We start from the raw sequence: 111,613 nt of genomic DNA, 5'->3' as shown, positions 1-111,613 counted from the left end.
CACCCGGCTCGCCGACCTGGGGCACCCGGTGCAGACCGTCTCCGGCTTCGACGCGGTCATGGGCCATGCCCAGGCCATCCTCATCGACCCCGACGACGGCGTCCTGATGGGCGGCGCCGACCCGCGCGGCGAAGGGATCGCGCTGGGCTGGTGACCCGCGCCGCTCCACCACCCGGTCCGCCCTCCGAAGGGACGGCCCATGGAGATCCCCCTCACTCTGCTGAACTGGAGCCTTGCCCTGCTTCCGCTGGCGCTCCTGGTGTTCATGATGGCGCTGCGCCGCTGGGGCGCCGCCGAGGCCGGGCCACTGGCCTGGATCGCCGCCGCTGCCGTGGCTGCGACGGCCTTCCGGATGTCGCCGGCCGACATCGGCCTGCAGAGCGTCAAGGGCACCTGGGACGCGCTCACGATCCTCTACGTCGTCTGGCCGGCGATCCTGATCTACGAGGTCACCCGCGAGGCCGGCGCGTTCGAGCCGTTCCGCCGGGGCATCGCCCGCCTGCTGCCCCACCCGCTGATTCAGGTGATGGCCTTCGGCTGGGTCTTCGCCTCGTTCCTGCAGGGCGTCACCGGGTTCGGAGTCCCGATTGCGGTGTGCGCACCGCTGCTGGTGGGCATCGGTGTGCGGCCGCTGTACGCCGTGGTCATCCCGCTGGTGGGCCACGCCTGGAACAACACCTTCGGCACTCTGGGCGTGGCCTGGCTGGGGCTGAAGCAGGTGACCGCGATGGAACCGGCCCAGGCGGCAGCAACGGCGCTGTACGCATCGGCCTTCATCTGGGTCCTGAACCTGCTGGGCGGACTGCTGGTGTGCTGGCTCTACGACCGCTTCCGCGGAGTCCGCACCGGCCTGCCCGCCGTTGCCGCCGTCTCCTTAGTGCACGGCGGCCTCACGCTGGGGCTGTCGCAGTGGAGCGACGTGCTCAACGGGTTCATCGCCGGGATCGCCGGCTTCGCGCTGATCTTCGCCCTGGGGCGGCTGCCGCGCTACCGGCAGGCCCCGGCCGGCGGCCGCATCTTCGAGCCGGGCGCGGCCCGGCCCGGCGCCGCGGAGACGGGCACGGAGATGTCGCTGGCCAAGGCGTTCCTGCCCTACTACGCGCTTCTCGCGGTCACCCTGGGCGTGCTCCTGGCCCCGCCGGTCGAACAGACGCTGGCGCAGTTCTCCTTCGCTCTGCCCTTCCCTGAGCTCACCACCGGGTTCGGCTTCGCCACCGAGGCGGCAGCCGAAGAGATCTCCCTGCTCACCCACAGTGGGACGTTCCTGTTCGCGGCCGCCTTCATCGGATACGGCGCCTACCGCCGGATGGGCCACATCCCTAGCGGAGGCTGGCGCCGCGTCTGGGCCAGCACCGCAGAGAAGGCGATCCCCTCCACCGTCGCCGTGGTGGCCCTGGTCGCCATGGCCGCCGTCATGCAGGGCGCGGGGCAAGCCGACGTCCTGTCCCGCGGCGCCGCCGCGGCGACCGGCGGCTTCTACGCCTTCCTCGCCCCGTTCATCGGCGTCCTCGGCGCTTTCATGACCAGCTCCAACCTGGCCTCCAACCTGCTGTTCGGCGGCTTCCAGCAGACCACCGCCGCCGCGGCCGGGCTCAGCACCTCCGCCGTGCTCGGCGCGCAGACCGCCGGGGGCGCCGTCGGCAACATCATCTCCCCCGGCAATGTGCTGCTGGGCACGACCACTGCGGGGATCCTCGGCGAGGAGGGCGACGTCCTCCGGTTCAGCCTCCCCCTGGCCCTGCTCATCACCGCCGTGATCGGCGCCGCCGTCCTCGCCGTCGCCTGATCGCCCCCGTCGCTCCGCCAAGCCGCGCACGTCCGCGCCATGGAAAGGTGCTCCGATGGACCGCACAACCCGAGCCCAGGCCGCCGCCGGCGGTACCGCCCTCGTCGCCCTGCCCGCCCTCTACCTCGGCGGCGTGTACGGGATGGCCGCCCTGAGCGCGGCCGGGATGGTGCTGTTCACCGCGGCGATGCTGGTCCCCCCGGTGCTGCGCATCCTCGCGACCCGCTCCTCAACCGAGCCCTGACGTCCGGTCTGCTGCTCACGCGTCGCGATGCGGCGCCGCGCGCCCGCGGTCCGCGGTCCGCGAGGAGGGCCGAGTCTCGTGCTCGCGGTGCGGCTCCACCGCCGCAGTAGCGAGGCCGATCCCCCGGCTCTTCAGCGGCTGCGGCACCTGCGGACAAGGATCCCCATTGCAGCCGCGAGGGGAAGCAGCGCCGCCGTGAGCGCCTGGGTTCCGCACGCCAGCCTGCGCACGGCGTTCGGGTCGAACGCGCAGCGAGGCCCCGCACGGCCCTTCAGGACGGGCGGTCCGCTCTCTCAGCACCTCGGCCGCGCCGATGCGCTGCCTCAGAGCGCACGCTCGAGAGGGCTGTGCGGGGATAGCGAGCCCTGACGCCCGGTCTGCTGCGGGTGCTGGTCGCGCGGTCCGCTCACCGTCACGCGCCCGGCTGCCGCACGAAAGCCTCGATCGCAGCGGTGACCGCCGCTGGCTGGCAGAGGTTGCTGGGGTCGAACGAGTCGGCGATGACCTCCGGTGCTTCCGCGCGGGCGGCCCGGGTGAGCCGCTGCATCAGTTCCACCAGCTGCGGGGAGCCATCCCCAACGATGCCCCGCACCGGGCAGGAGATGCCGGGCAGGCGCGCGGTGTTGTCCACCCGGTTCGCGGCCAGGCGCATCCGGATCGTCTCGGCTTTGCGCAGGGACCGGTACCCGTCGACCACCGCCTCCCGGGCGTGCGGCCAGCGCGCGTAGATCCGCCGGAGCGCTGGCAGCACGAGTCCGGGCGCCAGCAGCATCGGCGCGGCGAGGTAGGCGCCGATGCGCAGCTCTGCCTCCTTTCGGCGATCGGACAGGCGCGTGTCGGCGAAGGTGTCGCAGAGCATGATCCGGGAGACCCGCCGGGGATAGGAGAGCGCCATCTCCTGGGCCACCAGGCCCCCGTAGCTGATGCCGCACACTGCGGCCTGCTCAACTCCGAGGCGGCCGAGGAGCGCATCGAGGTCGCCCGCCTGCGTCGCCAGGACCGGCAGCCCGCGCCCCAGCCTCCCCGACTCCCCCGCGCCGCGCAGATCGACTGCGATGACCCGGTGCGCGGCTGTGAGGGCGCCGATCTGCGGCCACCACATCGACCGGTCCAGGCCGAGCCCGTGGATCAGCACCACCGGTGCGCCCTCGCCTGCGATGTCGTAGGCGATCTCGGTGCCGTTGACGGCCGCCCGCGCCATCAGCGCCCGCCCCGCTCCGGCCCGGCTCCCACGGCTCCGTCCAGGAACGGCCGGACCTCGGCGAGGAACCGGTCGTGGGCTTCCAGCTGCGCCCAGTGGCCGCAGTCCGGGACCAGGACCAGTCGGGCGTGCGGCATCTGCCGGGCCGCTCGGCGCGACCCCTCCGGGTCGACCATCGGATCCGCCGCTCCGTGGAAGAGGAGCGCCGGGACCCCGATCCGGTGCACCGCGCCGCTGAGGTCGTTGTTCATCCGGGTGCGCTCGATGGTGGCCTGGTTGTAGCGGCCGTAGCCCAGCCCAGCGCGCGGGTGGCGTGCTTCGCGGGCGAACTCAGCGACGACCTCGGGCGGGAGGGTCGAGGGGTCGGCGACGATCGCGCGCAGGGCCCAACCGACGAAGCGGTTGGCCAGCCGCGTCGCCGGGAGCAGGATCCAGTCCGGCAGGGACGCCAGTGCCCACGCGCCGAACTGGACGGCGCGGCTGCGCAGGCGCGGCACGAGTCCCCCCGGGGCGACCAGCACGAAGCCCCGGACCCGTTGCGGATGGGCAAGGGCGAGGTTGAGGGCGGCGTCCCCGCCCATGGAGACCCCGAAGACGACGGCCGGCTCCAGATCCAGGGCGGCCATGGCGCCGGCCACGCAGTCGGCGAGCTCCCGGGGGCCGCCCGCGGGGGGCACGTCGATGCTGCCGCCGAATCCGGGGAGGTCGACGGCCCACACCGGGTACTCCTCGCCCAGCGGCGCGAAGAGGCGGTACCAGGAGATGGCCGCGTTGTCGGAGCCGCCGCCGTGGATGAGGACGATCGGCGGGCGTTCCGACGAGCCGGGACCGGAGTGGAGCACGCGCAGCACGCCGTGCGGCGTGCGGACGGACCGTTCGTCCGTACCCGGTGGGCGGAGCGGAGCCGTCATCGTCTGCCCCTTGGCTGTCGGTCCCGGTGGGGTGCTGGCTGGGCGGTGCTCGGGGTGGAAGGCAGCGCGCGCCTGGTCATGTGCCCGCGTCCAACGCGGCCAACTGGTCGTCGAGCCGCCGCAGGAGCAGCAGTTGCGCTTCGCGGGCGGCGTCGGCGTCGGGGATGCGGTCCGCGGCCAGGCCGCGGCCGACGACGTCGGCGAACAGCGCGACCGAGGCCGACAGGTCCGCACCGGTGGTCGGCCCCATCAGGCCGGGGGCGCGCACCAGGCCGATGGTGAACGTGCTCAGCATCCGGACGATGTGGTCCGGCTCGATGCCCTCGCTGATCACCCCGGCGTGCTGCAGCCCGCGCGCGTACTCGTCGAGCCAGCCGACGCGTTCGCGATAGCGCTCCTCCGGCATCTGCGCCATATGTGCGCCCAGCAGGTCGGCGTCGCCGAGGTACAGGGCGCACATCAGCGGGTCGCCCAGCAGCTCCTCGACGCCGAAGCGGTAGACCTGCGCGAGGCCGACCAGCCCGTCCGCGCTCTGCACCCGCTGCCGCACCTGGTCCACCAGCTGGCGCGTGCTGTCCCGGATCAGCGCGTCGAGGACCCGCGCCTTGTCGGTGAACTCGAGATAGACGGCGCCCTTGCCGACGCCGGCGCGGGCGGCGATGTCGGCAACCGTCGTGCGGGGCCACCCCTGCTCATGGAAGAGTTCCCGCGCGGCGGCGAGGAGGCGCCCGCGCCGGTTGGGGACGAGCGGTCGCGGCATCTGCAGCCCTTCGTAGTGACCCTCGTTGAGCAAACGGTCACTACCACCGTACCACCGCCGCATCCCCGCCTGCGGACTCCAGCGCGGCCCGTCCGTGCGCTGCCGATCCCCGGGGGACGGACGCAGCCTCCGCTCCTGCCGCGCGATGGCAGCGGCGCAGCACCGGCGCGCCCCGCGCCTCCCTGTCCCGGACAGCGCCGCGGCGGACCTCCTGCCCGTCCTGCTGGAAACCCGCAGTGCCGGCCGGTCACTGCATCGCGGCTCCTGCCGGCCTGCCGCGTCCTCGCCGGGCGGCCGCGGGCAGGGCCGCTCAGCGGCCGGTGATGCGCGGCCGGGCGAGGTCGTCTGCGGTCTGCATGAGGTCCAGGACCTCGCCGTAGTCCGGGGCGCGGACGATGGCGGAGCCGAGCAGGGAGCTCAGGGCCTCCTCCGGGGGGAGGACGACGTCGGCGCCGATCTGCTTCTCCATCGTGAACTGTTCGAGACCGGGCAGGCCGAGGACGTCGTTCAGCCCGTCGAAGCCGCGGAACACCCCGGGTTCAGTGGCGAGGACGTAGCGGCCGCCCGCGTAGAGGGAGCGGGTCGGGGCCATGTGCGGCTCCTCCCCCGTCGCCACCCGCACGAGGTTGGCGTGGAAGGGAACGCCCGTACTGGCAGGGATGAGGTGCGAGGTGATGTATCCGCCGCCGGGCCGGGCGCCGATTTCGAGCATGCGGGCGGTGCCGTCGTCCAGCACGCGGCAGTCCAGGTGGAAGGCGCAGTTGTCCAGCCCGACGCGCGCCACGACCGCCTCGGTGAGCGCGCGGACCGCCTCCTGCTCGGGGCCGCCGAGGCCCGAGGGGTAGACCGACTGGTACTCGGAGAACATCTCGGGCGTCACCCACTTGTCGGCGATGCCCGCGATCAGGATCCTGCCGCGGCAGACGAACCCGTGGACCGAGTGCTCGCTGCCGCCGAGGCGCTCCTCATACACGAATTCACCGGGGTACTCGCCGAAGTAGGGGTCGCGCCGCTCCAGTGCCGTCAGCCGGCTGGCCGTGGCGAACAGCTCGGACAGGTCGCAGCCGGCATCCACTGTCAGAATGGCCTTGCTTCCGGCGGCGCCGGCCGGTTTGAGGACGGCGGGCGCACCGATTGCGGCATAGGCCGACCGCAGGTCCGCCAGACTGCGGACGATGCGGAACGCGGGGATCAGGTCGGGCCGGTCTGCGACAGCCTGGCGCATCGCATGCTTGTTCCTGGCGCGGTGCGCCGCTTCGGGGCTCGGCCCCGGCCATCCGCATTTCCGCGCAATAGCCGCGGTGAGTTCCACGTAGAGCTCCGACCAAGTGACGACGCCCTGCGCGTTCGTCCGTTCGGCCAGCCGCAGCGCGGCTTCAATTGCCCGGGCGCGATCGCTCATGTCGACGATCTCGATACCGGACAGCGCCGCCGAGGAGAACAGCGGCGGGGCCGGCGACAGGAGTGCCACCTTGTAGCCGGCTTCCAATGCTCCGTATGCAGCGGGGATAACTTCGGCAGGGAGGAAGCGCGTTCCAGCGAAGATTACCGAGCGACTGGTCATGGTCGAACAGGTACCCCCCCCCCGCCCGCCCGGCGCACACCTTGCAATTTCTCTTATGCAATCCCGCTTTCCACCCAAATGTCCAGGGAAACCCATGGTGATGGTGTTCCCCGGTGTTCACCAATGACCCCTGCTGCGCCTCGCGTTCACGCCAGGGCGCCTATTCATACCGCGCAAACTTCGCCGCGCTCCTTGAATTTCATCGACCCGGCCAATATCGTGCATGAGCGCATAGGGAAGACTTTTCCTGGATCCATTCCTCGCCCCCTCCACGCCTGACGTCCAGCTCAGACACCTCCTTTCCGGCCCCGCGCTCTGCCCGCACGCCCGTTTTCCCCGCGGGCGCGCCGACCACCGGAGAGACGGAGAGTTCATGAACGACACGGCAACTCCTGGTGGCAGCGATCCCGCCCATGATGGGCTGCCACCCGGACTCCCCGACGCTTTTCCAGCCCATCGCAGCCGGTCGGCGCAGCGGGAGGCGGACAACGGCCAGTCCGGCGAGGGCGCGCACACCGAAGGGGAGCCAATACGCACCAAGAACGCGGCCGGCGGAGCGCCCGCCCGGAGCCCTGAATTCGATCTTCTGGGAATCGGACTCGGCCCGTTCAACCTCAGCACGGCGTGCCTGGCGACCTCTGTTCCGCACCTTCGAACGCATTTTCTGGAACAGCGCCAGGACAACAGGTGGCACCCCCGCGTCCTCTTCCCGGAGTCGGATCTCCAGGTTTCTTTCCTCAAAGACCTCGTTTCCCTGGTAGAGCCCACCAACCGCTTCAGCTTCCTCAATTTCCTCGTGCACACGGGCCGCATCCACCGCTTCGCCAGCACGCCGCAGGTCCCGGTGCCGCGCTGGGAATTCGCCCAGTACTACGCGTGGGCAGCCGGGCAGCTCGCCAATGCCGAGTTCCAGCGCGGCGTGACGCACGTGGAGTTCCGTTCCGGCGCCTTTCACGTGCACACCGCGCACGGCTCCTACGCCGCACGGAACCTCTCGGTCGGAGCGGGCCTGGCCCCGTCGGTCCCGGCCTGCGCGCAGGCGCACATGGGCCCGCAGGTCCTGCATTCGTCCGACTTCCTCGCGGCGCGGGAGCGCATGGCCGGACAGCATGTCGCCGTCGTCGGCGGAGGGCAGAGCGGCGCCGAGGTCTTCTCCCACCTGCTGGACCGGCCGCCCGGGCGTCGGCCCGCCTCGATCACCTGGATCACCAGGCGGAACACCTTCGCCTGTATGGACGACTCCGCCTTCACCAACGAGTACTTCCATCCGGACTACGTCCGCTACTTCCACCGCCTCGGCCCGCAGCGCCGCCAGGCCTCCTGGGCCAGCAGCAACTGGCCAGCGACGGGATCTCGGCCGGCCTGCTGGAGCACATCTACCGCCGGCTCTACGAGAACGACTTCTCCGACCCCGATCCCGTCCGCTACCGGCTGCTGCCGGGCAACGCCCTGCGCGAACTGCGCCCCCGGGGAGCCGGCTGGCAGCTGGGGCTGCTGCATCAGGACACCCGGGCCCGGGGCGGGGCCGCAGCCGACACCGTGGTGCTCGCCACGGGCTACCAGTTCGCGCTGCCCGGCTTCCTCGATCCGCTCGCGGACCGGCTTCCCGACCCCGGTCCGCTGGGCCTCCCGCTGCGGGAGGACTACTCGGTGCCCTGGGCGGGCCCCGACCGCAACCGGATCTACTTCCTCAACGCCGGACGCCGCTCGCACGGAATCGCCGACCCCAACCTGAGCCTGGCGTCCTGGCGGGCCGCGCACATCCTGAACTCCCTGACCGGCCAGCCGCATTTCCCGACCGGGGGGCCGACGTCGGCCTCGCACTGGCCGGCCCCGCACGCCGCGGACGAGGAGGCCGCGGCGGACGGTGCCCGCCGAGGTGCGGCGGTGGCAGCGGAGAGGCGGCGGGCCTGAGGTGGGCGCCCCGCACTGCGTGCTGGTGGGCTGCGGCCCCATGGGGACCGCCGCCGCCGACAGCCTCGCCGAGGACGTGCGCGGCGGGCGCCTGCGCCTGCTGCTCGTGGACCGCGATCCGGACCGGGCCGCACACGCCCGGAACCGCTATGCCGAGCTGGCCGGCGCGGTCGGGGTAGTCCAGGGCACCGGGGAGCACGATCGGGTCCGGCAGGCGATCGAGGGCGCCGACGTCCTTGCGGCCGCACTGGCCTGGAAGGACGCCGAGCCGATCGTCTCCCATGCACTCGGCCGCGGAGTGCCGGTGACCGGCATCGGGCAGCCGCCGCGCGACCCCCGCCAGCTGATCGCGCCTCCCCCGGGCTGCCGGGCGCTGCTGCCAGTGGGCCTCGAGCCGGGACTGACCGAGATCCTGGCCACCGACCTCGCGGCCCGCCTCGGCGACCGCGCGGAACTCAGCCTCCTGTGCGGCGGCGTCCCGCAGCAGCCGCGCCCCCCGCTGGGGCACAGCAGCTGGTTCGGCCCCCGGCTGACGATCGAGCAGCGCCCGGCCTATGCCGTCCGCCGGGGCCGGATCGCCGAGGTGGGGCGGTTCACCGGCACCGAACTGGTGGAGGTGCCCGGCGTCGGCGTCCTGGAGGCCAGCCAGGATGCGCTGCAGGCGTGGCCGGCCGACGGCCCGCTGCTGTCCGGCGTGGCAGCCATGACGCAGAAGACCCTGCGCTGGCCCGGATTCGCCGAGAAGGTGCGGCTGCTCGCGGAGATCGGCCTGCTGGAGGAGGACCCGGTGCGCGCGGGCGGCGTCAGCGTGGCCCCGCGCGACGTGCTCGACGCGGTGCTCGCCCCGCGGATCGCGCCCGGCGCCCAGGACCGGGACGTGACCGTCCTGGCTGCCGAGGGGGTCGCGGCCGGCCCGCAGCCCGAGCGCAGGTCCGTACTGGTCGTGGCCCGCGGCGGCGGGCCCTCGGCTGCCTCCGGCATGGCCCTGCTCACCGGCGGCGTTCTCGCCGAGTCGGTGCGGGTGCTGCTCCGCACCGGCGCGGAGCTGCCCCGCGGCGTCCTGCGCGCGCCCGAGGTGTTCACCGGCCCCCTGCTCCAGGACCTGCTCGGCCGCCTGCGGCGGCACGGAGCCGTGATCACCGAGACCGGCGGGCCCGCAGTGCGGCGCCTCGCCCCCCAATCCGAGAAGCACCTGTATCAACGGCCGTCCGCGGACGCGGACCACGGGCCTGACCAGCCCTTGAAGGAGGAATCGTGATTACCCGACTGCGTATGGACCCTGCTTCCGCCATCCCCGAATTCGGGCTGCTCTGCCAGCGGGTGCTCCCGTGGTCGGAGTCCGCGGAGCTGCCGTTCGGCGCGATGGCGCTCTGGGTCGAACCGGGCGGCCGCTCCGGCGTGGACTACCACACCCAGGACGAGATCATCGTGGGCCTGTCCGGCTCCGGAATCGTCCACATGGACGGCCACGAGGACGAGCCCTTCACCGCCGGCGACATGCTGGTGCTGCCGCCCCGCCACGGGCACGTCGTCAGCAACCCGGGCACGGAGCGGCTCGCCTTCCTCGACCTCTACTGGCCCGTGCAGGAGGTCCCGGACGAGGAGCCGTCATGAGCCCGCGGGTATGGATCACCGTCCCCCAGCCCGCCACCAACGGCGCGATGCACGTCGGCCACCTGGCGGGCCCCTACATCGCCGCCGACGTGCTGAACCGCTCGCTGCGCGCCGAGGACGTGCCGTCGGTGCTGACCACCGGCCTGGACATCACCGAGAGCCACGTGGCCCTGCAGGCGCTCAAGGACGGGCGCAAGCCGATCGAAGCAGACGAGGAGCACTGCGACCTGATCGTGCGGGCGTGGTCTGAGGCGGCGATCGGCTTCGACGAGGTCGTCGTTCCGCACCGCGATCCCGGCTACGAGCCGTTCGTGCAGGGGTTCTTCGGCCGGCTGTACGAGCAGGGGGTGATCGTGCCCCGCACCCGGCCGCTGCCGTTCTGCACGGCGTGCGACCGGTGGCTGGACTACGCCTACGTGAGCGGGGGCTGCCCGCACTGCGGCAGCGCCTCCAGCGGCTGCATGTGCGAGATCTGCAGCAGGCCCAACGACAACGCGGACCTGGCCGACCCCCGCTGCGCCATCTGCGAGCGCCCCGCGCAGCTGCGCCCCTGCGAGCGCCTGTACCTGCCCCTCGCGCCCTCGGCGCAGCGCCTGGCCCGATTCTGGGAGCGGGCCGACCTCAGCCCGCAGGTGCTCGCGCTGTGCGAGAACCTCGCTGCCGAAGGCCTCCCCGACCTCGCCGTCAGCCATCCGGGCGACTGGGGCGTGCCGACGGCGCTGCCCGGCTTCGAGGACCAGCGGATCCTGCCATGGCTGGAGATGGCGCCCAGCTACCTGCGCCAGTACCCGGCGGAGTACGGGCCGCCGCCCGCCGAGACCGTGCAGTTCTTCGGGATCGACAACAGCTTCTTCCAAGCGGTGCTCATCCCCGTGCTGTTCGACGCCTACGCACCGGGCGGCAACCTGCCCTCCAAGCTCGTCACCAACGAGTTCTACCTGCTCGACGGCGCCAAGTTCTCCACGTCGCGGCGGCACGTGGTCTGGGCGCTGGAGGCGCTGGAGGCGTTCGGCTCCGACGCGGTCCGCTTCCACGTGCTGGCCGACCGGCCGACCGGGCGGCAGACCAGTTTCACGTCCGCCGGACTCGAGCGGACCGCCGGCCGGCTGCGGCACGGGTGGAACGGGTGGCTGCACCGGCTGCTGGCTGCGGTGGAGCAGGACTGCGGCGGCGCCGTCCCCGACCGGCCCCCGTCCGGTGCGGCCTGGACAGGGCTGTCGGGGCGGGTGCGCCGGTGCGTCGCGGAGCTGTCCGAGGCGTACTCGGTCAGCGGGTTCGATCCGCGCCGCGCGACCGCGCTGCTGGACGAAATCGTGGCCTGCGCGGAGGACCTCGGCCACGTACAGGCCCACCACCGCGACCGGCCCCGCGGCAGGGACTCCTACGAGCAGGCGCTCACCGCCCAACTGGCGATCGCGGCCGGCCTGGCTGCGTGGGCGGCCCCCGTACTCCCCGAGGGGGCGCAGCGCCTCGCCGGCCTGCTGGGTACGGCGCCGGGCGGGCCGATCCGCCCCGACGGGCTGCGTCCGCCCGCACCCGGAACCCGGCTGGCCGCCCCGGCCGGCCCCGTCTTCGGAGCACGGCGGTCCGAGTGACCGCGCCGCCCCCTCCGGCGGCCGGAGCCGAAGCGGGCCGGCCTCGCCGGTGGCGGGCCCGGGACCCGCGGACGCCGGGCGGGGCGCCCCGCTCCCCCGGTGCTCCGCGGATTCCGCCGCCGCGGCCGCACCCTCCCCGCTCCCCCTGCCACGGCTCCGGACGCAGACCACGCCGCCCCTCCCCGACCCACCCGGAAGGCAGTTCGAGATGACGCAGTCCACCTCCCGCGCCACGAGCAGCATGTTCGGCAAGGCCATCAGGACGACCGCATCGGAAAGCCTGATCACGCGGTACTACCAGGGGATCCAGCGCGCATCGGCCCAGCTGGGCAACCGGGCGGGGAACGGCTTCAGCCCGCCGTTCGCCTACCCGGACCTCACCGACACCTGGGAGGAGTTCTTCAGCCCGGCCGGCGCCTCGTGGGAGCACCTCGGCGAGTACGGCGGCACGCGCCTCGTGCTGCTGGACCTGATGAAGAACCCCGAAGTCCGCACGACGAAGAGCACCGCCTCCCTGCTGATGGTCGCGCGCGCCGTCCACCACATCCGCCGCACCGGCGAAGCGGTCCTCATCTTCTGCCCGTCCTCGGGGAACAAGGCCGTGGCCCTGCGGGACGCCGTGGCCCGCGCGATCGGGCTCGGGCTCGCTGCCCCGGACGAACTGCGGATCGCGACGCTCACGCCGGCCCGCACCGCGTACAAGTTCCGCAGGAACCTGCTGACCGAGTCGGAGGAGCTGCGCCGCCTGAACCCGGTCATGGTCCTCGACGGGCCGGAGCCGGCCGCGGTCAAGGAGCTGGGGCAGGACTTCGTCCGGGCCGCACAGCTCGAGGGGCCCCGGACCTGCCGCATCTGGTACACGCTGGACATCGCCAACTACAAGGCCGCCGACGCCTGCCGGGCGTTCTTCGACTACGAGTTCGGCGGGGCCGGCCCGGAGCACGGGCGCCGGCTGCACGCCCACGCCGTGTCCAGCGCCTACGGGCTGCTCGGCTACCAGCACGGCCTCGGTGTCCTGGCTGGGCTCGGCCTGCCGGTCGCCCAGCCCGGGTTCCTCCTCGTCCAGCACCTGGCGACCAGCGACATGGTGGCGCACTGCCTGAGCGGCGGCGCGGGCTTCGAGAGCGACGTCGCCTACCGGCCGGACCCGGAGACGGGCCTGCTGCGCCAGCAGGAAACGCCGCACTTCCCCGCCGCCACCTGGTCGCTGAAGGAGGACATCGATCCGACCTTCTACACCCGGGAGCCGGTGACCGCGCCCGAGATGACCGGCCTGATCGCCGCGCACGGCGGCACCGGAATCGCGGTGTCGCTGTACGAGTGCCTCACCCGCTACGGCCTGGCGCGCCAGCTGCTCGCCGGCAGCGGATGCGAGCTTCCGGCCGACCCCCGGGCCCTGGCCGAGTGGTCGCTCGCCATGGTCCTCACCGGCGTGGCCAACGCGGCCGACCGCGCACTGATCGACGGGTTCGGCGAGGTCGTGGTGCACGGCTCCGGGATGTACCTGCACCACCTGGAGCATGCGGTGGACCGCGCCCAGACGGTCGAGGTGGACTGCCTCGCCGACATGCTGCGCGCCGTCCCGGGCACCCCGGAGCACGGCCGCACCTGAACCCAGCCGCCAGGAATCGGACACCTACCACCGACAGGAGAGCACTGTGCAGCGTGAACTCATGAAGTCGACGATCCACCGCGCGACCGTGACGCAGGCGGACCTGAACTACGTCGGCTCCATCACCATCGACCCGGACCTGATGGAGGCGGCCGACATCCTCCAGCACGAGAAGGTCGACGTCGTCGTCCTCAACAACGGCGAGCGGTGGACGACCTATGTGATGCCGGGCCCGCGCGGCTCCGGCATCATCGGCATCAACGGCCCGACCGCCCGGCTCGCCCTGCCCAGCGACATCGTGATCATCATGGCCTATGCCGCGCTGAGCGAGGACGAGGTCAAGGCGCACGAGCCGACCATCGTCTTCGTCGACGGGGACAACCGGGTCGTGGACGCCGGGCACGACGCCGCGGCGGCGGTCCAGCCGGACACCCTGCGCGGTGACGAGGAGCACCGGTGACGCCCGCGCCCCTGAGCGGCTGCTGGACGCCGGCAATGCGCCGGAGCGGGCCCGCGCGGCGGGTTCGGAGCCGCCCGGCGCGGGCAGCGGACCGGGGGCGGAAGGGGTGACGGTGCCGGGACCCGATGTGCTCATCGTCGGCGGCGGATCGCTCACCAGGGCCGTCTGCTACGCCCTCGCCACCATCGGCACCGCTCCCTGCACGGTGACGGTGGTGTCGAGGACCGCCGCGAACGCCGCGGAAATCAGCTACGTGGCCAACGCGCGCGCGGCGCTGAGCACATCCCCCGCCCGGTTCCGGCCGGCCGCGGTCGAGCGGTACTCGGCCGGCGCCTTCGGCCCGGTCCTGCGCGAGCGCCGGCCCGCCCTCGTCCTCAACTGCGCCTCCCACCAGTCCCCGTGGGAGGGCACGCACACGCCGTCGGCCTGGACCGACCTGATCCGCCGGCGGGGCTTCGGCTTCACCCTCCCGCTGCAGTCCGCGATCGCACTGGAGCTCGCTCGCGCCCTCGCCTCCTCCGGTACTGCACCGCAGCTGGTCAACGCCTGCTTTCCGGACGCGGTCAACCCCGTCCTGAAGGCGGCGGGGCTGCCGGTGCTCTGCGGCATCGGCAACGTGGCGCTGCTCGCCGCCACCCTCCAGGCGGGGCTCGGGCTCCGGGACCAGGCGCGCCTGAGCGTCCTGGGACACCACTGGCACCTGCACGCCCCGCACAGCCCGGAGCAGGAGGCGCTGGCCTGGCTCGACGGCGCGCCCGTCGCCGGCGTCACCGGGCTCCTCGCCCCCCAGCGCGCCGCGTCGCGGGCGGAGCTGAACGCCATCCACGGCCATGTCGCCGCGCTCGTCCTCGACGCGCTGCTCGGCGGCGGGGAGTTCCGGACCAGCCTCCCGGGCGTTGCCGGGCTGCCCGGCGGCTATCCGGTGCGCGTCCGCAGCGGCGCTGTCGAACTCTGCCTGCCCGATGCGCTCACCCTCGACGGTGCCGTGGCGCTCAACCAGGAGTGGACCGCCCTCGAAGGCGTCCGGGTGTCGGCAGACGGCGCGGTCAGCCTTGCGCCCGGCGGCGCGCACCCGGCCGCGTCCGCTTCCGGGGAGGCGGAGATCCCGGCCCGGTTCGCTGCCGGCGAGCTGGCCGAGGTGTGCCGGCGGATGCTCCGGCTCCGGTCGCGGCTGCGCCGGCACTCCGCCGGCCCGCCCTGACCCGGCGGGCGGCGGGCATCGGGCCGCGCGCTGCCGGCGCAGTGGTCAGCCCGGCGGGATGTTGTGCGTGAGCCGGAACATGTTGGCGCTGTCGACCTCCGACTTCACCGACACCAGGCGCTCGTAGACCTCGGGTTCGTAGGCCCGCCGGACGTCGGACGGGTCCGCTTCGTCGCTGGACAGGAAGTTGACGTAGGCGCCGCCCGTGCTCCACGGCTCCATCGCCGCGACGAGCCTGTCGGCGTAGGCGCGGACGTCCTCGACCTGCTCGGGCGGAGCCAGGCCGATGGTGAAGAACGTGAAGGCGGCGCCGCGGTGCCCCACGGCGCTGGGCACCTCGGGCTCGCGCTCCAGGGCGCCGCCGAGCTGCCGCACCTCGACCAGGGCCATCGGCGAACCCGACTCGGCCCCGGCCAGGCCGATCATCGCCTCGATGGCCTCGTCGGGCAGCTCGCCCAGGAGACTGGTCCGCTCATAGGCCGGGATCGGCCCCTCCGGGTCGCTGTGGATCTGGTCCCAGTCGGTGAACGGCATCTCGCCGACGGTGTCCAGCAGGGCGGGGGCGGCGTCCCGGAGCGGCGCCACGAGCCGGCCGCCTTCCGCCGCGTCGCCCACGAACGACACCCGCACGCTGACCACGATCCGGCCGCGCACCTCATCGGGCAGCGGCGCGTCCGGCGGCACCTGCAGGAACGCCGCCGAGGTCGTCGCGCTCTCCGGAGCCTCCGCGGCCCAGTCGCGCCAGGCCGGCAGCACGTCGGCCGCCGCCTCGGCGGGGTACAGGATCGCGCCGGCATAGAGCGTCCGGACGCCGAAGAGCCCGAAGTCCATCGACGTGACGATCCCGAAGTTGCCCTTGCCTCCCCGGGCGGCCCAGAACAGGTCCTGCTCGCGCTCCGGAGTGGCCACCCGCAGCTCGCCGTCGGCGGTCACGATCTCCAGCCGCGAGACGTGGTCCGCGGCGTAGCCGTGCAGCCGGCCGAAGGTGGGGCTCAGCCCGCCGCCGAGCGTGTAGCCGACGGCTCCGACGCTCACCGAGGAGCCGGCGAGCCCCGCCAGGCCGTGCGGAGCGGTGGCCTCCGCGATGGGGCCCCACTGGGCTCCGGGGCCGACCCGCACCGACGAGGACCGCTCGTCCACCCGGATCCCGTCCATCGCCGCGGTCGAGACGAGGATCCCGCCCTCGAAGGAGACCGACGCCTGGTGCCCGGTCGCCATCACGCACACCGGCAGGTCGTGGCGTCCCGCATACCGCACGGCCTTCTGCACGTCCCGCACGGTGCGGGCGGGGACCACCGCCTCCGGCCCGCGCGTCACCGTGGTGTTGAAGCCGGCCACCGCCTGGTCGTAGCCCTCGTCGCCCGGGTACAGCCAGCTGTCCGGCCGTCCGGAGGCGTAGGCGGCGGTGCCGGGGGCGCCCAGCGCACCTGCGGCGCCCAGTACCCCGCCGGCCCGCAGCAGGGTCCGCCGATCGATGCCCTTGCGCCCCGGGGGCTGGTCTCCGCGCTCGACCTGCTCCGCCATGCATCACCTCTGCCCTGTCGCGGGGCGCATCTGCGGCCCCGTCCCGCCAGCTCGCCGCCACCCCCGGCCGCGGGCACCCGTCAGGTCCTGCGCGGCGTGCGTCCCGGCGCGCCACGGTGCTCAGGTCCGGTCCAGCGACCCGCGGCTCCCCGAGGCCGACCGCCGCCTCAACCTGGGGCATCGCACGAGTATCAGCGCTGGCAGGGGCGCCGTTCAAGCGACGCCCCGGTGATACTTCGCTGGACCGCTGGCCTGCTCCGGCCACGCCCGCGGAAAGCCCGGCTGCGACCGGCCGGAAGCACTCGCGGCACGGCCTCTTCGCACGCCTTCTACTCACGTAGAGCTGACTCGCCGTTCATAGATCCGCGCCCGCTACACCGCCCGACCGCGACGAGACGCACATCACTCCCCCGCGCCCGCAAAGTTGCGACACTTTGTCGTAACTTCAAGTTGCGACAGATCGTCGCAACTTTTCGAAGGGGCCGCTCATGGAAGAGCAGGGCAAGCGCGCACTCGTGGTGGGACTGGGGATCGCCGGAATCTCGGCGGCCATCGGCCTGCGCAGAGCCGGGTGGGAGCCGGTCATCGTTGAGCGTGCCGCAGAGCGCCGCACGGGCGGGTACTTCGTCGGGGTGTTTCCCGAGGGCAAGCAGGCCGCAGAGGACCTGGGCATGACCAGGCACCTGCACGTGCGCAACCCCGGCGAAGGCCAGGACTGGACCGTGCTCAGATCAGGCCGTGCCAGGCCCGGCGCGGGCTTCCTGGACCGCCCCGGCGGCCCCTACGCGGTCGTGCGCGGGGATATCGAGGAGGGCCTGTGGCGCACCCTGAAGGAGAACGGAGGCGCCGAGGTCCGGTTCGGCACGCGGCCCGCCGCCATCGCCCAGACCGCGCACGCGGCGCGGGTCACGCTCCGCAGGGACGCCACCGGGGCTGAGGCCGCGGAGGACTTCGACCTGGTCGTGGGCGCCGACGGGGTGCGCTCGAGCGTGCGCGAGCTGGCCTTCGGGCCGCACCGCGCGTTCCTGGACCAGTGGAACGCGATCATCTGCGCGTTCGAGCTCGACGAGCAGGTGCCCGGCTACGGTCCGCAGGACGGCATCATCGACGCCCGCCCCCGCCGCGCCTCCTGGGTCTTCGGGTTCGCCGACCGCACCCCCACCGCGCTGCTGACCTACCGCACCAAGGACGTGGACGCGCAGTTCGCGCGGCCGCCCCTGGAGACGCTGCGGACGGTCTACTCCGGCATGGACCACCCCGGCGCGGTGCACGCCCTCGAGCAGCTGGGCAAGGCCGAGCACTTCCTGTTCGATTCGGTCAACCAGGTCAAGATGCCCCGCTGGCACTCGGGGAGGGTGGTCCTGGTCGGGGATGCGGCCTGGTGCATGAACCTGTACTCCGGGATGGGCTCCGGCATGGCTATGCGCGGCGGCGCCGACCTGGGCAAGGCGCTTCAGGACCACCCCGGCGACGTGCAGGCCGCGCTGGCCGTGTGGGAGAAGGGCCTGCGCCCCGCGATCACCCGCCACCAGCGCCTCGCCAGGATCATGCAGCAGCTGTTCGTCCCCTCGGGCCCGGTAGCCGAGCGCATCCGGGGCGCGGTGCTGGGCGCGCTGGGGCTCCTCAGCCGGATACAGCGCCGCAAGGGCCTCGGCACGCAGTCCGGGCAGCCGGCCGCCGCTGCCGGACGTGGATAATACTGGGCGCATGGCACGCATCAAGGGCGGCACGTTCCAGGCCCACCACGAGCAGGTCTGGGCCGACCTCACCGAAGCCATGGGGGCCCTGGTCGCCGAACGCGGCTACGAGGGGTTCACCCTCGGGCATGTGGCGGCCCGCGCCGGCATCGCGCGCAACACGATCTACAACTACGCCAAGGACAAGACCGCGCTGGCCGCCAAGGTCGCCCAACGTGCCAGCCGCGGGGTCCTGGCGCAGATCGATCGGATCGCTGCGGACCCGGCCCCGGCGCCGCAGCGACTGAACGAGATCGTGGCCGCCCTGATGCGCTCGTTCACGACGCCGGCGGTGCGGTTGATGCTGCATTCGCCCTCGATCGGGGTGCCCCAGGAGGTCTTCGAACACCCGGAAGGCCCCTTCCCCCAGGTCGCGGCCTCGGTGGAGCGCGTTCTGGCCGACGGCGTGGCCGAGGGCTCCTTCCGCCCGCTGAGCGACATCGCCCTGACCACGGAGCTTCTCAGCGGCATCGTGCGCGCCGGCTCGGACCGCATGGCCCGCCGTGAGGCGGACGCTGAAGAGGTCCTCCCCGCGGTCCAGGAACTCCTGAGGGCCGCGCTCCGGCCCTGACCGCCTGCCCCCGCCAAGCGTCCGCGCTGCGTATGCGAGGGGCAGGCATACGCGCACCCGCCCGCGGTGCGCATCCGGCGCCGGGCGCCGGAAGGCCCCTCCCCCGCCGCAGCGGAAGGCTTAGCGGACCACTACACTCGGACGGGACTTAGGCAAGGCTTGGCTCACAGGGATGGATGGGGCGCATGGCGCAGATGGCGGCTCGCCGCGGAGCGGTGGTTCTGGCGGGGGCGTCTGCCCTCGCCCTCGCGGCCGGGTGCACGTCCGGCGCCGGGGCCGGCGGCGAGGACGTGGCCGAAGGCGGAGCGGGCTTCCCGGTGACGCTGGAAACGGTGCACGGCGACGTGGAGATCCCGGGCAAGCCGGAGAACGTGGTCGCGCTGGGCTGGTCCGACGCCGAGACCGCGCTCGCGCTGGGCGTGCAGCCGACCGGGGTCAGCGACTGGCAGGCGTACGGCGGCACGGGGGTCGGCCCCTGGGCCGAGGACCTGTTCGACGGGGAGCCCGAGCAGCTCGGCACGCTGGAGATCAGCCCGGAGGCGGTGGCCAGCCTCGATCCCGACGTGGTGCTCAACACCCGCTCCGACGGCGAGGAGGCCACGCTGGAGACGGTCCGCGAGTTCGCGCCCGTCGTCGACCCGCCGCCCGGTGTCGAGGTCTCCTACGGCACCACCTGGCGCCAGCAGATGACCCAGGTCTCCACCGCGCTCGGCGAGCGCGAGGAGGGGGATCGGCTCATCGCCGAACTGGAGGAGAAGTTCGTCCAGGTCGCGGAGGAGCACCCGGAGTTCAAGGGCAAGACGGTCGCCGTCGCCGGCTACTTCGACGGCCAGCTCGGCGCCTACGTGCCCGGCGACTCGCGGGTCGACCTGTTGGAGGAGCTGGGCTTCGAGAACAAGCCCGAGATCACCGCAATGGCCGGCGACGAGTTCTACGTCGACCTGGCGATGGAGGACGCCGAGATGCTCGACGCCGACCTCACCGTCGTCTTCCCCATCGGCTACGACGCCGAAGAACTGGCCGACGAGGGCGTGGTGACCTCCATCCCCTCCGCCGAGGACGGCCGCCTCGTCGTCCTCGACGACCCCGAACTGGCCAACGCCTTCTCCAGCGGCTCCACCCTGGGCATCGACCACGCCCTCGACGAGGCCCCGCAGCTGTTCGCCGAGGCGCTGGAGGAGTGACCCCCCGCGCCGCCCGCCGGGCCGGGCGGCGCGGGGCGGGTCCCCGGAGCCCGCTACGGGCCGGTCAGCGAGCCTCCTCCGCTGCCTCCTCCGCCCGGCGCTGTGACTCTTCGGCGAGGATCGGGGCCGCCTCGGTGGCCGCGTGGATCCCGATGACGCTCACGATCTCCAGCACCTCCATGATCTCCTCACGCGTCGCGCCGTGGCGCAGCGCGTTGCGCATGTGAAGCTTGAGGCCGGGGGCGTAGAGGTGGGTCGCGGAGGCGTCGAAGGCGCAGTACACCAGCTCCTTGACCTTCGGCTCCAGGGTCCCGTTGCGCCAGGGCACGGTGGAGAAGTCCAGGTAGGCCTCGAAGAGCTCCGGGGAGAGCTCCAGGACGCCGTCCCAGAAGCCGTGCCAGTAGCCCCGCTCCGCCGTGAACTCGGCTTTCATCCGGGCGCGCTCGGCGTCCAGGGGGGCGGGGCCTTCGCGCAGCCCCTCCTCCTCGAGGACCTCCAGGAGGATCGGCACGCCGATGTTGGCGGCGTGGATGCCGAGGGTGCTGGTGAGTTCGATGACCTCCATGATCTCGGCCTCGGTCGCCCCGAGCTCCAGGGCCGCGCGCACGTGCTGGCGGATCCCCGGCGTGTACAGGTGGGTGGCCGCGGCGTCCGCGGCGATGAACACGAACTCCCGCACGACGGGGTCCAGGTGGCCCTTGCGCACCGCCACGGTGGAGAAGCGCAGGTAGGACTCCAGGAAGTCCGGGTCGATGCGCAGGATGCCGTCCCAGGCGGGGCTCCAGGTGCCCCGGATGCGGATGAAGTCGTCCTTGACCTGCTGCCGCCGCTCGTCGAGCGTCACGGTGCCTCCTTCGTCGCCGCGGGGGCGGGTGCGGCGCCGGGCTGCTGCTCCAGCCAGCGCACGATCTCGGTGTGGTCGGCGTCGGCGGGCAGCGCTTCAGCGGCGCGCTCCCAGTGCCGGACCGCCTCCTCGCCCAGCGGGGCGGCGCGGCCGGCCGAGGCGGCGAGGCGGGTGGCGATCCGCATGTCCTTGAGCATCAGGCGGAGTGCGAACCCGGAGTCGAAGCTGCGGTCCAGTACGTGGTCGGGCCATTTGCGCTCGGTGGAGCCGCTGCGGCCGCTGGAGCCGTTGATGGCCTCCAGCATCACGGCGGGATCGAGTCCGAACTCGGCCCCCGCCAGCATCGCCTCCGACGTCACCAGCAGGTGTGTCCCGGAGAGCAGGTTGTTGATGGACTTGAGGGCGTGGCCGGCGCCGGGCGGGCCAACGCGGCGCACCCGGCTGCCCAGTGCCTCCAGAAGGGGCAGCACCCGGGCGTAGGGGGCGTCGTCGCCGCCGGCCATGATGGTCAGCGTGCCCTCGCGGGCGCCCCGGACCCCGCCCGAGACCGGGGCGTCGACCAGGTGGGCGCCGCGGCCGGTGACGCGCCGCGCCAGTGCGCGGGTCCGCTCGGGCTCGGAGGAGCCCATGTCGAGCACCACGGCTCCGGGGACCAGCGCGTCCAGCACTCCCCTCTCCCCCATCACCTGCTCCACCGCGTCGGAGTCGGGCAGCATGAGGACGACCACGGAGGCGTCCGCGACCGCCGCGGCCGCACTGGGCGCGGCCACGACTCCGGAGACATGCCGCGGACCGCCCGCGTCGTATCCGGTCACCCGGTAGGCGGTGGCGAGGCGCTCGGCCATGGGCGCCCCCATCCGGCCCAGGCCGATGAACGCCACCCTCTCCCCCGGCGCGCTGCCGTGCTCACCCATCGCCGCGCACCTCCCGCAGGGCCGCCTCCGCGACGCGGAAGGACTCCAGCGCCGCGGGCACGCCGACGTAGACGGCGGTCTGCAGCAGCGCTTCCTGGATCTCCTCCTCCGTGCAGCCGTTGGTGACGGCGCCGCGGACGTGCACCGCGAGCTCGTGCATCCGGTTGAGGGCGGTGAGCATCGTGAGGTTGAGCAGGCTGCGGGTCTTGCGGTCGAGCCCGGGGCGCGTCCAGATCGCGCCCCAGCAGTACTCCGTGACCAGCTCCTGGGCGGGGCGGGAGAACTCCGAGACGTCGCGCAGCGACCGCTCGACGTGCTCGGCCCCCAGGACCTCCTTGCGGGCGCGCAGCCCTTCTTCGAATCGGTCGCTCATGGTGTCCTCTCTGATGGTGGCGTTGCCGTCGCGGCCGGCGTTCATCCGCGCGCGCCGTATTCGGTGTCGGTCACTGCGCGCGACCAGTGGGTCGGGCCCAGTGAGACGGCCAAGTGCAGCAGCGCGGAGTCGGGTCCTCCGCCGTGCCAGTGGCGCTCGCCGGCGGGGATCCACACGGTGTCGCCGGCGGCGATGGAGCGCGGGGCCTCCCCGTCCGTGCAGATCAGCCCGCTACCCGCGGTGACGTGGAGGATCTGGCCGCGCTCGTGGTGGTGCCAGTGGGTGCGGGCGCCGGGAGCGAAGAAGACGTTGTTGGCCGTCACACCGTCGGTCGCGGGGAGGACCGGGTCGGCCCAGACGCTGCCGGTGAAGGTCGAGGTTCGGTTCTCGGACGGGGCTCCCGAGCGCCCTCGGACGATTTCCATCGGATGTTCTCCTCCTGCTCTGCTGCGGGGTTGCGGGGCGGGCCCGCGGCGGGGCGGGCCGGCCGGCGTCAGCGGTCGGAGCCGGTGCGGTCGTGGACCCGCACCCCTCCGGCGAGGTCGCCGAGGGCGTCCACCACGCGGTTGCTGATCAGGTCGCCATAGCCGGTGCTGAGGGCCAGCCCGAACGCGGCGAGGGGCCCTCCGGCGTTGACGCTGGCAACGCCGAGCTCACCGGCGTGCTCGACGTAGAGCGCGACGTCCTTCATCATGAGCCGGCTGGTGAGGCCGCCTTCGAGGTAGTCGCCCTCGATGATGCGGGGGAAGCGGTTGAGGCTGGCGAAGTTCACCCCGCTGCCGGAGTTGATGACCTCCAGCAGCGCCGCGGGGTCCAGGCCTGCCTTGCGGCCGGCGACCATCACCTCGGCGGTGGCGGCGAGGCTGACCGCGTTGAGGAAGTTGTTCAGCAGCTTCGCCGAATGTCCGGCACCGCTGGGGCCCATCGGGTGAACCGCGGAGGCGAAGAGCGCGAAGAGCCAGTCGAGCTCCTCCAGTGCGCGGGCGGAGCCCCCCGCCATGATCGTCAGCTCCCCCCGCTCCGCGGCGGCTGCGCCGCCCGAGACTCCGGCGTCGAGGTACTCCGCGCCCGCGGCAGCCAGCCGCCCGTGCAGCCGCCGGGTCGAGGAGGGGGCGGCGGTGCTCAGGTCCACCACGGTCAGGCCCTGCCGCGCGTGGCCCGCGATCCCGTCCGGCCCCAGGACGACCGCTTCCACCGCCGGGCTGTCCGGCAGCGACAGCAGGACAACGTCGCAGTCCTGCACCACCTCGGCGACCGACTCCGCCGGGACGGCGCCCGCCGCGGCCGCCGCGCCGGGGCGGGGGTCGTACCCGTGGACGCGGTGGCCGGCCCCGGTGATGCGGGCGGCGATGCGCCCGCCCATGTTGCCCAGCCCGATGAATCCGATGTCGTGTTCGGCCACTGCCCGCTCCTGTTCGCTCACTGTGTCCGGTCCGGGGGGGGCTGGCGCCCGGGGCGCCGTCAGCCGGGCGGCGGCGGGACCCAGGCGCCCGCGCCTCCCGAAGGGCGGACGGTGTTGACCACCGCGGCGCCGCCGTCGGCGCCCACCATCTCCCCGGTCACGTATCCCGCGTCGCCGCCCAGAAGGAAGGCGACGACGCCGGCGATCTCCTCGGCGGTTCCGGTACGCCGCATGGGGGTGGTGGCGGCGCGGCGCCGCATGTCGTCGGAGCCGCCCGCCGCGGAGCCGCCGGAGTCGAAGAGTCCGGTGGGCACCAGGCCCGGTGCCACCCCGTTCACGCGGATCCCGAGCGGGGCGCCGTAGACCGCGGCGCCGTGCACGAGGCCGGCGATGCCGTGCTTGGTGGCCTGGTAGGGCAGCAGGTCGGCGCTGCCGCGCCGGCCGGCGATGGATCCGGTGAGGACGATCGCCCCGGTGCTGTGCTGCACCGCGTAGCGGCGGAAGGCCGCCCGCAGGCCCAGGAAGGTGCCGCGCAGGTTGACGGCGGTCACCCGGTCGAAGTCCTCGGCGGTCGTCTCGGGCAGCGGAGTGAAGCTGCCGAAGACGCCCGCGTTGAGGTGGTGCAGGTCGACCCGGCCGAAGGCGGCGACAGCGGCGTCGGTGTAGCGCTCGACGCCGGCCTCCTCGGCGACGTCGGCGGCGACCGCGACGGCCGGGCCGGGCAGCGCGTCTGCCACCCGCTGCGCGGCCTCCTCGTCGATGTCGACGGCCACGACGGCGGCACCCCGCTCCGCGAGGAGGCGCGCGCTCGCGGCGCCGATTCCGGAGCCCGCGCCGGTCACCACGGCCACGCGGCCGTCCAGTGCGCCGGGATCCTGCTGCGCACGCCGCGGCGTGCTCGGTGGGTCGGTCACGGTGGTTCCTCTCTCGCCGCGGGGCGGCGGACGGCGGGTCAGGGGTGGAAGCCGAAGGCCCATCCGGCGAGGGTGTACATCGCCGCGGTCATCAGGAGCAGCCCGAGCAGGTTGAGCAGGGCGCCGCCGCGCAGGAGCTGGCCCATGGTGACGTAGCCGGTCCCGTAGGCCATCGCGTTGGGCGGGGTGGCCACCGGCAGCATGAAGGCCATCTGGGTGGTCAGCACCGCGGGCAGGATGAGCAGCAGGACCGGGAGGTCCAGTCCGACGGCGATGCCTCCGAACAGGGGGATGAAGGTGGCCGCGGCGGCGGTGTTGCTGGTGAGCTCGGTCAGAACCGAGATGGCCACGCCGATGGCGATGATGATGGCCAGGGTGGGCAGCACGGAGAGCACGGTGGCCTGGGAGCCGATCCAGTCGGCCAGCCCGCTCTCGGTGATCTGCGCGGACAGGCTCAGGCCGCCGCCGACCAGGAGCAGCATCCCCCAGGGGACGTCCTTGGCGGAGTCCCAGTCCAGGAGTTTGATCCCCTTTCCGGGGCGGACGGGGACCAGGAAGAGCAGGAGGGCGACCGCCATCGCGATGCCGGCGTCGGTCACCTGCGACAGCCAGGGCAGCAGCTCGCCCAGGGCGCTTCCGGCCAGCAGCGGCATCCCGACCCAGGAGAAGGCCGCGAAGCAGAAGACGGCGATGACCGCCCATTCGCCGGCGCTCAGCGGCCCCAGCGCGCGCAGCTCCTCGCGGATCGCCTCGCGCCCGCCGGAGGAAACGCGCTCGCGGATCGGGAAGGCCACGCGCGTCAGGATGAGCCAGGTGAGGAGGAGGAAGACCGCCGCGAGGGGGAAGCCGAAGAGGAACCAGTCGAGGAAGGTGATGTGGATGTCGTGGCTGTCGGCCAGATAGCCGACCAGCAGCGCGTTGGGCGGGGTGGAGATGATGCTGGCCATCCCGCCGATGGTCGCCGAGTAGGCGATGCCCAGCATCAGGGCGCAGGCGAAGTTGCCCTCGACCGCGCCGCCGCTGATGCGGCGCACCGTCATCAGCACGGACAGCCCGATGGGCAGCATCATCACGGTGGAGGCGGCGTTGGACACCCACAGGCTGACGAACGCGGTGACGATCATGAAGCCCGCGACCAGGGTGACCGGGTTGGTGCCCACCCCCAGGATCACCGCCAGGGCCAGGCGCCGGTGGAGCTCCCAGCGCTGCATGGCGAGCCCGAGCAGGTAGCCGCCGAGGAGGAGGAAGACCACTTCGGCGGCGTAGGGAGCGGCGGCTGCGGTGGTGTCGGTGACGCTGAGGACCGGGAACAGCACGATCGGCAGCAGCGACGTGGCGGCGATGGGGATTGCCTCGGTCATCCACCACACGGCCATGACGACGGCGACCGCGGTGGTGGCGCGGGCGGCGTCGGGCATGTCGGCGGGCAGGGTGAAGTACGCCCCGGCGGCTGCGAGCACGCCCAGGACCAGGCCGATGAACTTCCGGCGGGTGGTCGCTGGGCTGTCGCGCCGGTCCTCGGCCGCGCCGGACGGCGCGGCCGGGCGGGTGTCGTCGGGAAGTGGCATGGGATGTTCCTCCGGCACCGAGGCGGGGGCCGCCGCGGGAGGTGGTCGGTGAGGGGTCAGAGGAGGCGGTGCACGGAGCCGCGGGCGCTCGGGTCGAGCGCGGGGTGGCGGCTGCTCACGCGCGGCTCGTGGCCGGCGATGACGGGCGCGCCGAGTTCGCGCGACAGGGCGCGCAGGCGCGCGTAGGACCGGTGCATCTCCGCCAGGTCGGTGTGGACGGCGAAGGCCCGGTCGCGCTCCACCTCCTCGTCGAGGTGGACCGCGTCGGAGGCGAGGATGAGGGCGCCGCGGGCGGACTCCACCACCACGGCGAGCTGGCCGGGGGTGTGGCCGCCGAATGTGCGGGCGGTGACACCGGGCATGAGCTCGGCGCGGTCGGGCAGCAGCCGGAGCCGGCCCTCGCGGCGGACCTCTTCCAGGTGGGCGAGTTCTGCAGCCTCGACGGCCTCGCACGCCGGGGCGGACGGCCCGGTCCAGTACAGGTACTCCCGCTCGGCGGCGAGGACCGGCGAGTGCGGGAAGGCCGCGAGGTTGCCGATGTGGTCATAGTGGAAGTGGGTGAGCACGATGGTGGGCGCCGACTCCGGGGCGACTCCGGCAGCGCGGGCCGCATCGACCGGGGGGACCAGGCAGGTGCGGCCGCGGCGGCGGGCCGCCTCAGGGGTGAAGCCGGTGTCGACGAGCAGGGTGGCGCCGGCGCCCCGCACGATCCAGAAGAAGTAGTGCATGGCTGCCGCGGCGTCGGGTTCGCCGTAGGCCGCGAAGTCGTGGAAGAGAGCGCTCTTGGCGGTGGTGAGCTCGCCGTAGCGCACCGCGAGTACTTCGAGGTCGGGCTTGCTGCGGCCACCGTGGTCCCGCTCCACCGGCTCCCCCTTCGCTCTGGACTCGGCGGCGCCGTATGACCTGCGCCACGCAAGGGCTCCGACCGTAGTACGGGATTGTCATACAAATCAAGATCAGATGCGGAAATGGCACCACCAATCCGACGAACAGGCAGTTCACAGGCTCCTATCGGGCCGAATCAGCCCCCGCCAGCCGGACACGCCGGCACCCATGGATCGCGCGGGTTACTGCGCGGACACTGCGTGTGCAGCAAGAACGCTGCCGGAGGGTGCACGCCCTGCAAGACCCCGCGCTTCATCCGCCCTTTGTGGATCAATTTTTGTATGACGAAAAACCGGGCGCAGCTCCGGTACACCCGGCCCCTGCCGGACACCCCCGGAGGGGCGGGCGTTCATTTCTTGCGGCGCCCCAGGCGATTCCGGCTGCACCGCATCGGCCGGAGGGGGCCGAACACCGCCTCCCAGGGCCCTGAGGCCGCGTTGTTCGTATGACGAATCTGCACTACGGTTGGAGCGTGACCGGAGAACGGAACGCGCCCGCCGACCGGGCCGGGCGCAGCGCGGAGTCCGCACGGCCTGTGCGCGAGCAGGCGGCCGAGGCCATCCGCGACGCGGTACTCGGCGCCCGCTATGCGCCCGGACAGCGCCTCATCGAACGCCAGCTGATCGAAGATCTCGGCGTCTCCCGCACCACGGTCCGCGAAGCGCTGCGCGAGCTCACCTCGGAGGGGCTGCTCCGCAGCGTCCCCCAGCGCGGCGTGTTCGTCGTCGCACTGACCCCCCAGGACGCCCTGGAGCTGTACGAGTTGCGCGCGGCTCTGGAGAGCCTCGCCGCCCGCACCTTCGTGGAACGCGCCTCCGATGCCCAGGTGAAGCAGTTGCGCGAGGCGTTCGACCGGTTGTCCGAAGCGGTCTCCGCACAGGCCGGGACCCGGGCGGTGCTGCGCGCCAAGGACGTCTTCTACGACGTGCTCCTGGAGGGGTGCGGCAACCGCGCCCTGCGCGAGTCGTTCACCCACCTGCGCGCGCGCATCAGCCTGATGCGCGCCACGTCACTGGGACAGCCCGGGCGGTTCGACAGCGCCCTGGCGGAACTGGAGGCGGTACTGCACGCAGTGGAGGTCCGCAACGCTGACGCCGCTGCCCGCGCGTGCTCCTTCCACGTCGACCAGGCGATGCGCGCCGGCCTGGCCGGGCTGGGAACCCCCGCCCCGTCCTGAACCGGGCGCGGAGCCGGCGGACTGCCCGTGCACACCCGGGCCTGGCACCCCCTGCCCCGCCGCCGCTCTGGTGCGGCGGGGGAATTTCCGCGGGGCCCTCGCCGTCTCTCTGGGTACGGCGGCGGGGCCGCGCGGGGCGGAGCAGGGGCCCGCAGGCCAATGCGCGGCAGGGGCGGGTAAAGCCTCGGGCAGTTTTCCGCGGGGCTATATCCAGTATCCAGAATTCTGACTAGAGTCGCTGCATGTCGCGAATGCACATGCTGATGACGAAGGCCGGCGCGGTGGCGCACCGGATGGCCGCGACGCTGGCCGCATCCTCCGTCGGCGACCGCATGCCGACGACCCAGTACCTCGCCGAGCGCCACTGCGTGGGAAAGGGGACCGTCCAGGCGGCCCTCGCCCTGCTGGAGGAGACCGGCGCTGTCACCGTCCGGTCCCGCGGCAGCCGCGGCACCTTCATCGAGTCGCTGGACCACCGGCTGCTCTGGGAGCTCTCCGGCAGCAGCGCGGTGCCGATCGCGATGCCGCTGCCCTACTCGCGCCGCTACGAGGGCCTGGCCACCGGCATGCACGCGGCCTTCGACTCGGTCGGCGTCCCCTGCACCCTGATGTTCGTGCGCGGTTCCGCCAACCGGGCCAACGCGGTCCGCCAGGAGCGCGCGGACTTCGCCCTGATGTCGCGCCATGCCGCCGCCGGCGACTCCGACATGGAGATCGTCCGCGACTTCGGCCCGCACACCTACGTCGGCGCGCACGGACTCGTCCTCGCCGCCGGGCGCGACCCCGACGACCCCGGCCTCCGGCTGGCGGTCGACCCTTCCTCGGCGGACCAGCGCGCACTGACCGAACTCCGCTTCCCCGACCTGCCCGCGGAACGCCGCATCGAAGTCTCCTACACCCAGCTGGGCCGCTACTTCGCCGAAGGGCTCGTCGACGCCACGGTGTGGAACCTCGACGAGATCGAGTCGACCATCTTCGCCCCGGTCACCACCCACCCCTTGGAGGGGGTGGACACCGACGCCACGAGCTCGGCGGTCCTGGTGGCCCGCCGGGACACCGAACCCGCCGCCACCGCCGTCCAGCAGGCCCTCGCCGACGGCGTGCTCCTAGAGACCGCCGCCGAAGTCGTCGCCGGCACGCGCATCCCCACCTACTGACGGGAGCCCCATGGATCCGCCCCTCGCACAGCGCCTCGCCGTCTACCGCAGCCTGCCCGAGACACCGCCGGGCGTCGTGGACTTCGTCGAAGGCGAGCTCCACCGCCTGGCCGCGGGACACACGGTCACCGAGGAGACCGCCGGAACCCTCACCGCCCACCTGGTGACGGCACTGGGGCGCGCGGCGCGCCGGGAGCCCGACCCCGATCCGCCCGCCGCAGCGGTCTACGCCGAGGTGGCCGAGACCGTCCCGGACGCCGTCGCCGCGGCCGCCGGGCTCGCCGCCCGGGCACACGAGGCCCTGGGCACCCCTCTCTCCGCAGCAGAGCAGCAGTACCTCACCCTGCACATCGGGACACTCGCCCACACCGCAGCGAAGGAGTAGCGATGAAGCTGATCACCGGAGGAGTCGCCAAGCAGGAAGTGGCCGACGCGCTGCGTCCGCTGCTGCGGGACGGCGACAGCGTCCGTGTGGGTACCGACATGGAGGCCGCCGCCCTGCTGCGGTCCGGAGGCGCCGACTACTACCTGGGCACCTGCCACACCGGGGCCGGCGCGAGCCTGGGGGTGCTGGTGGGGCTGCTGGGCTCGGACAAGGCCCACACCTTCGGCCGCGGCCTGCCCTCCGACGCCGACCTCGACGCGGCGGTCGCCGCGGGCAACCTGGCCTTCGGCTTTGCCCTCGACCAGGTCGACGACATCGTGCCGCGGCTCTGGTCGCGGCTGGACGCCCACCGGGGGGACTGAGCCATGGGGTTCGCCGCTGCCGCCGGCGCCGCCAGCGTCTCCTTCGACCTCTGGCAGTCCGGCCTGGTCATCGTGGTGTGCGCGTTCGCCGCACTGATCGCCAACGCCGCCCTGGCGGTGTTCAACGACGGCGCCCGGCCGTTCCTGCTGGACTACATCCAGGGGCGCTCGACCCGCCTGGCGACCGCGACCATCGTCTTCGGAGTCTCGGCCGGCTTCATCTTCGGCCTGGGCGCCCCCATGGCGCTGTCCACCGGGGTGCTCAACCCGTGGCTGGTGTTCCTGCCGGTGGAGATCCTGGGGCTGCTGGCACCCTGGCGGTGGCTGGCCGCGCTGGCCGGTGCCGCATGGGGCGCGGTCTGCGCCTTCGGCCTCAACGCCGCCAACGCGATCGCGACCGGGCTGCCGGTCGACTTCATCACCGCCCTGCAGGAGATCTCGACGCCCATCCTGTGGCTGTTCGCGCTCTTCCCCGTGCTGGCCATCACCCGGCAGTTCGGCCGCGTGAAGGGCCTCATCACCCTGGTCGCCGAGATGGCGGTCACGGTGGCCTCGATGCAGCTGTGGCCGGACATGTTCCCCGGATCGCTGGCCATGGCGCTGGGCGTGATCATGCTGCTGGGCTTCGCGGTCGCCCAGGACCGCTCCGCCCGCCGGGAGGAGGAGGCGCGGCTGGCCGCGCAGAGCCACGAGGAGCGCGCGGCCCACGCCGAGCAGCAGGCCGCCACCGCCGCGGCCACCGACCAGCTGTTCGGGCCCAACGCCGACCGCCTCCGCCGCAACGCCGGCTGGCTGGCCGTGCTCGGCGGACTGGTCGCCGCGCTGGCCGCGAGCGGCATCTTCGGCGGCGGGGAGGCCACCAGCTTCCTGGTCGCCGACGGCTCCTACGCCGAGGCCGCGCAGGTGGACTTCCTGCGCGCCTTCGGCTTCATCCCGCTGATCGCCACCACCGCGCTCGCCTCGGGCGCCTACGCGATGGCGGGGTTCACCTTCGTGTACCCGATCGGGTACCTGGTGCACCTGTTCACCGACTCCTGGCCGCTCGCACTCGCGGCGGCCTTCGTGCTGGGCGCCATCGTGATGGGAGCCGAGGTCTACCTGCTCAGCGCAGTCGGCCGCTGGCTGCAGCGCTGGCCCAGCATCCGCGACGCGGCCGACCACATCCGCAACGCGATCACCGAGTCGCTGTCCCTGGCCATCCTGGTCGGCTCGCTGATGGCCGGCCTGGCCATGGGCGACGGCCTCGGCATCGCCCTGGTCGGCGGCCTGTACCTGTTCAACGAGGCCCTGGGCCGCCCGGTGGTGCGGATGGCCACCGGACCGGCGGCGGTCATCGTGTCCGGCATCATCCTCAACCTGCTCCACCTGGTGGGGCTGTTCACGCCGCTGACATGAGCATTCCCACCGCCACCGGCCGCACGGTGGCGGCGTCCGCGGTCGCGGGCGCCGTCCTGGCCCATGAACACCTGCACATCGACCTGTCGGGGCCGGGCGACCCGGAGGGCGCGCTCACCGCGTCCGACGACGTCGCCGCCGAGCTGGCGCGGGCCGCCGACGAGCACGGCCTGGCGCTCGTCGTCGACCTCACCTGCCGCGGAATGGGCCGCGACGCCGCCGCGGTGCGCGCGATCTCGGAGCGCTCCGGCGTCAACGTGGTGGTCGCCACCGGCTGGTACCACGAGCGGTTCCACCCGGCCGGGGAGCCGGGCCCCTCGGTCGCGGCCGCCGCCGACCTGCTCACCGCGGAGGCGGTCGGCGGGCTCGGCGGCACCGGGATCCGCCCCGGGGTGCTCGGCGAGATCGGCAGCAGCGGGCCGGCCGCGCGCCCGGCCGAACGGATCAGCCTGCTGGCCGCCGGGCATGCCGCCCAGGCGGCCGGGCTGCCCGTGTCCACCCACGCCCACCTGGGCCAGGGCGGGCTGGAACAGCTCGCACTGCTGACCTCGACGGGGCTGCCCGCCCACCGCGTCGCCATCGGGCACCAGGACCTGCTCGACGATCCGGCACAGCACCGGGAGCTGGCGGCGCGAGGCGCCTACGTCGCCTTCGACACCGCCGGGAAGGCCGCCTACCAGAGCGACGCGGTCCGGGCCGACCTGATCCTGGCCCTGATCGGCGCCGGGCATGCCGACCGCATCCTGCTCAGCAATGACATCTCCCGCGACGCCTACCTGGCCGCCCGGGGCGGACAGGGGTTCGGGCACGTGCTCGGCCCCTTCCGCCGCGCGCTCGCCGACCGCGGCGTTGACGGACCGACCCTCGACCTGCTCTACCGCGCCAACGCGCTGCGGTGGCTCGACGGTGAGGAGAACGCATGACACCGACCACGGGGACGCCTCCGGCGCTGCCCGCAACCGCTCCGCTCCCGGTCGCCACGGCCGCCGAGGCAGCGCAGATGCAGCAGCGCCTGGTCGCCGCCGTCGCCGACCGGTTCCCCGACGCGGCGCTGTTCCGCAGCGACGCCGGCGTCGTCCCCGGACTGGGCCGCCCGGACACCACCCGCCGGGCCGAGGAGGCCCTGGCCGCCGCGTTCGGCGCCGAGGCCGCCGCCCTGGTGCAGGGCGCCGGCACCGGGGCGATCCGCGCCGCCCTGTCCGCGGGGCCGTGGAGCGGTGGCGCACGCCGGATCGTCGCCCACGACGCGCCCGACTACGCCACCACCGGCGCCGCCTTCCGCGACGCCCGCGCCGAGGTCGTCCGCGTCGACTTCGACGATCCGGCGGCGCTCGGCGCGGTACTGGCCGCCGACCCGGCCCGGTGGGTCTACGTGCAGCACACCCGGCAGCGCCTCACCGACCGCCACCTGCCCGGCGACGTCGTCGCCGCCGCGCGGGCCGCGGGGCGCCGCACCGTGGTGGACGACAACTACGCCGTCTACCGCACCCCGCGGACCGGCGTCGAGATGGGCGCGGACCTGTCCGCGTTCTCCCTGTTCAAACTGCACGGCCCGGAGGGGGTCGGGGTGGTGCTGGGCGACGGCGCGCTGATCGAGCGGGTGCGCGCGGCCAACTACTCCGGCGGCGGACAGGTCCAGGGCCACCAGGCGCTCGCCGCGCTGCAGGCGCTGGTCATGGTGCCGCTGAACTGGGCGGCGCAGTCTGAGGCGGCGGAGGAGCTGGCCGAGCGGCTGGCCGGCGGCAGTGTGCCCGGGGTGGTGGACGCCCGCCTGGCCAACGCCCAGGACCTGTGCGTGATCGCGCTCCTGGACCGCCCCGCCGCGGCGGGGCTTCCGGAGCGGGCGGCGCGCTACGGCGCCGCCCCCTACCCGGTGGGCTCCAACTCCCGCTTCGAGATCACCCCGCTGGTCTACCGGCTCTCCTCCTCGGCGCTGGCCGACCGGCCCGACCTGCGCGACTGGGCGGTGCGCATCAACCCGATGCGCGCCGGCGCGGCCCTCACCGAGTCGATCCTGCGCGCCGCCCTCGCCCACGAGGAGGACTGATGTTCCTGCCGATCACCGAGCGGCGCAACCCTGCCCTGATCGACGCCGCCGTCGCCCTCCACCGGTCCGGGCAGATCGACCCCGATACCTACGTGATCGACCGCGACGCGGTCGGCCGCAACAGCGCTGCGCTGGCCGCCGCGGCGGACGAGCACGGAATCGGCCTGTGGTTCGTGGCCAAGCAGTACGGGCGCAACCCGCTGGTGACGGCCACGGTCGCCGCGTCGATCCCGGCGGGGGCCGCGATCGACCACCGGGAGGCGCGCATGCTGGCCGGCGGCGGAGCGCAGCTGGGCAACGTCGGCCACCTGGTGCAGATCCCGCGGCGGCGGCTGCCCGACATCCTCGGCCTCGACCCGGCCTACGTCACCGTGTTCGACACCGGAAACCTGGAGGCGGTGGCGGAGGCCGCCGCGGCGCTGGGGCGGCGCCAGCCGGTGCTGCTGCGCGTCCGCGGCGCCCCGGAGGCCACCTTCCCCGGCCAGGAGGGCGGATTCGATCCCGACGACGTCCCGGGGGCGGTGGAACTGGCCCGGAAGCTGCCCGGGGTCGAGATCGCCGGCGCCACCGGCTTCCCCTGCATCAGCTTCGACACCGCGAGCCGCCGCCCGCGGCCGACCGCCACGATGAAGCGCGTGTACGCGGCCGCCGAAGCGCTGCGCGCCGACGGGATCGACCCGCTGCTCTCGCTGCCCAGCCACACCAGCGTCAGCACCATCCCGCAGATCGCGGCGGCAGGGGGCCGTATGGGCGAGCCCGGCCACGCTCTGACCGGGACCACTCCGCAGCACGCCGAGGACCCCGGCCTGGCCGAGCAGCCCGCGATGGTCTATGTCTCCGAGATCGCCCAGCTGGGCACCGCCCCCAGCGTGGCGGGCGGCGGGTTCTACAGCCGCGGCCACGAGCGCGGCCTGCTGGTGGACACCGCTTCCGGGCCCCAGCACGCGACTCTGCACTCGGCGCCGGCGGACGCCATCGACTACTACCGGCGCTTCGACTGGCACGCCGAGGGGGTGCGCGCCCAGGTGGGCGACACGGCCGTGATGGCCTTCCGCACCCAGGTGTTCGTCACGCGGTCCCGGGTGGCCGTGGTGTCCGGAGTGGGCGGCAGCGGCCCGGTGCTCGACGGCATCTTCGATTCGAGCGGAGGGCGCGTCGCATGAGCACACCGCGGCGGTCGGCCACCCTGCTGGTCCTGGACGGCCTGGGCGCCGGCGCCCTGGCCGACGCGGGAGCGCTGCGCCCGGACGACGCGGCCGCCGACACCCTGGGGTCGGTGGCACGCTGGTCGGCGTCGGCCCGGGGGCGCCCCTTGGAGGTTCCCCACCTCGCCGGCCTGGGACTGGTCGAGGTCCGGCCCGACCTCAGCGGTGTCCTGGCGCCGCCGGCCCCGCTGCTGCGCGCCCGCGGCGCCCGTTCCGGCCTGGGCTATCCGGGGGCGGACTCCTTTGCCGGGCACCAGACCCTGATGGGCGCCGACATGTCGCACGTGGTGCTGCGCCGGCTCGCGGAGTCGCAGGGCTCCGTCACCGGTGCGCTGCGCGCGGCCGGGCACCGGGTCGCCCCGCTGGACGGCGGTCCGGTGCTGGTGGTGGACGGCGCGGCGCTCGTGCACGACAACCTCGAAGCCGACCCCGGACTCAACTGGAACGTGTCGGGGCGCCTGGAGGACCTGTCCTTCGAGCAGATCCTGTCGATCGCGCGCACGGTGCGCGCCGCGGCCCCGGTCGCCCGCGTCATCGCGGTCGGCGGGCACGCTGAGCAGCCGCTGCGCGCGTCGGTGCGTGCGGGCGACGGCGGCACGGTCGGACTGGACACCCCGGCCAGCGGCTTCTACCGCAACGGCGGACTCCGCGTGCAGCACCTGGGCGCCGCGGTCGACCACGCCCGCCAGCTGCACGAGGTGGCCGCGGCGCACGGCCATCCGGTCACCCTGGTCGGCAAGGCGGCGGACCTGCTGGTCACCGACCGCGCGGTGGACCGGCGCCCGGCGGTGGAGACCGACCGCATCCTCGACCTCACCGCCGACGCGGCCGGGCGCGGCCTGACGGTGGCCAACGTGCAGCAGACCGACCTCGCCGGCCACTCCCGCGACCATGCGGCCTTCGCCGACCAGCTGGAGGCGGCCGACCGCCGCCTGCCCGAACTCACCGCCCGCCTCGGCCCCTCCGACCTGCTGGTCATCACCGGCGACCACGGCAACGACCCGGGCATCGGGCACGCCTTCCACACCCGCGAGGCGGTTCCCGTCCTCGCCGCCGCCGGCCGCCCCGGACAGCCGGGCCGCGGCGCCGACCTCGCCTCCCTCGCCGACATCGGCGCCTCCACCGCCGCCTGGCTCGGCCTCCCCGGGGGCTCCCTCGCCTCCGGCACCGCATCCGACCTCCTCGCCAACCCGCCAGGCACGCCTGCCCGGCCCTGACCCGCCGCCTTCCCCGACCACCCGGAGTACGGAGACGCACACGTGGACCTGCCCCGCCTCGCTGAACGGCTCGACGGCGTCTCGGCGCGCTACGCGGCCGCATACGGCATCGACCGCACCGCCGACTGGCACCTCCTCAAAGTGCACGAAGAGGTCGGTGAACTCACCCAGGCCGTCCTGATGGCCGACGGGCAGGCCCGCGCCAAGGGCTTGTCCCAGGCCGAACGCGACGCCGCGGTGGGCGCGGAGATCGCCGACGTGTTCTGCCAGCTGCTCCTCCTGGCCCGGCACCGGGGCGTGGACCTCGACGCCGAGATCGACGGGAAATGGCTGGTGTGGGAGGCCGACAGCGGAAGCGACTGAGCGGAGAGGTCCGGACTCAGCGGGGGAAGAGTGCGTCGGTGAAGGCGTTGCGGAACTTGCCGTCGGGGTCCATGGTGCGGGACAGGTGGGCGAAGTCGCCGGCGCGGGGGTAGTGGGCGATCACGGCCTCGGGCTCGGACGCGGTGAGTTTGCCCCAGTGCGGGCGGGCTCCCAGAGGGGCCAGTGCCTCCTCGACTGCGGCGAGGGCGGGCAGGACCGCTGCGGCGTCGCTGGTCCAGGTGAAGTGGAAGGCGGCGGAGTCGCGGGCGTAGGCCGGGCTCAGCCACAGGTCATCGCCGCGGACCGTCCGCACCTCGGCGGTCCGCAGGGCCGGGGCGAGGGCGCCGCCGATGGAGTGCAGGGCCGCGATGGCGGCCGGGGCCGCCGCGCGCGGAAGGTAGCACTCGGACTGCAGCTCGTCGCCGCTGGCGGGTGCCGCTTCGGGGCGGAAGTGCGGCAGCCGCTCGTGCCACGGTCCGGCGCGGCCGCCCTGCTCGGTGCAGGCGCGCGCGGACCCACCGGGGACCGGGTGCACCGCAGCCGGGGCCGCGCGGCCGCCCCGCCACGGACCGGCGGGACGGTCGGTGCGGTGCTTGAGCCAGACCGCGGCGCTGCCGCTGCGCCAGTCGGTGAAGGCGCTGACGCTGTAGGCGGCCCCGAACACGTCGTCGAAGCGGTCCGCCAGCTCGTCCAGCGGCACCCGGGTCCGCACCTGCTGGCGGACCCGGAAGGACGGCTCGACGGCGAGGGTGATCCGGGTGACCACCCCGAGCGAGCCCAGGGAGACCACTGCGCCGGGAAAGACGTCCGGGTGCTCGGCGGCGGACAGTTCCACCAGACTGCCGTCGGCGGCGACGAGTTGCAGCGCGGACACGGCGGAGGACAGGCAGGGCTGGGAGTCCCCGGAGCCGTGCGTGGCGGTCGCACAGGCGCCGGCGACCGAGATCTGGGCGGTGGAGGCCAGGTTGGCCAGGGCGTATCCGCTGCGGTCGAGGGCGGCCGCCACGTCGGCGTAGCGCATCCCCGCGGCCACGGTCACCGTGGACGCGTCCGGGTCGATGGCGACCTCGGGCGGCAGGCGGTCCAGGCGGACCAGGACGCCGTCGCAGTCGGCGACCCGGTTGAACGAGTGGCCGGCGCCCAGGGCCCGCACCCTGGGACTGCGCGCAACGAGGCGGCGCAGTTCACCGAGAGTCGCGGGGCGCCGGATACCGCCGCAGCCGAAGGCGACGTTTCCGGCCCAGTTGACCGGCGGAGTCGATCTCTCACCCATGGACGCCCCAGGTGGACGGCGGCAGGGGTACGACGGTACGCCACCGCCCCGCCGGCTCAGGCGCCGAGGCCCCCGCAGTGCTCCGGCCCGGGGGCGCCGCGCCCTAACCGGGCCACCGCCGCCGACCGGCTCCTCCTGGTCTGCCGAACTGCGCTCGCCTGGGGCGTCGTTCGCCTGGGGCGTCGCCCGGGCACTGCCGCCCCGGCGCGGCCCCGCGGGCCGGCGCCGGGGCGGGTGTTCAGCGCTCGTCCCAGACGACCGCGCCCACCTTGACCACCGTCCTGGGGCGCGACTGGTCCCACAGCACGCTCGGGTCGCGCAGCGGGTCAGCCTGGAGTGCCACCAGGTCGGCCGGGGTGCCCACCGCCAGGCGGCCCCGACCCGGGTCCCTGATCAGGTCGGCGTTGACGACGGTCATGGAGCGCAGCAGCTCCAGCGGTTCGAGCACCCGGGCCTGCAGCGCGATGCCGCGCAGCTGCTCGTCCTCCAGGTCGCCCATGAGGTCCGTCCCGAAGCCCACGCGCACGCCGGCGTCCCGGGCCAGCCGGACCGCGTCCTGGCCGGCCGAGAGCACCTCGGCGTTCTTCGCACGCCCCACCGGTGTCAGGCCCGCCGCCTCGCCGCGGCGGTTCATCGCGTCGTAGGCGGCCAGCGTCGGCACGAGGTAGGCCCCGTGCTCCGCCATCACCCGTGCCGCCTCCGCGTCGATGAGGTTGCCGTGCTCGACCGAGCGCACGCCGTTGGCCACCGCGTGCACGACGGCCTCGGCGGAGTAGGCGTGCGCGGCGACGTAGCTGCCGCGCCGGCCGGCCTCCTCGCACACGGCGGCGATCTCCTCGGCCGAGTACTGCGGCACCGCCAGCGGGTCGGTCGGCGAGATCACCCCGCCCGAGGCCATGACCTTGATGACGTGCGACCCGGTGCGCAGCCGCTCGCGGACCGCCCGCCGCAGGTTGTCGACGCCATCCACCACTTCGTGGGTGTGGTCGCACCCCGCGTGCAGGTCGTGCTCAGCCGGCCGCACGTCGCCGTGCCCGCCGGTCTGGCTGAGCACCCTCCCGCTGAAGAGGTAGTGGGGGGCGCTCACCATGCCGCGGTCGATCGCCTGCTGCAGCCCGATGTCGCCGCCGGCCACGTCGCGCACCGTCGTGAAGCCGCGCCGCAGCGCGGCGGTGAGCCGGTTCACGCCGTTGATCACCACGTAGCTCATGGTGCGGGTGGCCATCATGATCCCGCCCATCCCGGCGGCGTAGGCGTGGAAGTGCGCGTCGATCAGCCCGGGGACCACGGTCGCACCGCCGAGGTCGACGGAGGGGCCGGCGCCCGCGGCGCCCACCTCGCCGATCTCGGCGATGGCGCCGCCCTCGATGCGCAGATCGCCTTCAACGGCCTCGCCGGTGCCGGGGTCCAGGAAGCGGCCGTTGCGGAGCACCAGCGCGTCCGCGCCTCCGGCTCCCTGCTGAGCCGCCCTCATGCGCCGCCCTCCTGCACGGCCCGCCCGCGCGACTGCTGCAGCCGGGCGCGGACGCGCGCCGTCTCTTCGGCGTCGACCCCGGCGGTTCCGGCAGCCGCCCCGCCGCCCGCGAGCACCACGCCGTATTCCGCTGCGGCGGCGTCTGGCGACACGTAGCCGTCGAGCACGTCGTCGAGCACGCTGCCCGGCTCGCGGGCCAGCGGGTCACCGTAGCCGCCGCCACCACCGGTGTAGTTGTTCAGGCGCGTCCCCGCCGGGCGCGGATAGGTCCCGCCGCGCGTGACGACCTGGTCTGCGGTCCCCTCGTCGAGGACGATGCGCGCCGGCCGCCCCTCCTGCCCGCCTTCGAGCGCCCAGGGCGCGGACTTGGTCTTCGATACGAGGCAGATGCCGGTGGAGTCGGCCTCGAAGCGGTAGTGGCGGTGCACCCCCACCCCGCCGCGGCGCAGGCCGGCCCCTCCCGAGTCGGGGACATACCCGTAGGACTCGATGAACAGGGGCGCCTTCGTCTCGAGGACCTCCACCGGGTTGTTGCGGCAGCCCGGCTGCGTGAGGTGCATGATGCCGTCCTCGCCGTCGCCGGCCCGGTGGCCGCCGTAGCCGATCGCCTCGTTGGTGGCCTCCAGCCACGCCTGGCCGGTCCGCGGGTCGGTACCCCAGCCCATCATGGAGGAGACGTCCCCGCCCGAGCACGCCGGGATGCGGTCCGGCATCCCCTGGGCCAGCGCCTTGAGGACCACCTCGCCGGCGAGGATCCCGGTCCACTGGGTGAAGGTCGGCATGGGGTCGAGCGCGTGCATGATCGAGCCCGGCTCCGTCACCACGCGCAGCGGCGCGAAGTTCCCCGCCGCCACCGGCGAGTCCGGAGTGGTGAGGGACTTGAAGACCAGGCCGGACAGCGCCAGCGTCTTGCCCACGGGCAGGTTGAACGGGCCCTTGACGCCCGTCTCGCTGCCGGTCCAGTCGATCACCATCTCCTCGTCGGTGACCGACACCGTCACCTTGAGCTTGAGCGGCGTGTCGAGGTCGATGCCGTCGCTGTCCACGAAGTCCTCGGCCGTCCAGCTGCCCCGGGGCAGCTCCGCCAGCGCGATCCGGGCCAGGCGCTCGCCGTGGGCCTGGATGTCGGCCATCGCCTCGCTCAGCACGGCGGCGCCGTACTTGGCCGCCAGCTCCTTCATCCGCTGCATGCCGCTCCAGCACGCCGAGACCTGGGCCTGGATGTCGCCCAGGGTGCGCTCGGGCATCCGCGAGTTGAAGCGGATGAGGTTGAGGACGTCGTCGTTAGGCGCACCCTCCCGGTAGAGCCGGCTGGCGGGGAACACGATCCCCTCCTGGTAGGCGTCGGTGGAGTCCAGGACGTAGCCGGCGTTCTTCTGCTTGAGGTCGAGCACGTGCACGCGGCAGGACGAGAACCCGATGATCTCGCCGCCGTGGTGGACGGGGGCGAAGACGAGCGGGTCGAGGGTGTGCGCCGAGGACCAGTACGGGTAGTTGAGCAGGAAGACGTCGCCCTCGCGCATCTCGTCGATGCCCAGGAACTCCAGCGACTTCTTGATCCCGTAGTCGTTCGCCCCGGTCGAGATGGCCAGCCCGGGCGAGTCGGCGACGACGTCGCCGGCGGCGTCGTGCAGGCCGATCCCGTAGTCGTGGATCTCGTAGACGACGGTGTTGTAGGCGGTCCGGCAGAGGTTGCGGGCCATCTCGTCGGCGCTCGCGATCAGCGCGTGGCGGATCACTTCGAGGGTGACGGGGTTGCTCATGTCTCAGACTCCTTGTGCGCCGATGGTGATGACGAGCTCGCCCAGGCCGCCCACGCGGAGCGTGTCCCCCTCGTGCAGGACGGTCGTCGCGGTGTGCTCGGCGATGATCGCGGGGCCGGGGATCTCGTCGCCGGCGTGCAGGGCCTCGCGGGTGTAGACCGGGTACTTCGCGGGCTCGCCGCCCGCGTGCACGGTGCGCGTGAGCGCCGGCCACGGGGCGCCGTCCCCGCGCGGCTGCGCCGCCGGCCAGGCGGGCTTGTCCACCACGCCCACCGCGTTGACCCGGAGCGTCGTCACCTCGACCGGGTCGGTCATGGTGTGGCCGTACATGCGCCGGTGCAGCACCGCGAACTCCTCGGCGACCGCCGCCGCCACGTCGGTCCGGCCCTGCGGATAGGGCACTGTCACGGAGTGCTCCTGGCCCTGGTAGCGCACGTCCACGGACCGGTGGAACGCGCGCGCCGGCGGTGCGAACCCCTCGCCGTCCAGCGCCGCACCGCCTTCGGCCTCCATCTCCTCATACGTCGACTCGAAGAAGTCCCGGTCGAGGGAGTCCAGCGCCCGCACCGCGGTCCGGGCGAAGTCGTGCTGGACGTCGGCCATGAGCATCCCCAGGGCCGAGAACGCCCCCTGGCCGGGCGGGACGACCACCCGGGGGATCCGCAGTTCGCGCGCGACGTCGGCGGCGACCAGGCCGCCCCCGCCGCCGAACGCCATCAGCGCGAAGTCCTGCGGGTCGCGCCCCAGGTCGACGGTGATCGACCGGACCGCCCCCACGATCTTCATGTTCGCGATCTGCACGGCGCCGCGGGCCAGCTCCTCCGGCTCCATCGCCAGCGCCGCCGCCACGGGAGCCAGCGCCTGCCGCGCCTTCTGCTCGTCCAGGACGAGGTCCCCGCCCAGTGCCAGGTCGGCGCCCATGTATCCCATGGCGACCGCGGCGTCGGTGAAGGTGGCCTGCTCGCCGCCGCGCCCGTAGGCGGCGGGCCCCGGGACCGCGCCCGCGCTCTGCGGCCCCACCTGCAGCGCGCCGGCCTTGTCCAGAGAGATGAGCGAGCCGCCGCCGGCGCCGATGGTGTGGATGTACAGCGACGGCGTGTTGATCGGCAGGCCCTCGAAGGAGGCGCCCTGGTACAGGACCGGTTCGTGGTCCAGGACGAGCGAGGCGTCCAGGCTCGTGCCGCCCATGTCGATGGTGATGACGTTCGGTTCGCCGAGCTCTCGGGAGAGCGCGGCGGCGCCCACCACACCGCCCGCCGGGCCGGACAGGATCAGGTTGACGGGCTGCTCGGCGGCTGCGGCCGCGGTCATCGCGCCGCCGCCGGAGCGGGACATGAGGAACCGGCCGCTGAAGTCCGCGTCCTGCAGGTCCCGGCTCAGTTCGGTGAGGTACCGGCGCATGATCGGCTTGATGTAGGCGTCCAGCACGGCGGTGCTGGTGCGCTCGTACTCCCGGTACTCGCGGGAGAGCTGGTGGGACAGCGTCACCTCGGCGTCCGGTACGGCCTCGCGCAGGATCTCCCCCATCGCGATCTCGTTCGCCGGGTTGGCGTAGGAGTGCAGGAAGCCGACGGCGACCCCCTGGTAGCCGCCCTCCGCGATCGCGCGGGCGACCTCGAGCGCGCTGTCCCGGTCCAGGGGGGTGTGCAGCGTGCCGTCGTACCGGGTCCGCTCGGCGACCTCGAAGGTGTCGCGGCGGCGGACGAGCGCCTCCGGCTTGCGGAAGGTGATGTCGTACATGACCGGGCTGCCGGCCCGGCCCAGCAGGTAGACGTCGCGGAAGCCCTGCGTGCCGATGACCGCGATCCTCGCCCCGGTCCGGGTGAGCAGGGAGTTCAGCCCCAGCGTGGAGCCGTGGTTGAACGTCTCCACCTCGCGGATCCCGGTCTCCGCCTTGCCGAAGGCGTTGAGGACGCCCTGCTTGGGCGCCTCCGGCGTGGTCGGGACCTTCTCGAACCGCAGCGCACCCGTCGCCGGGTCGAGCCGCACCACGTCGGTGAACGTTCCTCCGACGTCGACGGAGATGCGTGTTCCTGCCTTCATTCCTCTGCCACTTTCCTCGTCCGTGGTTGGTGCCGCGTGCGTGTGCTGGGGGGCGGTTCGTCGGGCGCTAGCGGAAGACCTGCCCCAGGGAGGCGAACGCGTCGCCGGTGATGATCCCCGCGCCGACCAGTTGGAGGCTCTCCTCGGCCTGCCTGCCCCGGATCCGCACCACGGCGAGCCGGAGGGCGATGGCGCCCAGGACCAGCCATCCTGCGTAGGGCGCCGCGATGAGCAGGCCGGTGGCGAGCATGACCCCCATCTGCCGCTTGGCGCCGCCCGCCGCCTGGAGCGCCGCGCCCAGCAGGCCCCACAGCGCCATCGTCTGCAGCGCCTCGGTATTGGTGAGCCCGACCTTGATGGTGCCGGCGAAGACCTCCGCGACCGGCGGGATCCGGCCCGCGTCGAAGTAGGGCTGCCAGAGCAGCGCGACCATGCCGAGGGCCACGACGAAGCCGATCATCGCCGAGTAGTACTGCTGCTTGCGGCCGGAGAGCTCGTAGCGCGCGTAGGCGGGGTGCCGCGAGTGGACCTTGCGCAGGATCCAGCCGGTCTTGAAGTCGTAGCCCATGTCGGCGAAGGCGGGGCCGGTCGCGGCGGTGTAGCCCACCAGCACGAGCAGCGCCTCGGGCGGGAAGCCGAGGAGGAGCCCCAGCATCAGGAAGATCAGCGTGATCGCGGTGGCCGGGAACCAGCCCGCGTGCATGGCCGCCAGCCCCACGATCAGCTCGCTGACGAAGGCCGCGACGGCGGCGAAGAGCACCCAGCCGATCAGCTCGGGCACCGACATCTCCGCCCACAGCCCGGAGACGATCGCGAGCAGGACGCCGATCAGGATGAACATGGTGAACCCGGAGCCCAGGCCGGTGCCCAGCTGGCGCGGGGCAACGGTGTCGCGCTGGGCGGGATCGGACTCGGCCGGCTCCTCCCGCGAGCCGCCCTTGCGCCGGCCGGCGAGGATGAAGCCCACCTGGACCAGGGCGACGACCCCGGCTCCGATCATGATCCCGTGCGGGATGTAGTTGTCGGCCAGGGAGAAGTCCGCGAGGCCGGGGATCAGGCCGTAGTACTGCACCACCAGCAGGCCGAGGCCGAACATGAGCAGCGCGACGACGTTGCCGATCAGGGCGACGCCGGCGGCCGACGCGGAGAGGCCGAACCAGGCGAGGACGAACCCGACCACGCCGCCGCCCAGCAGCACCGCTGCACGGCGCCCGCCCTGGTCGCCGGCCTTGATCGCCTCCGCGGCGGCAACCCCGGGCGGCCATGCGCCGCGCGCGGAGAGGAACTTCGAGCCGAACGCGCGGTAGAGGATCCAGGCGTCGACGAACAGCCCGCCCGCGGCGCCCATCAGCATCGGCCAGATGAGGTCCGCACGGCCGAACGCCCAAGTGATCGCCAGCGGCACGATCAGCGCGTTGGCCGCCCCGAAGGTGCCGGCGGAGATCGCGGTCTGCGCGAGGTTCTGCCGGTGAACGTCGCGGAACCTCCCCAGGCCCAGGAACCCGAGCCGCCCGATCAGCATCGCGATGAGCGCGCCGATGACGGAGGTGTGGGTGGAGATGCCGAGCTGGGTGATGAGGTGGATCCCGATGAACGCGCCCACCGCCGCGAGGGCGACCGTCAGGACGATCGTTGCGGGTTCGAACGCCCGCGGATGGTGCAGGACCTGCTCGTCCTGCTGGGACGCGGCATCAGCTGACATGGCTGGGCCTCTCGCGAAGGGGGTGGGGAGCACGGTCGTCAAATCGATTTGATTCAGCCGAGTGTGCCCCCGTGAGCGCCATCACGTCAAGACCGACCCCGCGTCCTTTACCTGCGGCGGGTCGACGCACGCAGGTTCAGCGCCGGGGCGACGCTCCCCGGGGGGCGCGGCGGCTCGGCGCCGGAGATCTGCGCGATCAGCAGCGCGACCGCCGCCGAGGCGAGCCCTTCGTGGTTGAGGTCGAGGGCGGTGATCGGGGGCTGCGCTGCGCGCGAGAAGGACGAGTCGGTGAGCGTCGCGAGCCGGATGCCGTCCGGCGTGCTGAGCCCCGCTGCGGACAGTGCCCGCAGCACCGCCGGGGTTGACTTGCTCAGCGAGTAGACGAGGGCCGCGGGGGCCCCGTGCTCCGCGATCAGGCGGGAGACGGCGCCCTCCGTCTCCTCCGGCGAGAGGCTCTCGCTGAGGACGTGCACCTCCGGCGGTGCGCCCCGTTCACGGCACCACTGCGCGTACACCCGCCGGGCTTCCCGGTTCCACGCGTTCTCCTCCGACCCGGGCAGGAGCCACACCCGCTCACCGGGGCCGGCGTCCAGAGCGTCGAAGACCTCCCGCATCCCCGCGGCGTAGTCGACCCCCACGGTCCACGGCAGGTCCGGCCGGTCCGGGTCGGGGTCGGCGCAGACGATCGGGACGCCCCGGCCCGACAGCAGGTCGATCATCGGATCGCTCGCATAGGGGTGGGCGATGATGCAGCCGTCCATCGGGACGGCGGCGTGGTTGTCGCGGGTCGGGTCGGGCACGTGGACCAGGCCGATCCCGCGGCGCAGGCACTCGGTGGCGGCGCTGCCGGCGAGCCGGTTGAAGGTCTCCGAGCTCTCCGGCGCGCCCGTCGCCGCGAACCGGGGCCGCAGGACCAGGCCGATCATCTCGGAGCGGCCGGTGCGCATGGACCGGGCGTGCGGGTCGGCGCTGTAGCCGAGCCGGCTGGCGGCGGCGAAGACCCGCTCCTTGGTCTCGCCGCTGATCGCGCGGCGCCCCGAGAACGCGTGCGACACCGTGGACGGCGACACCCCCGCCTCCCGCGCGACATCCTTGATCGTGACGCGGCCAGGACGCTGCGCGCGGTGCCCCCTCTGGTTCATGCCCCGAGTGTAGAAGCGGGCCCCGCAGCGGGGAGACGGGCCGCGGCCCGAGAGCGCACCAGGTACACGAAAGTGCAGGTTGACGCGGCGGTTCCACCGCGCGCAGTATCGGAACATGCCTTCTGAGAACACTTCTTCCGAGCCGATGCGGCTACGCGCCCTCGCCCATCCGGCCCGTCTGGACCTGCTCTACCTGCTGCGCCGGGACGGGGAGGTCACGGCCACCGCCGCTGCGGCTGAGCTGGGCCTGTCACCGAAGACCTGCTCCTACCACCTCGGCCTCCTCGGCAAGTACGGGCTCGCCGAGGAGACGGGGGGCGGCCGGGGGCGGGTGCGCCCGTGGCGGCTGGCTGCGGTGCCGATCGGCTACTCCCCCGGCGCCGGGGACGCCCCCGAGGTGTCGGACGCGCAGGACTCCTTCGCGCGCACCGTGCTGGACCGCGATGCCCGCGTCGTCCGGGCCTTCATCGACGGGCGGCACCGCCTGCCCGACGCGTGGCGCGGCCGGTCGGCCATGGCGAGCAACCCGATGCGGCTCACCGCGGGCCAGCTGGACGGCCTCCGCGAGGAGCTCACCGGCGTCCTCGACCGCTACCAGCAGCTCAGCGCCGAGCCCGCCCCCGGGGCCGTCCCCGTGCACACCGCGGTCTATGCGGTGCTGTCCGACCTCGACACCCCTGCAGGAGCACCCCGGGAGGCCGGATGAGGCCCGCCCCTGGCGCGCCGGCCCGCCCGGCGCCCGCGCCGCCGGCCCCGGTCCGCCCCGTCGCCCGGCTCACCCCGCGCGAGCGCGAGGTGCTCGGACTCATGGCCGACGGCTGCTCCAACGCCGGGATCGCCGAGGAGCTCGTGCTCAGCCCGAGCGCCGTGGCCAAGCACATCAACGCGGTCTTCACCAAGCTCGGTGTGGCCCCCGATCCGCTCTGCAACCGGCGCGTGCAGGCCGTGCGCATCTTCCTGTGCGCTGCGGCGGCGGGCGCTACTCCTCGGCGTTGATGCGGGCGAGAAGGGCCTCGGTCGCGGCGATGTCCTCCTGGCCGAAGGCGGCTAGGCGCCGGAGCGGGATGGAGGCCATCATGCGCGCCATGTCGGTTCCCATCGCCTTCTCCGCTCCCTCTTCCGGCTGGGCGGCGGCGAAGCGCTCCGCCAGCGCGGCGGCGCCCTTCGGGTCGGCCATCACCTCGCCCAGGGTGGAGTCCAGCGTCAGCGGCAGGCGCACCCGGTCGCCCTCGACCTCGATCGACGCGGTGGCCCGCAGGTCCCGGCTGGACGCGCCCGCCGACACCGCGTACCCGCCGCCCTCGACCACCCATCGGTCGGCCCGCACGTCCCAGTACGCCAGGTCTTCGCGCGAGAGCAGGACGCTGACCTGACCGCTCTGCCCGGGCTCCAGGGTGATCCCGGCGAAGCCCTTCAGCTCCCGCGGGGCCCGCGACACGGCCGAGCCGGGCTTGGCGGCGTAGAACTGCACGACCTCGCGGCCGGCCCGGTCCCCGGTGTTGGTGACGGTGAGGCGCGCCGTGATTCCGGCGCCGTCCTGCTCCAGTTCGAGGCCGGAGTAGGCGAAGCTGGTGTAGGAGAGGCCGTGCCCGAAGGGGAACGCCACCTCCATCTCCCGGGCGTCGTACCAGCGGTAGCCCACGTAGAGGCCCTCTCCGTAGAGCACCGCGGAGTTCTCTCCGGGGAAGTTCAGGTAGGCGGGGGTGTCCTGCAGCCGCACGGGCACCGTCTCGCCGAGCCGCCCGGAGGGGTTGGTGCGGCCGAAGAGCACGTCGGCGATCGCGCCGCCGCCGGCCTGGCCCAGCAGGGCTCCGTCCAGGATCGCGGGCGCGAGGTCGGCGACCGGGGCCAGCCGCAGCACGCCTCCGTGTGAAAGCACCACGACGGTGCGGGGCTGCGCGCGCACCACGGCGGCGAGGAGTTCGAGCTGCTCGGCGGGGAGTTCGATGTGGTCGCGGTCGAAGCCTTCGGACTCCTGGTGTTCGGCGAGGCCGAGGAAGACCACGGCGGCATCCGCGTCGGCCGCGGCGCGCACCGCCTCGTCCGCCAGGCCGGCGCTGTCCTCCCCGCCGTAGCCGGGTGCGAAGGCCACCCGGCCGTTCCCCGCCAGCGCGCGGATCTCCTCCAGCGGGACGTCCACGCGGGTCGGGTTGACGTGCGAGCTCCCACCGCCCTGGTAGCGCGGGTTCCGGGCGAGCCCGCCGATGACCGCGAGCGGCCGGCCCGGCTCGAGCGGCAGCAGCGCACCGCCGTTCTTGAGCAGGACCACGCACTGGGCCGCGACTTCCCTGGCCAGCGCGTGGTGCTCGTCGGCTAGGGCGCCCTCGATGCCTGCCGCCAAGGCGCCCCGGCCGCCCTCCGCACGTGCTGCCAGGGCGGACACGCGGGCGGCCGCCGTGTCCACGGCCCCGGCCAGCGCGGCGTCGTTCCGCGCCGCCTCGGCGAGCTGCGCGTCGCTCGCGCCGCCGTCGCCGGGCATCTGCAGGTCCAGGCCTGCCGCGACGGCCGCGACCCGGTCCTGCACTGCGCCCCAGTCGCTGACGACGGCGCCCTGGAAGCCCCACTCGCCGCGCAGCACCTCGGTGAGCAGCCAGTGGCTCTCAGCGGCGTAGACGCCGTTGATCCGGTTGTAGGAGCACATGACGGTCCACGGCTGCTGCGCGCGGACGATCTCCTGGAAGGCGCGCAGGTAGATCTCGCGGAGCGTGCGCGGGTCGATGTTGGAGCTGGACCGCATCCGGTCGTGCTCGGCGTTGTTGGCCGCGAAGTGCTTGAGCGAGGCGCCCACGCCGGCGCCCTGGAGCCCGGCGACCCAGGCTCCGCCCAGCGCCGCGGTGAGGAAGGGGTCCTCGGAGAAGTACTCGAAGTTGCGCCCGCCCCGGGGGTCGCGCTTGATGTTGACCCCCGGGCCCAGGAGCACGTCGACCCCGAGCGCCCCTGCCTCGGCGCCGAGCGCTGCGCCCACCCGTCCGACCAGTCCGGGGTCCCAGCTCTGCGCCAGGCCGACGGCCGGCGGGAAGCAGGTCGCGGGCAGGCTTGCGGCCAGTCCCAGGTGGTCGGTGGCCCCCGCCTGCCGGCGCACCCCGTGCGGACCGTCGGTGAGGACGATCGGCGGCACCCCGCCGACGGCCTTGGTGGTCCAGAAGTCGGCTCCGCTTCCGAGTGCGGCCTTGTCTTCCAGGGCGGGCTCCGTCGAACCGGGCTCTGTCGGCGTGGTCACGTGCGGTACTCCCTCTGCGTCGCTGCACCGGGCCGGACTGCGGGTCCATCGCAAAACCTGAGTGAGACTTGGTTTTCACGAGAGATCAGCAGACTATCCGCCGGAATCTGCACGCCACAAGACGCCGTTTCCGATGAACATTGAGTTGGCCCGGGATTTGGCGGGAGCTTAGGGTGGCCCCATGACCAGCGCGCCCACCGGCCCCCGCGGCCCCTACGCCCGTTCCGCCGAGCGCCGCAGGAGCATCGCCCAAGCGGTCCTCGACACCGTCTGGGAGGAGGGGCACGAGAAGGTGACCACCGCCGGCGTCGCCCGGCGGGCCGGGACCAGCGAGGCCACGGCGCTGTACCACTTCCCCACCAAGGAGCACCTCCTGGTCGCCGCGCTGGAGCTGTCCGACGAGCAGACCTCGCTGCGCCCGCAGGCCATCGACCCCGGGCGGGCCCTGGACTGCCTGCGCGCGTTCGTGGCCACCACGCCGGAGCGGGTGCACATCATGCGCCTCCACACCGCTCTCCTGGGCCGCGCCACCTCGCCCGGCCACCCGGCCCACGCATTCCTCATCCGGCACAACCGCGAGGCCGCCGCCCACCTCGCCGCCGTAGTGCGCGAACGCCAGCAGCAGGGAGCGGCCCACCCGGGCCTCGACCCCGGCGAGGCGGCCCGCCAGTTCGTCGCCACCTGGGACGGCCTCCAGTCCCAGTGGCTCCTCGACCCCTCCTTCGACTTCGCCGACCTGCTCGTCCGCGCCTTCCGCCGCCTCACCGGCCAGAACTGGATGGAGGCCCGGTCCGCCCTCCTCGACCCCTCGCTCGGCCTATAGCCGCGCAGCGCCGGCCGCCGGAGCCGCCCTGATCCGGGAGGCCGGAGCCCGGACCGCAGCCGTCCACCACCGGGAACCGGCCGTCATGCGCGCACGCCGGCTTCAGCGGCGCAGCCGCAGCCGCCGGCCCGCCGGCCGTCTCCCCGGCCAGAACTGGATGGAGGCCCGGGCCGCCCTCATCGACCCCTCTACCGGGCTGTAGCCCTCAGCCAGAGATCTCGGCCCGAGGCGCACGGGCCGCCCCGGCGGCCTCCTCGCTAACCCAGAGGTAAGCACCGAAGGAGAAAGTGCGTACTTCCGCGCACCGGAAGTGCTGGCCAGCAGGGGCACATGAGTTCACCGACGACGCATTCCGCTGTCACCGTGATCGGCCTCGGCCCGATGGGCCAGGCGATGGCCGCGAGCCTGCTGCAGGCGGGCACCCGGTCACCGTGTGGAACCGCACGCCCAGCCGCGCCGACGGCGTGGTCGCCGCCGGCGCCCGGTGGGCGACCACACCTGCCGACGCCGTGCAGGCTGCCGACCTGGTCATCCTGAGCCTGACCGACTACCAGGCGATGTGGGACGCACTCGGCGGCGTCGGTACCGCACTGGCCGGCCGCACGATCGTCAACCTCAGCTCGGATACGCCGGACCGGACCCGCGAGGCAGCCGACTGGGCAGCGGCCCGCGGCGCGTCGTTCGTGGCCGGCGGGATCATGGTGCCGGCGCCGATGGTCGGCACCGAAGCGTCCTACGTCTACTACAGCGGCGACCGGAGCAGCTTCGATGTCCATCGCGACGCCCTCGCCCGCATCGGGGAACCGCGGTTCCTCGGGGACGACCCGGGCCGCGCCCAGCTCATGTACCAGGCCAACCTCGACATCTTCCTGACGGCGCTGGCCGGCATCGTGCATGCCACGGCACTGGTGGAGACCGCCGGGATCACCGCCGAGGTGTTCCTGCCCGAGGCCATGGAGCACTTCGCCGCCATTCCGGAGATGATGGCGCCCGAGGACGCCGCCGGGCTCGGCGCGCTGATCGACGCGGGCAAGCACCCGGGCGAGGGCAGCACCGCTCTCATGATGGGTGCGACGGCCGACCACATTCACACCACCGCCGACTCAGTCGGCATCGACACCGCGCTTCCGCGCGCAGTGTAGGCGCTCTACCACCGCGCGATCGACGACGGTTACGGCACCGACGGCTGGACCCGCATCATCGACGGCATCCGCGCCCCCAGAGCGGGCGGGTGAGCTCCGGCCGCCGGGGTGCACCGCGCTGAGCTGCAGGCCCCGGCGCCGCGTGGAACGGCGCTGGCGGCCCGCAGCCGACACCGTCCGATCCCCCCGCAGCTGCAGCGGCGGGCACCCGCGCGCGTGTGCGCCGAGGCGGTCCGGCTGATGGCGGCATCGCGGACGCAGACCCCTAGGCGCCCCGGTCCGGGGCCATCAGGACGGAGCGGGTGGCCGCGGCGGAGGGGAAGTGGGCGGGGAGGGGGGCGACGAAGACGTTCTCGGTGCGGGTGCGGGAGATCTTCCAGCCGTCGGGGGTGGCGGCGAAGGTGTTGCTGAGGCGGCTGGAGCGGAGGACGGCGGTGCCGTCGCTGAACAGCCAGGGCTGCATGTGGATCCACTCGCCGCGGGCGGTGGCCGCGCCGGGGTCGACGCGGATCTGCTCGGAGGTGAGGTAGTGGGCGTTGAGCACGAGTTCGGGGTCGCGCTTTTCGCCCCAGAAGCGGAGGAAGTGGCGGCGGATCGCGTCCCTGCCCGCCATCCGGCCGAACTGGCCGTCGTAGTACTCCCCCACTCCCTCCCACACCGCGTCGTCGGTGTAGAGGCCGGCGATCAGGTCGACGCGCGCGCCGATGCCGTCCACGCCGGGCTCCGGCAGGGGCGTGTCGCACAGCCACAGGTAGCGGGCCTGCAGCCGGCGGATCTCCGCTTCGGCCTCCAGGACTTCGATGCGGCGCACGAGGGCGGCGACGGCGCCCCCGCTGTCCGGACCGGACATGGCAGTTCCCTTCTCGGCGGGTGCCGGCTGCACGCGCGGCCCGCGCCTCAGTACAGCTCGATCACGAGCTTCTCGGTCTTGGCGCGCGATACGCAGAGCGCCATCTCGCCGCCCGCGGCCCTGTCTGCGGCGGACAGGCAGTTGTCCCGGTGGTCGGGGACGCCCTCCAGCACGCCCGAGACGCAGGAGCCGCAGACGCCCTCCTCGCAGGACTTGAAGACGTCGACGCCGTTGTCCTCCAGCACCGAGAGGATGGACCGGTCCGCGGGGACCACATAGGACTCGCCGGTGTCCAGCTCCACGGTGAAGGCGGTGTCGCCGGAGGTGTCGGCCTCGGCGGGGGTGAAGTGCTCGACGTGCACGCACTCCTCCCCCACCGCGGCGCCGAGCACCCGGCACACCTGGTCCATGAACGGTGCCGGGCCGCAGGTGTAGGCGTGGTCGCCGGGCCCCGCGTCCGCGGCGATCGCGCCGAGCACCTCCTCCTGCTCCGCCGCCGCGAGGCCGGTGTGCAGCCGCACCCGGCCGCGGAAACCGGCGCGGTTCTCCAGCAGGTCGCGGAAGGCCGCTTCGGCGCGCGACCGGACGAAGTAGTGCAGCTCGAAATCGGCGCCCCGGCGGTCCAGCTCGTAGGCCATCGACAGCAGCGGCGTGACACCGATGCCGCCGGCCGCCAGGATGTGCCGGCCGGCGCCCTCGGCGATGGCGAGCAGGTTGCGCGGCCGGCCGATGGCGAGGCCGTCGCCCGCCGCGACCTCGTGCAGGGCCGCCGACCCGCCGCGCGAGGCGGGCTCGCGCTTGACCGCGATCAGCAGCGACGACCGGTCGTCCGGCGGCCCCGCCAGCGAGTACTGCCGCACGATGCCGGTCGGGCCGGTGACGTCGATGTGCGCGCCGGCCTCGAAGGGGGTGAAGTGCGCGCCGTCGGCCTTCTCCAGGCGCAGGGTGCGGATGGAGGGGGTCTCGGCGACGACCTCGGCCACGCGGACGGGGATGGTGTCGTTCATGGTGGTGGGCTCCCGTCGAGGGATCGTGCGCGTCAGCGCAGGTACAGGCCGCCGTTGGCGTCCCAGGTGGCGCCGGTGACGGAGGCCGCGCCGGGCGAGGCGAGCAGGGCGACGGTCTCGGCGATGAACTCCATGCTGCCGAGCCGCCCGACCGGGATGGCGCGCGCGAACTCCTCGGCGCGGTCGCCGAGCAGGGCGTGCACCGCCGGGCTGTCCTGCGGCCCCGGCGAGACCGCGTTGACCGTGACGCCGCGCGCGGCCAGTTCGCGGGCGAAGACCTTGGTGGCGGAGACGACCGCGCCCTTGGAGGCGGCGTAGTGCCCGCCGGTGGCGGTGCCGCCGTTCTGCCCGGCCAGCGAGGCCATGTTCACGATCCGGCCGTAGCCGCGCTCGGCCATGTGGGCGCCGAAGACCTGGCAGGCGTGGAAGGTCCCGTTCGCATTGACGCCCATCACCTCCGCCAGCTCATCGGGCCCGATCTCCAGCAGCGGGGTGGCCAGGGTGCGCGCGGCGTTGTTGACCAGCACCTGCACCGGGCCGAGGTCGGCGACGACTCCGGCCAGCAGCCGCTGCAGGTCCACCGGGTCGGCGACGTCGGCGGTGTAGCCGGCCGCCGCCGCGGGCCCGGCTGCGGCCAGCTCGGCCGCCACCCGGCGGGCGCCGTCGCCGTCGATGTCGGCGAGGGCGACGGCGTGGCCGCCGCGGTGCAGCCGGCGGGCGATGACCGCGCCGAGCCCGGATGCGGCGCCGGTGACAACGGCCGTACCGGCGGCGGGAGCGCTCACAGCAGGAACCCGGCTGCCGGGACGGCGTCGTCGGCGTCGGCGAGGCGGACGACCTTGCGCACCAGCCGGTCCTCGGCCGGCGCCGCACCGAGGCGCACGGTGTAGTCGACGTCGGCGGCCCACAGGTCGTGCCGCCCGCGCTTGTAGGCGACGAGGATCTGGGCCGCCCGGACCGCGATCTCACCGCCGCCGCGCTCAGCGGCCGTGAAGCGCGAGACCGTCCGCACAGTGGTGGCCGCGTCCACGGCCGCGATGGCGTACCCCTCGGTCATCCGGGCGACGCGCATCCGCCGCATCCGCGCGTCGTCGTAGACCATGTTGAGGATGTCCTCGAAGTCCTCGGCGTCCCGGTCGATCGGGATCACGTAGATGCCGTCGGCGGCGTAGAGGTCCTGCCAGGCGAGGTAGTCCTTGGCGTCGAGCAGGGCGGCTTCGCGCCAGATCAGCTCGATCGCGCGCAGCGCCCCCGCGTCGCCCAGGGGCAGCGCGGCGGCCGCGCTGCCGGTCGCGCTCTCGGTCACGGTGTCAGGCATCGCTCATCATCTGCTTCCACTGGCGGTAGGCGGCGCGCATTCCGGTCTCGTCGGTGCTGTGGCTGGTGGGCCAGCCCTCGGGCGAGGGCTTCTCCCGGCCGAGCCCGCGGTTGACCATGACGGGCATCTCGGGTGCGCCGGCGGCGCCCCGCTGGACGCGGTCCCAGCCCTCCGCGTCGTCGGGGGTGCCGAACCCGAAGGGCCCCTGGAAGTGCTCGTGGATCCGCAGGCGCTCCCGGCTGACCGGACCGGCGATCTCCGGGGGCGCATCCGGCCCCAGGGCGATGTGCTCGATGACGGTCTCGTCCACGCTCACCGGGCGCAGCACCCGCAGGAAGGCCGAGGACATCGAGACGTTGGGGAACAGGTTGAGGTTGGACCCGGTGCCGTGCATCGACCGCACGAGCCTGCGGATCCCGGCGGTGTCCAGGCCCGCCTCGCGCAGCTGCGCGACGAGACCGTCGAACCGGGGCTGCAGCGGCTCGGAGCCGTCGTCGGCGCCGAGGTCCTTGTGCTCGGGCACCATGTGCATCACCGAGTGGCCGTTGCCCAGGTCGTGGCAGATCGACTCGGGGTCGGTCATGAAGGACAGCATCTCGGCGGTCTCGGCGTCGACGGAGGACATCCAGGACCGGTGCACGATCGGGAAGTGGTAGCCGTCGGTGGTGTTCTCCAGCTGGATCTTCCAGTTGCCCTTGAACCTGAAGCGGTGGGTGCCGATGACCTTGACCGGGTAGCCGCCGCCCTGCTCGGTGAACCGCTCCGCCCACTGCGCCACGTCGCCGAGGAAGTCGGCCAGCGGATCGGCTCCGTGGTCGAAGGTCGCGAAGACCATGCCCAGGAGGGACTCGGTGCGCAGCTTCTTCAGCCCCATGCCGGACTTGTCCATGACGCCTTCGTAGCCGTCCGGGTAGGGGATGCCGCGCAGCTTCCCGTCGAGGCTGTAGGACCAGGCGTGGTAGGGGCAGGTGAAGCCGTTGGCCCGGCCGGTCTTCTGCTCGCACACCGACGCGCCGCGGTGCCGGCACCGGTTGACCATGGTGTGCAGGGCGCCCTTGCGGTCGCGGGTCACGATCACCGGCTGCCGGCCGACATGGGTGGACTTGAAGCTGCCGGGCGCGGGGAGCTCGGACTCGTGCGCGACCCAGATCCAGGTGCGTTCGAAGATCCGCACCATCTCCTGCTCGAAGATCTCGGGGTCGGTGTAGATCCGCCCGGCCACGCGGTCGGGGAGCACCAGCTCGTCCGGGTCGAGGCTGCGGACGGTGTCGGCGCGGAATCCGCCGCCGGGTGCGGTGGTCGGTTCTGCGGTCATGGCGTCGCCTCCAGGGCGGTGGGGGTCGCGGCGGTCATTCGGCGTAGGTGCGGGGGGTCAGCGCGCGCCCGATCCGGGCCTCGACCTTGGCGTACTTCCACAGCGCGAAGCCGCTGCTGCCCACGCCGACGGTGCGCAGCAGGTTGCACGCCTGTTTGACGGTGTCGGCGCTGTCGGCGTCGCAGAGCAGGTAGAAGGTCCACGGCCAGCCGTCGGAGGGGCCGACCATGTGGGAGTCGTCGTCGATGTCGCCGATGAAGTCGATGCCGGGCAGGGCTTTGACGCCGTCCATCAGGGCGACGGCGGCCTGCCACACGTCGCCGGTGGTGACGCCGTCTCTGGGCAGGTCGAAGAAGTTCTGGTTGATGCCGAAGCAGAACAGCACGCGCAGCGGGGTGGTGCCCACGGTTGTCTCCTCTGTTGAAGGGGGTGGCGCGGAAGAAGGGGGCGGGCTCAGTGGAAGCCGGGCACCGTCGGCGGCTGGCCCATGAGCACGGCGCCGCCGGCGTCGAACATGGCGGGGCCGAGGAAGGCGTGCTGCTGGGGCACGATCGCGTCGTGCAGCAGCCGCGGCAGCGGGTGGGCGTTGTAGATCGCGCCGGTCCCGGACAGGTGCAGGACGCGGTTCACCACCTCGGCGGAGACCTTGGCGAGGTTGGCCGCCGCCAGCCGGAGGTGCGCCGTCTGGGCAGGGGCCACCGGGTCGCCGGCGAGAACGGTCTGCCACGCCTCCTCGGCGGTCTCGTAGAAGTAGGCGCGCGCGGAGCGGAGCGCGACCTCGCTCTCGGCGATACCGGTGCGGTAGTAGGCGCGGTCGGCGAGCTTGGGCGCCCCGGTGACGCCGCTGCGGCCCGCCCCGGTCTCGGTCGCGGAGTCGAGCGCGGCGCGTGCCACGCCGGCGCCGACCACGGCCAGCACCTGGGCGGCGTAGGCGATGGCCGGGTAGCGGTAGAGCGGCTCGTCGACGGTGGGCGCGCCGCCGCGGACGAACGTCCACTCGCGGGGGACCTCCACCGAATCGACCTTGAGGTCGAAGGAGCCGGTGCCGCGCATCCCGACGACGTCCCAGTCCTGGATGATCTCCACCTGGTCGGGGCGGAGCAGGGCGGTGCGGGGCAGGCCGCCGGTGGTGTCGTCGCCGGGAAGGCCCACGCCGAGGATGTCGGCGCCCATGCAGCCGCTGGCGAACTTCCACCGGCCGTCGACGAGGTGTCCGGCCGGGGTGGGCTCGGCGCGCTGCACCGGGAAGAGGCCGCCGGCGAAGACCACGTCGGGGCCGCCGGAGTACAGCTCGGCCTGCGTCTCCAGCGGCAGCGCGGCGAGGTAGACCAGGGCGGAGCCGAAGCTGGCGACCCACCCGGTGGATCCGTCGACCTGCGCGATCCGCTCGACGGTGCGCAGGAACTGCGCGGGGGGCTGCGGGTCGCCGCCGAAGCGGGCCGGTGTGGCGGCCCGGTAGACGCCGGCCTGCTTGAGCCGCTGCACGAAGTCGCGGGAGACGTAGCGCTGGGCGTGGAACTCCTCGCGCCGTCCGGCCAGTTCGACGAGAACGTCGTCGAGCGGCACCTGCGCCGCGTCGGGCCGGGTGTCCTGGGTGTGCGCCATCGTGCGGCTGCTCCTCGCCTGGGTGGACGGTGGTCGGGCGGCCGCCGGCTCCGGGCCCGGTGGGCGGGGAGGCGGCCGCGGTTTCCGACCGTAGGTCCGGGGCGGCCGCGGCGACATTGGAAGTGCCCGCCCCCGCGGGAGGGGTTCCCTCCCCTCGCGCTAGGGGATTTCCTTACAGCGCCGGGCGGGGCCGGCGGGGTAAGGGAACTACCGATCCGTGCGGGGGCAAGTAGCGATGTCGCCGACCGGGGCCGGGCTCCTACGGTCGGTGGCATGTCCCAGGAGCTGTCCACCGCCCAACGCCGCTTCCGGTCCGCCATGGCCAACCTGTCGGCGGCCGTCAACGTCATCACCACCGACGGGGTCGGCGGGCGGGGAGGGATCACCGTGAGCGCCGTGTGCTCGGTGTCCGACTCCCCGCCGACGCTGCTGATGTGCATCAACCAGGCCAGCTACGCCCACGACCTGTTCCGCACCAACCGCCGGGTCGCCGTCAACGTGCTGGGAGCGCCGCACGAGCAGCTGGCGGTCGACTTCGCCGGGATGACCGACCTGTCGATGGCCGCGCGGTTCCACCGCCCCGGCTGGGAGCACGGCGAGCACGGCGTGCCGGTCCTCCTCGACGCGCCGGCCGTGCTCATCGGCAGCGTGGGCGCGGAGTACGTGCGCGGCTCGCACACGGTGATGTTCGTCGACGTCGAGCACGCAGCGGTCCGCAGCGACGTCGGGGCGCTGGTCTACTTCCAGCGCCGCTTCGCCGACGTCTCCCCCGCCCCGCCCGCGCCGGCGGCCCCGTGAGCCCGGTGCCCGGGGCGCCGGCCGCGGAGCCGGCACCGCCCTACTCTGGTGTGATGCAGGTCGACCCGCATGCGCCCGAACTGGCCGAGACCGACTTCTACACGATGCTGCGCGCAAGCCGCATGTGCATCCTGGTCCACGACGCCGCCACCAAGAACATCCTGTGGGCCAACCCGGCCGCCTGCGAGCTGCTGGAGTGGAGCGTCACCGAGCTGCGTCCGCTCAAGGCGGACCACATGAGCAGCACGGCGCAGCAGTACGACCGGGTGCTCGGCCGGGCCTGGCTGGAGCGCGCCGTGCAGCAGGGGACGAGCCGGATCCAGTGGGACTACCGCTCCAAGTCCGGCCGGGTCATCCCCACCGACGCGATCGCGACCCTGGTGGAACTCGACCACGGTCCGGCGGTGCTGGTGCAGTTCCGCGACATCGAGCGCGAGCAGCAGATCGAGCGGGAGCTGCGCCTCACCACGTCCTACGTGGAGACACTGAGCCGGCACACCGCGGCCGGCTACCTCGTGCTGTCGCCGGACGGGATCGTCCAGCACGCCACCAACCGGGCGCTCGACCAGTTCGGGACCGGGCGCAAGGAGCTGGCGGGCCGACCGCTGGAGGACTTCTGCACCATCCACACCGGGCGCGGCGACGGGCCGCGGTACCGCGGCTGGGCAGCCGCGGTGCGGGTCGCCGACCCGATCGGCGCGATCCGGCTCCGCCTTCCGGGCGGCGGCGGCCGGCCGGACTGGCTGGGCGGAACGGTGGAGCTGATGCACCAGCCGGGCGTCGACGAGCTGGTCATGACGGTGCACGACATCTCCGAGCGGGTCCGCGACGAGGAGCAGCGCGGCCGCGCCCTGGAGCAGGAAAACTACCTGGCCCGCTACAACGCGATGGGCGACATGGCGATGGCGATCGCCCACGAGCTGGGCCAGCCGCTCGCCGCCGCGCGCAACTTCCTGGCCGGGGTGCGCGCCCGCACCCGGGCACCGGGCGGCGCTGCCGCGGACCCCGGCGACCAGGTGGCCTACGGCCTGGACGCGGCCGAGCGCCAGATCGAGCGGGCCGCCGCGATCGTCGGCGCGGTCCGCGCGTTCGTCGGCCACCTGGAGCACGTGTCCGGCGCGGTGGACCTGCGCGAGGTGGTCGAGCAGTGCCTGTACTTCGTGCGGCTGCGCGCCGACGCGGCCGGCGTCGCCGTCGAGGTCGAGGAGGGCGCAGCTCCGGTCACCGTGGTCTGCGAGCGCGTCCTCACCGGCCAGGTGGTGCTCAACCTGTGCTTCAACGCCATCGAGGAGCTCGCCGGATGCCCGCCCGAGGGCCGGGTGCTGCGGATCGGGACGCGCCTGGACGAGAGCGGCGGCGGCCCGGTCGGGCTGCTCACCGTCGACGACCGCGGGCGGGGGCTGCAGCGGGACCCGTTCGCGGAGTCCTTCACCTCCAAAGAGCACGGCAGCGGTATCGGACTGGCCCTCAGCTACCGGATCATCACCCGCCAGCACGGCGCCATCTGGGCCGAGGAGCGGCCCGGGGGCGGGACCCGGTTCGCCTTCACCCTCCCGGCCGCCGGCGCAGAGCGGCCCGCGTAGGGGAAACCCTCACTCCGGCGCGGGGAACTCTCGATACCGGGCCGGGTCCCCGCCGCGTACGGTCGCGATATCCGACACGCCCGAAGGCGCCGGCGCCGTGCACCGCGGCCGCCCCGACCGCGGTCCGGCCCCGGCCCGACCGGCCGGCTCCGCTCCCGCGGACCCGGCCAGCCCTCCCGGCATCCCACCGCTCAGGAGTTCTGCAATGCCCCCACGCCCCTCCGACTGGAACGCCTCCCGGATGTCGCTCACCTGCTACAACGACAACCACGGCTACGGCTGGCGGCACGTCGACCTCTTCGTGCACGACGCCGAGGGCCGCGAACTGAACTGGGTGCACTGGCAGGTGCCCGCGGACGGCCCCGATGCCGCCGACCAGGCCACGGCGCGGGTCGAGCCGCAGCTGCGGCGCACCTCGGAGTGGCGGCACGCGGTCTCGGCCGGCGGGGTCGACTACTGGACCGCCGACGCCGCGTGGGACCAGTCGTGACGGCCGCCCACTGGTCGCCCTGGCCGCTGCGCGGGCTCGTCGGGGACCTGCAGTCGGGAGCCGCCTCCCCCGCCGGCGCCGCTGCGCGCGCCCGGTCCAGGGTCGGCGCGACAGAGCCCGACCTGCAGGCGTGGACCGTCCCACCAGGCCCGTCCGGTGCGCCGGACTCACCCGGCGGCGCACTGCACGGCGTGCCGCTGGGCGTCAAGGACATCATCGACGTTGCGGGGATGCCCACCCGCTGCGGGTCTCCACTGCGCGCCGATGCGGCGCCGGCCGGGGCAGACGCCGCCATCGTCGCCGCGTGGCGGCGCGCCGGCGCGGCGCCCGCGGGCAAGACCGCCACCACCGAGTTCGCGTTCTTCGCCCCCGCGCCCACCCGCAACCCGGTCGCCACCGCGCACACCCCGGGCGGCTCCTCCAGCGGTTCGGCCGCGGCGGTCGCCGCCGGGCAGGTGCCACTGGCGCTGGGCTCCCAGACCGCCGGCTCGGTGATCCGGCCGGCGTCGTTCTGCGGTGTCGCCGCGCTGGTGATGACGCACGGCCGCTTCCCCACCAGCGGGGTGGTCGGCCTCAGCCCGAGCCTGGACAGCCACGGCGTCTACGCCGCCGGCGTCTCCGACCTGGCCCTGGCCTGGTCGGCGCTGACCGGGGGCCGCGACGTCGGCCTCGCCGCGCAGCGCCCGCCGCGGGTGCTGCTGTGGGGGGCCGGCCCGCTCGGCGCGGTGCAGCCGGCCATGCGGCGGGCGCTGGAGACGGCGGCGGACCGGCTGGAGCAGGCCGGCGCCCGCGTGCAGCCGATGCCCGCGGAGGCGGAGCGCCTGGTGGCCGAGCTGGCCGCCGCCCACCCGGTCGTGATGGCCTATGAAGCAGCGCGGGAACGCGCCGCCGAACTCGCCCGGGCCGACCGGCTCAGCGAGCAACTGGCCGGGCTGCTGCGCACCGGCGCCGCGACGCCGGAGGCGGACTACGCCGCGGCGTCCGCCCTGGCCGACCGGGCCCGCGCCCGCATCGCAGCCCTGCTGGCCGGCCACGACGCGATCCTCGGCCCCGCCGCGCCCGGCGCGGCTCCGCTCCGATCGGAGGGCACCGGCGATCCGCTGCTGAGCCGGCCGTGGCAGCTGCTCGGGCTCCCGGCGGTCGCGGTGCCGGGCCTGCGTGCCGGAGACGGGCTTCCGCTGGGCGTGCAGCTGGTCGGGCGCGCCGGCGGGGAGGAGGAGCTCATCGCCGCGGCCCTGGCCGCAGAAGCCGCGCTGGCCGGGTGATCCGAGGGAGGCCCGAATGAACAATCGCGACACTCGTCACAATAGAACCGATAATTCTGGGAATACCGTGGCGAAACGGACGCGACACCGCCCGCGCACAGGGTCGCGCCCCACCCCGCCACCGCGCCCAGGGACTGGCCTGATGACGGCTCTCCACCTCACCCGCCCCCCGAGTTCCCCGCCCCCGCCCACCCCCGCAGACACCGCAGAGGCCGCCGGACGTACCGATACCGCGGACACCGCGGCGGTGCCCGGTGCCGCCGCCGGCGGCGGCACCGGGCCGGAGCCGGTCGTCCATATCGTCGACGACGACGAGGACCTCCGCCGCTCGCTCGTGTTCCTCTTCGAAAGCGTCGGCATCAACGCGCTGACCTATCCCGACGCGGCGAGCTTCCTGGAAGAGTTCGACGCCGACGAGCCGGCGGTACTCATCGTCGACGTGCGCATGCCCGGGCTCAGCGGCCTGCAGCTGCAGGACATGCTGACCCAGCGCGGCTACCCGGCGCCCGTGGTCTTCTGCTCGGCGCACGGCGACATCGCCCTCTCCGTGCGGGCGATGCGGTGCGGCGCGGTGGACTTCCTGGAGAAGCCCTACGACTCCCAGCGGATGCTCGACGTCGTCCAGGAGCACCTCCTCGATGCCCGCCGGCGGTTCGCCGAGCACGCGCGGCGCCGCGGGGTCCTGGAGCGGGTCGGGCAGCTGACCCCGCGCGAGCGCGAGGTCCTGCGACTGGTCATCGACGGCCTGCCGTCCCAGCACATCGCCCGCCGCCTGGGCACCAGCGTGAAGACCGTGGACGTGCACCGGGCGCGCATCAAGGCCAAGACCGGTGCGGACTCGCTGGGGATGCTGGTCCGCGACGTCCTGGTGCACCGCATCGACGTCTGACCCCGGCCCCGGAGCAGGGAGAAAGCGCCCCTCACCGTGTTCCGGTGAGGGGCGCGTCCTGATGGGCGGGGCCGCTGCCGGCGGCGCCGGGAGACCGGTGCCGGCCGGCGGCGGAACCCGCTCCGCCACCGGCCGGACCGGCGCGCGGCGGCCCGACCGCTCACGCGCGCCCGGCTGCGGGCTGCGGCTCGGGGTCGCCGCCGCCGTCCGCGTCATCATCCGGCACGCCGACCCGGACCGGCGCCGTCTCGGGCAGCGCGAGCAGGCACACCAGGGACAGCAGGCAGGCGGCCGCCAGGTAGTAGCCGATGTTGAGCGCGTCGCCGGTGCCCGCGATGATCCGGTTGGCGATCATCGGCGAGATCCCGCCGCCGAGCACGGCTCCGACGTGGTAGGCGATGCCCATGCCGGACTGGCGCTGCTCGCGGGGGAAGAGCTCGGTGAAGAAGGTGTACATCGGTCCGAACAGGAAGCCGGTGCACAGGAAGCCCAGCGCGATCGCGGCACCCACCGCGGCCACCGAGCCGGCCTGGGCGATGTGGAACATCGTCAGCGCCGAGCAGATCGAGGCGACGGCGCCGCCGATCATCACCGGGCGGCGGCCGATGCGGTCGGAGAGGACCGCGGAGCCCAGGTTGGCGGCGGCGTGCAGCGCCAGGCCGAGGATGCTGGCGGTGACGATCGCCTGGCGCGGCAGTTCGAGGCCGTTCGGCGCGTCGGCGGTGGCGTAGGACAGCATGAAGGTCGCCAGGGCGAAGGTGCTGGCGTTGAGGCCGATGTTGACGCCCGCCGCCAGCAGGATGCGCCGCCAGTTGGTGCGGAACACCCCGACGATCGGGACCTGGCGCGGTGCGCTGCCCTCGGCCGCCATCATCTCCTTGAACACCGGGCTCTCGGCGACGCCCTTGCGGATCCAGATGCCGAGCACCAGCACCAGGCCGCCGACCAGGAACGGCACGCGCCAGCCCCAGCTCTGCACCGAGTCGGCCGGCATCAGCAGCACCAGCGCGAAGGCGGCGTTGGCCAGGATCATGCCGATCGGCGAGCCGAGGGCGACGAAGGATCCGTACAGCGCCCGCCGGTGCAGCGGCGCGTGCTCGACGGCGAGGACCGCCGCTCCGCTGGTCTCGCCGCCGCGGGTGAGGCCGTGGATCAGCCGGAGCAGCACGAGCAGCACCGGCGCCATCACCCCGATCTGGGCGTAGGTCGGCAGGAGGCCCATCGCCAGCGTCGCCACGCCCATCCCCACGAAGGTGAGGAGCAGGGAGAGCTTGCGGCCGTACCGGTCGCCGACCCAGCCGAACAGCACGGCGCCCAGCGGTGCCATCAGGAAGCCGATGGCGAAGGTGGCCAGCCCCATGAAGGTGCCGAACCAGGCGTCGTCGGTGCGGAAGAAGGTCTCGGTGAACACGAGCGCGGCCGCGGTGCCGTAGATCGCGAAATCGTAGAACTCGAGCGACGTTCCGATGCCGCAGGCCACCGCGATGCGGCCCGCACCGGTGCGTTCGTAGCCGCGGCCCGCCTCGGACGTGGGGATGCTCGCCACGTGGATCCCATCTGTCGAAGGTCCCGGACCCGGGTGCGGATCGGGAGGATCCCCCAAACGCTAGAAAAAGCAGCGACCGCCCTCTATAGGGGGTGTCCTGCACTCACGTGAGGAAATCCCGTATCCGGGCCGTGCGGACCGCCGGCGGATTCGGCGCTTCCGAGCGGTGCGTTCCCGGCTCCGGAGCGCATCCGGAGCGCACCGCGGCTCCGCGGCGCGTAGGGGATTCCCTTCTGCCGCCCAGGGTTTCCCGCCTGCCGCCGGCGCGGCCGCCGCGGCTAGTGTCACCGGCCACAGCTCCTTATTTCGAGGTGAGGACGGTCTCCGTGAAGATCGCGAAGGTCGAGGCGATCCCGTTCGCCATCCCCTACGCCAAGCCGCTGCGGTTCGCCTCGGGCGAGGTCCGGGTGGCCGAGCACGTGCTGGTCCGGGTGCACACCGAGGACGGCGTGGTGGGCGCAGCCGAAGCACCGCCGCGGCCCTTCACCTACGGCGAGACCCAGGCCGGGATCGTCGCCGTCATCGGCACGATCTTCGGGCCGCAGGCGGTGGGGCTCTCCCTGCTGCAGCGGGAGGTCCTCCAGGAGCGGCTGAACCGGACTGTCGGCAACCCCGCAGCCAAGGCCGCCCTCGACATGGCCGTGTGGGACGCCCTCGGCAAGAGCCTCGGCCTGGGCGTCTCCGAGCTGCTGGGCGGCTACACCGACCGGATGCGGGTCTGCCACATGCTCGGCTTCGAAGAGCCGGCGGCGATGGTGGCCGAGGCCGAGCGGATGGCCGAGACCTACGGGATCCGCACCTTCAAGGTGAAGGTCGGCCGCTCCCCCGCCGCCCTGGACACCGCCGTCGTGCGCGCCCTGCGGGAGCGGTTCGGCGACACGGTCGACCTCTACATCGACGGCAACCGCGGCTGGACCCCCGCGGAGTCGGCGGCCGCCATGCGGGAGATGGCCGACCTCGGGCTGCTGTTCGCCGAGGAGCTCGCCCCGGCCGACGACGTCCTGGGGCGCCGCTGGCTGGTGCAGCGGCTGGACGTCCCCTTCATCGCCGACGAGTCCGCCCCGACCCCGGCCGACGCGGCCCGCGAGGTCCTGGCGGGGTCGGCCAGCGCCGTCAGCATCAAGACCGCCCGGACCGGGTTCACGCAGAGCCGGCGCGTCCACCACCTCGCCGAAGGGCTGGGCCTGGAGCTGGTGATGGGCAACCAGATCGACGGCCAGCTCGGGACCGCCTGCACGCTCGCCTTCGGCGCCGCCCACCGGCTGACCTCGCGCCGGCCCGGCGAGCTCTCCAACTTCCTCGACATGTCCGACGACCTGCTCACCGAGCCGCTGCAGATCACCGGCGGCGAGCTGGTGCTCCGTCCCGGCGCCGGGATCGGCGCCGAGGTCGACCCCGGAAAGCTCGACCACTACCGCACCGACCGCTGAGGCGCCCGCGCACCGCGGGCGCTGCACCGCACCCCCACCGAAGGAGTCCCCACCATGGCCGACACGACTGCGCCGAGCGCGGCCCAGGCCCGGGCTGCCGAGTCCGGCGCCAGCGCCTCCGCCCGGTTCCGCGAGCGCATGGCGCACGCGGGCGGCGGCGGAGCCGACACCGAGCGGGTCGACCGGCTCGCCTCGCGCGCGATCGGCGCCCTCAACGACATCGTGCTGGAGGAGGAGGTCACCTACGAGGAGTACAACGCCCTCAAGGCGTGGCTGATCCAGGTCGGCGAGGACGGCGAGTGGCCGCTGTTCCTCGACGTGTGGCTCGAGCACTCCGTGGAGGAGGTCGCCAACGCCGACCGCGAGGGCAGCAAGGGCACCATCGAAGGCCCGTACTACATCGGGAACGCGCCGGAGCTTCCGTGGGACGGCACGATTCCGATGCGCGAGGACGAGCCCGGCACCCCGCTCACGTTCACCGGCCAGGTCCGCGCGGTGGGCGGCGCCCCGCTGGCGGGTGCGGAGATCGAGCTGTGGCAGGCCGACGCCGACGGCTTCTACTCCCAGTTCGCACCGGGCCTTCCCGAATGGAACCTGCGCGGCGCGTTCACCGCCGATGGCGAGGGGCGCTTCGCCATCCGCACGATCCGGCCCGCGCCGTACCGGATCCCGACCGACGGCGCCTGCGGCGGGCTGATCGCGGCGGCCGGCTGGCACGCCTGGCGCCCCGCCCACCTCCACCTGAAGGTGTCGGCGCCCGGCCACCAGAGGCTCACCGCCCAGCTCTACTTCCCCGGCGACCCGCATAACGCCGACGACATCGCCTCGGCGGTCAAACCCGAGCTCATGCTCGACCCGAAGCCGGACCCCGGCAGCGATGGCCTGGTCACCGTGTACGACTTCGTCCTGGACCCGGAGCGCTGATGCTGTTCCACGTGCGCATGGACGTGCAGATCCCGCACAACCTCGACCCCGAGGTCCGGGCCGAGGCCGTGGCGCGGGAGAAGGCGTACTCCCAGGAGCTGCAGCGCTCCGGGAAGTGGCGGCACATCTGGCGGATCGCCGGGGAGTACTCGAACTTCTCGGTCTTCGACGCCGACTCCAACGACGAGCTCCACGACATCCTCGCCAACCTCCCGCTCTTCCCCTACATGAAGATCGCCGTCACCCCCCTCGCTGCGCACCCCTCCCGCATCTGAGGGCGATACGGGCGCCGGGCCCACCACAGCTCTCCGACAGGCCCGGCGCCGGCCTGCAGCGCATCGTCGACCGCCTGCACGGCACCCACGCTGAGATCGGCACCGAGCCGCGCCAGACCCGCTCGGCCCAGTCCTCACCGGAAATCTGAGCGTCGCGGCCCGGCGCGAAGCATCGGCTACAGGTGGTTCGCGACCGGCCGCTCTCCTGCTCTGCGCCTCCGAGGACCAGGCGTACTCTCCCGCCGATGGGCGTCAGACCTGCGCGGCCTGGCCTGCCGCGCGCCGCCTCGCCGACCCGCTGGTGAACCGCAGCGAGGAATTCCACCGTCTCTTGAGCGTCCGCGAGGTCGGCCTCTGCCCGCATGAGGTGAAGCACTTCGCCCACCCGCCCCTCGGCCCGCTCACCGTCCCCTGCCAGCCCCCGCCTCTCCCCGGCCCGGTCCCACGCCTGCACGGCGCGGACACCGACTCCGAAAAGCCAGCACAAGCTCGACGACCTCTCTGACACTCCCGCCCCAGAAGGTCGACCGTCAGCAACGTCTGAAGCGCTGCACGCGGCCGCGTCCGGCGCCATCAGGTTCACGACCGCCACCGCCCATGTCCCGTCAGGAATCGAGAAGCGCCGCGCCAGCTCCCCTCGCTAGCGTGAAGGCACTGGTCAGGACAGTGACGATGGGAGCAGCGATGGCGGAGCAGGGCAACCCGGGCGGGTTCTCCGAGGTGGAGCGGACCGCGATGAAGGAGCGGGCCGCGGAGCTGAGGGCCGAGGCCAAGCGGGAGAAGGCGGCGGACAAGGCCGCGGCCGCGGAGGCGGAGCTGCTGGCGAAGATCGCGCAGATGCCCGACGGCGACCGGGAAATGGCGGAGCGGGTGCACGCGATCGTCGCGACCGCCGCACCGGACCTGGCGCCCAAGCTCTACTACGGGCAGCCGGGGTACGCGCGCGGCGGGAAGGTCGTGGTGTTCTTCCGCAGCGGGCAGATGGACAAGGAGCGCTACTCCACGTTCGGGGTGAGTCCGCAGGCGGCGCTCGACGACGCCAGCGGCTTCTGGCCGACCTCCTACGCGCTGATCGAACCGACGGAGCAGGCGTGGGAGCAGCTCACCGAAATTGTGCGGCGCGCCGGCGCAGCGGAGCAGCAGTGACCGGGCTGCGGCCCGACGCGCTGCGCGTCCCCGTCGCCGATCCCGCGGGGGCCGCGGCGTTCTACGCACGGGTGCTCGGCGGCGCCGAGGACGGCGCGGTCGGCACGGTGGTTCTGCCGAACGGCGGAACGATCGAGTTCGTGGAGGCGGAGCCGCTCTCCCCCGGCTTCGGGGGCGCCGTCATGACCGGCGCGTTCGAGCAGCCCGCCGAGGTCCGCGCGGTGATGGATACCGCTGCCGCGCAGGGCGCGCGCATCCTCAAGCCCGCGAAGAAGGCGCTGTTCGGGTCGTTCGCCGGATCGTTCCGCGCCCCGGACGGACTGATCTGGAAGATCGCGTCGGACAAGGGCCGGGACACCGCTCCCGCAGCGGCGGAGCCGCGGCCGGCCGAGACCGCGCTCATCCTGGGCGTCCGCGATCCCAAGGCGTCGAAAGGGTTCTACACGGCGCTGGGGATGGAGCCCGATCGGGATTACGGAAGCACCTACATCGACTTCGCCCCGGCGGAAGGCAGTACGCGGCTGTGCCTGATGCAGAGCCCCGCCCTCGCCAAGGACGTCGGCGCCGCCGACCGGGAAGGAGCGCCCGGGTTCGCCCTCGTGCACCGCTCCGGATCACGTGCGGAGTGGGAGCGCCTCGCATCCGCGCCCGGCTGGTCCCGCGTGGCAGGCTCCGGGCCGGAGGACGGCGGGGCCGACCCCGACGGCTTCCGCTGGGTGATCGCCCCCGCGGAGGGGGACTCCCCTGCCTGACCCGGCCCCGGCCGCGGGCGTGTTTACCGCCGGCCGCGCCGCCGGAAGGGCCCTGGCGCCTCCGCTGCCGGCCCCGAAAGAGGGGCCGGCCGCGGAGGCGGCTCAGCCGCCGTTGGACTGGCGGATCCCCTCGGCGAGGGCGTCGAAGGTGTAGATGTGGCCTCCGCTGTCCCCGCTGACCGTCATGTAGGCGTCGGTCGTGCCGGGCTCGATGGCCACGTTGGTGGCCGAGCTCAGCCCTTCGGCGTCGTCCTCGGGCACGCGCACCGTCGCGAGGTGCTCGCCCAGGGAGCTGTACACGTACATCGCCGGCTCGCCGTGGACGGCCTGGTAGAGGTTGCCGTCGGCGTCGACCGCGATCGAGTCGATCTGGCTGGTGCCGCCGTCGAAGTGGATCGCGGTATGCGAGGTGGCCACCTCGGTCCCGTCCTCGGCCAGCCGGTAGTGGTCGACGCGGTTGGCGCCGTACAGGCCGACCCAGAGCCCGGCGTAGTCCTCGGTGAAGGAGATCCCGTTCGGAGCGGGCAGCCCGTCGGCGAGCACCGCGGCGCCGGCGGTGCCGCGGTCGAGGCGCACCACCCGCCCCTTGGACTCCCAGGCGGGCTCTTCGTAGCCGGCCATGTCGCTGATGTAGAGGTTCCCGGATTCGTCGAAGGCCAGGTCGTCGGGGAACATCCGGGCGCCCTCGACCTCGCCGTCGAAGAACACCTCGGGGTCCTCGCCGGCGGCGGTGACGGAGACGATGCGGCCGCCGCTGAAGTCGGTCAGGTAGAGCCGGCCGTCGTGCGGGCTGAACTGGGCCGAGGTGTAGGAGCCCGACCCGTCGGTGTAGACCGGGTCCACCGCGGCGGAGCCGGTGTCCAGGCTCAGCACCTTGGGTTCGCCCTCGGGCGCGGTCACGTCGACGAACCGCAGGTCCCCGTCGGGGGCGAAGACCGGGCCCTCGAGCAGGGTCATGCCGGTCTCGGCGTGGACCTCGGTGGCCCGGACCAGGTGCTCGGCGGCCAGTTCCCCGCCGGGGCCGCCATCGGCCCGGGCCGGGGAGAGGGAGCACCCGGCCGCAGCCAGCAGGAGCGCGGAGGCAGCCAGGGCGCGTCCGGTTGCGGCGCGCCGGGGCGCGCGAAGGGCATGCATACGGTTCCTCACTGCTCGTGGAGGCCGGGCCCGCCGTGCAGGACCTCGTGCAGGTGGCGGTCGCGCCACTGCTGCAGCAGCGCGTGGAAGGCGACGGGGCCGGGACTGTAGGAGCTGCCGGTCCGGCTGCCGGCTCCCTCGTTGTTGTAGTAGCCGGGGGTGCACTCCTGCTGGAAGCGGCTGTTGTCGACGGCGCACTCGCGCAGCGTCTGCAGCCAGGCCTCGGCGGCCTCCGCGGTCGGTTCGATCACCCGCGCCCCGGCCTTGCGCCCCGCGGCGACGACGGCGGCGATGTGCTCGGCCTGCTCCATGAGGATGTGGGTGAAGTTGACCGAATTGGCGTTCTGCAGCGGACCCAGGTGGAACAGGTTCGGGAACCCGGGGCTGTAGAAGCCGTGCAGGGTCCGCGGGCCCCGCGACCACGTCTCCAGCAGCTGCGCGCCGCCGCGGCCGCGCACCGGCAGCGCTCCGGTCAGCACACCGGAGACCCCCACGTCGAACCCGGTCGCGAAGATGACGCAGTCGACCGGGTACACCTGTTCGCCGACGACGACCGAGTCCTCGGTCATCCGGGTGATGCCGCCGTGGTCGGCGGTGTCGACCAGGGTGACATTGGGCCGGTTGAACGTCTGCAGGTAGTGGTCGCTGAAGGTGGGCCGCTTGCACATGTACCGGTACCACGGCTTGAGGGCCGCCGCCGTGTCCGCGTCCTCGACCACCGCGTCGACGCGGGCGCGGATCGCGTTCATCTTCCGCGCGTCCGCGTGCTCGTCGAGGCGGTCCCGCTCTTCCGGGGCCACGTCGGCAGCCCGCGCCCCGGTGATCATCTGGCGCTGCAGGCGGGCGGTGCCGGTCCATCCGTCCTGGACCAGGTCGGTTGCCGTGTCCTCGCCGGAGACGACCGCGAGGAAGTTCTCCATGCGCTCGCGCTGCCACCCGGGCTGCAGGGAGGCGGCCCACGCCGGGTCGGTGGGGCGGTTGTCGCGCACGTCGACGGTGGAGGGCGTGCGCTGGAAGACGTAGAGCCGCTCAGCGTCGCGGCCCAGGTGCGGAATGATCTGCACGCCGGTCGCGCCGGTGCCGACCACCGCAACCGACTTGCCGGCGAGGCGGTCCATGCCGCCATCCGGACCGCCGCCGGTGTAGGAGTAGTCCCAGCGGCTGGTGTGGAAGGTGTGGCCGCGGAAGTCCTCGATCCCGGGGATCCCCGGGAGCTTGGGCTGGGTCAGTGTGCCCGACGAGGCGACGACGAAGCGGGCGCGTATCCGGTCGCCGCGGTCGGTTCCCACCAGCCACTCGGCAGCCTCGTCGTCCCAGTCCAGCGAGGTGACCCGGGTGTGGAAGAGGGCGTCGCGGTAGAGCCCGAAGGTCTCGGCGATCGCCACGGCGTGCTGCCGGATCTCCTCGCCGGGGGCGTAGCGCCACCGGGGGACGCGGCCGACCTCCTCCAGCAGCGGCATGTAGGAGTAGGACTCGATGTCGCAGTGGATACCGGGGTAGCGGTTCCAGTACCAGGTGCCGCCGAAGTCACCGGCCTCGTCGGTCATGCGGATCGACTCCAGGCCCGCCTCGCGCAGCCGGGCCGCCGCCGACAGGCCGCCGAAGCCGCCTCCGATGACCAGCGCCTCCACGGAGTCGGTCAGCGGTTCCCGCTCGGACCGCTCGGTGTAGGGGTCCTTGGCGTAGTAGCCGAACGCTCCGGTGGCCGAACGGTACTGGCCCTTCCCGTCGGGCCGCAGGCGGCGGTCGCGTTCTCGAGCGTAGCGTTCCCGCAGGGCCGCGAGGTCGATGTCGTCCGTCTCGTGCCGAATCGTCGTCAAGCAGTCCTCACTCGGTCGTGACCGTTCGGGTGGCTGTTTCCGGACAGGGCCGGCCGCCTCGCGGACCCCGTCCGAGCGCGCGGAACAGCGAGGCGGCCCGCGCTCGCGAAAAACTTAGCATCACACTAAGCATTCTGCTGCGGCGGGAGCTCTAAGATGGCCGGATGCAGCACGAGGCGACTGCGCAGGGCGAACACGAGCGGGCGCGCATCCTGCGCGAGATCGAGTCCCTGAACGAGGCCCTGGACCAGGTGGTACTGCACGGCCTGCTGCAGAACCTGCTGTCACTGGACCTCACGCTCCAGCAGCTGCGGGTCCTCACCGTGCTGGTCACTTCGGACGACGGCGCGACCGGGAAGGGCCTGGCCGAGTCCTTCGGGATCTCGATGGCGACGGTGTCCGGGATTCTCGACCGGCTGGTCGCCCAGGGCGTCGCCGTCCGCACGCCGGATCCGGACGACCACCGCGTGCGGCGGGTCCGCGCCACCGCGCTGGGAACGTCGGCGGTGCAGCGGCTCATCGTGGCCCGCCCCTTCCGCGGCGACGTCCTCTCCCAGCTGCAGACCGAGGACCTGCGCGCCCTCGAACAGGGCTTCCGCGCCGTCAGTGAGCAGATCACCCGCATGGGCGGCCGCACCTGACCGGCGGCGCACCCATTAAGCCGCCGAGAAGACGGCCCCGTCGGGGACGCAGAGCGCACGGCCGCGCCCCGCACCGCACGCGGAGCCGCAGGGGGCACACCCGCCACCGGGCTTTGGCCACTACGCGCCACACGGTCCCCCCGCAGAAGCACCCCGACCAGGCGGTTCACCGCATCGGCGGGACACCGCGCAGCGGCCGGCGCACCTCCGCAGGCCCAGAATGGATTCCGGCACTGCACCGCACCGGCGGAACCGTTCCGGACTCCGCTGCTGCGCTCAGCGGTGTCCGGGCCGCCTGCAGCACGGACGCGGCGGGCCACCGAAGCGGATCTGGCTGCAGCTGAGAGGACTTGTCATGCATCGGACGCCCCGGCGCCTGTTCACGCGCATCGGTCTGACCCTCGTCCTGGTACTCGCCGCGATGCCGTTCGTCGCGTCGCCCGCCTCCGCACACACCCTCGGCCAAGCCGTCGTCTCCGACCTCGGATGCGGCTGGAAGGACGGCAGGTACACCGAGCTCACCCGCGAGGACATCTGGGACAGCGGCAACAACATGCCGCTGGGCGAGGTCTACGTGCTGTGGAGCGGCAGCTACCAGGAGAACTGCGTCGTGACGCTGCGCGTCGGCCGCGCCGACGGGGTCGCCAGCTACACCGAGGCCGTCCTGGAGCGCCGGGGTTCGAGCACCGTCACGGACGAAGGCGAGTACGCCCACTACGCCGCGGCCAGCGGCTACGCCCCCGGCACCTGCATCAGGTGGACGGGATCCATCAAGGCGATCTACGGCGGAGGGATCTACGGCACCACCACGACCGAGTGGCGATACTGCGGCTGAGCCCGCCCCCGGCCGCCTCGCCCGGCCGGATGGGCTCCGGCGCGCGGGGCGGCCGGGGGCGGGCCGCGACCGTCAGGCCTCCGTGCGGCGCGCGGCCCCGGGCCGGCGGTAGACGAAGGGGGCGCCGGTGTCGGGAGCGCCGGTCAGCTCGCGGATCAGGTGGTGGTCCGGAGACAGCGAGCAGGCGGGGTCGGTGCGGGCGGCGTCGCCGGTCAGGGCGTGGGCCTGGCAGCGGCAGCCGCCGAAGTCGGCTTCGCGGTGCACGCACGTGCGGCAGGGCTCGGCCATCCAGTCGGTACCGCGGTAGGCGTTGAAGGCCGGGGACTCCTCCCAGATCCAGGAGAGCGGCCGGTCGGCCACGTTGGGCGGGTCCAAGCCGGGGATCGCGTAGGCAGCGGGGCAGGGCAGCGCCGTACCGTCGGGGCCCACCGTGATCGAGCGGGCGCCCCAGCCGCCCATACAGGGTTTGGGGGCGCCCTCGAAGTAGTCGGGCATCACCCACACCAGTTCGGGCCGGCGGTGGCGGGCGCGCCCGGCGGCGATCACCGACTCCGCGTGCTCGAGCTGGTCGCGTCGGGGCAGCAGTGCGGCGCGGTTGCGCAGTGCCCAGCCGTGGAACTGCGTGTTGGCGAGCTCGATCCGCTCGGCGCCCCATGCGGCCCCGACCTCGATGATCTCCTGCAGGTGGTCGAGGTTGCGGCGGTGCAGGACGACGTTGAGCCCGAACGGCAGCCCGGAGTCGCGGATCACTGCGGCCGCCTGCTCCTTCTCGGTGAACGATGGGCGGCCGGCGATCAGGTCCGATCCGGGCCGGCGGGCGTCCTGCAGGGACAGTTGGACGCTGTTCAGCCCGGCCTGCGCCAGGGCGTCCAGCCGCTCGGCCGTGAGGCCGACGCCGCTGGTGACGAGCTGGGTGTAGATGCCTGCGCGGTACGCGGACGCGGTGATCTCCACCAGGTCGGGGCGGAGCAGCGGTTCACCGCCGGAGATGTGCGCCTGGACCACGCCGAGTCCGGCCGCTTCGGCGAAGACCCGCGCCCAGTCGCCGGCGGACAGCTCCGCGCTGCGGCGGACGAGTTCCAGGGGGTTGGAGCAGTAGGGGCAGTGCAGCGGGCAGGCGTGGGTGACCTCGGCCAGCAGGGCCCAGGGGGCTTCGGTCATCGCAGCCAGCCCTTCTCCCGCAGGCGTTCCAGAAACTCCGGTACTTCCTGCTCCAGCGGCGCCCCGGGGTGGTCGGCGCGCAGTGCGGCGATGATGCCGGCGACCGTGCGGTCGCCGTCGCACAGCCGGAGTATGGCGCCGCCCGTCGCGTTGAGCTGGACCGCCCGCTCGGGCATCAGCAGCAGGTCGGTACCGCGGACCCGGTCGTGGCGGAGCACGAGCGACCGGTCCAGTGCGGGGCGCCAGGCTGCGTCATCCGCCATCGCCGGCCCCCTCCCCCGCGTGCTCGACCGCGTCCAGCAGGCACCACAGCACCTCGCACTTGAATGTGAACGCGGCCAGCACCCGCTCCTGGTCGGCCCGGGTACGCGCCCACTCGTGGACGAGGCGCAGCGCCTCCTCGGAGTCGCGGCGGCCCTGGCCGACGCGCGTCTGGAAGTAGCGCAGCCCGTCCGGCTCGACCCAGGGGTAGTGGTGCTCCCAGGCCGCGATGCGGGTCACCATCAGGTCGGGGGCGAACAGCTCGGTCAGCGACGAGGCGACCGCTTCGAGCGCCGTCGACTCCCGGCAGAAGTTGACGTAGCCCTCCACCGCGAGCCGGACGCCGGGCAGGACCTCCGCGCCGGAGTGCAGCGCGGCGCGGTCCAGTCCGACGGCTTCACCCAGGCGCAGCCACCGCTCGATGCCGCCGTCGCTGCCGTCGCCGTCCGGGGCCCCGTCGTGGTCGTGGATGCGGTGGATCCAGGCGCGGCGCTGCGCACCGCTGCCGAGCTTGGCCAGGATCAGGGCGTCCTTGACCGGGATGTGGCGCTGGTAGTGGAACCGGTTGAGGACCCAGCGGCGCAGTTCGCGGGGGCTCAGCAGGCCCTCGTGCATCCGCTGGTTGAAGGGGTGGCGGTGGTGGTAGCGGGCGTCGCCCAGGGAGCGCAGCCGGGCCTCGAGTTCGGCGGCGGGCCAGGGCGGCGCCGGGCCGCCGGGCGGTGCGGACAGCGTGCTCACAGGTGGATCAGCGCTCCTTCCCGGGCGGCCTGGATGCCCGCGGCGGCGAGGCGCCGATGTCCGGCACCGTCCGGGTCGACCAGCGGATTGGTGTTGTTGAGGTGGGTGTACAGGCGCTGTCCGGCCGGCACTGCGGCCAGCCGCTCGGCGGTGCCGCCCGGGCCGGTGATGGGCAGGTGGCCCATCTGCGTCGCGGTCTTCGGGCCGACGCCGGCGCGGATCGGCTCTTCGTCGTCCCAGAACGTTCCGTCGGCGATCACGCAGTCGGCACCGTCCAGCGCAGCGTCGAACCGGTCGGGCCAGTCGGCGAGGCAGGGCGCGTAGACCGCGACCCGCCCGTCTCGGCGGTCGCGGATCCGCAGGGCGGACACCCACGCCCCCTCGGTGCCGTCTTCGGTGCCGGCGGCGTAGCGGGGCCGCTTGCCGGACACCGGGACCGCCTGGACTTCGAGCGGTCCGCCGTCGAGCAGCTGCGGTCCGCCGGCGAGCGCCGTCCAGGAGAGGTCGGTGTAGGGGGCGAGCATGCGGTCGAGTCCGAGGCCGCCGCAGAGGGCTGCGCGGACGGTAGGGGTGGCGGCGACGTGCAGCGCGGAGGCTTCGCGCAGCCGCGGGATACCGAGCGTGTGGTCGAGTTCGGCGTCGGTGAGCAGGACTCCGGCGATCGGGCTGGCGCGCTGCGGGCCGGGGTGCAGGGCCGGGCATGCTTCGACCTGTTCGCCGATGTCCGGAGTGGCGTTGATGATGTACCACCGCCCCGGCCCGGCCTCGACGGCGGCCGACGCGTGGCGCCGCCGGCGGGACGGGTCGGAACGGGCGGCGGAGCACCCCGCGCATGCGCAGTTCCACTGGGGTACGCCGCCGCCCGCAGCGGTGCCGAGGATCAGCAGCCGCATCGCGGGGCCATCAGCGCTCGGCTGCGAAGTAGGCCGTGACTTCCAGGGCGGTCTCCACGACGTGGAAGTCGGGCGTGGTCCAGGCGGGTGCCTGGACTCCGGTGCGGTCGGTACCGGTCGGCTCGGTCATGGCGGTTCACCTTCCCATTCGGGTTCCGCCGCCCGCGGTCCGGGCGGCGGCGTTCGGAGGGGTGGGGCGTGTTCGGCGGGTCACTGCCCTACTCGGCGGGTGTGCCCTGGACGGTCAGGTCGCGGACGCGGGCGGTGTTGTCGAAGGAGCCGAAGCCGACGCGGCCGGGGCCGGCGGATTCGGTGGTGGTGAAGACGGGGCGGTCCATGTCGCCGGCGTAGACGGCGGTCTCGCCGGTGTCGGCGCGGTGGTCGACCCGGACCTGCACCCAGTCCTCGCCGGTGATGGCGGGCGGGGCGGCCTGGGACTGGCTGGCGTTCCACTGGCCGTCGATGCGCTCCCGGTCGGCGCCGTCGACCTTGAAGATGCCGTTGTGGCCGTAGATCGTGTTGTCGCTGGACAGGTGGGCGTAGGTGAAGTGGGTGTCGTCGCGGTAGCCGAAGACGACCACGGCGTCCCGGTTCGACTCCTCGACCGGGGTGTCGATGCGCACCTCGGCGTCCAGCTGGAACGAGCCGAGCTCCGGCCCCTCGTCCAGAACGGCGTACTCGCGCGGCCGGGCCGGCCCGGGGCGCTCGTCGCCCTCCTCGGCGAGGATGACCTGGCCGTCGCGGAACTCCCACTTGTCCGGGGTGACCGGCGACCAGTGCTCGGGATCCGCGGCGCCCTCGACGGGCACCGGGCCGGCGGCGCCCTCGGCGAAGGGGCGCACGTCGGAGACCTTCCAGATCGTGCCGTTGGCCTTGGACAGCAGATAGAGCTCGCCCGCGGCGTCCTGGCCGAAGCGCAGGTCGACGCGCTCGTCCCCGGCCAGGTCCTGCATCGTCACCGGCTCGCCGGAGGGGGTGGAGGCGGACAGCTCGTACAGCGGCGCGAGGTCCTCGCCGCCCGGGCTGCGCTGCATCTGCTCCTCTTCGGCGAAGTACAGCGAGCCGTTGACGATGTCGCCGAAGACGTACTTGCCCTGCAGTTCGGGGAGGGACTCGCCGCGGTAGACGAAGCCGCCGGAGATGGCGAAGCCGAGGTCGCTGCTGCAGTCCCAGTCGGCCGGCGGGTCGTGGTCGTAGGCGGCGAGCGGGTACTCGTAGCCGGAGTCGCCGGGCTGCGGCGGGTACAGGTTGCACCGGTCGTCGGGGCGGAAGGTGAACCGGCCCTCCCGCTCGGGCCAGCCGAGGTTGGAGCCGGGGTCGATCTGGTGGACCGACTCGATGGTGTGCTCGCCGATGTGGGCGAGGAACAGCCGCCCCGACCCGCGGGCGTCCCAGCTGAACCGGTGCGGGTCGCGCATGCCGTAGGCGTAGATCTCGCCGAGGGACCCCTCATCGCCGGCGAAGGGGTTGTCCTCGGGAACGCCGTACCCGCCGCCGGCCCCGTCCTCGCCGGCGGGGTCGATGCGCAGCAGCTTGCCCTGGGGAACGGACAGGTCCAGCGGGTCGGTCAGGTCCTCTTCGGCGTTGCTGTTGCCGCCGTCGCCGGCCGCGATGTAGAGGTTGCCGTAGTCGGCACCGCCCGGCTCGGCGGCGGGGTTGAAGCCGATCTGCTGGATGTTGTGGATGCGGCCGGAGAAGCCGAGGCGCAGCACCTCGCGGCTCTCGCCGGAGAAGGTGCCGGCGGCCGGGTCGTCGGCGGTCCACTCGGTGATGACGCCGTGGTATTCGGTGCCGTCCTGCGCCGGCAGGTCGGGCTCCTCGTTCTCCAGGGCGTCCCCGGACTCGACGTGGGCGGTGTAGAACGTGCCGTTGTCGGCGAAGTCCGGGTGGAAGGCAGCGTAGGCGAGGCCCTGGCCGAGGCCGGCGGAGTTGAAGAAGTCGGGCGCGAACTCCTCGGCGACGTCGAGGTAGGGGGCGGCGTCGTGGGATTCGCCGTCGAGCAGGTAGAGGGTGCCGTTCAGGTCGGGCACGGCCAGCCGGCCCGACCCGTCCGGCACCTCCTCCAGCCCGTTGATGCGGTTGTGCCGCACCAGCCGCTCGTCCTCCGGCGGCGGGCTGGTGGTGGATTCGGGCAGCTGGGCGACCTCGTCCAGCACCAGGCTGAGTCCGGAGGGGGCGGGGTCGTCGGGGACGGGATCGGCGACCGGGTCGTCGGCGCGCGCGTCGGCGGCGGCGAGCGGTGCGGCGGGGACGGCGAGCAGGGGCACCAGCAGCAGCGCGGCTGCCGCGGTGCGCCCGCGGGGTGATCTCATGGCGACCTTCCAGGTGGGGGGTGCGGGGGCTGGAGTCGGAGGTCGGCGGGCGGTCGGTTGGCGGCGGCGCGGTCGCGGCGGCTGGACCGCGGCTCAGGCGACGTGCGCGGCGTAGCGGTCCAGGGTCAGGGCGAGGGCGTCGGGTCCGGGCATCGCCCAGAGCGGCTCGTTGAAGATCTCGACTTCGATCGGGCCGGTGTGGCCGGCGGCGTCGACCGCCGCGCCCAGGCGGCGCAGTTCGACGCAGCCGTCGCCCAGCATGCCGCGGCCGGTCAGGACCCCCTCGGGCAGCGGGGTCACCCAGTCGGCGACCTGGTAGAGCGCGATCCGGCCCTCGGCGCCCGCGCGGGCGATGCCGTCGTAGACGGCCGGGTCCCACCACACGTGGTAGGTGTCGATGGCGACGCCGACCTGCTCACTGGGGTGCGGGGCGGCCAGGTCGAGGGCCTGGGCGAGGGTGGACACGACGCAGCGGTCGGAGCAGTACATCGGGTGCAGCGGCTCGATGGCGAGCTGCACCCCGAGCGTGCCGGCGTAGGGCGCGATCTCGGCGAGGACCTCGGCGGTGCGGGCGCGGGCGCCGTCCAGGTCGCGCGAGCCGTCCGGCAGGCCGCCGGAGACCAGGCACAGCGCGGGGGCGCCGAGCTCGGCGGCCTCCTCGATCGCGCGCCGGTTCTCCGCGGCGGCGCCGGGTTCATGGAAGAAGCCGCCCCGGCACAGCGACGTCACCGCCAGGCCGTGCTCCTTCATGAGCGCTGCGGTGCGCGCGACACCGTAGTCGGCGACGGGCTCGCGCCACAGGCCGACGCCGGTGACGCCGGCCGCCGCGCAGCCGGCCGCGAGGTCGGGCAGCGGCCAGTGCCGGACGGTCCACTGGTTGAGGCTGAACCGGGGGTCGGTTCCCCCGCCGGGCGTGGTCACGGTGCGGCTCCTTCCCTGGCGGGCAGTGTTCCCGGTGCCGTGCCGGACGCCCCGGGCGGCGCGGCCGGGGCGGATCCCGCCGGCTGCCCGGTGCGGCGGCGGGGCTCCCCCTTCTCCTGCTGCCTTCGGCCCGTCACCGGGCGGCGCCGCTGACGGCCAGCCAGGAGCGCATGCGCTCGGCGGCCGCATCGGGGTCGGGGAACAGGCCGGCCGCGTCGGCCAGCCGGAACAGCTCCGCCAAGTGGAGCAGGCCGCGGGCCGACTCGGCGCCGCCGACCATGCGGAAGTGGCTCTGGTGCCCGGCGAGCCAGGCGAGGAAGACCACGCCCGTCTTGTAGTGGTAGGTGGGTTCGGCGAAGAGGTGGCGGGCCAGCGGCACGGTCGGGGCGAACAGGTCGCGGTAGGCGGCGGTGTCGCCGCGCTCCAGGGCGGACAGGGCGGCCGCGGCGGCGGGCGCGATCGGGTCGAACACGCCGAGCAGGGCGTCGCTGTGGCCCTCCCCGTCACCGAGGATCAGCTCGGGGTAGTGGAAGTCGTCGCCGGTGTAGAGACGCACGCCGTCCGGCAGCGCGCGGCGGAAGGCGGTCTCCCGACCGGCGTCCAGCAGGGAGATCTTGACTCCGTCGACCCGGTCGGCGTGCGCGCCGATCAGATCGAGCAGCGCACTGGCGGCGGAGTCCAGGTCGGCCGAGCCCCAGTAGCCGGCGAGCTGCGGGTCGAACATGGTGCCCAGCCAGTGCAGGACGGCCGGGCGGCGCAGCTGCGGCAGCAGCCGGCCGTAGACGGCGGCGTAGTCCTCCGGGCCGCGGGCGCTCGCGGCGAGCTGGCGGCTGGCCATGATGACGGGCCGCGCGCCGGCCTCCTCGACGACGGCGAGCTGCTCCTCGTAGGCGGCGGCGATCGCGTCGAGCGGCGCCGGGCCGGGCGGCAGCTGGTCGGTGCCGGCGCCGCACACCAGCAGGCGCTGCTCCCCCGGCGCCGCCCGCTGCGCTTCGCGTCCGGTGCGGGCGATGAGCTCCCGGGTGAGCGGCCAGGTCAGGCCTGCGCCGCGCTGGGCGGTGTCCATGGCTTCGGCGACGCCGAGCCCGTGCGCCCACAGGTGGCGGCGGAAGGCGAGGGTCGCGTCCCAGTCGACGGCGCCGCCGGTCGGTTCGGCGTAGGGATCGGCGACGACGTGCGCCGCGGCGTAGGCGATGCGCGCGCCGCCGGCCCGGACGGGTGCTGCGGCCGCCGGCGCGGGAGCGTTCAGGGTGTGCGGCACGAGGGTGCCGTCCGCTGCGGGCAGGTCGATCTTCATCGGGCGAGCTCCGGAACCTCGATGCGGCGGCCTTCGGCCCACGAGCGCAGTCCCAGTTCGGCGAGCTGGACGCCGCGCGCGCCGGCGTAGAAGTCCCACGGGAACGGCGCATCGTCAGCCACGTGCCGCAGGAACATCTCCCACTGGGCGCGGAAGCCATTGCCGAAGTCGGCGTTGTCGGGCACCTCCTGCCACTGGGCCCGGAAGTCGTGCGCCGCGGGCAGGTCGGGGTTCCACTCGGGTTTGGGTGTTGCGGCGCGGTGCTGGACGCGGCAGCGCCGCAGCCCCGCCACCGCCGAGCCCTCGGTGCCGTCGACCTGGAACTCGACGAGTTCGTCGCGGAAGACCCGCGTGGTCCAGGAGGAGTTGACCTGCGCGATCACTCCGCCGTCGAGCTCGAAGATCGCATAGGCGGCGTCGTCGGCGGTGGCCTTGTAGGCGGCGCCGTCCTCGCCGATGCGCTCGGGGATGTGCGTGGCGCCGAGCGCCTGCACCGACCGGACCGGCGCGATCACGCCGTCCAGCACGTAGCGCCAGTGGCAGAACATGTCGAGGATGAGGCCGCCGCCGTCCTCGGCCCGGTAGTTCCAGCTGGGCCGCTGCGCCTCCTGCCAGTCGCCCTCGAACACCCAGTAGCCGAACTCGCCGCGCACCGACAGGATGCGGCCGAAGAAGCCGCCGTCGACCAGCCGCTTGAGCTTGCGCAGCCCCGGCAGGAACAGCTTGTCCTGGACGACGCCGTGCTTGACTCCGGCCTGCTCGGCCAGCCGGGCCAGCGCCAGCGACTCCTCGGTGTCCTCGGCGATCGGCTTCTCGGTGTAGATGTGCAGGCCGGCGGCGACGGCGGCGCGGATGGCGTCCGCGCGGGCGCTGGTGACCTGGGCGTCGAAGTAGACCTCGGTGTCGGAGCGGGCGAGCGCGGCGTGGAGGTCGGTGGTCCACTCAGTGAGGCCGTGCTGCTCGGCGAGGGCCCGCAGCTTATCCTCGCTGCGCCCCACCAGCACGGGCTCCGGCCACAGCACGCTGCCGTCGGCGGCGGGGACGCCGCCCTGCTCGCGGATGGCGAGGATCGAGCGCAGGAGGTGCTGGCGGTATCCCATCCGCCCGGTGACACCATTCATGACGATCCCGATGGGCCTGCGGTGCATTCGGGTCCTTCCCGGTCCGGTACTGCAGATACGGCTGCTGGCGGCGGCTGCCGGTCAGTCGGCGTCGGTGCCCGCGCCGAGGAGGCTGCGCACGCGCGCGGTGGCGCGCGCGAACTCGGGGCGGGCCATCGTGGCGGTGTAGTCGCGGTCGGCGGGCAGCCCGACCTCGACGACCTCGGCGATGGTGCCGGGGCGTTCGGTGAGGACAACGATCCGGTCGGCCAGGTAGGCGGCCTCGGCCACCGAGTGGGTGACCAGCAGGACGGTGGTTCCGGTCTCCCGCCAGATGCGGTTCATCTCGATGTTGAGCTGCTCGCGGGTGAGCGCGTCCAGGGCGCCGAACGGCTCGTCCATGAGCAGGACGGGCGGCTCGTGCAGCAGCGCCCGGCACAGGGCGACGCGCTGCTGCATACCGCCGGACAGCTCGTGCGGGAGTGCGTCGGCGAAGCCCTCCAGCCCGGTCATCTCGATGAGCTCGTCGGCGCGGCGGCGCGCGGCGGCGGGGTCCATCCGCCGCATCTCGGCCTGCAGCAGGATGTTGCGGCGGGCGCTGCGCCACTCCAGCAGCGCGGCGCGCTGGAAGACGTAGCCGATGTCGTGCCGCGGCCCGCCGACCGCCTCGCCGCGCAGCCGGATGGCGCCCGCCGAGGGTTTCAGCAGGCCGGCGACGAGTTTCAGCAGGGTGGACTTGCCGCAGCCGGAAGGGCCGACGAGGGCCACGAACTCGCCCATCGCCACGTCGAGGCTGATGCTGTGCAGCGCGGTGACGTCGCGCTTGCGGCTGCGGAAGCGGACGCCGGCGCCGTCGATGCGGACTGCGGGTTCCGCTGCGGCCGCGCGGGGTGCGGCCGCCGGCTCACTCATGGTGCTCATCGCCCGTCCTGTCGTCGCGGGGTGCGGCCGGCCGCGGGGTCCGGACCGGCGCCGGGGAGTGCGGAGGCGGGGCCGGTCATTCCTGGCCGCCCGCCGGCTGCCAGTACTCGGCCGGCTCGCGGGCCTCTTCGATGACGCCGGCCTCGTGGAAGACGGAGATCGTCTCCTCCCAGTCGGCCTCGGTGTTGGTGCCGGGCGGCTCGCCCTCGGTGGCGTCGGTGTGCAGGAGGGTGGTGGTGGTCTCGAACTGCTCGGTGAGCACCTCCTCGGAGGGCAGCTGCTCGGAGGCGCCCTCCATGCTGGCGACGGCGCCCTCCGGGTCCTCGATCGCCGCGGACCACGCTTCGCTGGTCGCGGCGGCCATGCTCGCGACCAGCTCCTCGTCGCTGCCGCGCAGCTGCTCGCCGACGAGCAGGCCGTTGGAGAAGAAGTTCAGGTTGTTCTCGGAGTAGCGCAGGTAGGAGACGTCTTCGCCGGAGCTCTCCTGCATGATGGGGCCCTGGTCGTTGGCGAAGCCCATCAGTCCGTCGACCTGGCTGGAGGTGACCGCGGCCATCTTGCCGGCGGGGTCGGTGTTCTGCACCTTGACGTCGCCCTCGCTGAGCCCGTTGCGCTCCAGGAAGACCGGGAAGGTGGAGGCGAGGGCGTCGCCAGCGGTCCCGGCGATGGTGCGGTCCTCCAGGTCGGCCGGCTCCTCGATGCCGGTCTCGGTGAAGGACTGCACAGAAGCGGGCGTGGTCTGCAGGTAGACGCCGATGCTGTGGACCGGCATGTCCTTGTCGACGGCGGCGAGCAGCGCCGGGGTGTCGGCCCAGCCGAAGTCGGTCTGGCCGGCGCCGGTGGCCTGCACGGTCTTCTGCGCGCCCTGGCCGGCGTTGATGGTCAGGTCGATGCCGTGCTTTTCGTAGATGCCCTCGGCGAGTCCGTAGTAGAACGGCGCGTGCTCGCCGTAGGGGTACCAGTTGAGGGTCAGCGTGGCCTCGGTGAGGTCGCCGCTGCCGCCGTCATCGCCGCCGGCGCCGCACGAGGCGGCGGAGGCGGCGAGCGCCGGGGCGAGCAGGGCGGCGGCGAGGGTGCGGGGTCGGGGTGCGGTGGGGCGGGGTCGCATGGGCAGCCCTCCGTGGCAGGGGGTGGGGGTGCAGAAGCGAGGGATGGGGTGCGGGGCGCCGGGTGCGGCGGCGTCTCAGGGGGTGGTCACCGCGCCGTCGCGGTGGCTTGTGTGCCAGGGCAGCAGGAGCCGCTCGGCGATTTCGACGATGACGAACAGGGCGACGCCGATGGCCGACATGACGAGCAGCCCGGCGAACAGCATCGGGGTGTCGAAATTGCCGTTGGCCTGCAGGATCACGTAGCCGAGGCCTTCGTTGGCGCCGACGAACTCGCCGACGACGGCGCCGGTGACGGCCAGTGTCACCGCGACTTTGAGGCCGGAGAACAGGTGCGGCAGGGAGGCCGGCAGGCGGATCTTGACGAAGGTCTGCAGCGGGCTCGCGCCCATGGTGGCCGAGAGTTCAAGCATCTCGCGGTCGACCGCCTTCAGGCCGGCGACCATCGCGATGACGATCGGGAAGAACGCCATCAGGACGGCGACGACGATCTTGGGCGCCAGGCCGAACCCCAGCCAGACCACGAACAGCGGCGCGATCGCGATCTTCGGGATGACCTGCGCGAACAGCAGGATCGGGTAGAGGGTGCGCTCGACCGCGGTGGAGTAGACCATGAACACCGCGGCCACAGCACCGACGAGCATGGCCACGCCGAAGCCGACCAGCGTCTCGTAGGTGGTGACCCAGGAGTGGTGGGCGATGTAGGCGGCGTTGCCGGTGAGTTCGGCGAGGGTGGCGCCGGGCGAGGGGACGAGGTAGGCGTCGACGAGCTCCAGGGCGCTGACGGCCCACCAGGCGGCGAAGCAGGCGGCGAGCAGCGCGGCGGGGCGCCACATCTGCTCGACGAAGGAGCCGATCCGCTCCCCCGCGGTCACCCCCGCGTGCTCGGTGACACCCGCCGGGCCCGCGCCGGGGGCGGCGCGTCCGCCGGGCGCGGTCTCCGGATCGGCGCCCTCTGCCGGCTCGGCTTCCGCGGCTGCGGCACCCGGCGACGGCGGTGTCGCGGGGAGCGCCTCTGCGGGAGGGCTCGTCCGGGCATGGCTCCTGACCATTGGCGACCTCCGGCCGGTAGCTGAGAAAGCGCTTTCTGATAGCGCTTTCTGGTACCGTAGGCAGAGATCATGGAGCGGTCAAGGGGGCGTTGCGGACGTTTCGCGGCCGCCCCCGCCGAGGAGGCGGGCGATGGTGCAAGCGGTGGACGGCGGCGGAGGCCGGGGCTACACCACCCTGCAGGACGTGGCGACCGAGGCCGGTGTCTCGCTCGCCACGGCCTCGCGCGTGCTGCGCGGCACCGCGCAGGTCCGGCCCGAGCTGCGGGAGCGGGTGCTGGCGGCGGCGGGCGAGCTGCACTACACGCCCAACGCGCACGCCCAGGCGCTGGCCAGCGCCTCCAGCACCTCGGTCGGTGTGGTCTGCCACGACATCAGCGACCCCTACTTCTCCGCGGTCGCCGGCGGAGTCATGACCACCGCGCACGAGAACGGCATGCTCGTGGTGCTGGCCAGCACCTTCCGCGATCCGGCCCACGAGCTGGAATACGTGGCGATGCTGCGGGCGCAGCGGGCCCGGGCGATCCTGCTGATGGGCTCGGGGTTCGAGGACCGGGAGTGGGAGCGCGCGCTGGCCGCCGAGATCGAGCCCTACCAGCGCACCGGCGGCCGGGTGGCGGTGCTCAGCCGGCACCGCCGGCTGAAGGCGGACACGGTGCTGCCGCAGAACCGGGAGGGCGCGGCGGCGCTGGGGCGGGCGCTGCTCGGCCTGGGCCACCGCGAGTTCGCGGTGCTGGCCGGGCCGCGCTCGCTGACCACGGTCTCCGACCGGCTGGACGGCTTCGCCGCCGCGCTCGCCGAAGCGGGCGTGGAACTGCCGGAGCACCGGATCGTCTCCGACGCCTTCACCCGCGACGGCGGCTACGCGGCGGCGGCCGAGCTGCTGCGCCGCGGCGAGCGGCCGACCTGCATCTTCGCGGTGACCGACGTGATGGCGATCGGCGCGCTGGCGGCGCTGCGCGACCACGGCGTGGACATCCCCGGCGAGGTCTCCCTGGCCGGGTTCGACGACATCCCGGTGGTCGCCGAGCTCTCCCCCGCCCTCACCACCGTCGCCCTCCCGCTCGCCGACATGGGCCGGCGGGTCATGTCGCTCGCGCTGAGCGCCCCGGCCCGCCGCTCCCGCGTCGAGCGCGTCCCCGGCACCGTCGTCCTGCGCGCCAGCACTGCTCCGCCAGCGCACACCGCGCCCTGACCGCGCGGCGGGCTGCTCCTGGCGGACGCGCGCTCACGCCAGCGGGCCCGGGTCGTGCCGGTAGGTGTTCACGATGGCGTCGGCGGCGCGGTAGGCGAGGGCACACACGGTGCTCGTGGGGTTGTATCCGGGGTTCTGCGGAAAGGCGGAGGCGCCGACGACGAACACGTTGGGGTGGTCCCACATCTGCAGGTGCGGGTTGACCGCCGAGGTACAGGGGTCGTCGCCCATGATCGCGCCGCCGGTGTTGTGGGTCGACTGGTACGACGCCGTGTCGAAGTGGTCCGCCAGCTCGCCGGCCGCGAACGCCTGGTCGGCGCCCATGGCGTCGACGAGCTCCTGCATCTTCCCGCCGAGGAAGCGCACCATCTCGCGCTCGTTGCGGCGCCAGTCGAAGGTGATCCGGAGCAGCGGGTCGCCGAACGCGTCCCGGTAGGTGGGGTCGAGGTCGAGGAAGTGGTCCCGGTAGGCGGGGCTCTCCCCCTGGGCGCCGACGACCAGGGTCCGCGGGTAGAAGTCGCGGATCGCCCGCTTCCACTGCGCGCCCCACAGCGGCGCTCCAGGCGGGGCGCCCATGCCGGTGACGGGCAGGCCGGGCAGCGTGTACTTCACCAGCCCGCCGCCGAGGAAGCCGAGGCCGGCGTGGTCGAAGTTGTCGCCGTTGAGGTCGTCGAAGGCGACCGTGGAGCCGCATCCTGCCATGTACGGCTGGAAGTCCTCATCGGCGAAGTAGGCCATGCCGGCCGCGCCGTCGGCCTGGTAGCAGTAGTTCTTGCCGACCGTGCCCGTGCCGGAGTCCGGGTCGTAGGGCTCTCCCAGGCCGGACCGGAGCAGCAGCCGGCAGTTGCCGAGGGTGTAGGCGGTAAGCAGCACCAGGTCGGCCGGCTGCTCCTGGAGGCGGCCGGCGGCGTCGCGGTAGCGCACCCCGGTGGCCTCGGTGCCGTCGTGCAGGATCTCGACCGCGGCGGCGTTCGTGCGCAGCTCGAAGCGGCCGGTGCGCAGGGCTTCGGGGATGACCGTGACGGTCGGGTCGGCCTTGGCGCCGACCCTGCAGCCGAAGTGCCCGGTGAAGCCGCAGTAGGTGCAGGCGTCGCGGGTGACGCCGTCGGGGTTGGTGTAGCGCTGGGACAGCGCAGCCGCCGGCCCGGGGAACGGGCTGTAGCCGAGTTCGCCGGCCGCGCGGCGGAAGATCTCCCCGGCGCGGCTCTCCTTGAGCGGCGGGACGGGGTAGTCGCGGGAGCGGGGCCCCTCGAAGGGGTTGCCGCCGCGCTGCGTGCTGCCGCCGATGTTGCCGGCCCGGCCCGCGATGCCGGCCATGCGCTCGAACCGGTCGTAGTAGGGCTCGAGGTCGCCGTAGCCGATCCCCCAGTCCTGCACGGACATCTCGTCGGGAACGGCGCCCTTGCCATAGCGGTCCTCCGCCCGGCTGCGCATCGCGAAGTCGCGCGGGCTGAACCGCCAGGTCTGCCCGGCCCAGGTCACCCCGGACCCGCCGACGCCGGAGGCGGGGGCGAACGCCCCCACCCGGCGGATGGGCAGGGCGCGCTCGCGGCGGGTGTGCCGCAGCGTCCAGGTCTCCACGGCGGGGGGCTGGGCGAGCTCCTTGTCCACCTGGTAGCGCAGTTCGTCGTGGCCGTGCCGGAGGTGCTCGGGTCCGCGCGGCCCGCCGCGCTCCAGGCCGACCACGGACATCCCGGCCTTGGTCAGTTCGGCGGCGAGGATCCCGCCGGCCCAGCCGACGCCGATGCAGACCGCGTCCACGCGGGGCAGCGCCATCACTGCACCCCCTTGGGCTCCGCGCGGTAGGCGGGGTCGACCGCCCCGGCGAACGCGGCGTAGGGCTCGCCGTAGGCCCAGGGGTCGCCGGGGAACCCCACCCATTTCCAGCCGGCCATACCGCGGTTGCCGCCGTGCACCGGGTCGGCGAAGAGCCCTTCGGTGACGTTGCGGAGGAACATCGCGAAGAACGACGCCGCGGTGAACCCCTCGCCGAGCCCGAAGCCGATCTCGCCGGCTTCGAGGGCGGACAGGACCCCGTCCTGGCGCTCGGGCCCCAGTTCGGCGAGCGCCCGGTCCCCGAAAGAGGTGCGGCAGTGCCGGTCGATCCTGCCCAGGGCGTGCCGGTACATCTCCCGGGGCGGGATCGGGAGCTGCTCCCCGTGTCCGCCGTGGTCCGGCTCTTCGAAGGGTCCCTGCAGGTACAGGCCGGCACCCCGGCCCCAGCCGCCCGCGAGGCGGCCGTCGATGTAGTGCAGGACGCCGGCGTCGCGCGCGCCGGGGCCGCTGCGGTCGGCGGGGAAGACGCGCTCCGCCATGGCCTCGACGTCCGCCGCCTCCTCGTCGGTGAAGAACCGCAGCGGGGGCGGCCCGCCGCCGTCCGGCTCCGGATCGGATCCGCCAGCCCCGTCCAGGTCGCGGGCGACCAGTCCGCCGGCCACCAGGCCGCCCGCCGCGACGCCTCCCGCCCCGGCGAACAGGCCGCGCCGCGTCGGCCCGCGCCGCGCGCCGCCGCCCCCGTCGTCCCCACCGCTGCCGCGCATCCCCGCTCCTCCCGTCCGGCGGCGGGGCTGCCGGTCTCCCCCGCAGCCCGCGCAGCGGCGGCCGCTCCCCCGCAGGCTCCGCCGGCACTGGTCCTGACCCGCAGTGTGCCGACGCGGCCGCCCGGCCGTCAGTAGCCCTTTGTGCACTCTTGGCGGGCCGGTTCCGGATCCCGCCGGTGCCGGCGGCCGGGGCGCGGCGGCTCTGGCGTGTCCTCCGGACGTCCGGCGGGGATCCCCGCCGGACGTCCGGAGCGTGCAGAGTGCGACGGTCAGGCGTCGAGCGGGTCCCGCTGGAGGGGGCAGGTCATGCAGTGGCCGCCGCCGCGCCCGCGGCCGAGCTCCGCACCGGGGATGGTGATGACCTCCACCCCGGCCCTGCGCAGCGCGGCGTTGGTCTGGGTGTTGCGGTCGTAGGTGAAGACGACGCCCGGCTCGACCGCGACGGCGTTGTTGCCGCTGTCCCACTGCTGGCGCTCCGAGGCGTAGACGTCGCCCGCGGTCTCCACCACCCGCAGGCGGGGGAAGCCGAGCGCGCGGGCGACGACGTCGACGAACCGGGCATCCCCCTCATCGGTGATCTCGACGCCGGGGGCCCGGTCCGAGGGGCGCAGGGTGAAGGCGTGGATGCCGTCCACGATGGCCGGGTGCACGGTGACCAGGTCCCGGTCGGCGAAGGTGAAGACCGTGTCCAGGTGCATGGCGGCGCGGAGCTTCGGCATGCCGGCGACGATGACCTGCTCGGCTGCGCCGGCGTCGAACAGCGCCGTGGCCAGCTGGGTGATGGCTTGGCGGGAGGTGCGCTCGCTCATACCGACGAGGACGACGCCGCGGCCCGCCGGCATCACGTCACCGCCCTCCAGGGTGGCCTGGCCCCAGTCCTGCTCGGCGTCGCCCCACCAGACCGCAGAGCCGGCGTAGTCGGGGTGGAAGCTGTAGACCGCCTGCATCAGCATCGTCTCGTCGTGGCGGGCCGGCCAGTAGAGCGGGTTGAGGGTGAGCCCGCCGTAGATCCAGCAGGTGGTGTCGCGGGTGTAGAGCGTGTTCGGCAGGGGCGGCAGCAGGTACTCGCGCGCGCCCGTGGATTCGCGCACCAGCGCGGCGTCGCCGCTGCGGTAGTCGCCCGGCAGGTCGGGTGCCGCGAGGCCGCCGATGAGGTGGCGGACCAGGTCGCGCTCGCCCAGGGAGTCGAGGTAGGCGCGGACTCCGTCCGCCAGCTCCAGGCCCACCCGGTTCGCGGTGGCCTTGCGGTCGAGCAGCCACTCCCGCGCCGCGGGGAGCGCCATGGTCTGCGCGAGTACGTCGTGCAGTTCGACGACCTCGACGCCCCGGTTGCGCAGCTTGTTGACGAAATCGAGGTGGTCGCGCTGGGCGGCCTCGACCCACAGCACGTCGTCGAAGAGGAGGTCGTCGGAGTTGGTCGGCGTCAGCCGTTCATGCGCGAGCCCGGGAGCGCAGACCAGGACTTTGCGCAGGCGCCCGACTTCGGAATGCACCCCGCCGGCCGGCGGCGCTGCGTCCGTTCCCATTCCGGTTCCCCTTCCGCCACGGATACCTCGGATTCCGCCGAAAACCGCCGCCGCGCCCCCGCACTACAGGGTGACCCAGCCGACCGCGAGGGCGAGCACGCCGATCACCGCTCCCGCGGCGACGGCGCAGAACAGGGCCAGCTCCGCCGCAGTGAAGACCTTTCTCCCCTGCTCCCGCCGGGTGATGAGGAAAAGGACGGTGACCGGCGCATAGAAGACAAAGGAGATCAGGACGAATTTCAGCCCGGCGGCGTAGATCAGGAACGCCGTGTAGAGGGTTGCCGCGAGGGCGATCGCCGCGTCCTGGGCCAGTGCGGCGGTGCGGACGCCGCCGTAGGTCTCGCGCGTCCACACCAGTTTCAGCGCGTAGGCGGCGGCCAGCAGGAACGGGATCAGCGTGAGCGCCGCGGTCAGGTCCAGCGCGAAGTCGAAGGCGTCTTCGGAGAACAGCGTGATGACCAGCACCAGCTGGGAGAGCAGGGTGCTGAGCAGCAGTGCGTTGACGGGCACGTCGCGCGGGGTCGAGGCGGACAGGAACCGCGGCATGTCCCGGTCCTTGGCGGCCACATACAGCACCTCCGCGGCCATCAGCGTCCAGGCCAGGTAGGCGCCGAGTACCGCGACGATCAGGCCGACGGAGACCAGGACGCCGCCCCAGGTGCCGACGGCGGCCTCCAGGGTCCCCGCCATCGACGGCTGCTGCAGGGCGGCGAGTTCGTCCATCGGCAGGATGCCGTAGGACACGATCGTCACCGAGGCGAAGACCGCGAGGACGCTGCCGAACCCCAGGAGGGTGGCGCGGCCGACGTCTTCGCGGCGCCGGGCGTGGCGCGAGTAGACGCTCGCGCCCTCCACTCCGAGGAACACGAACACCGTCACCAGCATGGTGCCGCGCACCTGCTCGAAGAGCGCCCCGGAGCCGGGGTCCCCGGCGAAGTTGGCCGCGAACACCGCCGGATCCAGGGCGAATACGGCCAGCAGGACGAAGACGAGGATCGGCAGCAGCTTGGCGACCGTGACGATGCGGTTGATCGCCGCCGCCTCTTTCGTCCCCCGCCGGATGAGGAAGAAGAAGAGCCAGAGGCCCACCGACGACGCCGCCACGGCCGCGACCGTGTCCCCTTGGCCGAGAGCGGGGACGAGCGCGCCCAGGGTGGACATGATCAGCACCCAGTAGGTCACGTTGCCCACACAGGCGCTGGCCCAGTATCCGGCCGCGGAGAAGAACCCGATGTACTCGCCGAAACCCGCCTTGGCGTAGGCGTAGACGCCGGCGTCGAGCCCCGGTTTGCGCACGGCCAGGCGCTGGAATACGAGGGCGAGGGTCAGCATGCCCGCCCCGGCGATCGCCCAGGCGATCAGTGCGCCGGCCACCCCGGTCTCCTGGCCGAAGCGCTGGGGAAGGGAGAATACGCCGGCGCCCACCATCGAGCCCACGACCATCGCCGTGAGGGTCAGTACCGAGACTTTGACCGAATTCGGCGCGGGCTTTTGCTTTTCCGTCATCGCGGCGCCCCTTCACCGGCGCACGTCGCCGGATGCGCGGCAGAAGAATCCCCATCCGGCGTCCAAGGCTGCCATTTCCCACTCCGCGCAGCACTCTGACACGCGAAGAGTACTCATATTCTTCGCCCGTCGACCGATCTGCTGCCGCAGGGGGCGGGCCTTCTCGCGTGCACCGGTTCAGGGGCCGGCCGCACCCGCTGGACGTCGGCGGCGGTCCATCGGGGCTGCCCGGCCCGGCGGGTCCGGCCGCGCTTTCGCAGAGCCTGCCCGACGGTCTCCACCGCCCGCCCGAACGGATTCCCCGGCGCCATCCGGCCGCACTGCCGATGAGGCCCCGGCACCTTCCCCGGACGGTTTGCGAAAAGGAGGGGGAATGACCTCTCCTGCCGTTCTCAGGGCGCGAAAACCTGGGAGTCGTCGGCGAAGGACTTGAATTCGAGGGCGTTGCCGGCGGGGTCGTGGAAGAACATGGTCCACTGCTCGCCGGGCTGGCCCGCGAAGCGGAGGTAGGGGGCGATGGCGAAGGCGGTGCCGGCGGCGCGGAGGCGGTCGGCGAGGGTGTGGAAGCGGTCGGGGGCCAGGATCAGGCCGAAGTGGGGCACGGGGACGTCGTGGCCGTCGACCGGGTTGTGTGCCGGAGCGGCGTGGCCGGGGGCCAGGTGGGTGACGAACTGGTGGCCGTCGAGGTTCCAGTCGATCCAGCGCTCGGAGCTGCGGCCCCGTTCGAGGCCGAGGACGCCGCCGTAGAAGCCGGCGGCGGCCTCCAGGTCGTCGACGGGGACGGCCAGGTGGAAGCGGGGAATGGGCGAGTCCAGCTCGGTCACGGCGTGCCTTCCCGGTGGGGGTGCGGGCGCGGAGCCCGGTGGGACGTGCACCCTGCACCGCGCGGCGGCGCGCTGTCCAGTGCCGCGCGGACCGCACTGCGCCCGCGATCCGGATCGGCGGGTGCCGGGAACCCGCTCCGACCGGGAACGCTGCCTCATCCGGCCACCGCCGCCGGCGGCGGCAGAGGCTCTGAAAGGGTGGGGCCAGCGGCGCCCTTGCCGGGCACCGAGCGAAGGCGCGGGCGCCGGCCGCCCGCCCGGCGGAAGGAGCTGTCCCGTGGACACCCAGGACAACGCAGGCACCGCGCCCCTCGACTCCGGGCACTGGCAGGAGCGGCTGTCCGCGCTTGCCTCCGAGCACCGCGTGCCGGGGGCGCAGCTGGGCCTGCTCCGTCTCGGTGCGGGCGCGGCCGATGACGAGGTGTCCTGCGCCCACGGCATCCTCAACGCGGCGACCGGCCAGCCGGTGAGTACCGACGCTCTGTTCCAGATCGGGTCGATCACCAAGGTCTGGACCGCCACCGCGGTCCTGCAGCTGGCCGACGCCGGCGCGCTGGACATCGACGCTCCCGTCACCGCGGTGCTGCCCGGCTTCGCACTCTCCGACCCGACGGCGGCCGAGGCGCTGACAGTGCGCCACCTGCTGACCCACACCGGGGGTATCGACGGCGACCTGTTCACCGACACCGGGCGCGGCGACGACGCCGTCTCGGCCTACACCGCCGCGCTGTCGGAGGCGGCGGTGCTGCACGCGCCGGGCGCCACCTGGTCGTACTGCAACTCCGGCTTCAGCGTGCTCGGCAGCATCATCGAAGAGCTCACCGGCCAGACGTGGGACGCCGCGATCAGGGAGCGGCTGTTCGCCCCGCTCGGGCTGGAGCGCACGTCGACGCTGCCCGAGGAGGCGATCCTGCACGCCGTGGCGGTGGGGCACATGCGCGGGCTGCCCGACCCCCAACCCGCCCCGTTCTGGGCGCTGCCGCGCGGCCTCGGGCCGGCGGGCTGCATCGCCGCGCCGGTGGGCGAGCTGCTGCGGTTCGCCCGGCTGCACCTGACCGGCGGCCTTGCGCCCGACGGCACCCGGATCCTCAGCGCCGAGTCCGCCGCGGCGATGGCCGCGCACCAGGCGGATGTGCCGGTCCCCAACGGCCTGGGCGACTCCTGGGGCCTGGGCTGGATCCGGTTCGACTGGCCGGGCGGCCCCGCGATCGGCCACGACGGCTCGACCGTCGGCCAGGACGCGTTCCTGCGGCTGGTTCCGGAAGCGGGGGCGGCCATCGCCCTGCTCACCAACGGCGGCGGCGCCAGGGACCTCGCCGACGCCCTGTTCGCCGAGGCGGTTCCGGCGCTGTCCGGCGCGGTTCCGGACCCGCCGTTCGCGCCGCCTGCCGAACCGGTCTCCGTCGACCCCGCCCCCTACCTCGGGCGCTACGCGGCCGCCGCGATGCAGCTGGACGTCACCGCCGAGGGCGGGCGGCCGCGCGTGCGCATCGAGCTGCTGGGGCCGTCGGCCGCCTTCGACCCCGACCCGATCCAGGAGCACGCGCTCACCCCGGTCGCCGACGGGGTGTTCGCGCTGCGGCTGCCGGGCCAGCAGCGCTGGTCGCCGCTGACGTTCAGCGCGCTGGAGACCGGCGAGCGCTACGCCCACTTCGGCGCCCGCGCACTGCCCTTCGCCGCGGGGTAGCCGGCGCAGCCCCGCCTCCGGGCGGCCGTCTCCCGAGTGGGCCTCTGCCGGATGTGCGGTCGGTGGCCTCCCGGGTGGAGGCGCCGCCGCACCGGCCGGCGGCGCAGGTCCGCCGCGCCGGTGCGCCCGGCCGCTGTCAGGCTCCCGGCAGCGGGAAGGGCGCCAGCTGGAACGCGGGCGGCTCGGCGCCGTGCAGGTGGCGGACGAAGTAGTCCCAGGTGCGGCGGAGGACGTAGTGGCCGCGGCCGAGGAAGTAGTGCTCGGCTCCCGGGACGAGGAGGAGGTCGACGTCCTTGTCCGCGGCGATCAGGGAGTCCACCAGCCGGAGGGTCTGGGCCGGGAGCACGGTGTCGTCCAACTCGCCGTGGACGAGCAGGAGGCGTCCTTCGAGCCGGTGGGCCAGCGCCGGGTTCGAGATGTCCCGCAGTTCCTCGCTGCCGGTACCGCCCTGGTAGTGCTCGGCCCACAGCGGGACGTTGATGCCGAGGTCGTGGCTGCCCGCGAGGGCGACGCCCACCCGGTAGAAGTCGGGATAGAGCAGCAGCGCGCGTGCCGCGGCGTAGCCGCCCGCCGACTGGCCGGTGATGCCGACCCTTCCGGTGTCGAGCCAGGGGTGGCGCGCGCCGAGCTCGCGGATAGCGGCGATGTGGTCGTCGAGCGCGCCCGCGTTGCCGAGGTCGCCGTAGGAGTGGTCGTGGAACTCCTTGCTGCGCCCGGCGGTGCCGCGGCCGTCGACGGCGACCACCGCGAAGCCGAGCGCGGCCAGGGCCTCCGGCTCGCCGTGGTGGGGCGCGTCGAACGCGGGGCCCGCCCGGTGGATCTGCGGGCCGGGGTAGACGTGGTCGATGACCGGGTAGCTGCGCTCCGGGTCGAATCCGTGCGGGCGCCACAGCAGCCCGTAGATCGGCGTCACGCCGTCGGCCGCGGTGGCGCGGAACCGCTCGGGCGGCTGCCAGCCCAGCTCTTCGAGCTGCCCGGTTCCGGGCGCCGCCAGTTCGGCCAGGGTGGCGCCGTCCAGGTCGAGGACGCGCGATCGGTGCGGCGTGCCGGGTCCCGAGGCGCGGTCGACGAGGTAGGCGCCGCGGGGCGGGGCGACGGTGTCATGGTCGAGACTGTCGTCGGTGAGCCGGGTCAACCCGGTGCCGTCCAGGTCCACCCGGTAGATCTGGCGGAGGTAGGGGTCGCCGCCGCCGGCGCCGGCCGCGGTGAACCACACGCGGCGCTGCTCCTCGTCGAGCCGGAGTACCCGGCGCACCTGCCACGGCCCGCTGGTGAGGGCAATGGCGGGACCGCCGCCGGGCGGGTGCAGCTCGAGGTGGCCCCAGCCGTCGCGCTGGGACCACCACAGGATCTCGCCGGAGCCGAGGACGCGGGCGATCGCGGGGTGGTCGCCCAGTTGCGGCGCCGGGTCGACGCGGGTCGTGCCGGTCTCGCTCAGCAGCGTGGCGACGGCGCCGGTGGCGGGGTCGAGGCTGCGCAGCTCCAGCGTGCGGCCGTCGCGGGAGTGGTGCAGGAAGTGCACCGCTTCGCCTCCGGGGCCGGACCACCACGCGTAGACCACGGCGCTGGGGTGCAGGAACACGGCCGGTTCGCCCTGCTGGGCCGCTGCCGTTCCGGCCGCGACGTCGATCACGTACCAGCGCAGGGTCGGCTGGTCCGCGTCGCCGGGCATCGGAACCCGGTAGCGGTGCGCGGCGGGGCGGCCGCCGCCGGCCGGGGCGGACTCCACCAGGACCTGCTCGGGCACCGCGCTCTGGTCGACGCGGGCTGCGAGCAGCCGGGTGGAGTCGGGCGACCACTCGGCGATGAAGGCGGGGCCGAGGCCGAGCGCGCGCATCAGGGCGCGGCTGCCCATGTAGTCGGGGAGCTGTCCGTAGGGGTGCTCCGGTGCGCCGTCGCGGGTGAGGCGGAACTCTGCGCCGCCGCGGTCGCGGACCCAGATGTCGCCGCCGCGGCCGAACGCGGTCCAGGCACCGTCGGGCGAGGCGATCTCCAGCGGACCGGGAAGGGGGTCCTCAGCGGGGGTGCAGGTGGCGCCGTCCCACTGCCAGCGGGCGCCGAACGCGGTGAAGGAGAGGCTGCCGCCGCCGGTGCGCTCCAGGGCGGAGACCGGCAGGGCCGACGCGTCGACGTCGATGCCCGCGGCGGCCGAGAGGGCGGAGGCGAGCCGCTCGTGGTCGAAGGCGTCGGCGCGGGTGCCGGCGGCGGGATCGACCGCGGTGAAGCGGCCGCCGCGGCTGAACCAGAACCCCGACCCGTCGGCGTACCACTGGGGGTCGACGGGGCCGCCCTCGACGCTGCGGAGGCGGTAGGGGGCGAGCATCTGCTCGGCGCGGGCGTAGTCGGCAGCGGTGGGGCGGCTCATGGGCGGCTTCCTCGGGATCGTCGGTTCCACGGTGTCGGGTGGCGGTGCAGACCGCCAGCGCCGCACGGGGGCGGCGCTGGTGTGCGGGCGGCGCCGGTGCGGCGCCGGCCGTCTCAGCCGGTGCTCGGCACCAGGCGGCGGGTGGCGCGGCGGAAGGCCCAGACGACGACCACGGCGGCCAGGATCGTCAGCGGGAACCCGGTGACGGTGTCGGCGATGGCGAGGCCGGTGGTGGAGTCGGCGCGGTAGAGCCACTCGCGGACGATGTAGCGGCCGGCGAAGACCGCCGCGACGGCGCCGGTGGCGAGGTCGTGGGCGCGGCGGGAGGGCCGGTCGGCGCGCCAGTCGTGCGTGCCGCCGTGCACGGCGTTCCAGATCATCCCGGTGAGCGGGCGCCGGACTACGAGCGAGGCCAGCGTGACGACGGCGCCGACCAGCGACGCCCAGATCCCGATCAGGAAGAAGTCGTTGGCCGAGCCGGTGGCCGCGGAGACGCCGCCGGCGGCCGCGACGCCGAACACGCCGCCCATGGCCGACATGAGCTTCTCGCCGCGCCACATGCGCAGCGCGCCGAGCGCGACGGCTGCGGCGATCGCGATCCCGATCGCGGTGGCCAGGGTGGTGAACGGCACGGCCGCGGCGAAGCCGACGACCGGCAGCGCCGAGTAGACCATGCCGGAGGGCCCGCCCATGCCGTCCAGGACGGCCTGCTTGACGTCGACCTGCTGCGCGCCGTCGGGGGCGGTTTCCGGGGCGTTTGCGGGAGCGGCGGGGCGGGTCTGCCCGGTGGTCGCGGTCATGGTGTCCTCCCAGGTCTCTGCGGGGGCGGTCGCGGTGCTTCGCGTCGTTGAGGCCATGACTCGATTCCAGCAAGCAGCGCGCCGACCCGGCAGGGCGCGCGTGTCACCGCGCGCTGTGACGTCTCGCCCGCGAGCGCGTGACACGGTGTCACTTGCGCGGCCCGGCCCGAGGGCGTGTCCGAGCCGCGGTCCGGGCCGGGGAGACAAGGAGGCGGAGGGCAGTACAAGGGCGGCCTGGCCGACGCGGTTCGCGGCCGGGTTCAACCGGTGCATGCCGGCGCTGCGCCCGGCGCCGGTGGTGGGACCGCCGGTCCAGCGCCGCCTCACCGTGGTCCACTACACGGGCCGCCGGTCCGGGCCCGCGTTCTCCACACCCGTCGCCTTCCAGCGCACCGGGCCGACGGTCGTGATCCGCGTGGCCATGCCCGAACGCAAGCGCTGGTGGCGCAACTTCACCGGCGCCGGCGGGCCGCTCACCCTGGAACTGGACGGCCGCCGGCGCACCGGCCACGCGGTCGCCATCAGCGACAACGGCCAGACCTCGGTCACCGTGCACCTCGACCCGGAATCCGGCGCGGGCTCCGGAGGCGCGGACCAGTCCTGAGGCGCACTTTCACGTGCGCCCCTCTTTACCCAGGCGCCCCGTGGGCCCCTTGAGGTGTGTACAAGAAAGGGGGAAACCAGCGGCAGGGCCCCCGGGAAGGGGCCCAGATTCGCAATGCGGGCATCGAAGGAAGATGCCCGACCATCGGCAGTGAACTGCGAATACGGCGGGTTATCCACAGCCTTTCCGCGGCGGGCTCCGCTGAACCGCCAGTGAATTTCCTGATCGGGTGTTGACGGGGTGTGACGGACTCGCGCCTAATGGTGGGCATGCAATTCTCCCCGCGAATCCGACGCCTCGGCGGTTCCGCCCTGTTCGCCGCGCTCATCGCCGGCGGACTGTCGGCTCCCGCGCACGCGGCCGTCGGTGACATCTGCCATTCCGACCTCCCCGCCGAAGCCCACGACACCCTGGAGCTCATCGAAGCCGGCGGGCCGTTCCCGCACCCCCAGGACGGCACCACCTTCGAGAACCGCGAAGGGCTCCTCCCGGATCAGGACACCGGGTATTACAAGGAGTACACGGTGGAGACGCCGGGCTCCCCGGACCGCGGTGCGCGCCGCATCGTCGCCGGCGAGGCCGAGGAGGAGGACTACTACACGGCCGACCACTACGAGTCGTTCGACCTGGTCGACTACGCGTGCTGACGGCTGCGCCGCCAGGGGCGGCGGGCGGTACCCTCCGCCCATGACGGCGACGTATGTGATCGAAGGCCGCGACGTGACCGCGCCCGACCGCTTCTGGACGGCGGTGGGCGCGGCCGTCAACGGCCCGGGCGGCTATTTCGGCTCCAACCTGGACGCACTCGCCGACTGCCTCCGCGGCGGCTTCGGCACGCCGGACGACGGCGACTTCGCGTTCGTCTGGCGCCACCACGCCGCCTCCCGGCGCGCGCTCGGCCACACCGCCACTGCGCGGTGGCTGGCCGCGCGCCGGGACCGCGTCCATCCCGCCAACCGCTCCGCCCTCCAGGCCGAACTGGACCGCGCCGAAGCCGGCGAGGGCCCCACCTTCTTCGACCGCCTCGTCGCCGTCTTCGAGGAGGAGGCCCCGGGCCGGCTGCGGCTCGAATAGGTCAGGAGGCAGCGGCCCGCACTCCGAGCGCTCCGCACCCGGGCGGGTCGGGCGCCGCCGTGCCCCGCAGTACGGCCAGCGCTGCCCGGGGTCAGGGCGCATAGCACTGCGGCGGGTGGAAACGTCGGACGAGGGCGCGGAGGCCGCCGAGGGAGGCGTCGGGGGCGGTGAGCCCAGCGGCGCGGGCCTGGACCAGGAGGTTCCCGAGGGCGGCGGCTTCGGGCGGGCCGGCGAGGACGGCGCGGCCGGTCCGGCGCGCGGTGAGGCGGCAGAGCAGGGCGTTGCGCGATCCGCCGCCCACCACGTGCACGGTCTCGACGCGCCGGCCGGTGAGTGCTTCGGCCTCCGCCAGGGTCCGGGCGTAGGCGTCGGCCAGGGATTCCAGGATGGCGCGCACTGTCTCGGCCGGGCCGCGCGGCGGGGCGAGGCCGTGCTCGGCGCACCAGTCGCGGATGCGGGCGGGCATGTCGCCGGGCGGCACGAACCGCGGGTCCGCCACGTCGAACACCGGCACCGGGCCCTGCACCGCTTCGGCGGCGGCGAGCAGTTCGGCGAGCCGGCCGTGCCGCCCTCCCGCCTCGCCGCTCCCCTCCCAGGTCCGCAGCGACTCTTCCAGCAGCCACAGGCCGGAGACGTTGCGCAGGAACCGGACCCGGCCGTCCACGCCGGCCTCGTTGGTGAAGTTCGCGGCGCGCGCCGCCGGGGTGCGCACCGGGGCGTCCAGCTCCAGCCCGACCAGGGACCAGGTGCCCGAAGAGATGTAGGCGGCGCTCGCCGCACCGCCCTCGGCGAAGGGCACGGCGGCCACGGCGGAGGCGGTGTCGTGCGATCCCACCGCGGTGACCTGCACGCCCCCCGGAGCGACACCGACCCGCGCGGCGGGCCCCGGGGCGATCGCACCGACCGGCTCCCCCGGCTGTACCAGCGGCGCGAAGAGGTGCTCGGGCAGGGCGAGGCGGTGCAGCAGGCCCCGGTCCCAACCGCCGCCGTCCGCGGCCAGCAGCCCGGTGGTGGAGGCGTTGGTGGCCTCGGTCCGCATCGTGCCGGTGAGCCAGTAGGCCACCAGGTCGGGGACGAGGAGCAGCCGGTCGGCGGCGCCGAGCAGCGGTTCCCCGGCGAGTTGGAAGAGCGTGGTGAAGTCGAGGTGCTGCAGGCCGTTGCGGGCGAACAGCTCCGCTGCGCTGACGGTGCCGTGCACCCGCCGCACCCCGGCCGCGGTACGCGGGTCGCGGTAGTGGCGGGGCGCGGCGAGCAGGTGCCCGCCGCGGAGCAGCCCGTAGTCGACCGCCCATCCGTCGATGCCGACGCTGCACAGCCCCGGCGCGGACCGGGCGGCCCGCCGGATCCCGCGCTCCACGCCGGCGTAGAGGGCGTGGATGTCCCAGTAGAGGCCGTCGTCTCCCCCTTGGGTGAGGTGCACGGGGGTGTTGGCGAAGCGGGCGGTCTCCTCGACGGCGAGCCGGCCGCCCCTGATCCGGCCCAGGACGACGCGGCCGCTGGTGGCGCCGAGGTCGACGGCGGCGACCGCGGGCTCGGCGCCGCGCGCGGCCGCCGCGGCGGAGGCGGTCATCGGAGGAACGCCGCCGCCACCCCGGAGTCCACCGGGAGGAGCAGCCCGGTGGTGCGGGAGAAGTCGCCGCCGCACAGCGCCGCCACCGCCGCGGCCACGTGCTCGGGCAGCACCTCCCGCTTGAGCAGCGCGCGCTGGGCGTAGTAGGCACCCAGGTCTTCCTCTGCGACGCCGTAGACCGCGGCGCGCCGGGCGCCCCAGCCGCCGGCGAAGATGCCCGAGCCGCGCACCACCGCATCCGGGTTGACGCCGTTCACCCGGATGCCGTGCGGCCCGAGTTCGGCGGCCAGCAGCCGCACCTGGTGCGCCTGGCTCGCCTTCGCCGCGCCGTAGGCGACGTTGTCGGGGCCGGCGGCCACCGCGTTCTTGGAGGCGATGGTGACGATGTCGCCGCCGAGGCCCTGGTCGATGAGGACGCGGGCGGCGTGCTTGGCGGCGAGGAAGGACCCCTTGGCCATCACACCGTGCTGGCGGTCCCAGTCCTCCTCGGTGGTCTCCAGGAGGGGCCGCGACAGCGACAGCCCGGCGCTGTTGACGACGAGGTCGAGCCCGCCGAACGCGAGCACGGCCGCGTCGACCGCCGCGCGCACCGACGCCTCGCTGGCGACGTCGGCGGCGATGCCGACCGCGGTGTCGGGCCCGCCGATGCCGGCGGCGGCCGCCTCGGCGCGGGCCGTGTCGAGGTCGGCGACCGCGACGCAGGCACCTTCGGCCGCGAGCCGCTCGGCGGTGGCCCGGCCGATGCCGGAGGCACCCCCGGTGACCAGCGCGATCCGCCCGGTGAGCGGCTTGGGCGCGGGCCGCCGGCGCAGCTTGGCCTCTTCCAGCTCCCAGTACTCGATGCGGAACTTCTCCGCCTCGCTGATGGGCCGGTAGGACGACAGCGCCTCGGCCCCGCGCATCGCGGTGATCGCGTTGGCGTAGTACTCGCCGGCGACGCGCGCCGTCTGCTTGTCGGCGCCGTAGCTGAACATGCCGACGCCGGGCACCAGCACGACGGCCGGATCCGCGCCGCGCATCGGCGGCGAGTCGGGGCCGGCGTGCCGGGCGTAGTAGGCGCGGTAGGCCGCCCGGTACTCCTCGTGCAGTCCGGGCAGGGCTCCGAGGACCTCCTCCAGCGGCGCCGTGGACGGCAGGTCGAGGACGAGAGGGGCGACCTTGGTGCGCAGGAAGTGGTCGGGGCAGCTGGTGCCGAGCGCGGCCAGCGCCGGCATCTTCTCCCGTGCGAGGAAGTCCAGCACGGCGGGGCTGTCGGTGAAGTGGCCGACCGCCTGCGCATCCGTGCAGGCGATGCGGCGCAGGTGCGGGGCGAGCGCGGCGGCCTTCGCCCGGCGCTCGGCCGGCGGCAGCGGGGCGTAGCCGTCCCGGACCGGTCCGAACGGCTGGGCTGCGCCGTGCGCGTCGATGTGGCGCTGGGCGGTGTCGATGATCCACCGCGAGTTGGCTTCGGCTTCGGCGGAGGTGGCGCCCCAGGCGGTGATGCCGTGGCCGCCGAGGATCGCGCCGACGGCGCCGGGGTGGTCGCGCTCCACCGCGGCGATGTCCACGCCCAGCTGGAATCCGGGGCGCCGCCAGGGCACCCACACCACCTGTCCGCCGAAGACCTCCTCGGTGAGGCGCTCGCCGTCGGCGGCGGCGGCGATCGCGATGCCGGCGTCGGGGTGCAGGTGGTCGACGTGGGCGGCCTGGAGCAGGCCGTGCATGGCGGTGTCGATGGAGGGCGCCGCGCCGCCCTTGCCGTGCAGGGCGTAGTCGAACGCGGCGACCATCGCGTCCTCGTGCTCGACGCCGGGGTAGGTGTCGGCCAGCGCCCGCACCCGGTCCAGCCGCAGCACCGCGAGCCCTTCCGGGCGCAGGGTGCCGAGGTCACCGCCGGAGCCCTTCACCCAGAGCAGGTCGACGCTTCCGCCGGTGACGGGGTCGGTGGCGGTGCCTTTGGCGGAGGTGTTGCCGCCGGCGTAGTTGGTGGTGGACGGGTCGGCGCCCAGGGCGTGCGAGCGTTCGATGAGGCGGGCGGCCTCGGGGGGGAGGTCGGCCATTGCTGCTCCGTTCGGCGTCGTGCGCGGCTCCGGCCCGCGGGGCCGGGCTGCCGCTGTCGGCAGGTGCGTCGCTGCTGCTCTTCGGGCTTCCGGGCGCGGCCGGCGGACCGCCTCAGGCGCCCCATCCCGCCGGGGTCCCGCCGACCCGTTCGGCTTCGATGGCCTCCTGGTACCCGGATGCGCGGTAGGCGCCCATCGGATCGGCCGGCAGGCCGCGGCGGGCGCGCCAGTCCGCCAGCCACGGGCGGACGTCGGTCTGGAAGGCGTCCATGAACACCTCGTTGGCGCCCAGCACGTCGCCGGCGTCCTGGGCCCGGCGCAGCGCACCGGTGTCGAGCAGGAGCGCGCGGGCCGTCGCCTCCTGCACGTTGAGCACCGAGCGGATCTGGCCGGGGATCTTCGGCTCGACGTTGTGGCACTGGTCGAGCATGAAGGCGACGTCCGGGCTGTTCAGGCCGCCGCCGCGGACGACCTCCGCGAGGATGCGGAAGAGCTGGAAGGGGTCGGCGGCGCCGACGATGAGGTCGTCATCGGCGTAGAACCGCGAGTTGAAGTCGAACGCGCCGAGCCGGCCCAGCCGCAGCAGCTGCATGGCGATGAACTCGATGTTGGTGCCGGGCGCGTGGTGGCCGGTGTCCAGGCAGACCAGGGCCCGCTCGCCGAGCGCGCTCACCTGGGCGAACGCGGTCCCCCAGTCGGGCACATCGGTGTGGTAGAAGGCCGGCTCGAAGAACTTGTACTCCAGGACCAGCCGCTGGCCGGGCCCGAGCCGCCGGTAGATCTCCTGCAGGGACTCCTGCAGCCGGTCCTGCCGGCCGCGCAGGTCGGCCTGGCCGGGGTAGTTCGAGCCGTCGGCGAGCCAGATCTTCAGGTCGCGCGAGCCGGTCCGGTGCATGATGTCGATGCATTCGAGGTGGTGGTCGACCGCCTTGCGGCGGATCCGCGGGTCGGTGTGGGTGAGCGCGCCGAGCCTGTAGTCGTCGTCCTGGAAGGTGTTGGAGTTGACGGTACCCAGCCGCATGCCGAGCCCTTCGGCGTGCTCGCGCAGGGCGCTGAAGTCGCACCGGTCCCAGGGGATGTGCAGGGCGACGGCCGGCGCGAGGCCGGTGTGCCGGTGGACCTGGGCGGCGTCGGCGACCTTCTCGAAGGGGCCGCGCGGTACGCCGGGCGCGCTGAACACCTTGAAGCGGGTGCCGGAGTCGCCGAACGCCCAGGACGGCAGCTCGATCTCCTGCGCGGCGAGTATGCCGGCGATGCGGTCGAAAGCGGTCGCGTCGGTCACGTGCCCTCCCCTGTCTGTCGTGCGGTGGTGGCGGTCGTGCAGCCGTGCCGGGGCGGCGGGTCAGTCGCCCGGCTCCGGCGCGCGCGGTTCCGGCGCGCCGCCCGGGGCGGTTCGGGGCTGGGGGTCGAGGAGGCGGCCGTAGCGTTCGACCTCGATGGCCTCCAGCGTCTTGCCCTGGGTGCGCGGTGCCCAGACGGTGCCGATCAGCAGGGCTGCCACGAGCAGGCCGAGGATGAGCACCCCGACGCCGCGCAGGCCGACCTGGTCGAGCATGAGCGGGAACCACAGGCTCAGCACGCCGACCATGACGCGGACCAGCATGAACATGACGCCCTGGGCGGAGGCGCGGTAGCGGGTGGCGAAGAGCTCGGCCGCCCAGAGGCCGTAGAACGCCTGCGCGCCGATGCCGGAGGAGATGCCCCAGCCGACGGCGAAGAAGACCAGGGAGAACCAGCCGGCCGGCCCGTAGATGAGCACCGCCCAGGCGGCGATGCCGAGTCCGGCGCCGATCCCGTAGAGGCGCCGCCGCGAGTAGCGGTCGCCGTAGCGCATGAAGCCCCAGAACGTCGCGGCGGAGGTGAGGCCCCAGACGAGGACCTGGAGGAGGTACTGGGAGCGGGCGTCGGTCAGGCCGGTCGCCTCGTAGATGCGCGGCTGGAAGATGCCGGCCTGGCCGGCGACGGTGTTCCAGAGGCCGTAGACGCCGATGAGGAAGAGCAGCGCGGTGACGTTCTTGCGGTGGGTGAGCAGTTCGAGGAAGCCGCGGTAGGTGCCGGCCGTCCGCGGGCCGGAGCCGGAGTCGTCCCGGCGCCGGGTGTCCTTCCACCGCTGGGATTCGCTCAGGCCGCGCCGCACCCACCAGGTGATGGCGGCGACGATGAAGAGGTGCGCGAAGACCAGCCGTGCGCCGAACAGTCCGAGCGGCTCCACGATGACGGCGAGCAGGTAGCCGACGGCCGGGCCGATCGACCAGGCGAGCTGGGCGAGGCCGACGTGGCCGGCGCGGCGCTCGTCGGGCGCCTCCTCGGCGATGTAGGTCCAGGCGGCCGTGACGCCCGCGCCGACCGCGATGCCGGTGAGGACGAACCCGGTCAGCAGCATCCCGAAGCCCGTCGCGAAGATCGCGAAGAGCGTGCCGAGCATGTACAGCAGCAGGTCGTAGGTGTAGATGAACTTGCGCCCGTAGCGGTCGCAGAGCGGGCCGCCGACCGCGGCGCCGATGGCCGCGCCGAACGCGTTGGCGCTCAGCGCACTGAGCAGGCCCACCGCCCAGCTGTCCAGGCCGAACTCCGCCTGCCACAGGCCCATGCTGGTGGCGATCGCGATGATCGAGCCGGCCTCGATGTAGTTGGACATGGCCACCGCCGCCGTGGCCTTCCACTTCGATGGCGCCGCCTTGGGCGGAGGGGTCGTCGCTGTCATCGGTCGTGCTCCCTTGGGGGGTGGGGTGGGAGGGGAACGGTGTCCGGTCCGAGGGATGCGGCCCGGAGACCGGGTGCGGACCGGCAGAGGGGCGGGACCGGGGAATGGCGCTTTTTGAAACGATTCAAAACGTGATGTGGATTACGCTGGCATCCCCCGGTGCCGCCGTCAACCCCCCGAAGAGGCACCATCCTGCTCCCCGCGCTGCGGGCTCCGCCGGCTGCTTTCCGCTGCCAGGGCCCAGCGGAACCGGGGACGCCGCCCGCCCCGCGGGCCGGGTCCGGGCCGGCCCTGCGCCGGAAGCAGCCCCGTTCCGGGTGCCGCTCACCCGGGGAGTCGGGCGTTCCCGCGCTCCTCGGCAGCGCCGGCGGCCGCGGAGCCCGCTGCGGTCCGGTTCGGGCCGGTACGGCGCACGGCGGGTGATCTAGAGTCAGGCCGACGGGACTCCGGCGGCGGGGTCGTGCAGCGGCAGCGGGGAGGACCGGTGCGGGAGGGCGCCTCGCCCAGCATGAAGGACGTGGCCGCGCACGCGGCCGTGTCGCTCGGCACCGTGTCCAACGTGCTCAACCGGCCGGACCGGGTGAGCGAGCGGACGCGGGAGCGGGTGCTGCGGTCGATCGAGGCACTGGGGTTCATCCGCAACGACTCGGCCCGCCAGCTGCGCAGCGGCGCCAGCCGGACCGTGGCCTACGTGCTGCACGACGCGGCCAACCCGTTCTTCGCCGACGTCGCCGAGGGGGTGCAGAGCGGCACCGATCCGGCCGGGCTGGCGCTGTACCTGTGCAACAGCGGCGAGAGCGCCGACCGGCAGGCCTTCTTCCTGGACATGCTGGAAGAGCAGCGGGTGGCGGGGGTGCTGATCACGCCGGTCGAGCCGGGCGATCCGCGGATCGCGGCGCTGGCCGGGCGCGGCATGCCGGTGGTGCTGGTGGACCGGCCCGCCGAGGGCGGGTTCTGCTCGGTGAGCGTCGACGACGTGCTGGGCGGCCGGCTCGCCGCCGGCCACCTGCTGCGCACCGGGCACCGCAGGCTCGTGTTCGCCGGCGGCCCGCTGCACCTCGGCCAGGTCGCCGACCGGCTGCGCGGTGTCCGCGCGGCCGCCGCCGAGTTCAGCGGGGCGTCCGTGCAGGTCGTGGAGACGGCTGCGCTGACCATCGACGCCGGCCGGCGCGCCGCCGAGCACCTGGCAGCGCTGCCCGCGGCTGAGCGGCCGACGGCGGTCGCCTGTGCCAACGACCTGCTCGCCCTGGGGCTGCTGCGCCAGTGCGCGGCCCTGGGGCTGCGCGTGCCGGACGACCTTGCCCTGGTCGGCTACGACGACATCGCCTTCGCGGAGGCCGCGGCGGTTCCGCTGACGTCGATCCGCCAGCCCCGCCACCTCCTCGGCAGCACCGCCGCCGACCTCCTGCTCGCCGAGTCCCGCTCCCCCGCCTCGCACACCCACCAGGACATCCGCTACGACCCCGCGCTCGTCGTCCGCGCCTCGGCCTGAGCCCGGCACGCCGGCCTGCGCCGCGGTCCCGGATCCGGCGCCCGCTGCAGCCGCGCCGTCGCCGGCGGATGCGCCCTGGCCCTAGAATTGCGGCCCCTCCCCCCGATCAGCAAAGGCCGTTCCCATGGGCGACACTCCGCAGGGCCCCGGCCGGGCCGGGCCCACTATCGACGCATCCCAGCCGACGATCGCGCGCGCCTACGACGCGCTGCTCGGCGGCAAGGACAACTACGCCGCCGACCGCGCGCTGGCGCAGTACGCGATCGAGAACATCCCCGGGCTCCAGGAGTCCGCGCACGAGAACCGCAAGGTACTGGTGCGCGGCGTCCGCCACCTCGCGGGCGAGCTGGGCATCGACCAGTTCCTCGACCTGGGCAGCGGGCTGCCCGCCGCGCAGAACACCCACCAGGTCGCCCAGGCCGTGAACCCCGGCGCCCGCGTCGTCTACGTCGACATCGACCCGCTGGTGCACGTCCACGGGCAGGCGATCCTCGCCGACACCCCCGTCACCCGCGTCGTGACCGGCGACGTGCGCGACCCGCAGGCGGTCCTCGGCCACCCCGACACGGCGGACCTGCTCGACTTCGACCGGCCGGTCGCGCTGATGCTGGTCGGCATGCTGCACTACCTCTCGCCCGACATCGCGGACGGCGTGGTGGCGGCCTACCGCGCCGCCCTGTGCCCGGGCAGCTACCTGTTCATGACCTCCCTGGCCGACACCGGCCTGCCCGCGCAGCAGGAGCTCGCCCGCATCACCCGGGAGAGCCTCGAAGAGGGCTGGGCCCGCACCCCCGCCGAGATCGAGCACCACTTCGGCGACTTCTCCCTGCTCGACCCCGGCGTCACCTACACCGCCCTCTGGCGCCCCGACCGCCCCAAGTCCCTCGACCACCTCACCCCGGGCGAGCAGCTCGGCATGGCGGGCATGGCGCGCAAGCCCTAGCGCTCCCGGGCGGGCTCCCCGGGCGTTCAGCCCTCCTGGCCGCCGGGGGCGCCGGGCCCGGAACGCTCTCCCGGCAGGCCCTCTGCTGGACCGCTGGGCGGGGATCTCCGGTACTCCGCTGCGGGCTGGAGGGCTCCGAGGGACGTGCCTGGACGTCTGCCCCGGCGCTTCCCCCGGCCGTCCCCGCCGGCCGGGGGTGCGGCGCCGGGGACACACCGCTGCTGCACGGCGCAGCGGAGCCCGGCCCCGGATCGGCGCGCGGGGTGCGCGCGGATGCCGGGACCGGGCTCCGCGGTGCCGGCGATCCCGCCGGGAGGGGCCGCCGCGCGGTCAGGTCACAGGAACGCGCCGGGCGTACTCAGCAGGTCGATGCCCCACAGCTGCGGCAGCAGGAACAGCACACCCAGCACGATCAGTACCAGCGCGAAGATGTTCAGCCAGAACCCGGTTCTGACCATCTCCATGATCGTCACCTTCCCGGTACCGAACATGATCGCGTTCGGCGGGGTGCCCACCGGGAGCATGAAGGCGCAGTTGGCGGCCATCGCGCAGGGGACCATCAGGGCGTAGGGGTGGATGCCCAGGGAGAGCGCGAACGCGGCCATCACGGGCAGGATCATCGTCCCGGTCGCGGCGTTGGAGGTGATCTCGGTCAGGAAGAGCACCAGCGCGCTGGCGATGATGATCGTGAGGATCACGTTGATCCCCTCCAGCCCGCGCAGCTGGGCGCCGATCCAGTCCGACAGGCCCGTCTCCACGAACCCGCCGGCGATCGCCAGCCCGCCGCCGAACAGCAGCAGGATGCCCCACGGGATCTTCGTGGCGTCCTCCCACTGCAGCACCCGCTTCTGCTTCGGGTGGCGCGTGGGCAGCGTGAACAGGGCCACCATGCCGGCGACGGCGATCAGGCCGTCGCTGATGCCCGGGAGGATGCCGTCCCAGATGAAGGACCGGGACACCCACATGAACGCCACGGCAAGGAAGACCCCCAAGACGGTCTTCTCCTCGAAGGTCATCCCGCCCAGGGAGCGGCGCTCCTCGCGGATGATCTCGGCGCCGCCGGGCAGCTTCGCGAACCCGACCCTGAACTTGACGCCGGTCAGGTAGAACCAGGTCAGCACGAGCAGCACGGCGGCGATCGGCACGCCGAACATCATCCACTCGGCGAAGCCGATCCGCTGGTCGAAGATCTCCCCGACCTGGGCGGAGAGGATGGCCAGCGGCGGGGTGCCGATCAGGGTGCCGAGGCCGCCGATGGTGGCGGCGTAGCCGATGCCGAAAACGATGGACTTCTCGAACTTGGGCAGGTCGGAGGCGTGTTCGCCGCCGCGCAGCGAGCGGGCGGCCTGGTAGGCCACCGCCAGGCCGACGGGGATCATCATCATCGTGGCGGCGGTGTTGGACACCCACATCGACAGGAAGCCCGTGGCGACCATGAAGCCCAGGATGATCCGGCGCGGGCTGGTGCCGATCGCCGCGACGATCGCCAGCGCGATGCGCTGGTGGAGGTTCCACTTCTCCATCGCGATCGCCAGGGAGAACCCGCCCAGGAACAGGAAGACGATGTCGTCGCCGTAGGAGGAGACGACCGCGTCGCCGTCGACCGCGCCGGTCAGCGGCAGCAGCACGATGGGCAGCAGCGAGGTGACCGGGATGGGCAGCGCCTCGGTGATCCACCAGGTCGCGACCCACAGGGTGGTGGCCAGGACCGCCTTGCCCTCCGGTGAGAGGCTTTCCGGCTGGAAGAACGCCAGGGTGAGCGCGAACAGCACCGGGCCCAGGACCAGGCCGACGATGCGGGCGGGGGTGTAGCCGGGGTCGGGGTTGTCCGATTCGCCGTTGTCGGCGTCGCCGCCGGCGGGCGCGGCGGCGCCCTGGGCCCCGGGAGCCGGCCCCGTGCCGGCCTCGGCGGCGGGACGGGCGCCGGAATCCGGGGCGCCGGCGGCGCCGTCGCCCGCGGTGGCCATCTGCACGGCCGGCTGCGAGCGCCGGCGCGGGGAGAGCGTCAGGAGTTGCTTGATCTGCCGGTGCGACTCCCACAGGCTTCCCCACAGGGAGTGCGCGGAAGGCATTGCCATGGTGTGTACCCTCTTCGGTCTGGTGCTCGGCTGGTGTGCCGCGGGGGGTCAGCGCAGGTAGCGCGCCGCTCGACCTCGGCCGTGATCGGGGATGGCCCGCCGGCGCTCTGGGCCGGCCCCGTCCTCAGGGCCGGCCGGACTCTCGGGCGCGCTGTGCCGCCTTCGCCGCCCGGAACGCGGGCGGACGGCCCGCCGGCGGTCCCGGGGGATGCGGCGGGCGGGCGCAGGCCGGTCAAGCGTGCAGGTCCCGGAGGACCTTGTAGAACTCGGCCTTGCCCTCCAGGCCGATACCGGGCAGGTCGCCGGGCGCCACGCGGCTGCCGCGGACGACCGCGCCGTCGGTGAAGCCGCCGGTGGGCTGAAACTCTCCGGGGTAGGACTCGTTGCCGCCCAGCTTGAGGGCGGCGGCGATGTGCAGCGAGAACTGGTGGCCGCCGTGCGGGATGCAGCGCCGGGAGGACCACCCGTGCTGGGCGAGCATGTCCAGCACCCGGCGGTACTCGGTCAGCCCGTAGCTCAGCGCCGGGTCGACCTGGATGAAGTCGCGGTCGGGGCGCATTCCGCCGTAGCGGATGAGGTTGCGGGCGTCCTGCAGGGAGAACAGGTTCTCGCCGGTGGCGATGGGGTTGCGGTAGTTCTCCGACAGGGTGGCGTTGAGCGCGTAGTCGAGCGGGTCGCCGACCTCCTCGTACCAGAACAGGCCGTAGGGGTCGATGGCCGCGCCGTACTCCAGCGCGGTCGGCAGGTCGAACTTGCCGTTGACGTCGACCATGAGCCGGGAGCCGTCGCCGCCCAGGACGTCGATGACCGCCTCGATCCGGCGCAGGTCCTCGCCCAGGTCGGCGCCGCCGATCTTCATCTTGACGATGTCGTAGCCGGCGTCGAGGAAGCCGCGCATCTCGTCCTGCAGGTCGCGCAGGGTCTTGCCGGGGGCGTAGTAGCCGCCGGCGGCATAGACGAACACGTCGGTATCGGGGTCGCCGTCGCCGTAGTGGTCGGAGATCCATCGGTAGAGCGGCACACCGGAGGCTTTGGCGGCCAGGTCGTGCAGCGCCATGTCCAGCACACCCGCCGCGACCGAGCGCTCGCCGTGCCCGCCGGGCTTCTCGTTGCGCATCACGATGTTCCACGCCTTGGCGGGCGAGAGTTCGCCGTCCTCGTCGAGCAGCTCGCCGACGCCGGCAGCCTGCAGCCGGGGCAGCATCCGCTCAGTGAGGATGGCGGTGGCGTTGTAGCGGCCGTTGGAGTTGAAGCCGTAGCCCACCAGGGGTTCGCCGTCGACGACGACGTCACTGACCAGGGCCAGGACCGTGCAGTCCATCTTGGAGAAGTCGATGTAGGCGTTGCGCATCGACGAGCTGATCGGGATGGTGCCGACGTGGGCGGAAACGATTTTCATGGTCCTCATCGTGCCGGTCGAGTCTTATAACTTCCTTATAAGTTACGAGGAGCCTATGATGCAGGAGACCGGCGTCACAAGAACGAGCGGACATTTTTCCAGAGAGGCCATGATGACCAGCGCGAACGTCTTCTCCAGCAAGGGCGGGCTGGCCTACATCGAGCTGCGGCGGCGCATCACGACCGGCGAGCTCGCCCCCGGATCTCGCCTGTCCCAGTACGACCTGGCCGAGGACCTGGGGATGAGCATCACCCCGCTGCGCGAGGCTATCCGGCGCCTGGCCAGCGAGGACTGGGTGGTGATGGAGACCCACCGGGACGTGCGGGTGGCCCCGATGAGCGCGGCCGAGGCGCGCGAGCTGCTGGAGGTGCGCCTGTCGCTGGAGCCCGCCGCCGCCGAGCTGGCCGCCCACCGCCGCACCGACCGGGAGGTCGCGGCGATGCGGGCGGCAGCCGAGGCGCTGCTGCCGGTCACCCGTCCCTGGGGGGAGGACGCCCTCGCCGCCCACCGGGCCTTCCACCGGTCGATCTACACGGCCTCGCACAACACGGTGATGGTCCGGCTGCTGGACGACCTGTGGGACAAGGCCGACCGGTACCGGCGCATCGGCCTGGAGCTGCCGGCGGGGGCCGAGCCGCGCACCATCGACCTCCACCAGCACCACGAGATCCTGGAGCTGGTGGTCGTCGGCGACGGTCCCGCTGCGGCCGACCTGGTGCGCGCCCACGTCCGCAACAGCCTCGGCGCCTCGGTCACCTCGACCCTGGAGGACCTGGAGCGGTCCTAGCGGCCCCTCACCGGCCCCTCAGCCTGACCGGGAGCCCGGAGCACCCGGTGGCCGGCCGCCGCGGCGCCGCGCCCCGGGTTTGACCTTCGAGTGGGGTGAAGGCTGACGATGGGCGGGTGCCGAAATCTGAACTGATGGCGATCGGGGCGTTTGCGCGGGAGAGCGGGCTGACCGCCAGTGCGCTGCGCTTCTACGCCGACTCCGGGCTGCTGGTGCCCGCCGAGGTCGACGCCGACACCGGGTACCGCTACTACGGGGCCGGCCAGGTGGAGCGGGCGGTGGCGCTGCGGCGGCTGCGCGAGATCGCCATGCCGCTCGCCGACGCTGCCGCGGTGCTGGACGCCGAGCCCGCAGTGGCGGCGCGGCTGATCAGCGCGCACGCCGCCGAGGTCCTGGGCGGGGCCGCGGAGGTGCAGGAGAAGGCGGCCGAG

At 73.6% G+C, this 111,613-nt stretch carries 104 protein-coding genes and 1 pseudogene (2 of these 105 running past the window's edge); 50 read left to right on the top strand and 55 right to left on the bottom strand.

The annotated features are described in order from the left end of the window. The 3 genes in view from ggt to ACYVGT_RS01385 are tightly spaced (at most 55 nt apart) and all read left to right on the top strand, a layout consistent with a single transcriptional unit that may run on beyond the window. Positions 1–154, top strand: partial view of a gamma-glutamyltransferase gene (gene ggt, locus ACYVGT_RS01395; protein ID WP_460854482.1) — the final stretch only. Its footprint begins 1,448 nt before the window's first position; 154 of the gene's 1,602 nt are visible here — the last part of the coding sequence; the start codon falls outside the window, past its left edge; it ends in the stop codon at positions 152–154. Between the two features lie 45 nt (positions 155–199). Next, a complete protein-coding gene (locus ACYVGT_RS01390) occupies positions 200–1,786 on the top strand; it encodes an L-lactate permease (RefSeq protein ID WP_460854481.1) in 1,587 nt (528 codons plus the stop codon). Between the two features lie 55 nt (positions 1,787–1,841). Next, complete coding sequence (locus ACYVGT_RS01385) at positions 1,842–2,030, top strand: hypothetical protein (protein ID WP_460854480.1); 189 nt, start codon at positions 1,842–1,844, stop codon at positions 2,028–2,030. A 412-nt stretch (positions 2,031–2,442) separates the two neighbouring features. Here the strand turns inward: ACYVGT_RS01385 and ACYVGT_RS01380 are convergent, their stop codons facing one another. The 4 genes from ACYVGT_RS01380 to ACYVGT_RS01365 all read right to left on the bottom strand — a co-directional run bounded on the left by ACYVGT_RS01380 (position 2,443) and on the right by ACYVGT_RS01365 (position 6,391). Next, positions 2,443–3,231: an alpha/beta fold hydrolase gene (locus ACYVGT_RS01380; protein WP_460854479.1), complete on the bottom strand. Its 789-nt coding sequence runs from the start codon at positions 3,229–3,231 to the stop codon at positions 2,443–2,445. Beyond that, on the bottom strand, positions 3,231–4,142 hold the full coding sequence (locus ACYVGT_RS01375) for an alpha/beta fold hydrolase (protein ID WP_460854478.1): 912 nt from the start codon (positions 4,140–4,142) through the stop codon (positions 3,231–3,233). Before ACYVGT_RS01375 ends, ACYVGT_RS01380 begins: the two co-directional genes overlap by 1 nt. Positions 4,143–4,218: 76 nt before the next feature. Further along, a complete protein-coding gene (locus tag ACYVGT_RS01370) occupies positions 4,219–4,935 on the bottom strand; it encodes a TetR/AcrR family transcriptional regulator (protein WP_460854477.1) in 717 nt (238 codons plus the stop codon). A 277-nt stretch (positions 4,936–5,212) separates the two neighbouring features. After that, entirely contained in the window at positions 5,213–6,391 is a 1,179-nt protein-coding gene (locus tag ACYVGT_RS01365) for an ATP-grasp domain-containing protein (protein ID WP_460854476.1), read from the bottom strand. Positions 6,392–6,839: 448 nt separating this feature from the next. Here ACYVGT_RS01365 and ACYVGT_RS01360 point away from each other — a divergent pair. From ACYVGT_RS01360 to ACYVGT_RS01325, 8 genes and pseudogenes are all read left to right on the top strand, one after another. After that, a pseudogene (locus ACYVGT_RS01360) lies at positions 6,840–7,969 on the top strand (SidA/IucD/PvdA family monooxygenase); the annotation flags it as partial. Between the two features lie 36 nt (positions 7,970–8,005). Further along, a complete protein-coding gene (locus ACYVGT_RS01355; protein ID WP_460854628.1) occupies positions 8,006–8,380 on the top strand; it encodes a hypothetical protein in 375 nt (124 codons plus the stop codon). A 40-nt stretch (positions 8,381–8,420) separates the two neighbouring features. Continuing rightward, positions 8,421–9,638, top strand: a complete 1,218-nt coding sequence (locus ACYVGT_RS01350) for a saccharopine dehydrogenase family protein (protein WP_460854475.1) — start codon at positions 8,421–8,423, stop codon at positions 9,636–9,638. Continuing rightward, positions 9,635–9,994 carry a cupin domain-containing protein gene (locus ACYVGT_RS01345; protein ID WP_460854474.1) on the top strand — a complete coding sequence of 120 codons (360 nt, stop codon included), beginning with the start codon at positions 9,635–9,637 and terminating at the stop codon, positions 9,992–9,994. The genes ACYVGT_RS01350 and ACYVGT_RS01345 overlap by 4 nt, the downstream gene beginning before the upstream one ends. Continuing rightward, positions 9,991–11,589: a class I tRNA ligase family protein gene (locus ACYVGT_RS01340; RefSeq protein WP_460854473.1), complete on the top strand. Its 1,599-nt coding sequence runs from the start codon at positions 9,991–9,993 to the stop codon at positions 11,587–11,589. The genes ACYVGT_RS01345 and ACYVGT_RS01340 overlap by 4 nt, the downstream gene beginning before the upstream one ends. Before the next feature lie 208 nt (positions 11,590–11,797). After that, positions 11,798–13,201, top strand: coding sequence for a DUF6002 family protein (locus ACYVGT_RS01335; RefSeq protein WP_460854472.1), 1,404 nt, complete (start codon positions 11,798–11,800; stop codon positions 13,199–13,201). 46 nt (positions 13,202–13,247) lie between these two features. Then, positions 13,248–13,661 carry an aspartate 1-decarboxylase gene (gene panD, locus ACYVGT_RS01330; RefSeq protein ID WP_460854471.1) on the top strand — a complete coding sequence of 138 codons (414 nt, stop codon included), beginning with the start codon at positions 13,248–13,250 and terminating at the stop codon, positions 13,659–13,661. Further along, the gene (locus ACYVGT_RS01325; RefSeq protein ID WP_460854470.1) at positions 13,642–14,862 is read left to right on the top strand and encodes a hypothetical protein; all 1,221 of its coding nucleotides are present in this window, start codon (positions 13,642–13,644) and stop codon (positions 14,860–14,862) included. Before panD ends, ACYVGT_RS01325 begins: the two co-directional genes overlap by 20 nt. 45 nt (positions 14,863–14,907) lie before the next feature. On the opposite strand, the gene ACYVGT_RS01320 is transcribed toward ACYVGT_RS01325, so the two are convergent. Next, positions 14,908–16,386 (bottom strand): FAD-binding oxidoreductase, encoded by a 1,479-nt coding sequence (locus tag ACYVGT_RS01320; RefSeq protein ID WP_460854469.1) that lies wholly within the window; start codon positions 16,384–16,386, stop codon positions 14,908–14,910. A 488-nt stretch (positions 16,387–16,874) separates the two neighbouring features. On the opposite strand from ACYVGT_RS01320, the gene ACYVGT_RS01315 reads away from it, so the two are divergent. From ACYVGT_RS01315 to ACYVGT_RS01305, 3 genes are all read left to right on the top strand, one after another. Continuing rightward, on the top strand, positions 16,875–18,083 hold the full coding sequence (locus ACYVGT_RS01315; protein WP_460854468.1) for an FAD-dependent monooxygenase: 1,209 nt from the start codon (positions 16,875–16,877) through the stop codon (positions 18,081–18,083). A gap of 10 nt (positions 18,084–18,093) precedes the next feature. Next, the gene (locus ACYVGT_RS01310; RefSeq protein ID WP_460854467.1) at positions 18,094–18,693 is read left to right on the top strand and encodes a TetR/AcrR family transcriptional regulator; all 600 of its coding nucleotides are present in this window, start codon (positions 18,094–18,096) and stop codon (positions 18,691–18,693) included. Positions 18,694–18,878: 185 nt separating this feature from the next. Continuing rightward, positions 18,879–19,877, top strand: coding sequence for an ABC transporter substrate-binding protein (locus tag ACYVGT_RS01305; protein ID WP_460854466.1), 999 nt, complete (start codon positions 18,879–18,881; stop codon positions 19,875–19,877). 64 nt (positions 19,878–19,941) lie between these two features. Here ACYVGT_RS01305 and ACYVGT_RS01300 read toward each other — a convergent pair whose 3' ends face one another. The 8 genes from ACYVGT_RS01300 to ACYVGT_RS01265 all read right to left on the bottom strand — a co-directional run bounded on the left by ACYVGT_RS01300 (position 19,942) and on the right by ACYVGT_RS01265 (position 26,755). Continuing rightward, entirely contained in the window at positions 19,942–20,721 is a 780-nt protein-coding gene (locus ACYVGT_RS01300; RefSeq protein WP_460854465.1) for a carboxymuconolactone decarboxylase family protein, read from the bottom strand. After that, positions 20,718–21,635 carry an NAD(P)-dependent oxidoreductase gene (locus ACYVGT_RS01295; RefSeq protein WP_460854464.1) on the bottom strand — a complete coding sequence of 306 codons (918 nt, stop codon included), beginning with the start codon at positions 21,633–21,635 and terminating at the stop codon, positions 20,718–20,720. The genes ACYVGT_RS01300 and ACYVGT_RS01295 overlap by 4 nt, the downstream gene beginning before the upstream one ends. After that, positions 21,628–22,008 (bottom strand): carboxymuconolactone decarboxylase family protein, encoded by a 381-nt coding sequence (locus ACYVGT_RS01290; protein ID WP_460854463.1) that lies wholly within the window; start codon positions 22,006–22,008, stop codon positions 21,628–21,630. The genes ACYVGT_RS01295 and ACYVGT_RS01290 overlap by 8 nt, the downstream gene beginning before the upstream one ends. Positions 22,009–22,049: 41 nt before the next feature. Beyond that, on the bottom strand, positions 22,050–22,433 hold the full coding sequence (locus ACYVGT_RS01285) for a cupin domain-containing protein (RefSeq protein WP_460854462.1): 384 nt from the start codon (positions 22,431–22,433) through the stop codon (positions 22,050–22,052). A gap of 68 nt (positions 22,434–22,501) precedes the next feature. After that, positions 22,502–23,410, bottom strand: a complete 909-nt coding sequence (locus ACYVGT_RS01280) for an NAD(P)-dependent oxidoreductase (RefSeq protein ID WP_460854461.1) — start codon at positions 23,408–23,410, stop codon at positions 22,502–22,504. Between the two features lie 59 nt (positions 23,411–23,469). Continuing rightward, entirely contained in the window at positions 23,470–24,324 is an 855-nt protein-coding gene (locus tag ACYVGT_RS01275; protein ID WP_460854460.1) for an SDR family NAD(P)-dependent oxidoreductase, read from the bottom strand. Positions 24,325–24,362: 38 nt separating this feature from the next. Continuing rightward, positions 24,363–25,892, bottom strand: coding sequence for an SLC13 family permease (locus tag ACYVGT_RS01270; RefSeq protein ID WP_460854459.1), 1,530 nt, complete (start codon positions 25,890–25,892; stop codon positions 24,363–24,365). 56 nt (positions 25,893–25,948) lie between these two features. Beyond that, positions 25,949–26,755, bottom strand: coding sequence for an N-acyl homoserine lactonase family protein (locus ACYVGT_RS01265; protein WP_460854458.1), 807 nt, complete (start codon positions 26,753–26,755; stop codon positions 25,949–25,951). Positions 26,756–27,249: 494 nt separating this feature from the next. Here ACYVGT_RS01265 and ACYVGT_RS01260 point away from each other — a divergent pair, with 494 nt between their 5' ends. The 10 genes from ACYVGT_RS01260 (at position 27,250) to ACYVGT_RS01215 (ending at position 36,085) form a co-directional block, all read left to right on the top strand. Further along, positions 27,250–27,954, top strand: a complete 705-nt coding sequence (locus ACYVGT_RS01260) for a GntR family transcriptional regulator (protein WP_460854457.1) — start codon at positions 27,250–27,252, stop codon at positions 27,952–27,954. Positions 27,955–28,196: 242 nt separating this feature from the next. Continuing rightward, positions 28,197–29,111 carry a GntR family transcriptional regulator YhfZ gene (gene yhfZ / locus ACYVGT_RS01255; RefSeq protein ID WP_460854456.1) on the top strand — a complete coding sequence of 305 codons (915 nt, stop codon included), beginning with the start codon at positions 28,197–28,199 and terminating at the stop codon, positions 29,109–29,111. Between the two features lie 10 nt (positions 29,112–29,121). Further along, positions 29,122–29,496 (top strand): hypothetical protein, encoded by a 375-nt coding sequence (locus tag ACYVGT_RS01250; protein ID WP_460854455.1) that lies wholly within the window; start codon positions 29,122–29,124, stop codon positions 29,494–29,496. A 2-nt stretch (positions 29,497–29,498) separates the two neighbouring features. Beyond that, positions 29,499–29,858, top strand: a complete 360-nt coding sequence (locus ACYVGT_RS01245) for a DUF2620 family protein (RefSeq protein WP_460854454.1) — start codon at positions 29,499–29,501, stop codon at positions 29,856–29,858. Positions 29,859–29,861: 3 nt separating this feature from the next. Continuing rightward, positions 29,862–31,253, top strand: a complete 1,392-nt coding sequence (locus ACYVGT_RS01240) for a YhfT family protein (RefSeq protein ID WP_460854453.1) — start codon at positions 29,862–29,864, stop codon at positions 31,251–31,253. Continuing rightward, entirely contained in the window at positions 31,250–32,176 is a 927-nt protein-coding gene (locus tag ACYVGT_RS01235; RefSeq protein WP_460854452.1) for a phosphotriesterase family protein, read from the top strand. The genes ACYVGT_RS01240 and ACYVGT_RS01235 overlap by 4 nt, the downstream gene beginning before the upstream one ends. Further along, positions 32,173–33,300 (top strand): aminotransferase class V-fold PLP-dependent enzyme, encoded by a 1,128-nt coding sequence (locus ACYVGT_RS01230; RefSeq protein ID WP_460854451.1) that lies wholly within the window; start codon positions 32,173–32,175, stop codon positions 33,298–33,300. Before ACYVGT_RS01235 ends, ACYVGT_RS01230 begins: the two co-directional genes overlap by 4 nt. After that, on the top strand, positions 33,300–34,463 hold the full coding sequence (locus ACYVGT_RS01225; RefSeq protein ID WP_460854450.1) for an alanine racemase: 1,164 nt from the start codon (positions 33,300–33,302) through the stop codon (positions 34,461–34,463). Before ACYVGT_RS01230 ends, ACYVGT_RS01225 begins: the two co-directional genes overlap by 1 nt. Beyond that, positions 34,460–35,722 carry a phosphopentomutase gene (locus ACYVGT_RS01220; RefSeq protein ID WP_460854449.1) on the top strand — a complete coding sequence of 421 codons (1,263 nt, stop codon included), beginning with the start codon at positions 34,460–34,462 and terminating at the stop codon, positions 35,720–35,722. Before ACYVGT_RS01225 ends, ACYVGT_RS01220 begins: the two co-directional genes overlap by 4 nt. A 42-nt stretch (positions 35,723–35,764) precedes the next feature. After that, complete coding sequence (locus ACYVGT_RS01215; protein ID WP_460854448.1) at positions 35,765–36,085, top strand: nucleoside triphosphate pyrophosphohydrolase family protein; 321 nt, start codon at positions 35,765–35,767, stop codon at positions 36,083–36,085. A 16-nt stretch (positions 36,086–36,101) separates the two neighbouring features. Here ACYVGT_RS01215 and ACYVGT_RS01210 read toward each other — a convergent pair whose 3' ends face one another. From ACYVGT_RS01210 to ACYVGT_RS01185, 6 genes are all read right to left on the bottom strand, one after another. After that, complete coding sequence (locus ACYVGT_RS01210) at positions 36,102–37,358, bottom strand: FAD-binding protein (protein ID WP_460854447.1); 1,257 nt, start codon at positions 37,356–37,358, stop codon at positions 36,102–36,104. A gap of 238 nt (positions 37,359–37,596) precedes the next feature. After that, positions 37,597–38,832: a metal-dependent hydrolase family protein gene (locus ACYVGT_RS01205; RefSeq protein WP_460854446.1), complete on the bottom strand. Its 1,236-nt coding sequence runs from the start codon at positions 38,830–38,832 to the stop codon at positions 37,597–37,599. Then, on the bottom strand, positions 38,829–40,595 hold the full coding sequence (locus ACYVGT_RS01200; protein ID WP_460854445.1) for a hydantoinase B/oxoprolinase family protein: 1,767 nt from the start codon (positions 40,593–40,595) through the stop codon (positions 38,829–38,831). The genes ACYVGT_RS01205 and ACYVGT_RS01200 overlap by 4 nt, the downstream gene beginning before the upstream one ends. 3 nt (positions 40,596–40,598) lie before the next feature. Further along, positions 40,599–42,638, bottom strand: a complete 2,040-nt coding sequence (locus tag ACYVGT_RS01195) for a hydantoinase/oxoprolinase family protein (protein ID WP_460854444.1) — start codon at positions 42,636–42,638, stop codon at positions 40,599–40,601. Between the two features lie 67 nt (positions 42,639–42,705). Then, positions 42,706–44,340, bottom strand: a complete 1,635-nt coding sequence (locus ACYVGT_RS01190; RefSeq protein ID WP_460854443.1) for an OPT/YSL family transporter — start codon at positions 44,338–44,340, stop codon at positions 42,706–42,708. 107 nt (positions 44,341–44,447) lie between these two features. Further along, a complete protein-coding gene (locus ACYVGT_RS01185) occupies positions 44,448–45,482 on the bottom strand; it encodes a LacI family DNA-binding transcriptional regulator (RefSeq protein WP_460854442.1) in 1,035 nt (344 codons plus the stop codon). A gap of 115 nt (positions 45,483–45,597) precedes the next feature. On the opposite strand from ACYVGT_RS01185, the gene ACYVGT_RS01180 reads away from it, so the two are divergent. After that, positions 45,598–46,188, top strand: a complete 591-nt coding sequence (locus ACYVGT_RS01180; RefSeq protein WP_460854441.1) for a helix-turn-helix domain-containing protein — start codon at positions 45,598–45,600, stop codon at positions 46,186–46,188. Further along, a complete protein-coding gene (locus ACYVGT_RS01175) occupies positions 46,185–46,478 on the top strand; it encodes a response regulator transcription factor (protein ID WP_460854440.1) in 294 nt (97 codons plus the stop codon). The genes ACYVGT_RS01180 and ACYVGT_RS01175 overlap by 4 nt, the downstream gene beginning before the upstream one ends. Here the strand turns inward: ACYVGT_RS01175 and ACYVGT_RS01170 are convergent. Further along, entirely contained in the window at positions 46,462–48,702 is a 2,241-nt protein-coding gene (locus ACYVGT_RS01170; RefSeq protein WP_460854439.1) for a glycoside hydrolase family 3 C-terminal domain-containing protein, read from the bottom strand. The genes ACYVGT_RS01175 and ACYVGT_RS01170 overlap by 17 nt on opposite strands. A gap of 181 nt (positions 48,703–48,883) precedes the next feature. On the opposite strand from ACYVGT_RS01170, the gene ACYVGT_RS01165 reads away from it, so the two are divergent. Both ACYVGT_RS01165 and ACYVGT_RS01160 read left to right on the top strand, forming a co-directional pair. Beyond that, entirely contained in the window at positions 48,884–49,525 is a 642-nt protein-coding gene (locus ACYVGT_RS01165; RefSeq protein WP_460854438.1) for a TetR/AcrR family transcriptional regulator, read from the top strand. Between the two features lie 287 nt (positions 49,526–49,812). Further along, entirely contained in the window at positions 49,813–50,667 is an 855-nt protein-coding gene (locus ACYVGT_RS01160) for an NAD(P)-dependent oxidoreductase (protein WP_460854437.1), read from the top strand. 265 nt (positions 50,668–50,932) lie between these two features. Here ACYVGT_RS01160 and ACYVGT_RS01155 read toward each other — a convergent pair whose 3' ends face one another. Genes ACYVGT_RS01155 through ACYVGT_RS01125 form a run of 7 tightly spaced genes read right to left on the bottom strand, consistent with a single transcriptional unit; the run spans position 50,933 to position 56,762 of the window. Beyond that, entirely contained in the window at positions 50,933–51,517 is a 585-nt protein-coding gene (locus ACYVGT_RS01155) for a nuclear transport factor 2 family protein (RefSeq protein ID WP_460854436.1), read from the bottom strand. A gap of 47 nt (positions 51,518–51,564) precedes the next feature. After that, positions 51,565–52,524 (bottom strand): PDR/VanB family oxidoreductase, encoded by a 960-nt coding sequence (locus ACYVGT_RS01150; protein WP_460854435.1) that lies wholly within the window; start codon positions 52,522–52,524, stop codon positions 51,565–51,567. 32 nt (positions 52,525–52,556) lie between these two features. After that, positions 52,557–53,309, bottom strand: a complete 753-nt coding sequence (locus tag ACYVGT_RS01145; RefSeq protein WP_460854434.1) for an SDR family NAD(P)-dependent oxidoreductase — start codon at positions 53,307–53,309, stop codon at positions 52,557–52,559. Next, positions 53,306–53,842 carry an aromatic-ring-hydroxylating dioxygenase subunit beta gene (locus tag ACYVGT_RS01140; RefSeq protein WP_460854433.1) on the bottom strand — a complete coding sequence of 179 codons (537 nt, stop codon included), beginning with the start codon at positions 53,840–53,842 and terminating at the stop codon, positions 53,306–53,308. The genes ACYVGT_RS01145 and ACYVGT_RS01140 overlap by 4 nt, the downstream gene beginning before the upstream one ends. Then, positions 53,835–55,157: an aromatic ring-hydroxylating oxygenase subunit alpha gene (locus ACYVGT_RS01135; RefSeq protein WP_460854432.1), complete on the bottom strand. Its 1,323-nt coding sequence runs from the start codon at positions 55,155–55,157 to the stop codon at positions 53,835–53,837. The genes ACYVGT_RS01140 and ACYVGT_RS01135 overlap by 8 nt, the downstream gene beginning before the upstream one ends. A 34-nt stretch (positions 55,158–55,191) precedes the next feature. Beyond that, positions 55,192–55,563: a hypothetical protein gene (locus ACYVGT_RS01130; RefSeq protein ID WP_460854431.1), complete on the bottom strand. Its 372-nt coding sequence runs from the start codon at positions 55,561–55,563 to the stop codon at positions 55,192–55,194. Positions 55,564–55,610: 47 nt separating this feature from the next. Then, entirely contained in the window at positions 55,611–56,762 is a 1,152-nt protein-coding gene (locus tag ACYVGT_RS01125; RefSeq protein ID WP_460854430.1) for an acyl-CoA dehydrogenase family protein, read from the bottom strand. A 273-nt stretch (positions 56,763–57,035) separates the two neighbouring features. Here ACYVGT_RS01125 and ACYVGT_RS01120 point away from each other — a divergent pair, with 273 nt between their 5' ends. The 5 genes from ACYVGT_RS01120 to ACYVGT_RS01100 all read left to right on the top strand — a co-directional run bounded on the left by ACYVGT_RS01120 (position 57,036) and on the right by ACYVGT_RS01100 (position 61,787). Next, the gene (locus ACYVGT_RS01120) at positions 57,036–57,560 is read left to right on the top strand and encodes a flavin reductase (protein ID WP_460854429.1); all 525 of its coding nucleotides are present in this window, start codon (positions 57,036–57,038) and stop codon (positions 57,558–57,560) included. A gap of 53 nt (positions 57,561–57,613) precedes the next feature. After that, positions 57,614–59,143 carry a PAS domain-containing sensor histidine kinase gene (locus ACYVGT_RS01115; protein WP_460854428.1) on the top strand — a complete coding sequence of 510 codons (1,530 nt, stop codon included), beginning with the start codon at positions 57,614–57,616 and terminating at the stop codon, positions 59,141–59,143. A 205-nt stretch (positions 59,144–59,348) separates the two neighbouring features. Beyond that, positions 59,349–59,633 carry a hypothetical protein gene (locus tag ACYVGT_RS01110; RefSeq protein ID WP_460854427.1) on the top strand — a complete coding sequence of 95 codons (285 nt, stop codon included), beginning with the start codon at positions 59,349–59,351 and terminating at the stop codon, positions 59,631–59,633. After that, the gene (locus tag ACYVGT_RS01105) at positions 59,630–60,898 is read left to right on the top strand and encodes an amidase family protein (RefSeq protein WP_460854426.1); all 1,269 of its coding nucleotides are present in this window, start codon (positions 59,630–59,632) and stop codon (positions 60,896–60,898) included. The genes ACYVGT_RS01110 and ACYVGT_RS01105 overlap by 4 nt, the downstream gene beginning before the upstream one ends. Before the next feature lie 142 nt (positions 60,899–61,040). Next, on the top strand, positions 61,041–61,787 hold the full coding sequence (locus tag ACYVGT_RS01100) for a response regulator transcription factor (protein WP_460854425.1): 747 nt from the start codon (positions 61,041–61,043) through the stop codon (positions 61,785–61,787). Positions 61,788–61,947: 160 nt separating this feature from the next. On the opposite strand, the gene ACYVGT_RS01095 is transcribed toward ACYVGT_RS01100, so the two are convergent. Beyond that, positions 61,948–63,333, bottom strand: coding sequence for an MFS transporter (locus ACYVGT_RS01095; RefSeq protein WP_460854424.1), 1,386 nt, complete (start codon positions 63,331–63,333; stop codon positions 61,948–61,950). 326 nt (positions 63,334–63,659) lie between these two features. Here ACYVGT_RS01095 and ACYVGT_RS01090 point away from each other — a divergent pair, with 326 nt between their 5' ends. The 6 genes from ACYVGT_RS01090 to ACYVGT_RS01065 all read left to right on the top strand — a co-directional run bounded on the left by ACYVGT_RS01090 (position 63,660) and on the right by ACYVGT_RS01065 (position 67,860). Continuing rightward, a complete protein-coding gene (locus tag ACYVGT_RS01090; RefSeq protein ID WP_460854423.1) occupies positions 63,660–64,763 on the top strand; it encodes a mandelate racemase/muconate lactonizing enzyme family protein in 1,104 nt (367 codons plus the stop codon). Positions 64,764–64,817: 54 nt separating this feature from the next. Beyond that, positions 64,818–65,687: a catechol 1,2-dioxygenase gene (gene catA, locus ACYVGT_RS01085; protein ID WP_460854422.1), complete on the top strand. Its 870-nt coding sequence runs from the start codon at positions 64,818–64,820 to the stop codon at positions 65,685–65,687. Continuing rightward, entirely contained in the window at positions 65,687–65,962 is a 276-nt protein-coding gene (gene catC / locus ACYVGT_RS01080; protein WP_460854421.1) for a muconolactone Delta-isomerase, read from the top strand. Before catA ends, catC begins: the two co-directional genes overlap by 1 nt. A 145-nt stretch (positions 65,963–66,107) precedes the next feature. Further along, positions 66,108–66,467 (top strand): MmyB family transcriptional regulator, encoded by a 360-nt coding sequence (locus tag ACYVGT_RS01075; protein WP_460854622.1) that lies wholly within the window; start codon positions 66,108–66,110, stop codon positions 66,465–66,467. A 140-nt stretch (positions 66,468–66,607) separates the two neighbouring features. Next, positions 66,608–67,108 (top strand): DUF1801 domain-containing protein, encoded by a 501-nt coding sequence (locus ACYVGT_RS01070; RefSeq protein WP_460854420.1) that lies wholly within the window; start codon positions 66,608–66,610, stop codon positions 67,106–67,108. Continuing rightward, on the top strand, positions 67,105–67,860 hold the full coding sequence (locus ACYVGT_RS01065) for a VOC family protein (protein ID WP_460854419.1): 756 nt from the start codon (positions 67,105–67,107) through the stop codon (positions 67,858–67,860). The genes ACYVGT_RS01070 and ACYVGT_RS01065 overlap by 4 nt, the downstream gene beginning before the upstream one ends. Positions 67,861–67,962: 102 nt before the next feature. Here the strand turns inward: ACYVGT_RS01065 and ACYVGT_RS01060 are convergent, their stop codons facing one another. Then, complete coding sequence (locus ACYVGT_RS01060) at positions 67,963–68,994, bottom strand: SMP-30/gluconolactonase/LRE family protein (protein ID WP_460854418.1); 1,032 nt, start codon at positions 68,992–68,994, stop codon at positions 67,963–67,965. Between the two features lie 8 nt (positions 68,995–69,002). Continuing rightward, on the bottom strand, positions 69,003–70,814 hold the full coding sequence (locus ACYVGT_RS01055; RefSeq protein ID WP_460854417.1) for a flavin-containing monooxygenase: 1,812 nt from the start codon (positions 70,812–70,814) through the stop codon (positions 69,003–69,005). Positions 70,815–70,978: 164 nt separating this feature from the next. Between ACYVGT_RS01055 and ACYVGT_RS01050 the strand changes: the two genes are divergently transcribed. Together ACYVGT_RS01050 and ACYVGT_RS01045 are read left to right on the top strand one after the other, a co-directional pair. Beyond that, entirely contained in the window at positions 70,979–71,455 is a 477-nt protein-coding gene (locus tag ACYVGT_RS01050; RefSeq protein WP_460854416.1) for a MarR family winged helix-turn-helix transcriptional regulator, read from the top strand. A gap of 355 nt (positions 71,456–71,810) precedes the next feature. Then, the gene (locus tag ACYVGT_RS01045; RefSeq protein WP_460854415.1) at positions 71,811–72,290 is read left to right on the top strand and encodes a hypothetical protein; all 480 of its coding nucleotides are present in this window, start codon (positions 71,811–71,813) and stop codon (positions 72,288–72,290) included. A gap of 72 nt (positions 72,291–72,362) precedes the next feature. Here ACYVGT_RS01045 and pqqE read toward each other — a convergent pair whose 3' ends face one another. The 12 genes from pqqE to ACYVGT_RS00985 all read right to left on the bottom strand — a co-directional run bounded on the left by pqqE (position 72,363) and on the right by ACYVGT_RS00985 (position 84,052). Then, positions 72,363–73,451, bottom strand: a complete 1,089-nt coding sequence (gene pqqE / locus ACYVGT_RS01040) for a pyrroloquinoline quinone biosynthesis protein PqqE (protein WP_460854414.1) — start codon at positions 73,449–73,451, stop codon at positions 72,363–72,365. After that, complete coding sequence (gene pqqD / locus ACYVGT_RS01035; protein WP_460854413.1) at positions 73,448–73,714, bottom strand: pyrroloquinoline quinone biosynthesis peptide chaperone PqqD; 267 nt, start codon at positions 73,712–73,714, stop codon at positions 73,448–73,450. The genes pqqE and pqqD overlap by 4 nt, the downstream gene beginning before the upstream one ends. Then, on the bottom strand, positions 73,704–74,450 hold the full coding sequence (gene pqqC / locus ACYVGT_RS01030) for a pyrroloquinoline-quinone synthase PqqC (protein ID WP_460854412.1): 747 nt from the start codon (positions 74,448–74,450) through the stop codon (positions 73,704–73,706). Before pqqC ends, pqqD begins: the two co-directional genes overlap by 11 nt. Then, positions 74,447–75,343, bottom strand: a complete 897-nt coding sequence (pqqB, locus tag ACYVGT_RS01025; RefSeq protein WP_460854411.1) for a pyrroloquinoline quinone biosynthesis protein PqqB — start codon at positions 75,341–75,343, stop codon at positions 74,447–74,449. Before pqqB ends, pqqC begins: the two co-directional genes overlap by 4 nt. A 10-nt stretch (positions 75,344–75,353) precedes the next feature. Beyond that, the gene (gene pqqA, locus ACYVGT_RS01020; protein ID WP_460854410.1) at positions 75,354–75,473 is read right to left on the bottom strand and encodes a pyrroloquinoline quinone precursor peptide PqqA; all 120 of its coding nucleotides are present in this window, start codon (positions 75,471–75,473) and stop codon (positions 75,354–75,356) included. Between the two features lie 88 nt (positions 75,474–75,561). Further along, positions 75,562–77,655 (bottom strand): PQQ-dependent sugar dehydrogenase, encoded by a 2,094-nt coding sequence (locus ACYVGT_RS01015; protein WP_460854409.1) that lies wholly within the window; start codon positions 77,653–77,655, stop codon positions 75,562–75,564. Between the two features lie 93 nt (positions 77,656–77,748). After that, entirely contained in the window at positions 77,749–78,576 is an 828-nt protein-coding gene (locus ACYVGT_RS01010) for a sugar phosphate isomerase/epimerase family protein (RefSeq protein ID WP_460854408.1), read from the bottom strand. A 133-nt stretch (positions 78,577–78,709) separates the two neighbouring features. Further along, positions 78,710–79,873, bottom strand: a complete 1,164-nt coding sequence (locus tag ACYVGT_RS01005; protein WP_460854407.1) for a dihydrodipicolinate synthase family protein — start codon at positions 79,871–79,873, stop codon at positions 78,710–78,712. Then, complete coding sequence (locus ACYVGT_RS01000) at positions 79,870–81,021, bottom strand: Gfo/Idh/MocA family protein (RefSeq protein WP_460854406.1); 1,152 nt, start codon at positions 81,019–81,021, stop codon at positions 79,870–79,872. Before ACYVGT_RS01000 ends, ACYVGT_RS01005 begins: the two co-directional genes overlap by 4 nt. A gap of 54 nt (positions 81,022–81,075) precedes the next feature. Continuing rightward, positions 81,076–81,894: an ABC transporter ATP-binding protein gene (locus tag ACYVGT_RS00995; RefSeq protein WP_460854405.1), complete on the bottom strand. Its 819-nt coding sequence runs from the start codon at positions 81,892–81,894 to the stop codon at positions 81,076–81,078. 76 nt (positions 81,895–81,970) lie between these two features. Further along, the gene (locus ACYVGT_RS00990; RefSeq protein WP_460854404.1) at positions 81,971–83,002 is read right to left on the bottom strand and encodes an ABC transporter substrate-binding protein; all 1,032 of its coding nucleotides are present in this window, start codon (positions 83,000–83,002) and stop codon (positions 81,971–81,973) included. A gap of 75 nt (positions 83,003–83,077) precedes the next feature. Beyond that, positions 83,078–84,052 (bottom strand): ABC transporter permease, encoded by a 975-nt coding sequence (locus tag ACYVGT_RS00985; RefSeq protein ID WP_460854403.1) that lies wholly within the window; start codon positions 84,050–84,052, stop codon positions 83,078–83,080. A gap of 130 nt (positions 84,053–84,182) precedes the next feature. On the opposite strand from ACYVGT_RS00985, the gene ACYVGT_RS00980 reads away from it, so the two are divergent. Further along, positions 84,183–85,244: a LacI family DNA-binding transcriptional regulator gene (locus ACYVGT_RS00980; RefSeq protein WP_460854402.1), complete on the top strand. Its 1,062-nt coding sequence runs from the start codon at positions 84,183–84,185 to the stop codon at positions 85,242–85,244. Positions 85,245–85,277: 33 nt separating this feature from the next. Here ACYVGT_RS00980 and ACYVGT_RS00975 read toward each other — a convergent pair whose 3' ends face one another. From ACYVGT_RS00975 to ACYVGT_RS00955, 5 genes are all read right to left on the bottom strand, one after another. Continuing rightward, on the bottom strand, positions 85,278–87,020 hold the full coding sequence (locus ACYVGT_RS00975; protein WP_460854401.1) for a GMC family oxidoreductase: 1,743 nt from the start codon (positions 87,018–87,020) through the stop codon (positions 85,278–85,280). Beyond that, complete coding sequence (locus ACYVGT_RS00970; RefSeq protein ID WP_460854400.1) at positions 87,020–87,784, bottom strand: gluconate 2-dehydrogenase subunit 3 family protein; 765 nt, start codon at positions 87,782–87,784, stop codon at positions 87,020–87,022. Before ACYVGT_RS00970 ends, ACYVGT_RS00975 begins: the two co-directional genes overlap by 1 nt. A gap of 269 nt (positions 87,785–88,053) precedes the next feature. Further along, positions 88,054–89,310 (bottom strand): arginine deiminase, encoded by a 1,257-nt coding sequence (locus ACYVGT_RS00965; RefSeq protein ID WP_460854399.1) that lies wholly within the window; start codon positions 89,308–89,310, stop codon positions 88,054–88,056. 63 nt (positions 89,311–89,373) lie between these two features. After that, positions 89,374–90,816 carry a basic amino acid/polyamine antiporter gene (locus ACYVGT_RS00960; protein WP_460854398.1) on the bottom strand — a complete coding sequence of 481 codons (1,443 nt, stop codon included), beginning with the start codon at positions 90,814–90,816 and terminating at the stop codon, positions 89,374–89,376. Positions 90,817–91,208: 392 nt separating this feature from the next. Further along, the gene (locus ACYVGT_RS00955) at positions 91,209–91,640 is read right to left on the bottom strand and encodes a VOC family protein (protein WP_460854397.1); all 432 of its coding nucleotides are present in this window, start codon (positions 91,638–91,640) and stop codon (positions 91,209–91,211) included. A 277-nt stretch (positions 91,641–91,917) separates the two neighbouring features. Here ACYVGT_RS00955 and ACYVGT_RS00950 point away from each other — a divergent pair, with 277 nt between their 5' ends. Then, positions 91,918–93,327, top strand: coding sequence for a serine hydrolase domain-containing protein (locus ACYVGT_RS00950; RefSeq protein WP_460854396.1), 1,410 nt, complete (start codon positions 91,918–91,920; stop codon positions 93,325–93,327). A 136-nt stretch (positions 93,328–93,463) separates the two neighbouring features. Here ACYVGT_RS00950 and ACYVGT_RS00945 read toward each other — a convergent pair whose 3' ends face one another. Further along, positions 93,464–95,692: a S9 family peptidase gene (locus ACYVGT_RS00945; protein WP_460854395.1), complete on the bottom strand. Its 2,229-nt coding sequence runs from the start codon at positions 95,690–95,692 to the stop codon at positions 93,464–93,466. A 113-nt stretch (positions 95,693–95,805) separates the two neighbouring features. Beyond that, the gene (locus ACYVGT_RS00940; RefSeq protein ID WP_460854394.1) at positions 95,806–96,549 is read right to left on the bottom strand and encodes a DUF3159 domain-containing protein; all 744 of its coding nucleotides are present in this window, start codon (positions 96,547–96,549) and stop codon (positions 95,806–95,808) included. Positions 96,550–96,763: 214 nt separating this feature from the next. Between ACYVGT_RS00940 and ACYVGT_RS00935 the strand changes: the two genes are divergently transcribed. From ACYVGT_RS00935 to ACYVGT_RS00925, 3 genes are all read left to right on the top strand, one after another. Beyond that, positions 96,764–97,096: a hypothetical protein gene (locus ACYVGT_RS00935; protein WP_460854393.1), complete on the top strand. Its 333-nt coding sequence runs from the start codon at positions 96,764–96,766 to the stop codon at positions 97,094–97,096. Positions 97,097–97,365: 269 nt separating this feature from the next. Beyond that, positions 97,366–97,743: a guanyl-specific ribonuclease gene (locus ACYVGT_RS00930; protein WP_460854392.1), complete on the top strand. Its 378-nt coding sequence runs from the start codon at positions 97,366–97,368 to the stop codon at positions 97,741–97,743. A gap of 40 nt (positions 97,744–97,783) precedes the next feature. Then, positions 97,784–98,170, top strand: coding sequence for a barstar family protein (locus tag ACYVGT_RS00925; RefSeq protein WP_460854391.1), 387 nt, complete (start codon positions 97,784–97,786; stop codon positions 98,168–98,170). 91 nt (positions 98,171–98,261) lie between these two features. Here the strand turns inward: ACYVGT_RS00925 and ACYVGT_RS00920 are convergent, their stop codons facing one another. The 4 genes from ACYVGT_RS00920 to ACYVGT_RS00905 form a co-directional block, all read right to left on the bottom strand. Beyond that, positions 98,262–99,740, bottom strand: coding sequence for a rhamnulokinase (locus ACYVGT_RS00920; protein WP_460854390.1), 1,479 nt, complete (start codon positions 99,738–99,740; stop codon positions 98,262–98,264). Continuing rightward, complete coding sequence (locus ACYVGT_RS00915; RefSeq protein WP_460854389.1) at positions 99,737–101,779, bottom strand: bifunctional aldolase/short-chain dehydrogenase; 2,043 nt, start codon at positions 101,777–101,779, stop codon at positions 99,737–99,739. Before ACYVGT_RS00915 ends, ACYVGT_RS00920 begins: the two co-directional genes overlap by 4 nt. Positions 101,780–101,891: 112 nt before the next feature. Beyond that, the gene (gene rhaI, locus ACYVGT_RS00910) at positions 101,892–103,061 is read right to left on the bottom strand and encodes an L-rhamnose isomerase (protein WP_460854388.1); all 1,170 of its coding nucleotides are present in this window, start codon (positions 103,059–103,061) and stop codon (positions 101,892–101,894) included. A gap of 60 nt (positions 103,062–103,121) precedes the next feature. Next, on the bottom strand, positions 103,122–104,483 hold the full coding sequence (locus ACYVGT_RS00905; protein ID WP_460854387.1) for an MFS transporter: 1,362 nt from the start codon (positions 104,481–104,483) through the stop codon (positions 103,122–103,124). Between the two features lie 508 nt (positions 104,484–104,991). Here ACYVGT_RS00905 and ACYVGT_RS00900 point away from each other — a divergent pair. Both ACYVGT_RS00900 and ACYVGT_RS00895 read left to right on the top strand, forming a co-directional pair. Further along, complete coding sequence (locus ACYVGT_RS00900) at positions 104,992–105,975, top strand: LacI family DNA-binding transcriptional regulator (protein WP_460854621.1); 984 nt, start codon at positions 104,992–104,994, stop codon at positions 105,973–105,975. 124 nt (positions 105,976–106,099) lie between these two features. Next, positions 106,100–106,918, top strand: coding sequence for an SAM-dependent methyltransferase (locus ACYVGT_RS00895; RefSeq protein ID WP_460854386.1), 819 nt, complete (start codon positions 106,100–106,102; stop codon positions 106,916–106,918). 335 nt (positions 106,919–107,253) lie between these two features. Here the strand turns inward: ACYVGT_RS00895 and ACYVGT_RS00890 are convergent, their stop codons facing one another. After that, positions 107,254–108,996, bottom strand: a complete 1,743-nt coding sequence (locus ACYVGT_RS00890) for an SLC13 family permease (RefSeq protein ID WP_460854385.1) — start codon at positions 108,994–108,996, stop codon at positions 107,254–107,256. A 232-nt stretch (positions 108,997–109,228) separates the two neighbouring features. Beyond that, the gene (locus ACYVGT_RS00885; protein ID WP_460854384.1) at positions 109,229–110,395 is read right to left on the bottom strand and encodes an enolase C-terminal domain-like protein; all 1,167 of its coding nucleotides are present in this window, start codon (positions 110,393–110,395) and stop codon (positions 109,229–109,231) included. Between the two features lie 112 nt (positions 110,396–110,507). Here ACYVGT_RS00885 and ACYVGT_RS00880 point away from each other — a divergent pair, with 112 nt between their 5' ends. Both ACYVGT_RS00880 and ACYVGT_RS00875 read left to right on the top strand, forming a co-directional pair. After that, positions 110,508–111,182: a GntR family transcriptional regulator gene (locus tag ACYVGT_RS00880; RefSeq protein WP_460854620.1), complete on the top strand. Its 675-nt coding sequence runs from the start codon at positions 110,508–110,510 to the stop codon at positions 111,180–111,182. 116 nt (positions 111,183–111,298) lie between these two features. Continuing rightward, positions 111,299–111,613, top strand: the 5' portion of a protein-coding gene (locus tag ACYVGT_RS00875) for a DNA polymerase III subunit beta family protein (RefSeq protein ID WP_460854383.1). 813 nt of this gene lie beyond the right edge of the window; the window shows 315 of its 1,128 coding nt (coding positions 1–315); the start codon lies at positions 111,299–111,301; the stop codon falls past the right edge of the window.

This window comes from Nocardiopsis coralliicola (assembly GCF_054779695.1).
Note: the sequence above shows the minus strand (reverse complement) of the source record. Positions and strands in the feature narration are given on the sequence as shown.

Bases quoted from the DNA above. Each gene is read 5' to 3' on its own strand.
- pqqE (WP_460854414.1), bottom strand. From the start codon at position 73,451: ATGACCGAAGCCCCCTGGGCCCTGCTGGCCGAGGTCACCCACGCCTGC.
- ACYVGT_RS00970 (WP_460854400.1), bottom strand. From the start codon at position 87,784: ATGCGCGGCAGCGGTGGGGACGACGGGGGCGGCGGCGCGCGGCGCGGG.
- ACYVGT_RS01120 (WP_460854429.1), top strand. From the start codon at position 57,036: ATGTCCCAGGAGCTGTCCACCGCCCAACGCCGCTTCCGGTCCGCCATG.
- ACYVGT_RS01175 (WP_460854440.1), top strand. From the start codon at position 46,185: ATGAGGCCCGCCCCTGGCGCGCCGGCCCGCCCGGCGCCCGCGCCGCCG.
- ACYVGT_RS01185 (WP_460854442.1), bottom strand. From the start codon at position 45,482: ATGAACCAGAGGGGGCACCGCGCGCAGCGTCCTGGCCGCGTCACGATC.
- ACYVGT_RS00965 (WP_460854399.1), bottom strand. From the start codon at position 89,310: ATGGGAACGGACGCAGCGCCGCCGGCCGGCGGGGTGCATTCCGAAGTC.
- ACYVGT_RS01045 (WP_460854415.1), top strand. From the start codon at position 71,811: ATGCATCGGACGCCCCGGCGCCTGTTCACGCGCATCGGTCTGACCCTC.
- ACYVGT_RS01140 (WP_460854433.1), bottom strand. From the start codon at position 53,842: ATGCCTGACACCGTGACCGAGAGCGCGACCGGCAGCGCGGCCGCCGCG.
- ACYVGT_RS00930 (WP_460854392.1), top strand. From the start codon at position 97,366: ATGCAATTCTCCCCGCGAATCCGACGCCTCGGCGGTTCCGCCCTGTTC.
- yhfZ (WP_460854456.1), top strand. From the start codon at position 28,197: ATGTCGCGAATGCACATGCTGATGACGAAGGCCGGCGCGGTGGCGCAC.
- ACYVGT_RS01305 (WP_460854466.1), top strand. From the start codon at position 18,879: ATGGCGCAGATGGCGGCTCGCCGCGGAGCGGTGGTTCTGGCGGGGGCG.
- ACYVGT_RS01100 (WP_460854425.1), top strand. From the start codon at position 61,041: ATGACGGCTCTCCACCTCACCCGCCCCCCGAGTTCCCCGCCCCCGCCC.
- ACYVGT_RS01270 (WP_460854459.1), bottom strand. From the start codon at position 25,892: ATGCCACTTCCCGACGACACCCGCCCGGCCGCGCCGTCCGGCGCGGCC.
- ACYVGT_RS01050 (WP_460854416.1), top strand. From the start codon at position 70,979: ATGCAGCACGAGGCGACTGCGCAGGGCGAACACGAGCGGGCGCGCATC.
- ACYVGT_RS01110 (WP_460854427.1), top strand. From the start codon at position 59,349: ATGCCCCCACGCCCCTCCGACTGGAACGCCTCCCGGATGTCGCTCACC.
- ACYVGT_RS00980 (WP_460854402.1), top strand. From the start codon at position 84,183: ATGGTGCAAGCGGTGGACGGCGGCGGAGGCCGGGGCTACACCACCCTG.
- ACYVGT_RS00985 (WP_460854403.1), bottom strand. From the start codon at position 84,052: ATGGTCAGGAGCCATGCCCGGACGAGCCCTCCCGCAGAGGCGCTCCCC.
- ACYVGT_RS01165 (WP_460854438.1), top strand. From the start codon at position 48,884: ATGACCAGCGCGCCCACCGGCCCCCGCGGCCCCTACGCCCGTTCCGCC.
- pqqD (WP_460854413.1), bottom strand. From the start codon at position 73,714: ATGGCGGATGACGCAGCCTGGCGCCCCGCACTGGACCGGTCGCTCGTG.
- ACYVGT_RS01135 (WP_460854432.1), bottom strand. From the start codon at position 55,157: ATGACCGCAGAACCGACCACCGCACCCGGCGGCGGATTCCGCGCCGAC.
- ACYVGT_RS01350 (WP_460854475.1), top strand. From the start codon at position 8,421: ATGGGGACCGCCGCCGCCGACAGCCTCGCCGAGGACGTGCGCGGCGGG.
- ACYVGT_RS01125 (WP_460854430.1), bottom strand. From the start codon at position 56,762: ATGGCGCACACCCAGGACACCCGGCCCGACGCGGCGCAGGTGCCGCTC.
- ACYVGT_RS00960 (WP_460854398.1), bottom strand. From the start codon at position 90,816: ATGACGGAAAAGCAAAAGCCCGCGCCGAATTCGGTCAAAGTCTCGGTA.
- ACYVGT_RS01015 (WP_460854409.1), bottom strand. From the start codon at position 77,655: ATGAGATCACCCCGCGGGCGCACCGCGGCAGCCGCGCTGCTGCTGGTG.
- ACYVGT_RS00890 (WP_460854385.1), bottom strand. From the start codon at position 108,996: ATGGCAATGCCTTCCGCGCACTCCCTGTGGGGAAGCCTGTGGGAGTCG.
- ACYVGT_RS01310 (WP_460854467.1), top strand. From the start codon at position 18,094: ATGGCACGCATCAAGGGCGGCACGTTCCAGGCCCACCACGAGCAGGTC.
- ACYVGT_RS01320 (WP_460854469.1), bottom strand. From the start codon at position 16,386: ATGGCGGAGCAGGTCGAGCGCGGAGACCAGCCCCCGGGGCGCAAGGGC.
- ACYVGT_RS01285 (WP_460854462.1), bottom strand. From the start codon at position 22,433: ATGGAAATCGTCCGAGGGCGCTCGGGAGCCCCGTCCGAGAACCGAACC.
- ACYVGT_RS01290 (WP_460854463.1), bottom strand. From the start codon at position 22,008: ATGAGCGACCGATTCGAAGAAGGGCTGCGCGCCCGCAAGGAGGTCCTG.
- ACYVGT_RS00900 (WP_460854621.1), top strand. From the start codon at position 104,992: ATGAAGGACGTGGCCGCGCACGCGGCCGTGTCGCTCGGCACCGTGTCC.
- ACYVGT_RS01315 (WP_460854468.1), top strand. From the start codon at position 16,875: ATGGAAGAGCAGGGCAAGCGCGCACTCGTGGTGGGACTGGGGATCGCC.
- ACYVGT_RS00945 (WP_460854395.1), bottom strand. From the start codon at position 95,692: ATGAGCCGCCCCACCGCTGCCGACTACGCCCGCGCCGAGCAGATGCTC.
- ACYVGT_RS01150 (WP_460854435.1), bottom strand. From the start codon at position 52,524: ATGAACGACACCATCCCCGTCCGCGTGGCCGAGGTCGTCGCCGAGACC.
- ACYVGT_RS01390 (WP_460854481.1), top strand. From the start codon at position 200: ATGGAGATCCCCCTCACTCTGCTGAACTGGAGCCTTGCCCTGCTTCCG.
- ACYVGT_RS01220 (WP_460854449.1), top strand. From the start codon at position 34,460: ATGAGCACACCGCGGCGGTCGGCCACCCTGCTGGTCCTGGACGGCCTG.
- ACYVGT_RS00975 (WP_460854401.1), bottom strand. From the start codon at position 87,020: ATGGCGCTGCCCCGCGTGGACGCGGTCTGCATCGGCGTCGGCTGGGCC.
- ACYVGT_RS01205 (WP_460854446.1), bottom strand. From the start codon at position 38,832: ATGAGGGCGGCTCAGCAGGGAGCCGGAGGCGCGGACGCGCTGGTGCTC.
- ACYVGT_RS01005 (WP_460854407.1), bottom strand. From the start codon at position 79,873: ATGAAGATCGACCTGCCCGCAGCGGACGGCACCCTCGTGCCGCACACC.
- ACYVGT_RS00995 (WP_460854405.1), bottom strand. From the start codon at position 81,894: ATGAGCACCATGAGTGAGCCGGCGGCCGCACCCCGCGCGGCCGCAGCG.
- ACYVGT_RS00880 (WP_460854620.1), top strand. From the start codon at position 110,508: ATGACCAGCGCGAACGTCTTCTCCAGCAAGGGCGGGCTGGCCTACATC.
- ACYVGT_RS00915 (WP_460854389.1), bottom strand. From the start codon at position 101,779: ATGGCCGACCTCCCCCCCGAGGCCGCCCGCCTCATCGAACGCTCGCAC.
- ACYVGT_RS00925 (WP_460854391.1), top strand. From the start codon at position 97,784: ATGACGGCGACGTATGTGATCGAAGGCCGCGACGTGACCGCGCCCGAC.
- ACYVGT_RS01180 (WP_460854441.1), top strand. From the start codon at position 45,598: ATGCCTTCTGAGAACACTTCTTCCGAGCCGATGCGGCTACGCGCCCTC.
- ACYVGT_RS01060 (WP_460854418.1), bottom strand. From the start codon at position 68,994: ATGCATGCCCTTCGCGCGCCCCGGCGCGCCGCAACCGGACGCGCCCTG.
- ACYVGT_RS00990 (WP_460854404.1), bottom strand. From the start codon at position 83,002: ATGCGACCCCGCCCCACCGCACCCCGACCCCGCACCCTCGCCGCCGCC.
- ACYVGT_RS00895 (WP_460854386.1), top strand. From the start codon at position 106,100: ATGGGCGACACTCCGCAGGGCCCCGGCCGGGCCGGGCCCACTATCGAC.
- ACYVGT_RS01190 (WP_460854443.1), bottom strand. From the start codon at position 44,340: ATGTCAGCTGATGCCGCGTCCCAGCAGGACGAGCAGGTCCTGCACCAT.
- ACYVGT_RS01240 (WP_460854453.1), top strand. From the start codon at position 29,862: ATGGGGTTCGCCGCTGCCGCCGGCGCCGCCAGCGTCTCCTTCGACCTC.
- ACYVGT_RS00935 (WP_460854393.1), top strand. From the start codon at position 96,764: ATGCCGGCGCTGCGCCCGGCGCCGGTGGTGGGACCGCCGGTCCAGCGC.
- ACYVGT_RS01230 (WP_460854451.1), top strand. From the start codon at position 32,173: ATGACACCGACCACGGGGACGCCTCCGGCGCTGCCCGCAACCGCTCCG.
- ACYVGT_RS01195 (WP_460854444.1), bottom strand. From the start codon at position 42,638: ATGAAGGCAGGAACACGCATCTCCGTCGACGTCGGAGGAACGTTCACC.
- pqqA (WP_460854410.1), bottom strand. From the start codon at position 75,473: ATGACCGAGCCGACCGGTACCGACCGCACCGGAGTCCAGGCACCCGCC.
- ACYVGT_RS01200 (WP_460854445.1), bottom strand. From the start codon at position 40,595: ATGAGCAACCCCGTCACCCTCGAAGTGATCCGCCACGCGCTGATCGCG.
- ACYVGT_RS01225 (WP_460854450.1), top strand. From the start codon at position 33,300: ATGTTCCTGCCGATCACCGAGCGGCGCAACCCTGCCCTGATCGACGCC.
- ACYVGT_RS01295 (WP_460854464.1), bottom strand. From the start codon at position 21,635: ATGGGTGAGCACGGCAGCGCGCCGGGGGAGAGGGTGGCGTTCATCGGC.
- ACYVGT_RS01375 (WP_460854478.1), bottom strand. From the start codon at position 4,142: ATGACGGCTCCGCTCCGCCCACCGGGTACGGACGAACGGTCCGTCCGC.
- ACYVGT_RS00940 (WP_460854394.1), bottom strand. From the start codon at position 96,549: ATGGCCTCAACGACGCGAAGCACCGCGACCGCCCCCGCAGAGACCTGG.
- pqqB (WP_460854411.1), bottom strand. From the start codon at position 75,343: ATGCGGCTGCTGATCCTCGGCACCGCTGCGGGCGGCGGCGTACCCCAG.
- ACYVGT_RS01335 (WP_460854472.1), top strand. From the start codon at position 11,798: ATGACGCAGTCCACCTCCCGCGCCACGAGCAGCATGTTCGGCAAGGCC.
- catC (WP_460854421.1), top strand. From the start codon at position 65,687: ATGCTGTTCCACGTGCGCATGGACGTGCAGATCCCGCACAACCTCGAC.
- catA (WP_460854422.1), top strand. From the start codon at position 64,818: ATGGCCGACACGACTGCGCCGAGCGCGGCCCAGGCCCGGGCTGCCGAG.
- ACYVGT_RS01115 (WP_460854428.1), top strand. From the start codon at position 57,614: ATGCAGGTCGACCCGCATGCGCCCGAACTGGCCGAGACCGACTTCTAC.
- ACYVGT_RS01340 (WP_460854473.1), top strand. From the start codon at position 9,991: ATGAGCCCGCGGGTATGGATCACCGTCCCCCAGCCCGCCACCAACGGC.
- ACYVGT_RS00905 (WP_460854387.1), bottom strand. From the start codon at position 104,483: ATGACAGCGACGACCCCTCCGCCCAAGGCGGCGCCATCGAAGTGGAAG.
- ACYVGT_RS01235 (WP_460854452.1), top strand. From the start codon at position 31,250: ATGAGCATTCCCACCGCCACCGGCCGCACGGTGGCGGCGTCCGCGGTC.
- ACYVGT_RS01245 (WP_460854454.1), top strand. From the start codon at position 29,499: ATGAAGCTGATCACCGGAGGAGTCGCCAAGCAGGAAGTGGCCGACGCG.
- ACYVGT_RS01155 (WP_460854436.1), bottom strand. From the start codon at position 51,517: ATGTCCGGTCCGGACAGCGGGGGCGCCGTCGCCGCCCTCGTGCGCCGC.
- ACYVGT_RS01250 (WP_460854455.1), top strand. From the start codon at position 29,122: ATGGATCCGCCCCTCGCACAGCGCCTCGCCGTCTACCGCAGCCTGCCC.
- ACYVGT_RS01210 (WP_460854447.1), bottom strand. From the start codon at position 37,358: ATGGGTGAGAGATCGACTCCGCCGGTCAACTGGGCCGGAAACGTCGCC.
- ACYVGT_RS00885 (WP_460854384.1), bottom strand. From the start codon at position 110,395: ATGAAAATCGTTTCCGCCCACGTCGGCACCATCCCGATCAGCTCGTCG.
- ACYVGT_RS01000 (WP_460854406.1), bottom strand. From the start codon at position 81,021: ATGCACCGCAGGCCCATCGGGATCGTCATGAATGGTGTCACCGGGCGG.
- ACYVGT_RS00920 (WP_460854390.1), bottom strand. From the start codon at position 99,740: ATGACCGCCTCCGCCGCGGCGGCCGCGCGCGGCGCCGAGCCCGCGGTC.
- ACYVGT_RS01385 (WP_460854480.1), top strand. From the start codon at position 1,842: ATGGACCGCACAACCCGAGCCCAGGCCGCCGCCGGCGGTACCGCCCTC.
- ACYVGT_RS01380 (WP_460854479.1), bottom strand. From the start codon at position 3,231: ATGGCGCGGGCGGCCGTCAACGGCACCGAGATCGCCTACGACATCGCA.